The organism is Pseudomonas sp. MWU16-30316 (assembly GCF_020515645.1).
Lineage (GTDB): Bacteria > Pseudomonadota > Gammaproteobacteria > Pseudomonadales > Pseudomonadaceae > Aquipseudomonas > Aquipseudomonas cerasi.
On sequence record NZ_JAIZAZ010000004.1, the window covers coordinates 228,345 to 343,687 of the forward strand.

97 protein-coding genes, 1 tRNA gene and 3 pseudogenes (2 of these 101 cut by a window edge) are annotated in these 115,343 nt (G+C 59.6%); 55 read left to right on the forward strand and 46 right to left on the reverse strand.

The features are described from left to right. Nucleotides 1-150, forward strand: the 3' end of a protein-coding gene (gene rnk / locus LCH65_RS15755; protein WP_044310514.1) for a nucleoside diphosphate kinase regulator. 258 nt of this gene lie to the left of the window's left edge; the window shows 150 of its 408 coding nt (coding positions 259-408); its start codon lies off the left edge, out of view; its stop codon occupies nucleotides 148-150. 93 nt (nucleotides 151-243) lie between these two features. Here rnk and LCH65_RS15760 read toward each other — a convergent pair whose 3' ends face one another. From LCH65_RS15760 to LCH65_RS15790, 7 genes are all read right to left on the reverse strand, one after another. Next, on the reverse strand, nucleotides 244-3,090 hold the full coding sequence (locus LCH65_RS15760; RefSeq protein ID WP_226439608.1) for a class I adenylate cyclase: 2,847 nt from the start codon (nucleotides 3,088-3,090) through the stop codon (nucleotides 244-246). Between the two features lie 182 nt (nucleotides 3,091-3,272). Continuing rightward, nucleotides 3,273-3,521: a TIGR02647 family protein gene (locus tag LCH65_RS15765; RefSeq protein WP_003367562.1), complete on the reverse strand. Its 249-nt coding sequence runs from the start codon at nucleotides 3,519-3,521 to the stop codon at nucleotides 3,273-3,275. Nucleotides 3,522-3,737: 216 nt separating this feature from the next. Beyond that, nucleotides 3,738-4,013 (reverse strand): hypothetical protein, encoded by a 276-nt coding sequence (locus tag LCH65_RS15770; RefSeq protein WP_003344493.1) that lies wholly within the window; start codon nucleotides 4,011-4,013, stop codon nucleotides 3,738-3,740. A gap of 91 nt (nucleotides 4,014-4,104) precedes the next feature. Further along, complete coding sequence (gene gltP / locus LCH65_RS15775) at nucleotides 4,105-5,436, reverse strand: glutamate/aspartate:proton symporter GltP (RefSeq protein WP_074809214.1); 1,332 nt, start codon at nucleotides 5,434-5,436, stop codon at nucleotides 4,105-4,107. A gap of 457 nt (nucleotides 5,437-5,893) precedes the next feature. Continuing rightward, a complete protein-coding gene (rimK, locus tag LCH65_RS15780; RefSeq protein ID WP_003318100.1) occupies nucleotides 5,894-6,799 on the reverse strand; it encodes a 30S ribosomal protein S6--L-glutamate ligase in 906 nt (301 codons plus the stop codon). Beyond that, a complete protein-coding gene (locus LCH65_RS15785) occupies nucleotides 6,796-7,239 on the reverse strand; it encodes an ATP-dependent zinc protease (RefSeq protein ID WP_170846052.1) in 444 nt (147 codons plus the stop codon). Before LCH65_RS15785 ends, rimK begins: the two co-directional genes overlap by 4 nt. A gap of 49 nt (nucleotides 7,240-7,288) precedes the next feature. Next, nucleotides 7,289-8,071: an EAL domain-containing protein gene (locus LCH65_RS15790; RefSeq protein WP_003367569.1), complete on the reverse strand. Its 783-nt coding sequence runs from the start codon at nucleotides 8,069-8,071 to the stop codon at nucleotides 7,289-7,291. A gap of 171 nt (nucleotides 8,072-8,242) precedes the next feature. Here LCH65_RS15790 and LCH65_RS15795 point away from each other — a divergent pair, with 171 nt between their 5' ends. The 4 genes from LCH65_RS15795 (at nucleotide 8,243) to LCH65_RS15810 (ending at nucleotide 12,085) form a co-directional block, all read left to right on the forward strand. Next, entirely contained in the window at nucleotides 8,243-8,650 is a 408-nt protein-coding gene (locus LCH65_RS15795; RefSeq protein WP_096107929.1) for a S4 domain-containing protein, read from the forward strand. Between the two features lie 176 nt (nucleotides 8,651-8,826). Next, on the forward strand, nucleotides 8,827-9,729 hold the full coding sequence (gene hslO, locus LCH65_RS15800) for an Hsp33 family molecular chaperone HslO (protein ID WP_003367572.1): 903 nt from the start codon (nucleotides 8,827-8,829) through the stop codon (nucleotides 9,727-9,729). 179 nt (nucleotides 9,730-9,908) lie between these two features. Continuing rightward, nucleotides 9,909-11,453: a phosphoenolpyruvate carboxykinase gene (locus LCH65_RS15805; protein ID WP_226439609.1), complete on the forward strand. Its 1,545-nt coding sequence runs from the start codon at nucleotides 9,909-9,911 to the stop codon at nucleotides 11,451-11,453. A gap of 128 nt (nucleotides 11,454-11,581) precedes the next feature. Further along, entirely contained in the window at nucleotides 11,582-12,085 is a 504-nt protein-coding gene (locus LCH65_RS15810; protein ID WP_226439610.1) for a GNAT family N-acetyltransferase, read from the forward strand. Nucleotides 12,086-12,180: 95 nt separating this feature from the next. Here LCH65_RS15810 and LCH65_RS15815 read toward each other — a convergent pair whose 3' ends face one another. From LCH65_RS15815 to LCH65_RS15825, 3 genes are all read right to left on the reverse strand, one after another. After that, complete coding sequence (locus LCH65_RS15815; protein ID WP_226439657.1) at nucleotides 12,181-12,888, reverse strand: hypothetical protein; 708 nt, start codon at nucleotides 12,886-12,888, stop codon at nucleotides 12,181-12,183. A gap of 539 nt (nucleotides 12,889-13,427) precedes the next feature. Beyond that, complete coding sequence (locus tag LCH65_RS15820) at nucleotides 13,428-14,141, reverse strand: cupin domain-containing protein (RefSeq protein ID WP_074809219.1); 714 nt, start codon at nucleotides 14,139-14,141, stop codon at nucleotides 13,428-13,430. A 160-nt stretch (nucleotides 14,142-14,301) separates the two neighbouring features. Beyond that, nucleotides 14,302-15,159, reverse strand: coding sequence for a GNAT family N-acetyltransferase (locus tag LCH65_RS15825; protein WP_074809222.1), 858 nt, complete (start codon nucleotides 15,157-15,159; stop codon nucleotides 14,302-14,304). 534 nt (nucleotides 15,160-15,693) lie between these two features. Here LCH65_RS15825 and LCH65_RS15830 point away from each other — a divergent pair. From LCH65_RS15830 to LCH65_RS15880, 11 genes are all read left to right on the forward strand, one after another. Continuing rightward, on the forward strand, nucleotides 15,694-16,362 hold the full coding sequence (locus LCH65_RS15830; protein WP_151342317.1) for a haloacid dehalogenase type II: 669 nt from the start codon (nucleotides 15,694-15,696) through the stop codon (nucleotides 16,360-16,362). A gap of 66 nt (nucleotides 16,363-16,428) precedes the next feature. Beyond that, complete coding sequence (locus LCH65_RS15835; RefSeq protein ID WP_226439658.1) at nucleotides 16,429-17,703, forward strand: FAD-binding oxidoreductase; 1,275 nt, start codon at nucleotides 16,429-16,431, stop codon at nucleotides 17,701-17,703. Nucleotides 17,704-17,796: 93 nt separating this feature from the next. Continuing rightward, nucleotides 17,797-19,434, forward strand: coding sequence for an ABC transporter substrate-binding protein (locus tag LCH65_RS15840; RefSeq protein WP_226439611.1), 1,638 nt, complete (start codon nucleotides 17,797-17,799; stop codon nucleotides 19,432-19,434). A 31-nt stretch (nucleotides 19,435-19,465) separates the two neighbouring features. Further along, nucleotides 19,466-20,422 carry an ABC transporter permease gene (locus LCH65_RS15845; protein WP_003367584.1) on the forward strand — a complete coding sequence of 319 codons (957 nt, stop codon included), beginning with the start codon at nucleotides 19,466-19,468 and terminating at the stop codon, nucleotides 20,420-20,422. Continuing rightward, the gene (locus tag LCH65_RS15850; protein WP_096120171.1) at nucleotides 20,419-21,297 is read left to right on the forward strand and encodes an ABC transporter permease; all 879 of its coding nucleotides are present in this window, start codon (nucleotides 20,419-20,421) and stop codon (nucleotides 21,295-21,297) included. The genes LCH65_RS15845 and LCH65_RS15850 overlap by 4 nt, the downstream gene beginning before the upstream one ends. A 1-nt stretch (nucleotide 21,298) precedes the next feature. After that, nucleotides 21,299-23,140: an ABC transporter ATP-binding protein gene (locus LCH65_RS15855; protein ID WP_226439612.1), complete on the forward strand. Its 1,842-nt coding sequence runs from the start codon at nucleotides 21,299-21,301 to the stop codon at nucleotides 23,138-23,140. Next, nucleotides 23,137-23,448, forward strand: a complete 312-nt coding sequence (locus tag LCH65_RS15860) for a (2Fe-2S)-binding protein (RefSeq protein WP_003367589.1) — start codon at nucleotides 23,137-23,139, stop codon at nucleotides 23,446-23,448. Before LCH65_RS15855 ends, LCH65_RS15860 begins: the two co-directional genes overlap by 4 nt. Beyond that, nucleotides 23,427-24,836 carry an FAD-dependent oxidoreductase gene (locus tag LCH65_RS15865; RefSeq protein ID WP_072365218.1) on the forward strand — a complete coding sequence of 470 codons (1,410 nt, stop codon included), beginning with the start codon at nucleotides 23,427-23,429 and terminating at the stop codon, nucleotides 24,834-24,836. Before LCH65_RS15860 ends, LCH65_RS15865 begins: the two co-directional genes overlap by 22 nt. Then, nucleotides 24,833-26,002, forward strand: a complete 1,170-nt coding sequence (locus LCH65_RS15870) for an FAD-binding oxidoreductase (RefSeq protein ID WP_060708494.1) — start codon at nucleotides 24,833-24,835, stop codon at nucleotides 26,000-26,002. Before LCH65_RS15865 ends, LCH65_RS15870 begins: the two co-directional genes overlap by 4 nt. After that, nucleotides 25,999-27,156: an acetylornithine deacetylase gene (gene argE, locus LCH65_RS15875; RefSeq protein ID WP_226439613.1), complete on the forward strand. Its 1,158-nt coding sequence runs from the start codon at nucleotides 25,999-26,001 to the stop codon at nucleotides 27,154-27,156. Before LCH65_RS15870 ends, argE begins: the two co-directional genes overlap by 4 nt. Before the next feature lie 114 nt (nucleotides 27,157-27,270). Next, on the forward strand, nucleotides 27,271-28,728 hold the full coding sequence (locus tag LCH65_RS15880) for an NAD-dependent succinate-semialdehyde dehydrogenase (protein WP_226439614.1): 1,458 nt from the start codon (nucleotides 27,271-27,273) through the stop codon (nucleotides 28,726-28,728). A gap of 92 nt (nucleotides 28,729-28,820) precedes the next feature. Here LCH65_RS15880 and LCH65_RS15885 read toward each other — a convergent pair whose 3' ends face one another. Further along, a complete protein-coding gene (locus LCH65_RS15885) occupies nucleotides 28,821-29,750 on the reverse strand; it encodes a glyoxylate/hydroxypyruvate reductase A (protein ID WP_003435065.1) in 930 nt (309 codons plus the stop codon). Between the two features lie 284 nt (nucleotides 29,751-30,034). On the opposite strand from LCH65_RS15885, the gene gabT (LCH65_RS15890) reads away from it, so the two are divergent. From gabT (LCH65_RS15890) to LCH65_RS15905, 4 genes are all read left to right on the forward strand, one after another. Next, complete coding sequence (gabT, locus tag LCH65_RS15890) at nucleotides 30,035-31,339, forward strand: 4-aminobutyrate--2-oxoglutarate transaminase (RefSeq protein WP_054082330.1); 1,305 nt, start codon at nucleotides 30,035-30,037, stop codon at nucleotides 31,337-31,339. A gap of 81 nt (nucleotides 31,340-31,420) precedes the next feature. Beyond that, complete coding sequence (locus LCH65_RS15895; protein WP_003435070.1) at nucleotides 31,421-32,077, forward strand: hypothetical protein; 657 nt, start codon at nucleotides 31,421-31,423, stop codon at nucleotides 32,075-32,077. A 47-nt stretch (nucleotides 32,078-32,124) separates the two neighbouring features. Continuing rightward, entirely contained in the window at nucleotides 32,125-32,613 is a 489-nt protein-coding gene (locus LCH65_RS15900) for an Lrp/AsnC family transcriptional regulator (RefSeq protein WP_002555947.1), read from the forward strand. A 487-nt stretch (nucleotides 32,614-33,100) separates the two neighbouring features. Beyond that, nucleotides 33,101-34,597 carry a methyl-accepting chemotaxis protein gene (locus LCH65_RS15905; protein ID WP_003435073.1) on the forward strand — a complete coding sequence of 499 codons (1,497 nt, stop codon included), beginning with the start codon at nucleotides 33,101-33,103 and terminating at the stop codon, nucleotides 34,595-34,597. A 9-nt stretch (nucleotides 34,598-34,606) separates the two neighbouring features. On the opposite strand, the gene LCH65_RS15910 is transcribed toward LCH65_RS15905, so the two are convergent. From LCH65_RS15910 to LCH65_RS15950, 9 genes are all read right to left on the reverse strand, one after another. Then, complete coding sequence (locus LCH65_RS15910; protein WP_122265943.1) at nucleotides 34,607-36,190, reverse strand: ABC transporter ATP-binding protein; 1,584 nt, start codon at nucleotides 36,188-36,190, stop codon at nucleotides 34,607-34,609. A 1-nt stretch (nucleotide 36,191) separates the two neighbouring features. Next, on the reverse strand, nucleotides 36,192-37,214 hold the full coding sequence (locus LCH65_RS15915; protein WP_003435077.1) for an ABC transporter permease: 1,023 nt from the start codon (nucleotides 37,212-37,214) through the stop codon (nucleotides 36,192-36,194). Next, nucleotides 37,214-38,281 (reverse strand): microcin C ABC transporter permease YejB, encoded by a 1,068-nt coding sequence (gene yejB, locus LCH65_RS15920; RefSeq protein ID WP_122265942.1) that lies wholly within the window; start codon nucleotides 38,279-38,281, stop codon nucleotides 37,214-37,216. Before yejB ends, LCH65_RS15915 begins: the two co-directional genes overlap by 1 nt. Before the next feature lies 1 nt (nucleotide 38,282). Next, entirely contained in the window at nucleotides 38,283-40,166 is a 1,884-nt protein-coding gene (locus LCH65_RS15925; RefSeq protein WP_122265941.1) for an extracellular solute-binding protein, read from the reverse strand. 143 nt (nucleotides 40,167-40,309) lie between these two features. Beyond that, nucleotides 40,310-43,135, reverse strand: coding sequence for a TonB-dependent receptor (locus LCH65_RS15930; RefSeq protein WP_024661789.1), 2,826 nt, complete (start codon nucleotides 43,133-43,135; stop codon nucleotides 40,310-40,312). 99 nt (nucleotides 43,136-43,234) lie between these two features. After that, a complete protein-coding gene (locus LCH65_RS15935; protein WP_002555939.1) occupies nucleotides 43,235-43,636 on the reverse strand; it encodes a biopolymer transporter ExbD in 402 nt (133 codons plus the stop codon). Next, nucleotides 43,636-44,343, reverse strand: a complete 708-nt coding sequence (locus tag LCH65_RS15940) for a MotA/TolQ/ExbB proton channel family protein (RefSeq protein ID WP_002555938.1) — start codon at nucleotides 44,341-44,343, stop codon at nucleotides 43,636-43,638. The genes LCH65_RS15935 and LCH65_RS15940 overlap by 1 nt, the downstream gene beginning before the upstream one ends. A gap of 53 nt (nucleotides 44,344-44,396) precedes the next feature. After that, nucleotides 44,397-45,203 (reverse strand): energy transducer TonB, encoded by an 807-nt coding sequence (locus LCH65_RS15945; RefSeq protein WP_003435085.1) that lies wholly within the window; start codon nucleotides 45,201-45,203, stop codon nucleotides 44,397-44,399. 1,216 nt (nucleotides 45,204-46,419) lie between these two features. Then, entirely contained in the window at nucleotides 46,420-47,574 is a 1,155-nt protein-coding gene (locus LCH65_RS15950) for an aminotransferase class V-fold PLP-dependent enzyme (RefSeq protein WP_180336217.1), read from the reverse strand. 881 nt (nucleotides 47,575-48,455) lie between these two features. On the opposite strand from LCH65_RS15950, the gene LCH65_RS15955 reads away from it, so the two are divergent. Then, a complete protein-coding gene (locus LCH65_RS15955; protein WP_002555835.1) occupies nucleotides 48,456-48,926 on the forward strand; it encodes an Lrp/AsnC family transcriptional regulator in 471 nt (156 codons plus the stop codon). Nucleotides 48,927-49,009: 83 nt separating this feature from the next. Beyond that, the gene (locus LCH65_RS15960; protein WP_003367627.1) at nucleotides 49,010-49,264 is read left to right on the forward strand and encodes a hypothetical protein; all 255 of its coding nucleotides are present in this window, start codon (nucleotides 49,010-49,012) and stop codon (nucleotides 49,262-49,264) included. Here the strand turns inward: LCH65_RS15960 and LCH65_RS15965 are convergent. The 3 genes and pseudogenes from LCH65_RS15965 to LCH65_RS15975 all read right to left on the reverse strand — a co-directional run. Continuing rightward, nucleotides 49,183-49,356: pseudogene (locus LCH65_RS15965) on the reverse strand (DUF4411 domain-containing protein); the annotation flags it as partial. The gene LCH65_RS15960 and the pseudogene LCH65_RS15965 sit on opposite strands and share 82 nt — an antisense overlap. A 9-nt stretch (nucleotides 49,357-49,365) precedes the next feature. After that, the gene (locus LCH65_RS15970; RefSeq protein ID WP_003435091.1) at nucleotides 49,366-50,040 is read right to left on the reverse strand and encodes an HAD family hydrolase; all 675 of its coding nucleotides are present in this window, start codon (nucleotides 50,038-50,040) and stop codon (nucleotides 49,366-49,368) included. Between the two features lie 283 nt (nucleotides 50,041-50,323). Beyond that, nucleotides 50,324-51,145 carry a helix-turn-helix transcriptional regulator gene (locus LCH65_RS15975; protein ID WP_074809236.1) on the reverse strand — a complete coding sequence of 274 codons (822 nt, stop codon included), beginning with the start codon at nucleotides 51,143-51,145 and terminating at the stop codon, nucleotides 50,324-50,326. 97 nt (nucleotides 51,146-51,242) lie between these two features. Here LCH65_RS15975 and LCH65_RS15980 point away from each other — a divergent pair, with 97 nt between their 5' ends. After that, the gene (locus tag LCH65_RS15980) at nucleotides 51,243-52,130 is read left to right on the forward strand and encodes an SDR family oxidoreductase (RefSeq protein WP_151342115.1); all 888 of its coding nucleotides are present in this window, start codon (nucleotides 51,243-51,245) and stop codon (nucleotides 52,128-52,130) included. A 148-nt stretch (nucleotides 52,131-52,278) separates the two neighbouring features. Here LCH65_RS15980 and LCH65_RS15985 read toward each other — a convergent pair whose 3' ends face one another. The 8 genes from LCH65_RS15985 to LCH65_RS16025 all read right to left on the reverse strand — a co-directional run bounded on the left by LCH65_RS15985 (nucleotide 52,279) and on the right by LCH65_RS16025 (nucleotide 59,624). Then, nucleotides 52,279-52,578: a hypothetical protein gene (locus LCH65_RS15985; RefSeq protein WP_002555839.1), complete on the reverse strand. Its 300-nt coding sequence runs from the start codon at nucleotides 52,576-52,578 to the stop codon at nucleotides 52,279-52,281. A gap of 159 nt (nucleotides 52,579-52,737) precedes the next feature. Then, a complete protein-coding gene (locus LCH65_RS15990) occupies nucleotides 52,738-53,103 on the reverse strand; it encodes a histone-like nucleoid-structuring protein, MvaT/MvaU family (protein ID WP_003435103.1) in 366 nt (121 codons plus the stop codon). 442 nt (nucleotides 53,104-53,545) lie between these two features. Further along, the gene (locus LCH65_RS26290; protein ID WP_054082325.1) at nucleotides 53,546-55,093 is read right to left on the reverse strand and encodes a M10 family metallopeptidase C-terminal domain-containing protein; all 1,548 of its coding nucleotides are present in this window, start codon (nucleotides 55,091-55,093) and stop codon (nucleotides 53,546-53,548) included. Between the two features lie 176 nt (nucleotides 55,094-55,269). Further along, nucleotides 55,270-56,040, reverse strand: a complete 771-nt coding sequence (locus LCH65_RS16005) for an SDR family NAD(P)-dependent oxidoreductase (RefSeq protein ID WP_072365241.1) — start codon at nucleotides 56,038-56,040, stop codon at nucleotides 55,270-55,272. Between the two features lie 58 nt (nucleotides 56,041-56,098). Next, nucleotides 56,099-56,863 carry a hypothetical protein gene (locus LCH65_RS16010; protein ID WP_151341937.1) on the reverse strand — a complete coding sequence of 255 codons (765 nt, stop codon included), beginning with the start codon at nucleotides 56,861-56,863 and terminating at the stop codon, nucleotides 56,099-56,101. Between the two features lie 157 nt (nucleotides 56,864-57,020). Then, nucleotides 57,021-57,356, reverse strand: coding sequence for a hypothetical protein (locus LCH65_RS16015; RefSeq protein ID WP_016566852.1), 336 nt, complete (start codon nucleotides 57,354-57,356; stop codon nucleotides 57,021-57,023). A 196-nt stretch (nucleotides 57,357-57,552) separates the two neighbouring features. Continuing rightward, nucleotides 57,553-58,707 carry an epoxide hydrolase gene (locus LCH65_RS16020; RefSeq protein ID WP_122266074.1) on the reverse strand — a complete coding sequence of 385 codons (1,155 nt, stop codon included), beginning with the start codon at nucleotides 58,705-58,707 and terminating at the stop codon, nucleotides 57,553-57,555. Further along, entirely contained in the window at nucleotides 58,704-59,624 is a 921-nt protein-coding gene (locus tag LCH65_RS16025) for an NmrA family NAD(P)-binding protein (RefSeq protein ID WP_151341938.1), read from the reverse strand. Before LCH65_RS16025 ends, LCH65_RS16020 begins: the two co-directional genes overlap by 4 nt. 112 nt (nucleotides 59,625-59,736) lie before the next feature. Between LCH65_RS16025 and LCH65_RS16030 the strand changes: the two genes are divergently transcribed. From LCH65_RS16030 to LCH65_RS16045, 4 genes are all read left to right on the forward strand, one after another. Next, nucleotides 59,737-60,363 (forward strand): TetR/AcrR family transcriptional regulator, encoded by a 627-nt coding sequence (locus LCH65_RS16030; protein ID WP_226439615.1) that lies wholly within the window; start codon nucleotides 59,737-59,739, stop codon nucleotides 60,361-60,363. Between the two features lie 430 nt (nucleotides 60,364-60,793). Further along, nucleotides 60,794-61,237: a hypothetical protein gene (locus LCH65_RS16035; RefSeq protein WP_128774507.1), complete on the forward strand. Its 444-nt coding sequence runs from the start codon at nucleotides 60,794-60,796 to the stop codon at nucleotides 61,235-61,237. A gap of 356 nt (nucleotides 61,238-61,593) precedes the next feature. Beyond that, on the forward strand, nucleotides 61,594-62,103 hold the full coding sequence (locus tag LCH65_RS16040; protein WP_122302377.1) for a hypothetical protein: 510 nt from the start codon (nucleotides 61,594-61,596) through the stop codon (nucleotides 62,101-62,103). A gap of 3 nt (nucleotides 62,104-62,106) precedes the next feature. Further along, on the forward strand, nucleotides 62,107-62,988 hold the full coding sequence (locus tag LCH65_RS16045) for a Kiwa anti-phage protein KwaB-like domain-containing protein (RefSeq protein WP_128774506.1): 882 nt from the start codon (nucleotides 62,107-62,109) through the stop codon (nucleotides 62,986-62,988). Nucleotides 62,989-63,435: 447 nt separating this feature from the next. Here the strand turns inward: LCH65_RS16045 and LCH65_RS16050 are convergent, their stop codons facing one another. The 4 genes from LCH65_RS16050 to LCH65_RS16065 all read right to left on the reverse strand — a co-directional run bounded on the left by LCH65_RS16050 (nucleotide 63,436) and on the right by LCH65_RS16065 (nucleotide 68,078). Further along, entirely contained in the window at nucleotides 63,436-64,455 is a 1,020-nt protein-coding gene (locus tag LCH65_RS16050) for an RES family NAD+ phosphorylase (protein WP_128774505.1), read from the reverse strand. Between the two features lie 5 nt (nucleotides 64,456-64,460). After that, a complete protein-coding gene (locus tag LCH65_RS16055) occupies nucleotides 64,461-65,396 on the reverse strand; it encodes a sce7725 family protein (RefSeq protein WP_128774504.1) in 936 nt (311 codons plus the stop codon). A gap of 1 nt (nucleotide 65,397) precedes the next feature. Further along, nucleotides 65,398-66,291 (reverse strand): sce7726 family protein, encoded by an 894-nt coding sequence (locus LCH65_RS16060; RefSeq protein WP_223272503.1) that lies wholly within the window; start codon nucleotides 66,289-66,291, stop codon nucleotides 65,398-65,400. 1,710 nt (nucleotides 66,292-68,001) lie between these two features. Further along, nucleotides 68,002-68,078: transfer RNA gene (locus tag LCH65_RS16065), tRNA-Arg, on the reverse strand. Between the two features lie 156 nt (nucleotides 68,079-68,234). Between LCH65_RS16065 and LCH65_RS16070 the strand changes: the two genes are divergently transcribed. The 6 genes and pseudogenes from LCH65_RS16070 to LCH65_RS16095 form a co-directional block, all read left to right on the forward strand. Further along, nucleotides 68,235-69,503 carry an FAD-dependent monooxygenase gene (locus LCH65_RS16070; RefSeq protein WP_226439659.1) on the forward strand — a complete coding sequence of 423 codons (1,269 nt, stop codon included), beginning with the start codon at nucleotides 68,235-68,237 and terminating at the stop codon, nucleotides 69,501-69,503. Nucleotides 69,504-69,548: 45 nt separating this feature from the next. After that, nucleotides 69,549-69,629: pseudogene (locus LCH65_RS16075) on the forward strand (LysE family translocator); the annotation flags it as partial. A gap of 328 nt (nucleotides 69,630-69,957) precedes the next feature. Beyond that, the gene (gene gabD, locus LCH65_RS16080; RefSeq protein WP_003367662.1) at nucleotides 69,958-71,400 is read left to right on the forward strand and encodes an NADP-dependent succinate-semialdehyde dehydrogenase; all 1,443 of its coding nucleotides are present in this window, start codon (nucleotides 69,958-69,960) and stop codon (nucleotides 71,398-71,400) included. Nucleotides 71,401-71,579: 179 nt separating this feature from the next. After that, entirely contained in the window at nucleotides 71,580-72,860 is a 1,281-nt protein-coding gene (gene gabT / locus LCH65_RS16085) for a 4-aminobutyrate--2-oxoglutarate transaminase (RefSeq protein WP_058416978.1), read from the forward strand. 156 nt (nucleotides 72,861-73,016) lie between these two features. Next, nucleotides 73,017-74,399: an HDOD domain-containing protein gene (locus LCH65_RS16090; protein WP_058416979.1), complete on the forward strand. Its 1,383-nt coding sequence runs from the start codon at nucleotides 73,017-73,019 to the stop codon at nucleotides 74,397-74,399. Between the two features lie 103 nt (nucleotides 74,400-74,502). Then, nucleotides 74,503-75,165: pseudogene (locus LCH65_RS16095) on the forward strand (urea ABC transporter substrate-binding protein); the annotation flags it as partial. Nucleotides 75,166-75,369: 204 nt separating this feature from the next. Here the strand turns inward: LCH65_RS16095 and LCH65_RS16100 are convergent. Both LCH65_RS16100 and desA read right to left on the reverse strand, forming a co-directional pair. Beyond that, the gene (locus LCH65_RS16100; RefSeq protein ID WP_032609721.1) at nucleotides 75,370-76,368 is read right to left on the reverse strand and encodes a sensor domain-containing diguanylate cyclase; all 999 of its coding nucleotides are present in this window, start codon (nucleotides 76,366-76,368) and stop codon (nucleotides 75,370-75,372) included. 129 nt (nucleotides 76,369-76,497) lie between these two features. Beyond that, nucleotides 76,498-77,682 carry a delta-9 fatty acid desaturase DesA gene (gene desA / locus LCH65_RS16105; protein ID WP_003367671.1) on the reverse strand — a complete coding sequence of 395 codons (1,185 nt, stop codon included), beginning with the start codon at nucleotides 77,680-77,682 and terminating at the stop codon, nucleotides 76,498-76,500. 153 nt (nucleotides 77,683-77,835) lie between these two features. On the opposite strand from desA, the gene dibA reads away from it, so the two are divergent. The 6 genes from dibA (at nucleotide 77,836) to LCH65_RS16135 (ending at nucleotide 84,082) form a co-directional block, all read left to right on the forward strand. Further along, nucleotides 77,836-79,755: a phosphodiesterase DibA gene (gene dibA, locus LCH65_RS16110; RefSeq protein WP_003435135.1), complete on the forward strand. Its 1,920-nt coding sequence runs from the start codon at nucleotides 77,836-77,838 to the stop codon at nucleotides 79,753-79,755. Between the two features lie 201 nt (nucleotides 79,756-79,956). After that, a complete protein-coding gene (gene oscA, locus LCH65_RS16115; protein WP_003367675.1) occupies nucleotides 79,957-80,136 on the forward strand; it encodes a sulfur starvation response protein OscA in 180 nt (59 codons plus the stop codon). 149 nt (nucleotides 80,137-80,285) lie between these two features. Further along, nucleotides 80,286-81,296, forward strand: coding sequence for a sulfate ABC transporter substrate-binding protein (locus LCH65_RS16120; protein ID WP_003435137.1), 1,011 nt, complete (start codon nucleotides 80,286-80,288; stop codon nucleotides 81,294-81,296). Between the two features lie 95 nt (nucleotides 81,297-81,391). Then, entirely contained in the window at nucleotides 81,392-82,213 is an 822-nt protein-coding gene (gene cysT / locus LCH65_RS16125) for a sulfate ABC transporter permease subunit CysT (protein WP_003367677.1), read from the forward strand. Between the two features lie 13 nt (nucleotides 82,214-82,226). After that, nucleotides 82,227-83,099 carry a sulfate ABC transporter permease subunit CysW gene (gene cysW, locus LCH65_RS16130; protein ID WP_002551394.1) on the forward strand — a complete coding sequence of 291 codons (873 nt, stop codon included), beginning with the start codon at nucleotides 82,227-82,229 and terminating at the stop codon, nucleotides 83,097-83,099. Nucleotides 83,100-83,101: 2 nt separating this feature from the next. Beyond that, entirely contained in the window at nucleotides 83,102-84,082 is a 981-nt protein-coding gene (locus tag LCH65_RS16135; RefSeq protein ID WP_002551393.1) for a sulfate ABC transporter ATP-binding protein, read from the forward strand. A 267-nt stretch (nucleotides 84,083-84,349) separates the two neighbouring features. Here the strand turns inward: LCH65_RS16135 and LCH65_RS16140 are convergent, their stop codons facing one another. From LCH65_RS16140 to LCH65_RS16150, 3 genes are read right to left on the reverse strand one after another with little or no spacing between them, the layout of a single operon-like run. Beyond that, nucleotides 84,350-85,162, reverse strand: coding sequence for a sulfite exporter TauE/SafE family protein (locus LCH65_RS16140; RefSeq protein WP_096120435.1), 813 nt, complete (start codon nucleotides 85,160-85,162; stop codon nucleotides 84,350-84,352). After that, nucleotides 85,155-86,408 (reverse strand): FAD/NAD(P)-binding oxidoreductase, encoded by a 1,254-nt coding sequence (locus LCH65_RS16145; protein WP_226439616.1) that lies wholly within the window; start codon nucleotides 86,406-86,408, stop codon nucleotides 85,155-85,157. Before LCH65_RS16145 ends, LCH65_RS16140 begins: the two co-directional genes overlap by 8 nt. A gap of 27 nt (nucleotides 86,409-86,435) precedes the next feature. Beyond that, nucleotides 86,436-87,320, reverse strand: a complete 885-nt coding sequence (locus LCH65_RS16150) for an MBL fold metallo-hydrolase (RefSeq protein WP_003435144.1) — start codon at nucleotides 87,318-87,320, stop codon at nucleotides 86,436-86,438. A gap of 264 nt (nucleotides 87,321-87,584) precedes the next feature. Between LCH65_RS16150 and LCH65_RS16155 the strand changes: the two genes are divergently transcribed. Continuing rightward, a complete protein-coding gene (locus tag LCH65_RS16155) occupies nucleotides 87,585-88,904 on the forward strand; it encodes a sigma-54-dependent Fis family transcriptional regulator (RefSeq protein ID WP_003435145.1) in 1,320 nt (439 codons plus the stop codon). 769 nt (nucleotides 88,905-89,673) lie between these two features. Here the strand turns inward: LCH65_RS16155 and LCH65_RS16160 are convergent. Then, complete coding sequence (locus LCH65_RS16160; RefSeq protein WP_044309668.1) at nucleotides 89,674-90,243, reverse strand: xanthine phosphoribosyltransferase; 570 nt, start codon at nucleotides 90,241-90,243, stop codon at nucleotides 89,674-89,676. A 51-nt stretch (nucleotides 90,244-90,294) separates the two neighbouring features. Then, entirely contained in the window at nucleotides 90,295-92,304 is a 2,010-nt protein-coding gene (rep, locus tag LCH65_RS16165; protein WP_003401585.1) for a DNA helicase Rep, read from the reverse strand. Between the two features lie 204 nt (nucleotides 92,305-92,508). Between rep and LCH65_RS16170 the strand changes: the two genes are divergently transcribed. After that, nucleotides 92,509-94,173, forward strand: coding sequence for a bifunctional diguanylate cyclase/phosphodiesterase (locus tag LCH65_RS16170; protein ID WP_054082312.1), 1,665 nt, complete (start codon nucleotides 92,509-92,511; stop codon nucleotides 94,171-94,173). 12 nt (nucleotides 94,174-94,185) lie between these two features. Here LCH65_RS16170 and LCH65_RS16175 read toward each other — a convergent pair whose 3' ends face one another. Further along, nucleotides 94,186-95,568, reverse strand: a complete 1,383-nt coding sequence (locus LCH65_RS16175; RefSeq protein WP_096106092.1) for a NorM family multidrug efflux MATE transporter — start codon at nucleotides 95,566-95,568, stop codon at nucleotides 94,186-94,188. Between the two features lie 166 nt (nucleotides 95,569-95,734). Between LCH65_RS16175 and LCH65_RS16180 the strand changes: the two genes are divergently transcribed. The 6 genes from LCH65_RS16180 to LCH65_RS16205 all read left to right on the forward strand — a co-directional run bounded on the left by LCH65_RS16180 (nucleotide 95,735) and on the right by LCH65_RS16205 (nucleotide 104,431). Next, on the forward strand, nucleotides 95,735-96,655 hold the full coding sequence (locus tag LCH65_RS16180) for a LysR substrate-binding domain-containing protein (RefSeq protein ID WP_003367689.1): 921 nt from the start codon (nucleotides 95,735-95,737) through the stop codon (nucleotides 96,653-96,655). A 185-nt stretch (nucleotides 96,656-96,840) separates the two neighbouring features. Beyond that, on the forward strand, nucleotides 96,841-98,817 hold the full coding sequence (locus LCH65_RS16185) for a methyl-accepting chemotaxis protein (RefSeq protein ID WP_003432666.1): 1,977 nt from the start codon (nucleotides 96,841-96,843) through the stop codon (nucleotides 98,815-98,817). 253 nt (nucleotides 98,818-99,070) lie between these two features. Next, on the forward strand, nucleotides 99,071-99,790 hold the full coding sequence (locus LCH65_RS16190; RefSeq protein ID WP_003367692.1) for a methyltransferase domain-containing protein: 720 nt from the start codon (nucleotides 99,071-99,073) through the stop codon (nucleotides 99,788-99,790). 265 nt (nucleotides 99,791-100,055) lie between these two features. Beyond that, nucleotides 100,056-101,708 carry a Na/Pi cotransporter family protein gene (locus LCH65_RS16195; RefSeq protein ID WP_226439617.1) on the forward strand — a complete coding sequence of 551 codons (1,653 nt, stop codon included), beginning with the start codon at nucleotides 100,056-100,058 and terminating at the stop codon, nucleotides 101,706-101,708. Between the two features lie 57 nt (nucleotides 101,709-101,765). After that, nucleotides 101,766-103,142, forward strand: coding sequence for a pitrilysin family protein (locus LCH65_RS16200; RefSeq protein ID WP_058398205.1), 1,377 nt, complete (start codon nucleotides 101,766-101,768; stop codon nucleotides 103,140-103,142). A 95-nt stretch (nucleotides 103,143-103,237) separates the two neighbouring features. Continuing rightward, nucleotides 103,238-104,431 carry a DUF5924 family protein gene (locus LCH65_RS16205; protein WP_003367700.1) on the forward strand — a complete coding sequence of 398 codons (1,194 nt, stop codon included), beginning with the start codon at nucleotides 103,238-103,240 and terminating at the stop codon, nucleotides 104,429-104,431. 4 nt (nucleotides 104,432-104,435) lie between these two features. Here LCH65_RS16205 and LCH65_RS16210 read toward each other — a convergent pair whose 3' ends face one another. Together LCH65_RS16210 and argH are read right to left on the reverse strand one after the other, a co-directional pair. Next, nucleotides 104,436-105,677, reverse strand: a complete 1,242-nt coding sequence (locus LCH65_RS16210) for a spore maturation protein (protein ID WP_003367703.1) — start codon at nucleotides 105,675-105,677, stop codon at nucleotides 104,436-104,438. 399 nt (nucleotides 105,678-106,076) lie between these two features. Then, nucleotides 106,077-107,471: an argininosuccinate lyase gene (gene argH, locus LCH65_RS16215; protein WP_024641407.1), complete on the reverse strand. Its 1,395-nt coding sequence runs from the start codon at nucleotides 107,469-107,471 to the stop codon at nucleotides 106,077-106,079. A 133-nt stretch (nucleotides 107,472-107,604) separates the two neighbouring features. Between argH and LCH65_RS16220 the strand changes: the two genes are divergently transcribed. The 8 genes from LCH65_RS16220 to LCH65_RS16255 all read left to right on the forward strand — a co-directional run bounded on the left by LCH65_RS16220 (nucleotide 107,605) and on the right by LCH65_RS16255 (nucleotide 115,182). After that, nucleotides 107,605-108,687, forward strand: a complete 1,083-nt coding sequence (locus LCH65_RS16220) for a sensor histidine kinase (RefSeq protein ID WP_003318424.1) — start codon at nucleotides 107,605-107,607, stop codon at nucleotides 108,685-108,687. After that, the gene (locus LCH65_RS16225; protein WP_003367710.1) at nucleotides 108,684-109,430 is read left to right on the forward strand and encodes a LytTR family DNA-binding domain-containing protein; all 747 of its coding nucleotides are present in this window, start codon (nucleotides 108,684-108,686) and stop codon (nucleotides 109,428-109,430) included. Before LCH65_RS16220 ends, LCH65_RS16225 begins: the two co-directional genes overlap by 4 nt. 232 nt (nucleotides 109,431-109,662) lie before the next feature. After that, nucleotides 109,663-110,604, forward strand: coding sequence for a hydroxymethylbilane synthase (gene hemC / locus LCH65_RS16230; protein ID WP_226439618.1), 942 nt, complete (start codon nucleotides 109,663-109,665; stop codon nucleotides 110,602-110,604). Next, on the forward strand, nucleotides 110,601-111,374 hold the full coding sequence (locus LCH65_RS16235) for a uroporphyrinogen-III synthase (RefSeq protein ID WP_044309662.1): 774 nt from the start codon (nucleotides 110,601-110,603) through the stop codon (nucleotides 111,372-111,374). The genes hemC and LCH65_RS16235 overlap by 4 nt, the downstream gene beginning before the upstream one ends. Nucleotides 111,375-111,427: 53 nt before the next feature. Then, nucleotides 111,428-112,549 (forward strand): uroporphyrinogen-III C-methyltransferase, encoded by a 1,122-nt coding sequence (locus tag LCH65_RS16240; protein ID WP_003432677.1) that lies wholly within the window; start codon nucleotides 111,428-111,430, stop codon nucleotides 112,547-112,549. Then, entirely contained in the window at nucleotides 112,546-113,790 is a 1,245-nt protein-coding gene (locus LCH65_RS16245; RefSeq protein ID WP_003367721.1) for a heme biosynthesis protein HemY, read from the forward strand. Before LCH65_RS16240 ends, LCH65_RS16245 begins: the two co-directional genes overlap by 4 nt. A gap of 216 nt (nucleotides 113,791-114,006) precedes the next feature. After that, the gene (locus LCH65_RS16250) at nucleotides 114,007-114,534 is read left to right on the forward strand and encodes a disulfide bond formation protein B (RefSeq protein WP_054082309.1); all 528 of its coding nucleotides are present in this window, start codon (nucleotides 114,007-114,009) and stop codon (nucleotides 114,532-114,534) included. A 174-nt stretch (nucleotides 114,535-114,708) separates the two neighbouring features. Then, complete coding sequence (locus LCH65_RS16255) at nucleotides 114,709-115,182, forward strand: Rsd/AlgQ family anti-sigma factor (protein ID WP_003432684.1); 474 nt, start codon at nucleotides 114,709-114,711, stop codon at nucleotides 115,180-115,182. Between the two features lie 78 nt (nucleotides 115,183-115,260). Here the strand turns inward: LCH65_RS16255 and LCH65_RS16260 are convergent, their stop codons facing one another. Next, nucleotides 115,261-115,343, reverse strand: partial view of an FKBP-type peptidyl-prolyl cis-trans isomerase gene (locus tag LCH65_RS16260; protein ID WP_011266156.1) — the end only. Its footprint extends 595 nt past the window's final position; only the last 83 of its 678 coding nucleotides appear in the window; its start codon lies beyond the right edge, outside the window; it ends in the stop codon at nucleotides 115,261-115,263.

A 115,343-nucleotide genomic window follows, 5' to 3' on the forward strand; every position in this document is an offset into this window, starting at 1 on the left:
ACCGTCTCGGTCCTGGCGCCAATGGGCTCGGCGCTGCTGGGCCTGCAAATCGGCCAACACATCGACTGGCCTGCACCGGGCGGCAAGACCCTGAAGCTGACCTTGCTGGCAGTGGAGTATCAGCCGGAAGCGGCGGGCGAGTACGAGTAATCGAAGGCGCCGCATCCGTAGAGCGCGTCCGCATCCAGGATGCGGACGCAGAGCGTGCGGAACGATAGGCGCGCGAGGAAGGACAAGCGTACTTCAGGCCTGATCCATCGCCTCGTTCAGCAGCTTTTCCAGTTCGGCCTTGTGGCGCAGGAAGAGAATGCTTTGCCCGTGCTTGCCGTCCAGCAGACCGGACAGGTCCAGGTCGGTGATGTAACAGCGATAGCGCTGGGGCTCCAGGCGTTTGCCGAGGATTTGCTGCGCGACGGCGGCGTACAGTCGATCGCCGTATTCCAGCTCTGAAAACTCGCTGTTGTCGCAGTACAGGGTGGCGTTCAGTTGCCCTGGCGAGGTTTCCTCGATGATTGCCTGCACGTCGTAAAACGCCTTGTCCACTGCAATCGGCACCAGTCGATGTTCGACACGTCGTGCAGGCCCTGCACCGGAGGGCAGCATCTGATAGTAAAGGGTTTCCAGCGTAACCGGCGCGGACGGATCATCCAGCGGCAATGAAGCGCCGCGGCGATAAACCAGCGCATGAAGAAAGCGCTGCAGCGGCACCAGCAGGCTTTGTTCATCGTGATACGGCAGACGCTGGTGCCAGAGCGAATTGTGTTCGTCGAGTACATACAGGTCAGCATCCGGCTCGTTGACCCGGTAGAACACCTGAATGCACTCCGGCTGACCCAGCGGCAGGATCAGGGACAGATCGTGATCATCGAGTGCCTGCGGGTCCAAGTGCAACGGGCTGTAGGACGATAGTTCCTCACCCAGGTACTTGAACAGACCCGGCAGGCTGTTGACCACCACATGTCCGATCTGACCCGGCTTCATCTCCAGCACGTGATACTGCTGCTGCACCTGAATCAGGTAACGGTGATTGAGCCGCCTCTCCAGTAACAAACGCGCCGTGCCGATCAGCTCTTCAACACGCTGGGCAATCGCGGGCGCGCGGTTGTGGCAGAAGCAGCGCACGTGAATCTGCGGCTGCTTACCACTCTGCGGCAGGCTGCCGAGCAGTTCGCTCATGCAGTCGAGCAGGGCGTGCGGGCCGTCGTAGCGGCTGACCAGGGTTTCGTTCCAGGTATTGAGGGTGATCTGGTCCAGCGTCAGCACTAGATTTTCCCGGACACCCGCATAACTGAGCGAGTCGGTGCGCTCGGTGGTCATCAGAATATTCAGGTCGCGGTGATGCCTGAGCGGATCGACGCCGACATTGATCAACAGCAGGATCTCACTGGGCGTGCTGGGCATCAGCAACGCCTCATCGCTGACCTCGGGCAGTGGCAGTTGAATGCTCTGCTGCAAGGCGCCCATCAGGTTGAACAGCTCGAACTCGCTCAGGTCACTGGTGCCCGGGTGCAATGCCACGCGGGTGGTGCTGTCGATCACGGTATTGCGATGGCACCAGGTCAGCAGGTCAAGCAATTCACGGCTGCGTTTGATAGGTGAGAAATTCGGCCACTCATGAATGCCCAGATTGCCGTTGAACAAGGCCCACTGATGCTTGCCGGGCTCGCGCTTATCGGGGGAATGCACCAGCGTCAGCGTATCTTCGGCAAGGTCAGGGGCGATGCCCGGGTTGATGAACTCGACCTTGCCCGCCTTGCGCTCAAAAGCCGCATAAAGGCGCCGCCCCAGAATGGTCAGGTCGCGGGCGTTGAGCGCATCGGCAGTGCTTTGCGTTTTGGCGAATCGGCTCTGAAAGCGGTAGCTGTAATTCAACTCGTTGACCAGTGCGCGGCGCTCGCCGGCCACCTGGCGGACTTTCCACTGGCTGCGGCTGTCGAGGAGCGCCAGTTGTCGCTCGTCCCAACCCCACTCCGTCGTCAGGCGTTCCAGCAGTTGACGCTGCCAACCGACGTTGCGCAGGCGGGTCGACCCGGTGAGCTTCTTGTTGACCTTCAGGTACAGACTACGCCGCACCAGCTCCAGGCGCTCCGGCTCGTTACGTGCCTGAAGGTGCTCCTCGATACGCCGGTACACGACCACGTAAGGGTCCAGCTCATCCGGGTCCAGTTGATTGGCGAACACCGCTTGCTTGAAACGCAGACTCAGGCACTGCACGCGAGGATGCTCGCTGGAATAGACCTCGATCAACAGCAGCTTGAGCACAGACTTGTAGGGCGACTCGATGCCTTTGAACAACTGCCACAATCCGGCACCGATGAACTCGGCCGGAGGAATGTGCGACATCGGACCGAGATCGAGCACCTCGCTGGCGCGGATGAAGCGCTTGCTCAGCAGGGTATGGGTGTAATCCTCGTAATTCTGCTCCTCATAGACCGGCACCAGCCACCACATCGGGGTGCGCCCGGCGAGCCAGATCGCCGTGCGATAAAACTCGTCGAGCAACAGGTAATGCTGAGTAGTCCCGCAATCGTCCGAGCTGAGCTGCGAATCGCGCTCGCCACTCTTGAAACGCTGTGGGTCGATCAGAAAGAAATGCGCCTCTGCGCCCATCGTCGCAGCCCAGGCTTCAAGTGCCTGGCATTTCTTGCGCAGTTCGGCGATAGCCTCCGGGTCCAGCTCGCTGTCGTGGCAGACCCAGACATCCATATCGCTTTGTTCAGCCTGAGCCAGTGTGCCGAGGCTGCCCATCAGAAACAGGCCATGAATCGGCTGGGGCGGGTTGCCGTGCCGGGCCTTGTAGGAGAAGGAGCGTGTCAGCCGCTGCGCCTCGGCCAGGGCCAGCGTGTCCGGCTCGTAATGCGAAACGCCAGCAGGCGTGCTGCCGGAAACATAACCGGGCAACAGCGGATGGTTGACGTGAAAGAACAGCGGCAGCAGGGTCAGAACGCTCTGCTGGCGAGTCGACATACCTTCCAGCGCACGCGCGTATCGCCCGTCGTTGAGCGACAGGAAACGGTTACGCAGCTGGCTGAGAACCTTGCGGTCGATGCCCTCATCCAGGTCGGGGCGAATTTCAGGATTACGCGTCATCACAACTCAAGGCATCTGGCCTGTGCAGGCGTGGAATTACCGAGAAAGATGGCGGAGAAGGTTTGCAGCCGAGGGAAGCGGATCCGGTCGGATGGTTATTCTGGCGCCAACGTCCTGTATCGACTGGCGCTCGAATAAGTGAAGGGCCTGCCACGCTTTTTTGTGCGCAGGCCCTACGCCTGTCAGGCAGCTTGTTTAGAGACGTTGAGGATGGTCAGCAATGATTGGGCATGCTGGGCGGCCTCGAGCCCGAGGCTGGTCAGATAACCGCCATCGACCTGGGTCGTCAGCCCTTTATCGAAGAGTCTTTGTGCTGCTGCGACGGCCGTGGGTGCCGCTACATGGTGGACTTTGAGGCCTTCCTGGGTGTTTCCCAGATTGAACAGTGCAAGGATTTCCAGTTCGGCAACCAACTCAGGGGTATACGACATAGGTACTCCAGACTTTTTGTAGTAGTACGACCTCACCGGCTGGTGGGTGTGCTCTGGAATCGACGTGTCCGATCTGCGCTCGTCGGTTCTGGATGACCGTTAAAGCCGGTTTGGCGTTTGGCCCCGGAGGATCAAGCGGCAGCGGGGCATTTGCAGTGTAGTCAGCGTCTGAAGTGTTTGCAGCATATATCTTGCTGGCATGCTCGGACCGCAGGATTACTTTTCCGGCGGCAGGTCGGGCAGGGCGCGCAGCGCTGCTTCATACCATTGAGTGTCGAACGGACGGTCCTGCTCCAGCAAGGCATCGATCTCGATAGCCAGCACGTGGGCCATCATCTCCAGAATATCCTCACGCTCATAGTTCACCAGGGTCAGCATGTTGAAGACCGCTCTGGCTGCAGGCGGATTACCGGCTTCGATCTGGTTTTCGATGGCTTCGATCAGGGTCGAGGCAGCAAAGTCTTCTTCGTCATTATCGATGTCGTCGGTCATGGTCACTCCTCAAGTAAGACAGGCAGTCTAACCGGCGACCTGAAAACAACAAACCCCGGAGGTCCGGGGTTTGTCAGTACATTGGCGAAGATCAGTCCGCTGTCGGCTGGCCCATTGGCACAGGCTCTTTGCTGCGCCAGTGCGGCAGGGATTCCCAGTAGCGTTCGCCCTTGGCATCGTCGTACATGCCTTCCCAGCGCGAAATGACCAGCACTGCCAGGGCATTGCCGATCACGTTCAAGGCGGTACGCGCCATGTCCATGATCCGGTCGACACCGGCGATGAATGCCAGGCCTTCCAGTGGAATACCGGCACTGCCCAGGGTCGCCAGCAGCACGACGAAGGAAACGCCCGGTACACCCGCGATGCCTTTGGAGGTGACCATCAGGGTCAGTACCAGCATCAACTGCGCGCCAATTGACAGGTCGATGCCGTACAACTGAGCGATGAAGATCGCTGCGATGCTCTGATAGAGCGTCGAGCCGTCGAGGTTGAACGAGTAGCCCGTAGGCACCACGAAGCTGCAGATCGCCTTCGGCGCGCCATACGCTTCCATCTTCTGGATCACGCGTGGCAGCACGGTTTCGGAGCTGGCGGTGGAGTAGGACAGAATCAGCTCGTCCTTGAAGATGCGCATCAGCTTGACGACCGAAAAACCGAATGCACGAGCGATCAACCCCAGCACCACAAAGGCGAAGAAGGCGATGGCCACATAAACCAGAATCACCAGCTTGGCGAGCGGCAACAGGGAGGCGAAGCCGAAGTTGGCGACAGTCACCGCAATCAGGGCAAACACGCCGATCGGCGCGTAGTTCATGATCATGTGAGTGACCTTGAACATGGTTTCCGAGACACCCTGAAATAGTTTCACCAGCGGCTCACGGACCTCGGCCTGCAGGCTGGAAAGCCCCAAACCGAACAGCACTGAGAAGAAGATGATCGGCAGCATCTCGCCACGCGCCATGGCAGCGAAGATGTTGGACGGGATCAGGTTGAGAATAGTCGCGATAAATGCGTGATCGTGCTGAACCTCGGCCGTAGTCTGCTGATACTTGGAGATATCAACGGTGCCCAGGGTGCTCATGTCGATGCCGGTGCCCGGATGGAACACGTTAGCCAGCACCAGGCCCACCAGAATCGCGATAGTGGTGACGACTTCGAAATAGAGGATGGTCTTGAGACCGATACGCCCCAACTTCTTGGCATCGCCCACACCCGCGATGCCGACGATCAGCGAGGCAACAACGATAGGGATAACGATCATCTTGATCAGACGAATGAAGATATCGCCTGCGGGCTGCAGGATGTTGGTGATCCACCAGGCCTTTTCTGCGCTGAAATGATTGAGTAACGCCCCCACAGCGATACCCAGTACCAGTCCGATCAGAATCTGCCAGGCCAGACTCAGCTTTGCCTTCTTCATATTATTACCCTTGTTCAAAGTGGCTTGGGCACGTCCAAAACCAATGCGCCGAGCTGCTTTTTCACAGCAGTTTCGGGGCAGAAGCTCCCTTTGGAAATGTCCCGAGAAGGTCACCGCAGACGAGCATCCCAGCTCTGTAGCAGGCGAAAAAAGTCGCAACTATTCCCATGGCACGCGTATACGTCTAATGCCGTAAACGACTACCTCATGCATGATCGGCATACAAATACGGGAGAAATGTGTTGATTTATGTCACGCGGGAGGATGGCTATTCGGCGCGAAGCTGGCTATTACGTCGCCTTAAGCTGAACAGGGGGATACGGATACAAAGACGCGATACAAAGACCCGGACTCGACTACCAGGCCTATTTACCTGATGTACGGTAGCTGAGAGCCCAGGCCAGTCTGTCCGCAGACAGAACGCCGGCCCGAGCAATCTGAACGGGTGCGGGACCCGTCAGCCCTTACCTTTGGTACGGGTCATGTGCGGGCCGCTGTTTTTCTCGAGGTACTCGATGATCATCCCGGCCACGTCCTTGCTGGTGGTCACTTCAATGCCTTCCAGGCCAGGCGAGGAGTTGACCTCCATCACCAGAGGGCCGTGATTGGAACGCAGGATATCCACACCCGCCACGCTCAGTCCCATGACCTTGGCTGCACGCAACGCGGTCATGCGCTCTTCAGGCGTGATCTTGATCAGGCTGGCGCTGCCACCGCGGTGCAGGTTGGAGCGAAACTCGCCCGGTTTGGCCTGACGCTTCATCGAGGCAATGACCTTGTCACCGACCACGAAGCAGCGAATGTCGGCGCCGCCCGCTTCCTTGATGTACTCCTGAACCATGATGTCCTGCTTGAGGCCCATGAAGGCTTCGATCACCGATTCGGCCGCCGTGGCCGTTTCGCACAGCACCACGCCGATCCCCTGAGTGCCTTCAAGCACCTTGATGACCAGCGGCGCGCCATTGACCATCTGGATCAGGTCGGGAATGTCGTCGGGCGAGTGAGCGAAACCGGTGACCGGCAAGCCGATCCCCCGGCGTGACAGGAGTTGCAACGAGCGCAGCTTGTCCCGCGAACGGGCAATGGCGACCGATTCATTGAGCGGAAACACGCCCATCATTTCAAACTGACGCAACACCGCACAGCCATAGAAAGTCACCGAAGCACCGATGCGCGGGATCACCGCATCGAAGCCCTCCAGAGGTTTGCCGCGGTAGTGGATCTGCGGCTTGTGGCTGGCGATGTTCATATAGGCGCGCAGGGTGTCGATCACCACCATCTCATGGCCACGCTCGATGCCAGCTTCGACCAGACGACGGGTGGAATACAGACGCGGATTACGCGAAAGCACAGCGATCTTCATGCAACACCTGAGGAAGTAGAGGCCGGGAACACCGGCTTGTCTTGTACGTAAGTTATGCCCGGATTGACCACCAGCTGGCCGTCGATCAGAGCCTTGGAACCCAGCAGCAGTCGATAACGCATCGACTTGCGGCAGGCCAGTGTGAATTCCACCGGCCAGATACGATCACCCAGCGCCAGCGTGGTGCGAATGACATAACGCACCTGCGCCTGACCGTTGGAGCTTTTAATGGTTTTCATGGCAACCAGTTGCGCCTCGCAGCGACGATGGCGCAACTGCACCACCGTGCCAAGATGCGCGTTGAAGCGCACCCATTTCTGGCCATCGCGTTCAAAAGGTTCGATTTCCGTGGCATGCAGACTCGACGTGCTCGCACCGGTATCGATTTTTGCCCGCAGGCCTGCCACCCCCAGATCGGGGAGCGCCACCCACTCGCGCAGGCCGATGACTGTCAGATGATCGAATGTCTTCAATGTGATTCCGTACTTCTCAAGACTTCTGCCAGGCCTCGGGACTTATCCGGGCCAGGGCTTTGAATGCAGGTTTTGCGAACAGATAACCCTGCATCAGGGAAATGCCGCAGTCGGCGAGAAAGTCCCGTTCCTCCACCTGCTCTATACCTTCGGCAATCAGCTTAATCCCCAAGTCCGAACACATTGTGACAACCCCACGAACAATGGACTGACGCGCGCGATTGCGGTGAATGTCGCGGATCAGGTTCATGTCGAGCTTTATCAGGTCGGGTTGGAAATCCGCGAGCAGCGTCAGCCCGGAATACCCGGCCCCGAAATCATCGATGGCGGTCATGAAGCCGAACTCGCGATACTCGCGCAGAATGTTGCTCAAATGACCGTTGTTGTTCACATGCTCGCTTTCGATGGTTTCGAAAATCAAACGCTCGATAGGGAAGTTGTGTTGCCTGGCGGCCTCCAGCGTACTGCGGATGCACAGCTCGGGACGATACACGGCGTTGGGCAAGAAGTTGATCGAGAGACGCTCGGTCATGCCCAGTTTCGCGGCACCAGCAATGGCGGTGGTGCGGCAGCTTTGATCGAATCGATAGCGGTTCTGGTCGGTGACCTGACTCAGGACTGACATTGCGCCCTCGCCATTAGGCCCGCGAACCAGCGCCTCATGGGCGAAAATCGACTGGTCGTGAAGGTTCACGATCGGCTGATAGGCGTAGTCAAACGAGAAATCCAGCTCTGGACTGCCAGTGCATCCAGCACACCCTTTTCTAGGGGCGGTCAACGAAGTTGGAAAATCTGTCACGTCGCGCTCCATTTAGGTGTGGGGCAATAAAAAGATGAATAGCTGTTTTTGACAAGCACATATCGGTTACTTCATGTTCATGGCGGCGCAGAAAAAGGGGGCGAGCGTATGCCGTCGCTTTGTTTATCTGGCCTGGTAAAGTTCAGACTGTCACATTGATGAGGAATTCAAATGGCGCAAAAGCCAGAAGAAGACGATAAGGTCCGCCTGGATAAATGGCTCTGGGCCGCGCGCTTTTTCAAAACACGTGCGCTGGCCAAAGCGGCTATCGAAAGCGGCAAGGTGCACTGTCGCGGCGAACGTTGCAAGCCCGGCAAGGAGCCGCGTATCGGTGACGAGTTTCAGATTCGCATGGGCTTCGACGACCGCACGGTGGTGGTCGAGGCATTATCCATCGTTCGGCGTGGCGCGCCGGAGGCTCAAACGCTGTATCACGAGACGCCCGAGAGCATCGCCAGACGCGAGAGCGCGGCGGCTCAGCGCAAGGCCGGCAACCTGGGTGTAACCACCGACGGAAAGCCGACCAAGAAGCAACGCCGGGAGCTTTTCGGTTTCCGCGCCAGCCAGAGCAACGACTGAAACACTCACCGGGCAGCTCCGGCTATCAGTCCGAAGTGCCATCCAGCTTGGAAGCGCACCGGATAGCTCCTAAAATGCCGGTCAATCCGCATGGCCCACGGCGCTTTCGAGTGCCGGACGGCGTTTGCTCAGCCGCGTGCCATCCATTGTCATTACTTCAGATACCTTTCCTACCTATGCATGATTTCCCGGACATCGATTTCACCCAGCGCTTCATCTTCGACGAAAGCGACGTTCGCGGAGAACTGGTCGCTCTGGAGCGCAGTTACGCCGAAGTGCTCGCCAAGCATCCCTATCCGGAGCCGGTCGCGCAGTTGCTCGGCGAACTGATGGCGGCGGCTGCGCTGCTCGTCGGCACCCTCAAATTCGACGGCCTGTTGATCCTGCAGGCTCGCTCCAGCGGCGCAGTGCCATTGCTGATGGTCGAGTGCTCCAGCGAGCGTGAGTTGCGTGGCATCGCTCGCTACGACGAATCGCTGATCAACCCCGGCGCGGGCCTTCAGGACATGATGCCTGACGGATCGCTTGCGCTGACCGTAGACCCGCGCCAGGGCCAGCGTTATCAGGGCATCGTGGCGCTGGACGGGGTCGACTTGTCGGAAAGCCTCTCCAACTATTTCGTGATGTCCGAGCAGTTGGGTTCGCGTTTCTGGCTCAAGGCTGACAGTCACCGTGCGCGTGGCTTGCTGCTGCAACAATTGCCCGCCGCGCAGATCACCGACGCTGAAGAGCGTGATGCCAACTGGGAGCATGTCATCACCCTGGCCAACACCCTCACGGCCGAAGAAATGCTGAGTCTGGATAACCAGACCATCCTGCATCGCCTGTTTCACGAAGACCCGGTTCGCCTGTTCGATATTCAACCGATCTGCTTCCGTTGCAGTTGCTCTCGCGAACGATCTGCCAATGCGCTGGTCAGTCTCGGGCTGGAGGACGCGCAGCAATTGGTTATCGAGCACAACGGCACGATCGAGATCGACTGCCAGTTCTGCAACGAACGCTATCTGTTCGATGCCACTGACGTCGCGCAGCTGTTTGCTGGCGGCGGTGTCGATTCGCCATCTGACACGCGCCATTAATCATCGCGTAAAGGGCCTCAGAATACGGTGTGGGCCCCTGTAATGCTGTTCTGACAGGAGGGTCCTACCATTTCCGGGCATTTCTGGCATAATCCGGCCCACTTTTACGCTGTAGTAGTGGTTGTTTTTTTACTACAAAACCGTTTGGAGCACTCGGCCACAGGCCGACGGGGAACCTCATGACGCAAACCAACAACGCTGTGTACACCGATCTGAGCACCGACGAACTGGTCAAGGAAGCCCTTGCCCGCAAAGAAGGCGTACTTTCCGATACTGGCGCACTGGTTGTGGAGACAGGCCATCGTACTGGCCGTTCGCCGGTCGATCGTTTCATCGTTGAAGAGCCGAGCACTCAGGACGCCATCGCCTGGGGCCCGATCAACCGCAAGTTCCCGGCCGAGAAATTCGACGCCCTGTGGAACCGTGTCGGTGCGTACCTCGCCGAGCGCGAGCGCTTCGTTTCCCATGTTCATGTAGGCTCCGATCCTGCGCACTACCTGCCCGTCAAGATGACCACCGAGACTGCGTGGCACAATCTGTTCGGCCGTTGCCTGTTCATCAACCCTGAACAGTACAACCCGGCTGGCAAGGACGAGTGGGAAATCCAGAACGCGCCATGGTTCGTTTGCGACCCTGAGCGTGACGGCACCAACTCCGACGGCACCGTGGTCATCAACTTCGCAGCCCGCAAGGTGCTGATCGCAGGCATGCGTTATGCCGGCGAAATGAAGAAAGCCATGTTCTCGGTGCAGAACTTCCTGCTCCCGGCTTCCGACGTTCTGCCGATGCACTGCGCAGCCAACATGGGCGAAGAGGGCGATGTAACCCTGTTCTTCGGCCTGTCCGGCACCGGCAAAACCACCCTGTCCGCCGACGAAAGCCGTTACCTGATCGGTGACGACGAACACGGCTGGGGCGAAGGCGTGGTGTTCAACATCGAAGGCGGTTGCTATGCCAAGTGCATCGACCTGTCCGAGAAGAACGAGCCGGTCATCTGGAAAGCCATCCAGCACGGCGCGGTACTGGAAAACGTCGTACTCGACCCGGTTACCAAAAAAGCCGATTACGCCGACAGCAGCCTGACCCAGAACAGCCGTGCGGCCTACCCGCGCGAACTGATCGAAAAACGCGCACCGAAAAACCTCGGTGGCGAGCCGAACGCCGTTATCTTCCTGACCTGCGACCTGACCGGCGTACTGCCGCCTGTGTCGATCCTCAGCGAAGAACAGGCCGCCTACCACTTCCTGTCGGGTTACACCGCACTGGTCGGCTCGACTGAAATGGGTTCGGGTTCGGGCATCAAGTCCACCTTCTCCACCTGCTTCGGCGCACCGTTCTTCCCGCGTCCCGCTGGCGAATACGCAGAACTGCTGATCAAGCGCATCCGTGGCTTCAAATCCAAGGTCTACCTGGTCAACACCGGCTGGACCGGCGGCGGCTACGGCGTCGGCAAGCGCTTCAACATCCCGACCACCCGTGGCGTGATCGCAGCGATCCAGAGCGGCGCACTGATCGGTGCCGAAACCGAGCACCTCGACACCATCAACCTCGACGTACCGAAGTCGGTACCCGGCGTCGATACCGGCCTGCTCAACCCACGTAACACCTGGGCTGACAAAGCCGCCTACGACGAAGCAGCAAAAGCACTGGCTGGCCTGTTCGTGGAGAACTTCAAGAAGTTCGACGTGAGCGACGCCATCAAGGCTGCGGGTCCGAAGTTGTAATTAAACATCTTCAGGGTCACACGCCCGTGTGACCCTCGAAAATGCTCAAGCAAACGCCTCGACTTGTCGGGGCGTTTGCTTGTCTGGAATACTGATTTCCACTGAGAACGATGGCCAGGAGGTGTGTTGTGGGGGTAACCGGGATTCAGATACGGCGTTTCGTGCCGAGCGACGAGCAAGGTGTATCGGCGATGATTCTGCCCATCCAACGCGAAGAGTTCGGTATTCCCATCAAAGCCGAAGACCAGCCTGACCTGAAAGCGATTCCGGACTTTTACCAGACCGGCACGGGGGATTTCTGGGTCGCGGTACAAGACGATCAGGTCATCGGCAGCATCGGCCTCAGGGACATCGGCGCAGGCCAGGCAGCACTGCGCAAGATGTTTGTCGCCGCGCCGTTTCGCGGCCGGGAATTCTCCGTTGCAGCCAGACTGCTCGAGCGCCTGATCGAGGAATCAACTCGCAAGGGCGTCACCGAAGTATTCCTGGGCACGACCGACAAGTTTCACGCTGCGCATCGCTTCTATGAAAAGCACGGCTTTAGAGAGATCACGAAGGAGGACCTGCCTGCGAGCTTTCCGTTGATCGCGGTGGACAGCAAGTTCTATGTGCTGGGCCTGAAAGAACAATGACGTGGCTACACCGCAGCGGTGTCGGCGAACCGCAATGCAGCAGAACGCGGACAGCCATAGAGGGCACGCGAACCCGCGTGCTCCGTCACAGGCGCTCAAGTCCCCTGAGTGCCTGACTGGCTTTTCAGCGTGTTAAAAATGTCCATCGCCGAGCTGTCCCCCGATGTAATGTTGGCGGCGTAATGGGCGGGGTATTGGGCTTTTTCTATGGGTGGCAGCTGATCATAATGGGCGAGAAGCATGACCAGCGTTTGAGTACTTTTGCCGGTTTCGTTGTATTCGTCGGTATACCTTTGGCAGATGGCCCTTTTCCATACTTGCTCTTGAGAGTAGTTTTCGGAGTAAGCAGCATTTCTTTCGTTTATTGTGAAGTCGCCACCCTCGTCATAAATAATCAACCTCAGTTGATCCTGAGATAAACCCGCGAATGGGTTTTTTCCTGCCCCGTTGTTGAACGAAGTCGCTTGCACGGCTCTTTCGAGCAATGCAGGGTCGTCCGTATCCGGAATCTCTGCGTCGTGCAGTTTCCTATTGGCGTGATAGCTGTTGCCTGCAATTTTGTCACTAATACTGTTTGCCAGAGACCTCAGGCTTTTGAAGTCAAGACTGCTGTCGCGAGCCTGAGCTCGTGCGGCACTACTACTTAATTGACGGGACAATGTCGAGAAGGTGGCACCGTCAATAGCAGATGCAGAATCAAGTTCTTTCAGGCTGGAGTTTAAAGTCGTGGCGGAGGTGCTTTTCTCGACAGTCGTTAGTGTAGTTTTATGGGTGAGGTGTGTGAGGGATGTTGTATCAATCATGCTGCGTCCTCGCGGCAGAGGCCAATCCATGGCTTTATATTCACTCTTTATATCGGCCCAGCCAGACACCGCTTTAGTTTTCCGCTGAAAAGCGTGCGTATCAAAATGCGACACGCACGCTCCGGGGGCTTATTTCATGGTGAATTCAGCAGCCCACGCGTAGGTGGACAGATTGGTGGCGCGAGACGTCGCCGCGCAGACAGCGCCGCCTTCAGAGTTTGAAGGCGTGCGCACAGTGAATGCGTCGGTCAGATAAAATGCCTCCAGTTAATTTAATAGATAAACGTTAAAGCGACGCATGAGGCGTATCGCTATCTTACTGTGCCCGTCAGGAGCAATTTTTAACTTGCTGAAATTAGTTATTGTTTTTTAACACAAGCGACACGGAAGGCAAGTAGGAAACTTCTGATTCTTCGTGCGTTGGCGAAAGAAATTTTTAATTCTTGTCTTTTAGCGCTGCATTGGATTAACTGCGCTGGCGAGAGCTAAACATGTAAGTATATTGCGCCCTACAAGGCTGAAGGGCGCAATAACTTTCTTCACGTCACCGCATAAAACTTGCGCACATACCCCGTGCTGGTCCATTTGCAGGGCGCGCCCTGGGCGACGAATACGGTATCGCCGGTATTCACACTCAGGCTCGAGCCGTTTTCCAGGCTCAACACTACGCTGCCTTCGATCAGGTTCATCAGTTCATGGATCTTGTGCGGCCGCGAGATGCGCTCGTAGGGTGTGGAGTCCCAGACGCCGATGCGCAAAGTGCTTGCGGTGTCTTCAAACAGGTTGTTGCTGCGGCACTGCGGCAGCGCGCTGATCATGATCGCCGGGTCTGGCGGTGAGGACGGTGTGAGCATGGCGAGGCGGTCCAGGGCGGTGACACCGGGTTTGTCGGGGCCGCTGGCCTGAGTGGATGCGCAGAACGCCCAGAGGCTGTCCGGTTGCGCTTCGATACGTACTTGCGTGCCGCGCCCGATCACGGCACTTTCGCCGGTGCTGATGGTGATGCTGCCGGTGCCAGAGGTCAGCGTGACGCTGCCGCGATGCATCACCAGCATTTCGGTGTAGGGGTAGGCCTCTACCGAGAGCGCCGTACCCAATTCAACGATGCCAGCCGCAATACCCTGTTCATCGACAAATGCCGTGCGGCGGCCACTGTCGAACGGGTCATGCGCATCAATGGGGCCGGTGGTGAATTCGGTATCTACCGGGCTGAGGTCAGCGCGGGCCAATAGCAGGACTGTGGGGTGGGGCATTGAGTCGGGCTCCTGAAGTTGAAGAGTGGCTGATCGTTCCCACGCTCTGCGTGGTAATGCCTTTCGTGACGCTTTGCGTCACATGCTCAAGACCGGACGCAGAGCGTCCAGAACTGCATGCCAACGCAGAGCATTGGCACGATGATGTTCTTCCGGGCGATCAGCCGATCGCCTGGGTAATCAGCGCAAACTGGCGCACACCCTGACTGGCTTGCGGGACTGCGCCCATGCTCATGCAGGTCACGCTATCGACGCGCTTGAGGCCGGCGTCCTCCAGCCAGTCGGCCATGCCGCTGTCGGTCGGGATGTCGATACGTACGAAGGCATAAGGCACGCGGGCCAGCAGTTCTCCGATCATGTGTTTGGCCTGGTCGACGCTCTGGGCGACGACAGGGCCGAGGCACAGACCGCGGCCGAACGGGCGCAGCAGAGCAAAGGCCTGTAACTGGCCGTCGTGCTCGATGCCGACGGCGTGCTCAAGGTTGTTCAGCACATCGCCCAGCGTCACCGAGCGGTCCATGCCCGAACCGGCGTTGGCCAGTTCCAGCACGCGAGGGTGGTCAGCCTCGCTCAGCCCCCGGCAACGTTCCTGTGCCTTCAATTCGGTGGTGCCGGTCGGTTGGGCCTGCCCCTGACGCTGCTGGATCTCGCCAAAACTGACAAACCCCATCTTCGCGTAGAGCGGCGCACCCGCCAGTGTGGCGTTGAGGACCGCCGTGCGGGGCGCGACGCAGCCGACGGCCAGCTCCATCAACTTGCGACCAATGCCCTTGCCCTGATAGTCGTCGCTGACGATCACCAGACCAATGGTGGAAAACTCGCCCTGATGGCAGGCAAAGGCACTGCCGATCAACCGCCCGTTGTGTACCGCGACAAAGCCTTGGGCGACACGTTGCAGCATGGCCCAGTCCTCAAGCCGATGCGGCCACTTCAAGGCGATGGATAACTCGTGCGCGTTGCCGACGTCGGCTGCGGTCATGGGGCGAAATTCAAAATCGAGGCGTTGCTGAGCGAGCATGACGTGTCTCCGTCCAGAAGGATGCACAGGCAATAAAAGGATGCGTCAGGCATGTTGTATCCCACCTGCTGCGGACGGTGACAAGAGGGCTGCACGCATTCGGCAGATTCCACGAAGTGCCGTTCGCCAGACCACAGTTACTGCTTAAATCGGCGCGGCCTCCGGCAGCAAATGCTTAGGGTTTTCACCCCGTGTTCAAGCCTTTTATATAGGGCTCGGAGTTTGTCGCCCGCCAAGCGCTGGCGCGGCGCAGTTTCTGCGGCGCAAACGCGCGGGTTTGAGCCCGAGCGCCCTGAAAAGGGTCATAAAAGCGCCGAAAACCGGGCTCTGCCCAAGGCTGGAGCGCCCCGCAAAGTCTGCTGAGCGCGCACCTCAAAACGGTGGTTTCTATCAAGCAGCCATCACTTTTAACGCCATCTGCTGATTTCACGGTGTTGTAATGAGGTTGTGCTGCAGCGTGCATCACCGCCCCTGGACATCAGGCCGGATTGCTCGTCATGCCATGACCTCAACGAACTTTCAGGACCGCACACAATGAGCTTTCTTCGACCAAAATTCATTACGTTCGACTGCTACGGCACCTTGACCAATTTCCACATGGGCACCATGACGCGCGAGCTGTTTGCCGACCGCGTTGCGGCTGAACAGATGGATCAGTTCGTCAAGGATTTTTCGGCGTATCGTCTGGATCAGGTCATGGGTGACTGGATGCCGTACGACGAAATCCTCAAGGTCGCACTGGCTCGCACCTGCAGGCGCTGGAACGTTGAATACCGCGAAGAAGGCCAACTGTATTACGACGCCGTGCCGACCTGGGGCCCGCATGCCGATGTGCCCGCCGGCCTGTCGAAAATCGCCGACAAGATCCCGCTGGTGATTTTCTCCAACGCCAGCGACAGCCAGATCATGTCCAACGTCGAAAAGCTCGGCGCGCCGTTCCACAAGGTGTTCACCGCTGAACAGGCCAAGGCCTACAAACCGCGTCTGGCTGCTTTCGAGTTCATGCTCGACAACCTGGGTTGCGGCCCGGAAGACATCTTGCATGTGTCCTCAAGCTTCCGTTACGACCTGTTCTCGGCGCATGACATGAAGATCAGGAACAAGGCATTCGTGGCGCGTGGTCATGAGCAGCCAGCCAACAGCAGCTTCGAATACCACCAGATTCCCGATATCGGCGGACTGGCCGGGCTGGTCGGTTTGTAAGCCAGGCCCGGCGCCTGACACCGGCATTTTTCAAGGTGCTCTTCGATGAGTGACAAGGGGAACGAGATGCGCAGTGAGTCTTACTGGCTCGATACGGCTCCAGGCTTTACCGGCGCGCAGGACGGCGCAGTGGAGGGGCAGGCTGACGTGGTAGTGGTCGGTGGCGGTTTCACCGGCCTTGCGGCGGCGCGTGCATTGGCCTTGAAAGGTGCCAGCGTGGTGGTTCTGGAAGCAGGCCGGGTGATCGGCGAAGCGTCGGGCCGCAACGGCGGACAGTGCAATACCGGCGTGGCCCAGGACTATGCGTCGCTGAGCGCAACCCTGGGTGCCGATCAGGCACGCGACTATTACAAGGCTTACGAAAGTGCGGTGCAGAGCGTCGTGACCGTGATCGAGCAGGAAAACATCGCCTGCGACATCAAGCGTAACGGCAAGCTCAAGCTGGCGGCCAAGCCAGGGCATTACGAAGGACTGGCGCGCACCTGCGAGCTGATCCGCCGTGAAGTCGATGCTGACGTCGAGCTGCTGTCCGCCCAGGACGTGCGCGCCGAAATCGATTCGAACGAGTTTCACGGCGGCCTGCTGCAGCGCAACGGCATACAGATGCATGTCGGACGTTTCGGTCTGGGTCTCGCCGACGCGGCGGTGCGTCATGGCGCAAGGGTCTATCAGAACGCAACGGTAAAGGACTGGAAGGCCAACCGTGGCGGCTTTGTGGTCAACACCTCTAAGGGCTCGATCCAGGCCGGCCAGCTACTGCTGGCGACCGGTGCCTGCCAGCATGGCGGACTGGGCTGGTATCGCCGGCGCATCGTGCCGGTCGGCAGTTTCGTCATCGTCACTGAAGTGTTGCCGCAAGCGCTGATCGACCAACTGTTCCCCCACCAGCGCGCTTACGTGACCAGCCGTTTGATCGGCAACTATTTCCGCCTCACGCCGGACAACCGCCTGCTGTTCGGCGGGCGGGCGCGTTTCGCCATGTCCAACAGCAGCTCCGATGCCAAGAGCGGCAAGGTGCTGCAGGCGGCCATGGTGCAGATGTTTCCGCAACTGGCACACGTCAAGGTCGACTACTGCTGGGGCGGACTGGTGGACATGACCTCGGACCGTCTGCCGCGTGCAGGCGAACACAACGGGGTCTTCTACTCGATGGGTTACAGCGGCCACGGTGTACAGATGTCAGTGCACATGGGGCGGATGATGGCCGAAGTCATGGAAGGCAAGGCACAGGCCAATCCGTGGAAGGACCTGAGCTGGCCAGCCATTCCCGGTCACTTCGGCAAGCCATGGTTTCTGCCGCTGGTAGGCGCGTATTACCGCTACCAGGACAGCCGCCACTGAGTGTTTGTTTGACCGTCGTCGTGTGTGTTTGAAGGACGCTCCGGCCAACCGTGAGCAATTCGGAATTTCCCCTTTTCGACAGGTAGAACTGATATGGATGATAACAAAACCGACTCCGCGTTGATCACAGGCCAAGACAGCCTGCGGGTTTTCGAAGGTCTCAATCGTGGCCTGTCGCGGCGCGATGCGTTGCGCATGCTGGGTGTTGCAGGTGTGGTTGCGGCGGGCTCCACCAGCCTGTTCGGCGCGGCCGGCAAGGTCTTTGCCGATGACGCGGATGCCCCTGTCAAAGGCAAGCCGGGCGGCCGCATTCGCGTTGCCGGCATGTCCAGTTCTACCGCCGACACGCTGGATCCGGCCAAAGGCGCGCTGTCTACCGACTACGTGCGTCATTTCATGTTCTACAACGGCCTGACCCGTTTCGACAGCCATCTGGTCCCGCACATGGAGCTGGCCGAGAAGATCGAAAGCGACAACGCGACCGTCTGGACCGTGACCCTACGCCAGGGCGTGACCTTCCACAACGGCAAGGCGCTGACCGCTGGCGACGTGGTGTTCTCCCTGTCGCGCCACAAGGACCCGGCCACTGGCTCGAAAGTCCTGCCACTGATGGCACAGTTTTCCGAAATCAAGGCCACCGGCCCGCTGGAAGTGCAGATCACCCTCAGTTCGCCCAACGCCGAGCTGCCGTCGATCCTCGCCGTTTCACACCTGCTGATCGTGCCCGAAGGCACCACCGACTTCAGCAAAGGCATCGGCACCGGGCCGTTCACCGTCAAGGAATTCAACCCTGGCGTGCGCTCGGTCAGTGCACGCAACCCCAACTACTGGAAGCCGGGCCTGCCGTACCTGGACGAGATCGAATTCATCGCCATCAGCGACGAGCCATCGCGGGTCAACGCGCTGCTTTCCGGCGACGTACACATGATCAACGAGGTCAATCCGCGCTCCACCACACGCATTGCCGCCAGCGCCAAACACCGCGTGGTCGATGCACCGTCCGGCAACTACACCAACCTGATCATTCGTCAGGACCAGATGCCCGGCAAGAGCCCGGAATTCACCGAGGCCATGAAGTACCTGCTGGACCGTGAACAGGTCAAATCGGCGGTGTTCCGTGGCTACGCGCGCGTGGGTAATGACCATCCGATCTCGCCAGGCTCGCGCTACTTCAACGCCGACCTGCCACAGCGCGCCTACGACCCGGAAAAAGCCAAATTCCTGCTCAAGAAAGCCGGCATGGAAAAGATCACCATGGCCGTCGCGGCATCGCCTGCCGCCACGGGTTCGGTGGACATCGCCGTGCTGCTGCAACAGTCCGCCAAACAGGCCGGGCTGACCCTCAACGTCAACCGTTTGCCAAGCGACGGCTACTGGTCCAACCACTGGATGAAACACCCGCTGAGCTTCGGCAACATCAACCCGCGCCCCAACGCAGACGTGATTTTCTCGCAGTTCTTCCAGTCCACCGCGCCGTGGAATGAATCCGGCTGGAAAAACGACCAGTTCGACCAGTTGCTGTTGCTGGCCCGTGGCGAAACCGACGACGCCAAGCGCGCCAAAATGTATGGCGACATGCAGGCGCTGGTGAGCCAGAACTGCGGCATCGGCATCCCCGTGTTCATCAGCAATATCGACGGTGTGGACAAGCGTATCCAGGGCTACTCCAGCAACCCGCTGGGCGGCTTCATGGGCTACATGTTCAGCGAGCAGGTATGGCTGGACGCATAAATGCAACGCTGAACCGAGCAGGAGGATGCAGATGAATAGCAACACACTCTGGTTGATCGTGCAGCGCTTCGGCGCGGCGATCGTGACGTTGTTGATCGTTTCCATCGTGGTCTTCGCCATCACGGCGGTGTTGCCCGGAGACGCAGCGCAACAGGCCCTTGGGCAATTCGCGACGCCTGAACAGGTCGCGGCATTGCGTACCCAACTGGGCCTCGATCAGCCAGGTGTGGTGCGTTATCTGCATTGGTTGACCAACCTGCTCGGCGGCAACCTCGGCGAATCGGTCTCCAACGCGATGCCGGTTTCCGAGCTGATTGCCGGACGCTTCCCGAAAACCCTGATGCTGTCGGCCACCACCGCGCTGGTATCGGTGCCGGTCGCGCTGGCACTGGGCATCGGCGCCGCAATGGGCCGTGGCGGTCGCCTCGATGGCGCGCTGAATTTCATCACCCTGTCACTGGTCGCGGTGCCCGAGTTTCTGGTGGCGACGCTGGCGGTGCTGATTTTCGCCGTCAACCTGGGCTGGCTGTCCGCGCTGTCCTACGGCGCCGATGTCAGCTCGCCGTGGCAGTTCATGCGCACGTATGCATTGCCGGTGATGACCCTGTGCTGCGTGATCGTGGCGCAGATGGCGCGCATGACCCGCGCTGCGGTCATCGATCAGCTGGACAGCCCGTATGTGGAAATGGCGCGCCTCAAGGGCGTCAGCCCGGTGCGCATCGTCTTGCGCCATGCCTTGCCGAACGCCATCGGGCCGATCGTCAACGCCGTGGCACTGAGCCTGTCGTACCTGCTCGGCGGGGTGGTTATCGTCGAGACCATCTTCAACTATCCCGGCATCGCCAGCCTGATGGTCGATGCCGTGACCAACCGTGACATGGCCCTGGTGCAGGGCTGCACGATGCTGTTCTGCTCCGCTTACCTTGGGTTGGTGCTGATGGCCGACCTGTGTGCAATTCTTTCCAATCCGAGGCTGAGAACCCAATGACTCAATTCATTGCGAAATCGACGCCTGCGGCGCCGCAGCCGGTGCTTCGCAAAAAGGCGTCCCGTCCGACCTCATGGCTTGGCCTGCTGGGCGCTACGGTGTGCTTCATCTGGCTGATGGTCGCCCTGTTCGGCCCTTGGCTCGCGCCGCATCCGGTGGGCGAAGTGGTCTCCGACAACATGTTCGAAAACATGAGCGCAGCCTACCCGTTCGGCACTGATTACCTGGGCCGCGACATGCTCAGCCGCGTGCTGGTCGGTGCGCGTTTCACCGTCGGTCTGGCATTGATTTCTGCCGTGCTGGCCAGCGGCCTCGGCACCCTGTGTGCGCTGCTGTCAGTGGTCGCGCCAAAATGGCTGGACGAAATCATCAGCCGCCTGATGGACGCGTTCATCTCGATCCCTAGCAAAATGCTGGCACTGATCATGGTCTCGGCGTTCGGCTCGTCCGAAGTGTTGCTCATCTGCACGGCGGTACTGAGCTACACGCCAGGCGCGTTTCGGATCGCCCGCAGCCTGGCGGTGAACATCGAGGCGCTGGAGTACGTGCAAGTGGCGCGCACACGCGGCGAGGGCCGTATCTACATTGCCTGCCGGGAAATCCTGCCGAACATGCTCAACCCGGTCATGACCGACCTGGGCCTGCGCTTCGGCTTCATCGTCTTGCTGCTCAGCGGCATGAGCTTTCTGGGGCTCGGTGTACAGCCGCCTGACGCCGACCTTGGCTCGCTGGTACGCGAGAACATCGGCGGCCTCAGCCAGGGCGCTCCGGCCATCGTGATCCCGGCACTGGCCATCGGCACCCTGACCATCGGCGTCAACCTGTTCATCGACCGGCTGGCCTCGCGGCGCGGCCGTCGTTCGGGAGGGCATTGAGATGAGCCAGTTGATTCGTGTGCAAGACCTGCGTGTGGTTGCCGAGGGCGACCATGGCGAGCTGGAGATCGTCAAAGGCGTCAGCTTCGCGCTGGAAAAAGGCGAAGTGCTGGCGTTGATCGGCGAGTCGGGCTCCGGCAAGACCACCATCGCGCTGGCCCTGCTCGGTTACGCCCGACGCGGTTGCAAGCTGGCTGGCGGGGTGGTTCAAGTGGGCGAGCACGACATGCTCAGCCTGCCCGAAAGCCAATTGCAGGGCCTGCGTGGCAACCGCGTTTCCTACATTGCACAAAGCGCCGCAGCCGCCTTCAACCCGGCGAAAAAGCTGATCGATCAGGTGATCGAAGGTGCGCTGATTCATGGCCTGGGCAGCCGCGCGGATCTGGAAGCCAAGGCTGTCGAGCTATTCCGCGACCTGGCCCTGCCCAATCCGGAAAGCATCGGCCGGCGTTACCCGCATCAGGTATCGGGTGGCCAGTTGCAGCGCGTCATGGCGGCCATGGCGCTGATCAGTGATCCGTTGCTGGTGATCCTCGACGAGCCGACCACCGCACTGGACGTCACCACGCAGATCGACGTGCTGCGCGCATTCAAGCGGGTCGTCCGCGACCGGGGTGCCACGGCAGTCTATGTCTCCCACGACCTTGCGGTGGTGGCGCAGATGGCCGATCAGATCGTGGTGCTCAATGGCGGGCGGATCATCGAACAGAGCAGCACCGCCGAGCTGCTCAAAGGCCCGGCGGATGCCTACAGCCGCAGCCTGCTGGCGGCGGCGCGTCCGGATAAAGTACTGAGTCCGGCCAGCGAAGTGGTCAAGGACAGCACGCTGCTGACCATCAAAGGCCTGACGGCGGGGTATGGCAAAAAAGACCTGCAAGGCATGCCGATGATTCGCGTGCTGGAAGACATCGACCTGACCATCCGCCGTGGTCAGGCCATCGGCGTGATCGGCGAGTCGGGCTCGGGCAAATCGACGCTGGCCCGTGTGGTCGCCGGTCTTCTGGACCCGGCGCATGGCAGCCTGACGTTCGACGGTGCCGACTTGTCCGGCACCCTGGCGGGTCGTACCGAAGAACAGTTCCGGCGCATCCAGATGGTGTTTCAGAACGCCGATACCGCGCTCAACCCGATGCACAGCATCAGCGCGATTCTGGCCCGCCCGCTGAAGATGTATTTCGGCCTGAAGGGCAAGGCCCTGCGCGAGCGCATCGATGAGCTGATGGACCTGGTGCGCCTGCCCCGCGAGCTGGCCGAGCGGCGCCCCAACGAACTCTCGGGCGGGCAGAAACAGCGCGTCAACCTGGCCCGCGCCCTGGCGGCCAAGCCGGACCTGATCCTCTGTGATGAAGTGACCTCGGCGCTGGATACCGTGGTCGGTGCATGCATCCTCGAACTGCTCGGCGAACTGCGCCGCAAGCTGGGGGTTTCCTACCTGTTCATCAGCCACGACATCTCCACCGTTCGCGCGCTGTGCGACGACATCGTGGTGATGTACAGCGGCCACAAGGTCGAAGAGGGCAGCCGCGAAGCCTTCAGCCGAGTGCCATTCCACCCTTACACCGATCTGCTGGTGCATTCGGTGCCGGAATTGCGTCAGGGCTGGCTGGAAACCTGCGGTGTGACCAGCGGCAAGCTGCCGCCCATCAGCGCACCGGCCAACAATCCGGAGCTGTGCACCTTCCTCAATCGCTGCCCGGCCCGCATCGAAGGCCTGTGCAACAAGACCGCGCCGGGTCGTCGCCTGATCGCAGGTGGCAGCGAGATCCTTTGCCACCGCGACAGCGACGAGCTGCAGGCCGTGCAAGAAAACCTGAACCCTGAAACCGTCGGAGCTTACGCATGAATGGCCGTTTTGTGAGACTGGGCGAACGTGAACGCCCGGTCGTGAGCCTGATGGTCGATGGCGCGCCCATCGAGGCATTGCAGGGCGATACCCTGATGGTGGCGTTGCTGACACGCAAGGCCACATTACGCCAATCCGAGTTCGACACCGGGCGCCGTGCAGGTTTCTGCCTGATGGGCGCCTGCCAGGATTGCTGGGTCTGGACCCGCAGCGGCGAGCGGCTGCGCGCCTGCTCCAACGAGGTCCGAGACGGACTCGACATCGTCACCACCCAACCGGAGGCGAAATGGCCACTTCTTCACGGTTAGACGTTCGCAACCCCGGCAGCCCGAGAGTGGTCATCATCGGTGCCGGCCCGGCAGGCACCCGTTGCGCCGAAACCTTGCTGGCTGCAGGCATCAAACCGATTTTGATCGACGAAAACCGGCGTGACGGCGGGCAGATCTATCGCCGTCAGCCAGAGGGCTTCAAGCGCGATTATTCAGCGCTGTATGGCACCGAAGCGGCCAAGGCGCGTGACCTGCATGAAAGCTTCGATCGCCTGCGCACGCAGATCGACTACCGCCCCGACACGCTGGCCTGGAACCTGACCCACGGCGAACTGTGCTGCGCCAGTCAGGGCGTGCACACCGTGGTCGAATACGACGCACTGATCCTGTGTGCCGGGGCCACCGACCGCCTGATGCCGATCAAGGGCTGGCAGCTGGCAGGCACCTACAGCCTCGGCGGCTCGCAGATTGCGCTCAAGTCGCAATCAGTCTCGATTGGCAGTCGCGTGGTGTTCATGGGCAGCGGCCCGCTGCTGTACCTGGTCGCCAGCCAGTACGTCAAAGCCGGTGCCGATGTCGCTGCGGTGCTCGACACCTCACCGTTCGGCAAACGCGTCAGCGCGATGCCCAAATTGCTGGCGCGTCCCGGTCTGCTGTTCAACGGCATGAAACTGCTGGGCCAACTGTACAGCGCCGGGGTGCCGGTGCATCTGGGCGTGCAGCCCGAGGAAATCATCGGCAGCGAACAGGACGGCGTGGTCGGCGTGCGCGTGAAGCTGGCCAATGGCACCTCGCTGAACGTCGATTGCGATGCTCTGGCGCTGGGTTACCACCTGCGTCCGGAAACCCAGCTGGCTGATCTGGCCGGCTGCCAGTTACGCTTCGACGAAGCGTCCGGGCAATGGGTGCTGGCAGTTGATGAAGAGGGGCGTACTTCGGTCAAAGGTTTTTACGCCGCAGGTGACGGCGCGAAGATTCGTGGCGCCGATGCCGCCGAACAGGCCGGTCGACTGGTGGCGATGGCACTGCTGGAGGACCTCGGGCGACCTGTGGATAACTCGCGTCAGGAAGAAGTACGCAAGAGCCTGGTGGCAATGGATCGCTTTCGGGTCGGGCTGGCCGAGGCGTTTCCGTGGCCTGCGGCCCAGGCCGCTGCCTTGCCCGATGACGCCATTGTCTGCCGCTGCGAGATGATCAGCGCCGGTGAGTTGCGCGGCGTCGTACGTGAAAAGGGAGCCTGCGAAGTCAATCGCGCCAAGGCTTTCAGTCGCGTCGGCATGGGCCGCTGCCAAGGCCGCTACTGCTCGCAGGCCGGGGCCGAGGTGATCGCGGCCGAAGCCGGTGTGCCGGTCGAACAGGTCGGTCGCCAGCGGGGTCAGGCGCCGGTCAAACCGTTGTCGATGCTGATCGACGAGGTGGTGTCATGAGGCAGCCGAGAGTCGATGTGCTGATTGTCGGCGGTGGCTTCATGGGCTCGGCGTCAGCCTTCTTTCTGCGCCAGCGCGGCAAGTCGGTGACGCTGCTGGAGCGCGACGTGATCGGCCAGTACGCCAGCGGCGTGAACTTCGGCAACGTGCGCCGTCAGGGGCGGCATCTTGGCCAGCTGGAACTCGCCAACCGTTCCAGAGCGTTATGGCAGCGGCTGCCGGAGCTGATCGGTGAAGACCTGGAATTCCTGCCCAGCGGCCACATGCGCGTCTGCTATCGCGAGGACGAAATAGCCGAACTGGAAGCTTACGCAGCGGCCCCGGAAGCCCGTGAGCTGGACCTGAAAATCTATAGCGGGAAAGCACTGCACGAGCGCTTTCCGTTTCTTGGGCCGGACGTGAAGGGCGGCTCCTACGCGCCACACGATGGCCACGCCAACCCGCGTCTGGCAGCACCGGCTTTCGCCCGCGCGGCGATTCGGGCCGGGGCGCGGATCGAAGAGCGTACCGAAGTGGCCCATGTGGAAAAGGTCGGTCACGAATTCGAAGTCACCACCACTGACGGGCGCATATTCACCGCCGATCAGTTGCTGATCACCGCTGGCGCCTGGGGACAGAAACTCTCCACGCAGTTTGGTGAATCCGTGCCGCTGGACACCCACGGTCCGCAGATGGCCGTGACCGAGCCGGTGCCGTATGCACTGCCGACAGTGATCGGTGTGTTCACCAAAATCCCTCACGAAGTGATCTACTTCCGGCAGATCGCACGCGGCAACATCGTCATCGGTGGTGGTTTTCGCAGCAAGCCGGACATGATCAACCGCCGCGCCTACGTCGAGCCGCGCAGCATCATCAATCAGGTGCAGCAAATGCGTCGCCTGTTGCCCGGCGTCGGCAACCTGAACATCATCCGCGTGTGGAGCGGCATCGAAGGCTACACGCCGGATTCGCTGCCGGTGATGGGTCGCAGCGGCAAGGTCGACGGCCTGTTCTATGCGTTCGGCTTCTGCGGCCACGGCTTCCAGCTCGGTCCGGGCGTAGGCGACGTGATGGCTGAGCTGATCAGCACCGGCGCGACCAGCACCTCGATCAGCCCGTTCGACATTCGCCGGTTTGATGTCAGCCTTGTGGACAACCTCACTGAACAGACGAGTAAAGCCTCATGAGCCCACGCGCACTGGAAATCCTCAAGCGCCTGATCGCCTTCGACACCGTGTCGTCGGAGCCGAACATGGCGCTGATCGAATACGTCCGTGAACTGTTGGCCAGCAAAGGCATCGAGTCGCTGATCGTCAAGGACGAGACCGGCAAGAAAGCCAACCTGTTCGCCAGCACCGGCCCGCGTGATGTACCCGGCGTGCTGCTGTCCGGCCACACCGACGTTGTTCCTGCGGCCGGTCAGGCGTGGACGATGCCGTCATTTCAGGCCACCCTGCGTGACGGGCGCATCTACGGCCGTGGCACCTGCGACATGAAGGGCTTTATCGCCCTGGCTATCGACGCGATGCTCAATGCCGCGGACATGCCCCTGATGCGACCGCTGCAATTGGCGTTGTCCCACGACGAAGAGATCGGCTGTGTCGGTGTGCGGCGTCTGCTCGACGTCCTGCATCTGGCACCGGTACGCCCGTTCCTGTGCGTGGTTGGCGAGCCGACCCTGATGCAGTTCGCTGTCGGTCACAAGGGAAAGGCGTCCTATCGCACCTTCTGTCGAGGCCAGGAAGCGCATTCCTCGCTGGCCCCAAGAGCGGTCAACGCGATTCATCTGGCCAGCGATTTCATCGCCGAGCTGCGCAAGAGCCAGAAGCAGATCGAACAGCAGGGCGCGCGTGACGAGGGCTACGACATTCCCTACAGCACCGTGCACATCGGCCGTATCGATGGCGGCAAGGCGCTGAACATCGTGCCCAACCTGTGCACCATGGAATTCGAGTTCCGCAACCTGCCGGGCGACAACCCCGATCTATTGCTGGAGCAGCTGCGCGAGCGTGCCGAAGTGCTGGTACGTGAAGCGCGACAGCTGTCGGGAGTGGCGGACATCGAGATCGAGGTCATGAACGAATACCCGGCGCTGGAGACTCATCCGAGCGTTGAGGCGGTGCGCATGCTGCATGCGTTTGCCGAGCCGGGCACACAGCACATCAAGGTCTCTTATGGCACCGAGGGCGGCCTGTTCGCCGGGCGCCTGAATGTGCCGGTGGTGGTCTGCGGGCCAGGCTCCATCGAGCAGGCACACAAGCCGGACGAGTTTATCGACGAGAGCCAGATGGACGCGGGCGAGCGGTTTCTGCAGAGCCTGCTGGGGTCTTTGAAGCAGTAGAGGCTGCCGTCCGCAGGCAAATTTCAGCATCGGACGCTGCCGTTATCCTGCTTTCAGCATCCTGGACTGTGGCGTCTGCCTAGACTGGCAGTCATCCCGGAACAGGACTCGATCATGCTCAAGAATCAGTTGAAAGACCCCAGCCTGCTGGCAGACCGCGCCTACGTCGATGGGCAATGGATCAGCGCTGACGATGGTGCAAGCCTGACCATCAACAACCCGGCCACCGGCGAGGCGCTGGCGCAGGTGCCGGCCCTGCAGGGCGTCGAAACCCGGCGTGCCATCGAAGCGGCCGATCGCGCCTGGCCTGCCTGGCGCGCGCGTCCCGCGGCCGAACGCGCGGCGCTGCTGGAGCGCTGGCATCAGGCAATGCTCGACAACGTCGAAGACCTGGCGCTGATCATGACCCTTGAGCAGGGCAAGCCGCTAAACGAGTCGCGCGGCGAGATCCGCTACGGTGCCAGCTTCGTCAAATGGTTCGCCGAGGAGGCGCGTCGCTCGTACGGTGAAACCATTCCCGCCCCCAGCGCAGACCGTCGCTTGATGACCCTCAAGCAGCCGGTGGGTGTCTGCGCCGCGATCACGCCGTGGAATTTCCCCAACGCCATGATCACCCGCAAGTGTGCGCCAGCCTTGGCCGCAGGGTGCCCGATCATCGTCAAGCCATCAGACCTCACGCCCTTGTCAGCCCTGGCGCTGGCGGTGCTGGCCGAACGCGTGGGCATTCCTGCCGGGGTGTTCAATGTCATCACTGGCATGCCCACCGGGATTGGCGAAGAACTGACCGGCAACCCGGTGGTGCGCAAGATTTCCTTCACCGGTTCGACGCCGGTCGGCCGTCTGCTGATGCGCCAGAGCGCCGAACACATCAAGCGTCTGAGCCTTGAACTGGGCGGCAACGCGCCCTTCATCGTGTTTGACGACGCGGACCTGGAACAGGCGGTGACGGGCATCATGCTCAGCAAATTCCGCAACGCCGGGCAGACCTGCGTGTGCGCCAACCGGATTCTGGTGCAAAACGGCATCTACGACCGTTTCGCTGCGCGGCTGGTGGAAGAGGTCGCCAAGCTCAAGGTCGGCAACGGCCTGGAAGAGGGCGTGACCATAGGCCCGCTGATCAACCCGGCAGCGGTCAGCAAAGTCGCCCGGCATATCGACGATGCGCTGAGCCAGGGGGCGAAACTGCTGCACGGCGGCTCTCCCGACGGCACCAGCCAGTTCGTCCAGCCCACGGTACTGGGCGATACCCACGCGGGCATGCTGCTGGCCAACGAAGAAACCTTCGGCCCGGTCGCGCCGCTGATGCGCTTCACAGATGAAGCCGAAGCGCTGGCACTGGCCAACGCCACGCCTTATGGCCTGGGTGCGTATTACTTCACCCAGGACCTGCGTCGCTCATGGCGTTTCGGCGAGGCGCTGGAGTTCGGCATGGTCGGCCTCAACACCGGCATCATCTCCATGGAAGTCGCCCCGTTCGGCGGCATCAAACAATCCGGCCTGGGCCGCGAAGGCTCCAGCTACGGACTGGATGAATACCTGGAAGTGAAGGCGTTTCATGTGGGCGGGTTGTAGCGTTCAGAACGGCGTACCAACGCGGAGCGTCGGCACGATAGTTGAGATTATCGTTCCTCACGCTCCAGCGTGGGGAACGATAATCCAACGCATCAGTAACCCTGGCCGCGATCCACCTGCCCCTGCATCGCTTCACCACGCTCAAAACGGCGAATGTTATCGAGCAGGCCAGGAAAGGCGCTTTCCGGCTGGGTCATGGCCGCCACATGCGGGGTCAGCAGGATCTTCGGGTGGGTCCAGAACGGATGGTCGGCTGCCGCCGGTTCCTGCTGCAGCACATCCAGTACCGCAGCGCTGAGGTGGCCGCTGTCCAGCGCTTCCAGCAAGTCCGCTTCCACCAGATGCCCGCCACGACCCATATTGATCAGCGCGGCACCCTTGGGCAATTGTTCGAAAAGCTGACGATTAAGGATGCCTTCGGTCTGCCCGGTCAGCGGCAGTACACACAGCAAAATGTCGCACTGCCCCAGAAAGGCTTGCAGTTGCCCTTCCCCGGCATAGCACTCGACAGCGTCGATTCGATGCTCGCTGCGCGCCCAGCCCGACAGTTGGAAACCGAACGGTTTGAGGCTCGACAGAATATGCTGCGCCTGCAACCCAAGCCCCATCACGCCCACTCGACGTTGCCTTGCCGGTATCAGCGGGTGGGCTTTCCAGACGCCTTCAACCTGCTGCTGCCGATAACGCAGCATTTCCCGGTGCAGGCTCAGCACGGCAAAGGTTGCGTACTCACACATCCCGTGACTGATGCCGGGGTCCAGCAGACGCACCACCGGCAGCGATTTCGGAATACGGCTCAGGTCCAGCTGGTCCACGCCTGCCGAGAGGGCGAACAGCACTTTCAGGTTGGGCAGCAGCTCCTGCAGATCATCGGGCGCCAGCCAGGCACCCAGATAGTGGATGTCGGCCGGGTCGCCGATGTCCGGCCATACCCTCCATTCAATGTCCGGCGCGTGCTCGGCAAACAGGACGCGCCATCGTTCGGCACGTGCGGGATCGGCTTTGTAGAGCAGGGCGGGCATGGGCATTTCCTGAGCATGAAAGGGGAGCCCCATCATGCCGCAAATGCAAAGCAGGATCTGTCGAAACGCCTGCTTCCTGGCCTCTCCAATGTCCGAAAAGCGCCGCTGCCCGGCAGATTGCATGGCGATTTGCGGGCATGAAGGAATCTGCCGTTTGCAAGGCGAAAAACAGTCGATATGGACATCTGAGGGGGCAAGTTCGGCGTAGATCATTTCGCTGAACGCTTAACCTGAACAGCATCGCAGCCACCCCGCCGGCTGCCTGGCCCACGACAGGTATAACCATGAACAGCAAAGTCGACGAAACCCCTCATCTGCTCCGCCAGCGCGATCAGTTCGTGCCGCGCGGGATTGTCACGGCCCACCCGCTGGTCATCGACCGGGCACAGGGTTCTGAATTGTGGGACGTCGATGGCAAGCGCTATCTGGATTTCGTCGGCGGTATCGGCGTGTTGAACATCGGCCACAACCACCCGAACGTGGTCGCGGCGATTCAGGCGCAACTGACCAAAGTCACCCACGCCTGCTTTCAGGTGGCGTCCTATCAGCCCTATCTGGACCTGGCCAAACGCCTGAGCCATCTCATCGCGGGTCAGAGCGGCATCGATCACAAGGCCGTGCTTTTCACCTCCGGTGCCGAAGCGGTCGAAAACGCGGTGAAAATCGCCCGCGCCCACACCAATCGCCCGGCAATCATCTCGTTCCGCGGCGGTTTTCATGGCCGTACGCTGCTTGGCACCACGCTGACCGGCATGAGCCAGCCGTACAAACAGAATTTCGGCCCTATGGCCCCCGAAGTGTTCCACACGCCGTACCCGAACGAGTATCGCGGCGTGACCAGCGAAGTCGCGCTGGCGGCGTTGCACGAGCTGTTGGCCACCCAGGTCGCACCGGAGCGTGTGGCGGCGATTCTGATCGAGCCGATGCAGGGCGATGGCGGCTTCCTGACTGCGCCGGTGGAGTTCATGAAGGCCTTGCGTGCGCTGACCGAGCAACACGGCATCGTGCTGATTGTCGATGAAATCCAGTCCGGTTTCGGGCGTACCGGCAAATGGTTCGGTTTCGAGCATTCGGGTATCCAGCCTGATCTGGTGACCGTGGCCAAGAGCCTCGCGGGCGGCATGCCGCTGTCGGGCGTGGTCGGGCGTGCCGAGATCATGGACGCACCGCTTCCGGGCGGCCTGGGCGGCACCTACGGCGGTAATGCGCTGTCGTGCGCCGCTGCGCTGGCGGTGATCGACACGTACGAGCAGGAAAACCTGCTGGCACGCGGCGAGCAGTTGGGCGAACGTCTGCGTGCGGGTCTGCTTGCGCTCAAAGAACGTTACGCATGTATTGGTGACGTGCGCGGCACGGGTTTCATGCTCGCCATGGAGCTGGTCAAGAATGACGCGGCACGCAGTCCGGACGCCGATCTTAACCAGAAGGTCATCGATCAGGCGCGTATCGGCGGCCTGCTGGTGATCAAGTGCGGCGTGTACCGCAACGTCCTGCGTTTCCTGGCCCCACTAGTGACCACCGAGCAGCAGATCGATGAAGCACTGGGCATTCTCGACGCTGCCTTGGCACGAGTATTGAAGTCCAGCTGAGCGCAAGCGTGGTCGCGGCCGTCGCGAGACGCTGCGACCACCCGCGCTGGGGATCATTGTTGAATGGAGACGTTGCCTGCCATGGGGCTTATTGATTACCGCGCACTGCTGATCGATTGTGATGAAGTGCTGGTGGACCGTGATTCAGGTGTCTGGGCGGCGTTGCAGCCGTTGCTGGAAAACGGCCTGAATACACCGGAGAAAGATCAGGTGCTGACCGAGTTCAATGACGTGGTCCGCACCTTGTATCCGCGCTTCGACGAACTGGGTTTCAGCGGGCTGCTGTGCTTTGCGCATCGACAGCTGGCCGAACGCCTGGGGATCAAGGCGAGTTGGGAAGAGGGCATGACCTTCGCCCGCTCGGTGCCGAACTGGACGCTGTTCGAGGATGCGCCCGGCGCGATGCTCTACCTGCGCAAGTTCTATCGATTGCTGGTGTACGCCGACCGCGACCTGCAGGATCGCGGTGTGCTGTGCGAACGACTGGGGCTCGAGCCCGACAGCCTGCTGTCACTGACCACCCACCCGTTGGGCGACACGGCGTGGCTTGCCGACATGGATCTGGAGCCGCGTGACACCCTGATAGTGTCACGCCCTCCGGCCTCGGCGCTGAGCACTGGCGGGCTGTGCCTGATCCGCCGCAGCCGTGAGCAACACCGTCAGCCATGCACCGCCGACCTGTGCATCAACAGCATGGCCGATCTGGTCGCTCAGCATCAGCTGTCTTTACGGCGCTGATTTTGCTAGAAGGTAGGCACCGTGAATGGCAATACAAGAGGTAGGTAATGGAAGGCTTGGTCAAACTGGATCGGATTGATATCAATATTTTGGTAGAACTCCAGAAAGACGGGCGCATGACCAACGTCAGCCTGGCCGATGCCGTCGGACTTTCCGCGAGCCCTTGCCTGCAACGCGTCAAACGTCTGGAGTCGGCAGGTTACATTTCCAGCTACAAGGCGCACCTCAATCTGGCCAAGATCACCGAATCGGTCACCGTGTTCACGGAGATCTCCCTCAGCGACCACAAGCGCGAAGACTTCGCCAAATTCGAAGCCAACATCCGTCACGTCGACGAAGTGCTGGAATGCCACCTGATCAGCGGCGGCTACGATTACCTGGTGCGCTTCATGACCCGCAGCATTCAGCATTATCAGGAAGTGATCGAAGAGCTGCTGGACAAGAACATCGGCATCTCCAAGTACTTCAGCTACATCGTCATCAAATCCCCGGTCATGAAAGACGGCGTACCGCTGCGCAAACTGTTGCGCCACTGAAGCTTCAGCCAAGAGGACACGGAGCGTCCGGAACGGCATACCCACTTCAGAGCATGGGCACGAGGGCCATGTGGATTGTGGGAGTGACCGGGACGGCGATCTGCATTGCTTCGAAGGCGGTGGTTAAAGCGACCTGATACCAAGGCTGACTGGCCTCTTCGCGAGCAAGCTCGCTCCCACAGGATGTGTGTATCGCGCTGAGCCACGATGGTGTTTGCCCGGACACCTCGCGCGCCACCCTCTCCGCGATCTCCCTGACACCTATCGTTCCTCACGCTCCAGCGTGGGAATGCCTTGCGTGACGCTCCGCGTCACAGATCTGCGCAGCACCGCATACGCAGCCGTGAATACCGGGCAAAGAATATGTATTTCTGAAATTCTGGCATAGGGCTACTATCCGGACGGCACTTTGGCCGGGCTTTTGCTCATGCAGATTTGAAAACCGGCAGGAGCCCCTGTCGCCATGGATTTCAAAAGGATGTGTTCGATGCCCGTAGCCCCTCGTTTCCTTGACCATTACCGCAAGGCCGACCGGATCATGCTGGGTCTGATCTGGCTGTTGTTCATCTACGCACTCGGGTTGGCGTTCTGGTTCGACACCTTCACCCAGGCAGTCGTCGTCGGTGGCGGCACCGCGGTGGTGCTGACCGGGCTGTATCGGGCCATCGGCGGCACCCGATTGATGCGTTGCTGCTTCGGTGTGGGCCTGATGGTCATGACCGCGCTGCACATCAATCAGACCCACGGGCAGGTCGAGATACATTTCGGCATCTTCGTCCTGCTGGCAGTGCTGACCTTCTACCGCGACTGGCTGCCGATTCTGGTCGCTGCCGTCACCATCGCTCTCCACCACATCGTTTTCCATGCCTTGCAGCACTCCGGCTTCCCGGTGTACGTCATGCACCACGGCTTCGGCTGGAGCATGGTGCTTGTGCATGCGGTGTATGTAGTCGTTGAAAGCGCGATTCTGGTTTACCTGGCCGTGCAGAATCAGGCCGAGGCGGTCGAGAATCAGGACATGCTGGACCGGATGCTGGCCACCACCAACCAGTTCTCTACCGATAGCCAGTCCAGCGAGCGCTCGGGCAAACATGTCTCGCTGGCTCAACGTTTCGAGCAGTTTCTGGCGCAGATCACCAGCCTGGTCGACGGTGTGGTACGTGACACTCGCGGGCTGGGCGAACTGGGTCATGACCTCGCCAAGGCCAGTGGTACGCTGGAAACCGGTGCGCAGCATCAGCTCAGTGAAATCGCCCGCATGACCAGCGCCATGCAGCGCATGGGCGAAGCCATGAACGATATCTCCAGCCACGTCGCGCAAGCTGTGCAGCGGGCCGGTGACGCCAGCGATCAGGTCGCCCACGGGCGCGACAGTGTCGACCGTGCACAGAGCGAAATCACTCAGCTTGCCGCACGCATCACGACCACCGATGAAACCGTACAGGCCCTGGCCAACCAGTCAGAACAGATCGGCAAAGTGCTGGACGTGATCGGCAGCATTGCCGAGCAGACCAACCTGCTGGCCCTCAATGCTGCAATCGAAGCCGCCCGCGCCGGTGAGCAGGGCCGAGGCTTTGCGGTGGTGGCGGACGAGGTGCGCAACCTCGCGCAGCGCACAGCGTCGTCGACCAAGGAAATCCAGACCATCATCGAAGACCTGCAAAAAGGCAGTCGTCAGGCCGCTACGGCCATGAACGACAGCCTGCAGGGCGTCGGGCGTTGTGTCGAGGACAGCCAGCGCGCTTCGGAATCCTTGCGCGCGGTCGGCGAAGGCATCGGCCATATCACCCAGCTCAACGGCCTGATTGCCACGACGACCGAACAACAGTCCGCCGTCAGCCGGGAAATTGCCGATCAGCTGCGCTCGGTACAGACCATCGCCGAGCACACCGCTGCCAATATCGGTGTGTTGGCGACCAGCAGCCAGAGCCTGTCGCCGCTGGCCATTCGCCTGGAAGCGCTGGGCCAGAGCTTTCACGCGTAGCTTTCGGGCTCAGGCAAACACCAGCCCCGACGAGCGCAGCAGTTCCTGAGTGTAGGCCTGCTGCGGTGCGGCGAAGATCTCGCGGGACGGGCCCTGCTCGACCACCTTGCCGTCCTTGATCACGATCAGATCATGGGCCAGGGCGTGAACCACCGCCAGGTCATGGCTGATGAACAGGTACGTCAGACCGCGACGGATTTGCAGGTCACGCAGCAGGGCGACGATTTGCTTTTGCACGGTCCGGTCGAGCGCCGAGGTCGGCTCGTCGAGCAGGATCAGATCCGGTTCAAGCACCAACGCCCGTGCGATGGAAATACGCTGACGCTGACCGCCGGAAAACTCGTGCGGGTAACGATGCCGGGTGGCCGGGTCCAGGCCGACTTCCTGCAACACGCCGATCACCGTCTGTTCCCGCTCTTTCGGCGTACCTATGTTGTGCGTCACCAGGCCCTCGGCAATGATCTGTTCCACGGTCATGCGCGGGCTGAGGCTGCCGAACGGGTCCTGAAACACCACCTGCAACTGGCGACGCAACGGGCGCATCAGGTGCTGACTATGCAGGCTCAGTTCCTTGGTGCCGAAGCGTATGCTGCCCTCTGAATCGACCAGGCGCAAAATCGCCTGACCCAAAGTCGATTTACCCGAACCCGACTCGCCGACAATGCCCAGCGTCTTGCCCTTGAGCAGCTCGAAACTCACCCCGTCCACCGCCTTCACATACTGCGGCTCACGTTTGAACCAGGCCTTGCCCAGCGGGAACCAGACCTTCAGGTCCTGCACCGACAGCAGCGTGTTGCTGTGCGTGGACGGCACCGGTTCGCCATCCGGCTCGGCATTGATCAGCAGGCGGCTGTAAGGGTGCTGCGGACTGTCGAACAGGGTCTGGCAATCGGCCTGCTCGACAATCTCGCCCTCACGCATCACGCAGACCCGCTGAGCGATGCGCCGCACCAGATTGAGGTCGTGGCTGATCAGCAGCAGCGACATGTTCAGCCGCTGTTGCAGGGACTTGAGCAATTCCAGGATCTTCACCTGCACGGTCACGTCCAGCGCGGTGGTCGGCTCGTCGGCGATCAGCAGATCCGGCTCGTTGGCCAGCGCCATGGCAATCATGATGCGCTGCCGCTGCCCACCCGACAGTTGATGCGGATACGCCTTGAGACGTGACAGCGGGTCACGAATGCCGACCAGTTCCAGCAGTTCCAGGGTTCGGCTCAGCGCGGCCTTGCCCTTGAGGCCCTTGTGGGTCACGAGGATTTCGCCGATCTGTTTTTCGACCGTGTGCAGCGGGTTCAGCGAACTCATGGGCTCCTGAAAAATCATCGCCACGCGGTTGCCGCGCAGACTGCGCAACTGCTTGTCGCTGGCGCTGACCAGATCCAGCCCGTCGTAACGAATCGAGCCTTGGGTGCTGACGGTTTTCGCCGGCAACAGACGCAGAATCGAATGCGCCGTGACCGACTTGCCCGAGCCGGATTCGCCCACCAGCGCCAGGCATTCGCCACGGCGGATGTCGAGGCTGACGCCATGCACCACTTCGCGGCCGTTGAAGGCGACCCGCAGGTCGCGAATTTCAATCAGGATGTCTTGCATGTCAGCTCCGAGGATCGAACGCATCGCGGCAGGCTTCGCCGATGAACACCAGCAGAGAAAGGATCAAGGCCAGCACCACGAACGCGGTCAGCCCCAACCAGGGCGCCTGCAGATTACGCTTGGCCTCGCCGATCAGCTCGCCCAGCGACGCACTGCCCGCCGGCATGCCGAAGCCGAGAAAATCCAGCGCAGTGAGGGTGGCGATGGCGCCGGTGATGATGAACGGCAGGTAGGTCAGGGTGCTGGTCATCGCGTTGGGCAGGATGTGCCGCCACATCAGCGCAGCGTCGGTCAGGCCCAGTGCGCGGGCGGCTTTGACGTATTCCAGATTGCGCCCGCGCAGGAACTCGGCACGCACCACGTCAACCAGCGACAGCCAGGAGAACAGCGCCATGATCCCCAGCAGCCACCAGAAACTGGGGGACACGAAGCCGGACAGAATGATCAGCAGGTACAGCACCGGCAGCCCCGACCAGATCTCCTGAATGCGCTGGCCGATCAGGTCGGTCATGCCGCCGTAGTACCCCTGAATCGCCCCGGCACACACGCCGATCACCGTGCTGATCGCGGTCAGCAGTAACGCGAACAGAATGGAAATCCGCGCGCCGAACAACACCCGCGCCAGCACATCACGGGCCTGTTCATCCGTGCCCAGCCAGTTGATGTGGTCCGGCGGGCTGGGCGATGGCGCGTCCAGGTCGTAGTTGATGGTGTCGTAGCTGAACGGGATCGGCGCGAACAGCATCCAGCCGTTTTTTGCCGCGATCAGCTTGCGCACATAATCGCTGGCATAGTCCGGCTCGAAAGGCAGCTCGCCGCCGAAATCGGTTTCCATGTAGGTGTGCAACACCGGGTAATACATCTGCCCGTCGTAGCTGACCAGCAGCGGCTTGTCGTTGGCGATCAGTTCGCCGCACAGGCACACCAGCATCAGGCCGATGAAGATCCACAGCGACCACCAACCGCGACGGTTGGCCTTGAACAGGTCGAAGCGACGCCGGGTCTGGGGAGAGAACTCGAACATCAGGCGCTCCTCGCGGAAAAGTCGATGCGTGGGTCTACCAGCGTGTAACACAGGTCACCGATCAGTTTGATCAGCAGGCCGAACAGCGTGAACAGAAACAGCGTGCCGAATACGATGGGGTAGTCGCGCGAGACGGCAGCTTCGTAACTCATGCGCCCCAAACCATCGAGGCCGAAGATGGTTTCGATCAGCAGCGAGCCGGCGAAGAACACCTCGATCAAGGCCTGCGGAATACCGGCGATCACCAGCAACATGGCGTTGCGAAACACGTGGCCGTACAGCACGCGATGCTCGGTCAGGCCCTTGGCGCGCGCCGTGACTACGTACTGGCGGCTGATCTCGTTGAGAAAGCTGTTCTTGGTGAGGATGGTCAGCGTGGCGAAGCCGCCGACTACCAGCGAGCTGACTGGCAACACCAGGTGCCACAGATAGTCCTTCACCTTGCCCCAGGTGCTCAGGTTGTCGAAGTTGTCCGAGAACAGCCCTTGCGCCGGAAACCAGCTCAGGTAACTGCCTCCGGCAAACACCACGATCAGCAGAATGGCGAACAGAAACGCGGGCGTGGCGTAACCGATGATCACCAGCGTGCTGCTCCAGACATCGAACGCGCTGCCGTGCCGCACCGCCTTGCGAATGCCCAGCGGGATGGAAATCAGGTAGGTGATCAGCGTCGCCCAAAGCCCGAGGGACAGCGACACCGGGAGCTTTTGTGCAATCAGTTCGGTGACCGGCGCACCACGAAAGAAGCTGGTGCCGAAGTCCAGCTGTGCGTAATTCTTGAGCATCAGCCAGAGTCGTTCGTGCATCGGTTTGTCGAAACCGTAATGTTCCTTGATCTGCTCGATCAGCACCGGGTCCAGCCCGCGCGTACTGCGGCTGGCGGTGCCGCTTGCGGCTACTTCGCCCCCGCCGCCGCCCACACCGTTGGGGCTGAAGCCCTGAATGCGCGCGATGGCCTGCTCGACCGGTCCGCCGGGAGCGGCCTGCACGATCAGGAAATTCACAATCAGAATGGCCAGCAGCGTGGGAATGATCAGCAGCAGGCGTCGAATCACATAAGCCAGCATCTCAGTACTCCTTGGCGGCGGCAGGCTTGCCGGTCAGCGCAGCGGCCTGAGCATTGGTCAGCGGCGTCGGGCTGATCTGCCACCAGGTTTCCAGACCAACGTCATAGGTCGGTGCCACATCCGGCATGCCGAAACGGTTGGCGAACACCAGTGGCGTGCCCTTGGAGTAGTAGTTGGGAATCATGTAGTAACCCCATTGCAGGACCCGGTCCAGGGACCGTGCGTAGAGCACCATGTCATTGCGCGTATTGGCGCTGACCAGCCCGTCGATCAGCGTGTCCACCGCAGGATTGCGCAGCACCATGGCGTTGGAGCTGCCCACTTCGGTGGCGCTTTGCGAGCCGTACAGGTTGTACAGCTCACGGCCAGGGGAAATGATCGGATTACCGTTTTTCGGCAGGCTGACCACGATCATGTCGTAGTCCCGCGCATTGAGCCGGTTGATGTACTGCGCCGAATCGATGCGCAGGAAATCCAGGGTGATGCCGATCTGCGCCAAGGTGCGTTTGAAGGGCAGAATCAGGCGATCGAAACCGCCCTGACCATCGAGAAAGCTGAACACCATCGGCTCGCCAGCGGCGTTCACCAGCTTGTTGTCCTTCGGGTGCCAGCCCGCTTCAGCGAGTAGCTTGAGGGCCTGCAACTGCTTGTCACGGATGTAACCGCTGCCGTCGGTTTTCGGCGGCTGATACACCGTGGTGAACACCTCGTCCGGCACCTGGCCGCGCAAGGGTTCGAGAATCTTCAGCTCGGCCGGGGTCGGCAGCTCGGTGGCGGCCATGTCGCTTTTCGGGAAATAGCTTTGTTCGCGCACGTAGAAATTGCGCATGACTCGACGATTGATCCAGTCGAAATCCCACAGCAACGACAGCGCCTCGCGCACGCGGCGGTCCTTGAACATGGGTTTGTCCAGATTGAACACAAAGCCCTGCGCGGCGACCGGACGTTGCGGTGCGAGGATGCGCTTTTGCAGGCGCCCGTCGTCAATCGCCGGGCCGCTGTAGCCGACCACGAAGCCTGAAGAGGAGAACTCGCGGTTGTAGTCGAACGTCCCGGCCTGCAGCAACTGGCGGGCGATTTCGGTGTCGCCGTAGTAGTTCACGGTGAGCGTGTCGAAGTTGTACAGGCCACGGCTGACCGACAGGTCCTTGCCCCACCAGTTCTTGACCCGTTCGAAGGTGACGCTGCGCCCGGCGTCAACCTTGGCGACCCGGTACGGCCCGTTGCCCAAAGGCGGCTCGAAACCGCCGCCGTTGGCGAAGTCGCGGGTCTTCCACCAGTGTTCGGGGAGGATGTGCAGGCTGGCGATGTCCAGCGCCAGCATGCGGTTGAGGTTGTTCTTGAAGTCGAAGCGAATCTGCAGCGGCCCTTCGATGGTCACCTCTTTGACGTCGGCGAACATGGGTCGATAACTGAAGCTGGCCTTGGTGGTTATCAGCTCGAAGGTGTAGCGCACGTCTTCGGCGGTGACGGGCTTGCCGTCCTCGAAGCGCGCCTTGGGGTTGAGGAAAAAACGAATCCACAGACCGTCCGGGTCCATCTCCATCTTTTCCGCGATCAGGCCATACACCGTGTACGGCTCATCCAGCGAGCGATAGGCCAGTGGCGAGTACACCCAGCTGTCGACCTCGCGCACATTGATGCCCTGATCGACGTAGGGATTGAGGTAATTGAACTGGCCGATTTCTTCCGCCGACCGGGTCAGCGAACCACCCTTGGGAGCGTTCGGGTTGACGTAATCGAAGTGCTGGAAACCGGCCGGGTATTTCGGTGCCTCGCCATAGACGGTCAAGGCGTGGGTCGGCGTCGCCAGCACAGTCTGCCAGCCACTGCACAGTGCAACACCCAGAAGCAGGCGCCGCAGAAAACGGTTAAGACGCGACATGGTGGGGCTTTCCTCGTACGCACTGAATGACGGAACACTGCGAAAAAGCCCCCGGCCGGGGAAGGCGGATGAAACCTGGGCCGGAGGGGGCGAGCTCGCAATCTGACGTGGCCCACGGAGCGTTATGGGCCACGTCGTCACACTCAGAAGTGGTAAGTCGCGCGGGCGAACAGGGTGCGGCCCAGCGGGTCGGCGTAACGAGGGTCGTAGCCGGACTGGAAGTTGTAGGCCTGGTTGGAGAACGGCGGGTTGCGGTCGAACATGTTGCGCACACCGGCGTCGATATCCAGCACTTTGTCGAAGGTATGACCCACCGACATGTCCCACAGCGCATACGACGCGACCCGCGCATTGGTGGTGCGGTCGTAGTCGTTGTAGCCGCTGGTGAAGCGGTTGGTGATGGAGGCGCGGGTATCGCCCAGTGCCCAGGTACCGGTCAGCACGTGTTTCCAACGCGAAATCACGCCGTCGCCCTGGAAGTCGCCGACCTTGTCGGTGTACGGGCCGTCGATGATGTTCTGGAAGTCATAACGCGTCACATAGGTGCCGGTCATGCCCAGACCGAACTGACCATAAGGCGTGTTCGGGAAGCGATAGTCGAGGGTTACGTCGACACCGCTGGTCTTGACGATGCCCAGGTTGGCGTTGCCGGTGACGATATTGGCGATCGAACCGTCGGCAGCGCGCACGTAGCGGTCGGCGTAGGTGTTGGGGTCATCGAACACGGTCGACTCGGGGAACGCCTGAATCTGGTTGGAGATGTGAATCCACCAGAAATCCAGGCCCATCGACAGGTTGTTGACCGGCTGATAGACGAAGCCCAGCGTCATGTTGCGGGCTTTTTCCGGGGCCAGCTCGGTGTTGCCTCCACCATTGTTGAGGAACTGCTGCTGGCAATCACGACCGGCGTTACCACCCGGCTGGACGACGCCACCGGCACACAGAACCGGGTCGTTGTAATAGCCCTGGGTGAAAGTCGTACTGCGCGGGGCATACAGCTCGTAAAGCGACGGCGCGCGGAAACCTTCGCTGTAGGCACCACGGACAACCAGTTGCTTGAACGGCTGGTAGCGGAACGAGTATTTCGGGTTGGTGGTGCTGCCGAAGTCGCTGTATTTGTCGTGACGGACGGCGGCGGTCAGTTCAAGGCTGTCCAGCACGGGCACGTTCAGTTCGGCGTATTCCGCCTTGACGCTCCTGTCGCCTTCGACGCTACCGGCGGCATCTGCGCCCAGGCTGCTGATGTCGTTGACGTAGGCTTCGTACTGCTGATGCATTTTCTCTTTGCGGTATTCGCCGCCCAACGCCAGACCCGCAGGGCCTGCACCGAACCAGTCACCGATTTCCCGGCTGATGCGCGCATCGAGCCCGGCCACCCGGCCCACAGCACTGGAGTACTGGCCGTGATATTCGTTGGCATCGATCAGTGCCTGACCGGCAGCGGTTTGCGGGCCGAACGGGTTAAGGGTGCCATTGGCCAGGCCGTTGAGCATTGCAGCGTCACTGACATAACCGTTGGTGAGCGATGACAGGACTTTGTTCTGGTTGTAAGAAGCACCTACGTTGTAGTCCCAGCCGCCCACCAGGCCGTCGAAGTTCAGCAGGAAACGCTGGCTGGTGTTCTGGTCGCTGGACCCGCGTGGCCCGGCTGCGGTTTCTCGCCAGGCTGTGCTGATCGGTTGGGTCGGGTCGAGAGTAAAGTCGGTCGGTGCCGGAGTGATGCCGTTGCCGGGATAAAAAGGCGACGATGAGTCCAGAGACAGGCCGGTAAGGGGCGCAGGCCCGATATCGGTATGGTTGTTGTTACGAGCCCAGAAGTATTCGAGGCTGACGTTATGATCGTCTGCCAACTTGCCGGTGGCCTTGCCAAAAAACGAGGTCTTTTCGGTTTGCGGGATCAGGTCGATGTATTCACGGGTGCTGAACCGGCAGATGCCGTTGCTGGCGATCAGGTTAGGGCCGCCGCAGTTTCTGCCCAGCGGGTTCGCAGAGTTGTCACCCTGGAAGTAATTGCCGGGATAGGCCGTACCGGAGGTCTGATTGAGCCCGCGTCCTGGCACGTAATCTCTGGCAAACGAGCGGTCGTTGGCGTCCAGGTTTTGCTGCTTGTTGTAGTTGAATACACCCATGACGTTGAAGCGGTCTTGCTCCAGATCGCCAAAGCCCCAACTGGCGCTCATGTCCTTGGTGGCACCGCCGCCGCTGGCGGTCGGGGTTTCTCCACCCAGGGTCAGGCTGCCGTCGGTCAGGGATTTTTTGGTGATGAAGTTGATCACACCGCCAATGGCGTCAGTCCCGTATAGCGCCGAGGCGCCGTCACGCAATACTTCCACACGGTCGATGGCGGCAAAAGGGATCATGTTCAGGTCGATGGCGCTGCCATTGGGCGTGCCCACACCCGACAGTGCGTTATTGGCCAGACGGCGGCCGTTGAGCAGCACCAGCGTCTTGTTGGCGCCGATGCCGCGCATATCGGCAAACGAGGCACCACCTGTTCCGGCGCCGACCGAGCCTGCGCTGTTGTTGATCGACTGGCTGCCGGTGATGCGCTGGACCATTTCCTGGGTGGTGGTCACGCCCTGTTTCTTCAGGTCGTCGGCGCGCAGGATGGTTATCGGCACGGCGGTTTCGGCATCGACCCGGCGGATTGCCGAACCGGTGACTTCTACACGTTGCAGTTGGGTTGTGGCAGGCACAACCGCTGCACTGGTGGACACGGCCGAGCCGCTGGTGTCCGCATCGACGGCGTCTGCCGCCTGGGCACCGCTCATGCCCATGGCCAATGCACAGAGCAGGGCACGTGGATGACGCCGGACCGCGAGGGCCAGTGGTTTGAGGGTGCAACCGGGAAGATTCATCAGCATGGTTAGTTCCGACTTGATCCAGACATTATTGAAATGGCCTTGTGAGCCCTCTGTTCCCGACGCGGTTGTGCCGAGCGGGAGTTCCACTTCTTCTTTTTCCAGCAAGCCGCTCCCCTCCAGGGGCTTTTCAGCCCACGGACAACCGCATTCACGGGGGTCGGGTCAGACGGCTTCGCGAGGCGAAGCCACCCGGTCAGTCGAGCGTCATTTCGCTGTCATGACGGATATCTTCGTAATGCCGGAGCGTTCGATGGAGGCCATGGCCTTGGCCACCTGGCCATAATTCACGGCGGTATCGGCCTGCAACTGAACGCGGATTTCCGGGTCCTTGGCCTTTTCGTCCTGCAGGCTTTTTTCCAGCAGCTCCGGGGCGATTTCCGATTTGGCGAGGTAGAACTTGCCGTCCTGATCGACGCTGACCACCACCGGGTTTTTCTTCTCGGCGGGGGCGACTGCGTCGGTCTTGGGCAAGTTGACCTTGATCGCGTTGGTCATCAGCGGCGTGGTGACGATGAACACCACCAGCAGCACAAGCATCACGTCGACCAGCGGCGTGACGTTCATTTCGCTGAGTACTTCATCGCTGTCCTGAGTGGAGAAAGACATTAGCTGGCCTCCCGAACGGCATGGCCATTCTTGCTGGCGATGGGCTGGCGCGTGACGGCAAAGGCGCTGCGCTGGGCGAGGGCGTCGAAGTCGTGGGCGAAGTCATCCATGTCGGCCACGGCGAGCTTGAGGCGGCGCAGGAAGAAGTTGTAGATCAACACTGCTGGCACGGCTACGGCGATACCCACACCGGTGGCGACCAGCGCGTGACCGATAGGCCCGGCGACCGCTTCAAGGCTCGCCGAGCCAGTCACACCGATGCTTTGCAGTGCTTCCATGATCCCCCAGACGGTACCGAACAGGCCGATGAAGGGCGCGGTGCTGCCGATACTGGCGAGAATTGCCTGACCACTTTCCAGTGCGCGACGCTCTTTTTGTATCTGCTGGCGCAGGTTGCGCTCCAGACGGTCCGAGCGGTTGATGGTGTGCGCCAGTTGTTGCGTGGTGCGCGGCGACTCATCGACCGCCATGGCTTCGAAGCCACTGTTGGCGATACGCGCCAGCGCGCCGGGGTATTGCGCAGAATGCTCGGCAGCGGTGAGCAGGTCCGGTGCGCTCCAGAAGGCTTTGGTGAATTGTTTGTTCTGGGACTTCTGGCGGACATACTGCGCCGACTTGATCAGCAACAGTGCCCAACTCAATACGGAAAACAGAATCAGTGCCCAGAGTACGGCCGGGACGATCATGGAAGAGAGCGATGCGTTCATGGTTTAAACCTCACCAGCTTTAATAATTGAAGTGTCGGTTGTCAGGTGCCGGATCATTCCGGCAACTTGAAGTCGATGGTCTGCGTCGCGAAGCCTTCTATCGGCGTGTCACCGCGTTTGGCCGGTATGAACTTCCAGTTGCGCACAGCCTCCACGGCCGCTTCGTCCAGTACCGGTTTGCCGCTGGATTTGGTCACCTCGACAGCGCCAGCGCGGCCGTTGGGCAGCACCTTGATGCGCAGAATCACGCGACCTTCCCAACTGCGTCGCAAGGCCAGCCCCGGGTATTCCGGCGGCGGATTGCCCAGACTGGCGAGCCCGGATACCGCAGCGCTTTCCTTGACCGGAGCCGGTGGCGCAGCAGGTGCCGGCGGCGCGGGCGCAGGTGTTGGCGGCGCGGGCGGGCTGGGTGCGGCGGCAGGCGTTGGCGCAGGCGGCGTCGGCTTTTTCACCGGCTCGACTTTCTTGACCGGCTTGGGCTTCTCGACCTTGGGCTTTTCCACCGGCTTGGGCGGCGGCTCGACCGCGTCCGGATCCTCGACCGGTTGTTCCGGTTCGGGGGGAGGCGGTGGAGGCGGCGGCGGAGGTGGTGGCTCGGGCGGCGGCGGTTCCGGGGCAGGTGGCGTAGGGCTGGTCAGTTCAATGGTCATTTCCGGAACTTGTGGTGCAACTTCCGGGACGTCTGGCTGGGCAGTTTGCATGTACCACCAGATCACACCATGAATAAGGACCGACGCAGCAATCAACACCATTACTTGCGGCTTGTTAAGGCCGCCCGGACGCGACGTATTGGCGCTGAAAGGAATACCCTGCCACGCCGTCGAAGTGTCATCGGGCGAGGGAGAGGGGACCGCTTTCATTATTACCGCATCATTCATTAACGCTCCCTCGGGTAGTTAAAGGGCAATAAAAATCCGTTCGAATATTTTTGTGAATATTCGACTGAGGGCGGCTTGCACACTGTTTATATGCAGCGCACCGCGGTGCCTGCGCGCGGCAGGCTTAAACAGGGAAAAGCGGTGTACATCAGGGCGCTGGCATTGCTGATCCTTGCTTCTTATCGTCATGTACGGGGACGTACAGCGATGTTCCTGAATGCTTACATTGCAACCGCTGTGCCAGAAAGCCCTCGCTGGAACCGCTGATGCAGAGCGGGCGTCGCATTCGTATAACTATTTATCGATTCCCGATTTCGTTGACTTCAAAGCGGCAGATATAAATAAGACTTTGAACAAAAAAACAGGCAAACAATGGCCCTCTGCTTGAGCAGACGCGTTCGAAAATCATGACCTGCAAGTCACTTTTTTAAATGCACCAATACTGTGTCACGAGGACCACGTTGGTGCGTTAGTTGATCAGCGCCTCATAAAAACAATACTCCGTGTGGGTACGGCGGTTGTGTGGACAGTTGTGGTTATTGAAATAAAAGCCACCCTTTTAGATGATGGCAAAATGAAAGCACTCAAAATAAAGTGTCGGACACTCTTTATAGGTCGACCGTCTTTTAATTAAAAACAACCACATGTGTACTTAATGACGCGCACAGGCGTGCAAGGCGCTGATTCATCAGAACATTCAAGGCACACGCGAAATGTCTTAAGTCCAGACGTGCAGGGCGGTCGAATAACAGCGCGCAGATCGGGACAAGGTTGAAGCGGCCGTGCCGGCATCGCTTGAGGCGGGTGATGCCCAAGGTGTGAATTGCCAGCGCAACGGTGGTCTGACGCAAGACTGATAGGGCACAGCTAGATTCCTTTCCTGGCGGGCAGCGAGACTTGTGGTCTGCTCCCCTGCACTGTTTGTGGACGCTCTGACGTCCGTGAACTGCACTTTGGTGCGTGTAAGCACCCCATGAATGCAGCGTGCACCATTGGTTTATGGCACGACCGTTCCACTTGAAAGATCTGTGCCAATTTGTGTCTTTTTGTATCTGGAGGGGTACATTTTCATCTGAAGACGAGCTTTTGCGGCTGCAAGGCGCAGTCATAGACCCTGGCGGGTATCAACTCGGCAGAGTGGCGCGGGTGCGCCGGGAGAGAGCCGCCCGGGATTAGGGCGGCCAATAGGCATGGTGAATTACCAGAACGCAGCAGGTGCGCTGAGCGCCTTGCTGAACACCTCGATGGCCCGCTCGACATCTGCCTGCGTGGTATAGCGGCCAAGGCTGACGCGCACGCTGGCCAGGGCCTTGGCGGAGTCCATGCCCAGAGCGAGCAGCACATGCGAGGGCGCATTGCTGGCCGAGTTGCACGCGGACGTCGAGGACAACGCCAGGCTGTGGGATAGCTGCGAGCTGGTGAAGCCACTGCGGGTGATGCACAGGTTCAGGGTGTGCGGGATGCGTTGTTGCGGACAGCCATTGAGCTGCACATCCGGCAGGCTCAACAAGCCTTCGCGCAGGTGGCGACTCAGCTCTTCGATACGGCGGTTTTCAGTTTCGGCCTGGCTGATCGCCAACGCAAAGGCCGTCCCCATGCCGACGATCTGATGGGTGGCCAAGGTACCCGAACGAAAGCCGCCTTCATGTCCGCCGCCGTGGATCTGCGCTTTCAGCAACGAATGCGCGCGTGGGCCCACGTACAGCGCGCCAATGCCCTTGGGGCCGTAGGCCTTGTGTGCAGAGAACGACATCAGGTCGACGGCCAGACTCGCCAGATCGACCTTCACCTTGCCGACGCCCTGCGCAGCGTCCACATGAAACAGCGCACCGTGCTCGCGTACCAGCGCGCCAATGCTGGCGATATCGGTCAGCGTACCCAACTCATTGTTCACCAGCATCAGCGATACCAGCAGCGTGTCTTCGCGCAATGCAGCCTGTACGGCGTGAGGCTGGATCAGGCCCTGAGCGTCCGGTCTCAGCCAAGTGACGGGAAAGCCCTGGCGCTCCAGTGTGCTGACGGTGTCGAGCACGGCCTTGTGTTCCAGCACGCTGGTGATGATGTGACGGCGCTGCGCGCTGGCATCATGGGCGATGCCCTTGATCGCCAGGTTGTTGGACTCGGTTGCGCCGGAGGTCCAGACAATGGAGTCGACAGGCGCACCCACCGCATCGGCCACCTGCGCGCGTGCCTGTTCAACGGCCTGCCGCGCCACCTGCCCATAACCGTGCCCGCTGGATGCCGGATTACCGAAATGACCTTCGCGCCCCATGCAGGCAACCATAGCTTCGATGACCTGTTCATCAACAGGCGTGGTGGCGGCGTAATCCAGATAGAGCGCAGAAGTGGTCATGGGCAATTCGCTTTGTAATCGAGTCAAAATCAAGGGCTGGCATTACCAGACCGACTGCTTGAAAGATTACTGATCTGCAGGCGAAAATTTTTTGATATTTACACGGATACGAGCAGCCAAAGCGAAAAAATATTCGCTTACGCTTGGATTTTTACGATTAAAAATTCTAGGATACTGCTTCAGGCGCAGAATCGCAGCCAGACACCCATCGTTCCTCACGCTCCACGTGGGAATGCAGTTCTGGACGCTCCGCGTCCAATCCGAGGATGCAAGGGGCTGCACCGTTGGGTGACGCAGAGCGTCACGAAATGCATGCCAACGCGGAGCATTGGCACGATAGTCATGCTGCTTCAGGCGCAGAATCGCAGCCAGACACCATCGTTCCTCACGCTCCGCGTGGGAATGCAGTTCTGGACGCTCCGCGTCCAATCCGAGGATGCAAGGGGCTGCACCGTTGGGTGACGCAGAGCGTCACGAAATGCATGCCAACGCGGAGCATTGGCACGATAGTCATGCTGCGTGAGGCGCAGATCGTAGCCAGATACCATCGTTCCTCACGCTCCGCGTGGGAATGCAGTTCTGGACGCTCCGCGTCCAATCCGAGGATGCAAGGGGCTGTACCGTTGGGTGACGCAGAGCGTCACGAAATGCATGCCAACGCGGAGCATTGGCACGATAGTCATGCTGCTTCAGGCGCAGAATCGCAGCCAGACCCCCATCGTTTCTCACGCTCCGCGTGGGAATGCAGTTCTGGACGCTCCGCGTCCAATCCGAGGATGCAAGGGGCTGCACCGTTGGGTGGCGCAGAGCGTCACGACAGGCATTCCCACGCGGAGCGTGAGGAACGATCAGTGTAAAGCGACTAACGCAGGAAACCGCTAGTGGACAAATTCGACCGGGCAATCCTCGACATCCTGCAAACCGACTGCACCCGTTCGGTGGCGGACATCGCCGAGCGTATCGGCCTGGGCAGTACCGCGTGCTGGCGACGTATCCAGAAGCTGGAAGAGGCCGGCATCATCGACCGCCGGGTCGCGCTGCTCAATCCGCAACGGCTGAACGTCTCAGTCAGCGTCTTCGCCGCCATCCGCACCAACCAGCACAACGCCGCCTGGCTCGAACAGTTTCACGCCGCCGTCGGCGAGCTGCCTGAAGTAGTCGAGTGCTACCGCATGGCAGGCGACACCGACTACATGCTGCGCATCGTCGTAGCCGACATCGCAGGGTACGACGCGGTGTACAAACAACTGATCAGCATCCCCGGGATCAGCGACGTAAGCTCCAGCTTCGCCATGGAGCAGATCAAATTCACCACCGGCCTGCCCTTGCAATACGCATCGTTTGGCGGCTGAGCACCGCCACGCTCATCGATTGAATCGAACCCTCAGCCCGATGCCACGTCCACTTTCTTTGGCAAACGAAAAAGGTGGCTGACATGACAACCGATCACATACTCACAAACAGCGTGCCCAAAGAAGACCCCGCCAGCCCGCAACTCGGCCAGTACGACCGTGAAGCAGACCCGGTCCTCGCCATGAATGCGAACAGACCCGGTGTCGGCTCGGAACGCGGCGACGAGGTCAAGAAACGCACGGAAGGCGACGAGGCTTACGAAGATGACGAGCCGGAAGTGTATTCGGATGACCCGGATATCGTCGCGGATGAGGGTGGTGGTGTTTCGCCGGGCTGAGGGAGCACAAATATGGCGCTAAGGTGATGTAACAGCTCAAACGTGTTCATATAAGGGACGTTGAGCTGTTCACAGAGGTTGGGGATGATGAATACGCCGACTCAAGGCCGAGAAGCAATCTCGTCCAGATGATTCAGCAGATCCAGCGGGTCCTCATAAACCCTTAACGCGCCAGCACGCTCAAGCTCGCCTATGTCATAGCCACCCGACAGCAGACCGACGCCGGTTGCCTTGCAGCGACGTGCCGCCAGCATGTCCCAGATCGCGTCCCCTATCACCAGACACTCGTCAATCGGAGCGTTTATCTTCTTTGCAGCCGCCAGAAACAGGTCGGGGTCAGGCTTGCCATAGCTCACGTCATCGCGCGTAACGATGTTGATCTTTTTGATGTCCAGTTTCAGCGCTTTCAGGTTGATCGTCGCCGTATCGATCCCGCCGCTGGTGGCGATGCACCACTTGAGGTTTTCCTTGTCGAGCGTCTCCAGCAACTCGACGGCGCCGGGCAATGCGATGATCTGTCCTTGCAGCCGCTCGTAAGCCTGAGCATGTTTCTCGCTGAGCCGTTCGGCTTGTTCTTCGCTGATGTTCAAGCCGGTTTCACGCGACAGTGATTTCAACATCAGTCCGCCGCTCATGCCGATCTTGCGGTGAATACGCCACATCGCAAGCGGGATTTCTTCTGCGTCCAGTGCTTCTTTCCAGGCGGCAACGTTTTGATAAACGCTGTCGGTCAGCGTGCCGTCCAGGTCGAAGATGAAGGAGGTTTGGGGTCTCATAGGGTTACTCTTTTTGAATGCGGATTGACCATCTGGCGAGGTTCGGGGCGTTGTGGTCGACACCTGTTCGGCGGTGTCGGAATGCGGCGATCATGAATGAAGCGAGGGCTGTACCGGGGCTTCGAATACGGCATTGCCAGATGGAGGGAAAGGGCTGGTTTTTTTTGGTCACACACTTTCGAGTACGTGATGGAATGGCGGTTCGATCTTTCGGGCGGGAGGGCGACCTGGTAGCAGAAAAGCCTGATGGCTTTCCAGTCGGTTTGAAGACTCTCCAGCCGCGTTAACGCTGTACGTAACCCTCCACCAGCGCCTGAACCCGCGCTGCGTCCTCATGGGTAACCGGGTTATAAACAATCATCGACAGATCCGGCCGGCCATCCACTGCGAAACCCGAATACTCCAGCTCAATCAGCCCATGAACCGGATGCCTCAGGCGCTTGGTACCTTCGCCCTGTAAACGCACATCGTTGTCGCGCCACAACGCAGCGAAATCAGCGCTGAGGGTGCAGAGTTCGTCAGCGAGTTCATGGAGTTCCGAGGCGGCTCCGGCACGGGTCGCGTCGGCCCTGAATGCGGCGACTATGAAGCGCGCGACGGCCTGCCAATCGTCCTGCTTTGCACGCGTGCCAGCATTGCAAAACATCAGGCGCAGGATGTTGCGCTGCTCTACGGGCAGCAGGCTGTAGTCAGTAAATACGGCGGCAGCAGCGTTGTTCCAGGCCAGAACATCCCAAGTGGCGGTCTTGATAAAAGCCGGGCTGAACGCGAGCGTATCCAGAATACGCTGCAAGCGTGGCGATACGCCCTCGGGTGCGCTGTAGACCACTTCGGGCAGATGACCAAAAGCGAGCATGAACAAGTGTTGCCGCTCCGGCTCGGTCATCAGGAGACTTTGCGCGATCCGGTCCAGAACCTGAGCCGACGGCGCGCCACCGCGACCTTGTTCCAGCCACGTGTACCACGTTGCGCTGATATTGGCGCGCTGGGCAACTTCTTCTCGACGCAAGCCTGGCGTGCGTCGACGCGTAGTAGAAAGCCCCAGACTCGCGGGGTCCAGACGCGCCCGACAGTCCTTCAAATACGTTCCCAGCGGGTTGGCCATGATGATCCTGTTGGTTTTTATACCCTGATAACGTCACGTCTTTTACGGGATAAACGTTACGCGCACTCTGCCGACTTCAGCAAAGAGAGATTTGACTATGCGCGTATTTATAACCGGCGCCACAGGCTTTATTGGCACTCACGTCACTTGGGAACTGATCAACGCAGGCCATCAGGTAGTGGGGCTGACACGTTCGGAAGCCGGGGATCGAGCTCTACTTGCCATGGGAGCCGATCCGCATCGCGGTGATATCGAAGACCTGTCCAGCCTTCAGTGTGGCGTGGAGAAGTGCGACGCGGTGATTCACACGGCGTTTGATCACAACTTCGCGCACTTCGTCGCCAACTGCCAGCACGACGCTCGCGTTATCGACGCATTGGGTTCTGCCCTGGCAGGCTCTGCGCGCCCGCTGGTGATCACCTCCAGCACGGCGATGGGCTCTTCAGCACCCGGGCAGGCCGCAGACGAGGACCACTTCGACCCAGCCCATCCCAACCCTCGCGTCGCATCGGAACTCGCCGGGCAGGCGCTGTTGCAACGTGGCGTCAACATAGTCGTCATGCGCCTCTCGCAAATTCATAACCCGGTCAAACAGGGCTTGGTCAGCGAAGTCATCAAACAGGCCAAGGAGAAAGGCTGCTCGGCCTATATCGACCAAGGTCTTAATCAGTGGTCCGCAGCGCACCTTGAAGACACGGCGCGCCTGTATCGCCTCGCTCTGGAGAAACATCAGCCGGGGGCTCGTTATCACGCGACTGCCGAATCAGGCATCACCTTCCGCCTGATTGCCGAAACCATCGGAGAACACCTCGGCCTGCCCACGCTGGCCTTGCCCGCCCATGAAGCTGCCGCACACTTTGGCTGGCTGTCGACATTCGCGACCAAGGACATGAGCAGCCTGAGCCACAAGACACGCGAACGCTTGGACTGGCAGCCCAAGGGGCCAGGTTTGATTGAGGATTTGGGAAGTTGTTTGAAGGGGTAGTGTTTGCAGGCGGAACAACTCTGCAATTGCAGATGATCATCGTGCCAATGCTCTGCGTTGGCATGCAGTTCGTGACGCTCTGCGTCACACATCTACAGTCTGGCAACGCAGTCCAAGGACCCTACAGAATCGCGTGTAATCAGCGAGATTACTGGTGAGTATCCGCATTCTCAGCGGGATAAAACTCACCCTTGCTGCCCATCCTTTCCAGCCGCTCACGAACGAGCGCCTCGACGCTGGCCACTGCAGCCCGGTCGTCAGGGTTGACCAGTTGCAAGTGCAGGCGACTATTGTTCTGATCGTGGGTACCCTCGCTGAGCATGTCGTGTGTGACGACTTGTTCGCCACGCCACAGACATAGCTGAGTATGGGTATCACCAAGCCATATCTCTTTAACTGATCTGAGGTCAGTTTTAGCCAGTTGGTCCACGGTGATCGTCTTTTCCATTGCCTTGTCCATTGTGCTGTACCTTTTCAGTGAGCCGATACAGGTCTGACGAATAGCCGCCGCGGATCGTTCCCGGCGTCGGCTATTCCACCGCGCCAACGGTAATGAGTCGACGCAAGGATCAAGATCGATCAATCGGTAGTTGCACGCGGCAAAGCTTTATTTCTTCAGCCAGCCCTCAACAACATCGGCACCATGCTCCGCTTTCCACTCCTTCAAGACCTTGTGATTTCCACCCTTGGTCTCGATCACTTCACCGGTTTTCGGATGTTTATAAACCTTGAGTTCGCGCGGCTTACGCTTGCCCGCAGGCTTTTCAGCGGTCTGTCCGCGAGCCGAGGTCTGTGGGTCCAGCAGATTGATGATGTGCTTCAGGCTGAAGCCATAGTGCTCAAGCAGCTTGCGCAGCTTGGTTTCGAACTCGATTTCCTTCTTGAGCCCCTGGTCGCCCTTCATCGTCTCCAGTGCCTGGAGTTGCTCGGCGAGGTGCTTTTCCAGCTGGCGGTATTCTGCGAGTTTGGACATGGTGTTTTCCTTATAAACAGGTGTGCGTAGTTATTGAGAGAGATAGCGCCCGTTACAAGTTCAGCCTATTTTCTGCAGGTTGGTTGGCTTTCAATACGTGGGAGTAACACCATAAGCCGGATTGCCCGAGCTTCCGGTTATTTTCAAAAATGCGGTTTTTCGCGCACAGAATTAACAGCGGTTTTTGCCCATCTGTTCTGCAAGCCAGTGGAAAGTTTTGATTGGTCTATTTCCTGACGCAATAAAACGGCGACTCCATCTATTGAATGCGCGCCAGCGAAAAGCAAGAGCGGAAGGCGAGCGCTTTGACAGCGAACCAAGCCTGGTCGCGTTGAAAATGCAGGAGCAGTGAGCATCAATACCGCTCACTGTTCCTGCCTTGTAGGCGTCCAGGCAACTAAATGTGGGAAGGGGAGCCCACACGCTAGCTGTTCAGGTGATATCAGCTCGCGAGGTCGACGGCGGTTTGACCCACGAGCGTCACGTCTGCCGTATCGGCAACCACCAGGTCGGCGTTGGTGAGCTCTCGCGTGTAGTCGAACCCTGCTAGCGTGACCTGGAACGCATGCCCATCGGCGCCTGGCTCGCTACTGCGCAGGTAGGTACGGTCGGTGTTTTCATCGTAGGTCATGCTCAAGGTGCCGTCGCGGCCGTTGCCAAAACCGGTCACGCCGAGCGCAGCGACGTCGAGCTTGTCCTGGCCCCAGATGAAATCAGTGATCAGGTCGCTGCTGCCCGCATGGCTGTCGGCGCTGCTAGTGAACACGAAACGGTCGTTGCCTGTGCCGCCGGTGAGCTTGTCCGCGCCCACCCCACCGGTAAGCACATCGTCACCGGCGTTACCCTCGAGGGTGTCGTTTCCGGCACCGCCGACGAGGGTATCGTTGCCCCAGTAACCATAAAGGGTGTCGGACTTGTCACCGCCTACCAGACTCACCGAGGTGATCGGCTGCGGAGTGGTCACAACCGTCGCATCACTGGGCGGGGCGAACAGCACAGTGCTGGCGTTGAGCTCATTGACATGGTTGCCACTGAGCAGAATTTCAAAGCGGTTACCGTTGGCATCGGCCTCTAATGATTTAAGCGCGGTGGCATCGCCGGCCAGGTTGAGGACCACCTTCAGCGTACCGTTGTAGCCGTTACCCAGCCCGGTGAAGCCCAAGGCGGACACGTCGATCATGTCATGGCCGTTGCCACTGAAGTCGGTGATCAGGTCGCGGCTGCTGTAGCTGCCACTGGCATCGTTGCGGTAACTGTCGCTGAGCCGGGTATACACGAAGCTGTCGGCACCCGCGCCGCCGCTCAGAGTGTCGCCGCCGGTGCCGCCGAACAGCCGATCATTGCCCGCACCCGCTTCGACGTTGTCGCGGCCAGCGCCGGCCCTCAGGGATTCGCTGGCGTCTGTGCCTTCGAGCAGATCGTTGTGCGAAGTGCCGTTGATCAGCGGCTGGAAGTTGGCATCGGTAACAAGGCCGCTACTGGCCAGGAACTGCACGGCAAAATGTTTACCATTACCGTCTCGCTCGTAGCTTTCCAAAAAGTAAATGCCGCGCAGAGGCTCGCTACGGATGTGCAAGGTATCGCCATAGCCATCGCCTAAATGGCTATAGCCCAAGGCCGACACGTCGAGGGTATCGTGGGCGGGGTCAAAATGGCTGATGGAATCGGTGTGCTCGCCTCCGCCATTGATATAGCTGTCGCCGATGCGGTCGAAGCGGAATACATCATTACCGGCGCCGCCGTCCATACCGTCGTATCCGGCACTGGAGACCATCACATCGTTGCCACCCCCGCTGACTAGCTGGTCGTTGCCGCCCCCACCCATCAGCAGTTCATTGGCCAGCCCACCACGTATGTAGTCGTTGCCAGGAGTGCCCTGCACGATGAGTTCAATCGGGTTATTGCTGACCTGGCTACTGGCGCTTTTGACCTGCAAATTCCCAAGCGCCGTAGGATTGGTGGCGTCCTTGATGTTGAATACCTGGGTCATGCCGTGCTCCTTACTTGCAGTTGGTCCACTGGGGTGGGGTATGACGCCAGTAATGCCGTCTCGTTGATAGCAATGGGCCTTATCCGACGAAGGGGTTATAAGCGGCGGGGGCTTTCCGACCAAAACAGCCCGTTAGTGAGGACGGATAGCGACCTCATTCTCACAAGTGAAACAAGTCACCAAACAATAGGCTTGTCGTCCCAGGCCCAGAAGGTCCCGCTGTCGGCCGGTCCATGTGCGCCTACCACCTCAATGATGCGATCCGCCGAGAAAGCTGGTTCGAACAGTTGGCCTTCGGGCACGTTCGCCTGGAATGGCTGAGACAGCTCCGTGTCAGTCGTGCCTGGGTGTATTGCCAGGACGGTAGAGGCCGGGTTAAGGCGTTTCAATTCGATACTGGCCGTGTGCAGCAACTGGTTGAGCGCCGCTTTGCTGGCTCTGTAGCTGTACCAGCCACCCAGCCGGTTATCGCCAATAGAGCCAACCCTCGCGGAGAGCGCCGCGAAGGTAGAAGGTTGTTTGCGCAGTAGTGGGAGTAGGTGTTTGAGCAGCAGGATCGGAGCAAAGGTGTTTGTCGCGAAACTCGCTTGCAGGCTCGCAAGTGTCAGTTGTGCCAGGCCCTTTTCTGCTTTTGCGCCGTCCTGATGAAGAATGCCTAGCGTACTGATGACGAGGTGCAGATGCTCGCATCCATCAAGCGTCTCGCTCACGAGCGCTTCGAGGGATTGTTCATTGCGCGCGTCGCAGTCGACGCGTTTGATGCGTTGGCCATATTGCTCTGCAAGCGTTGCCAGCTCTGTGGAAGTGCTGGCTTGTCGCGCGACCGCCCATACCTGAGCCACATCATCGCGAGCAAGCAACGCCGCGCACATTGCCAAGCCAATACCTCGGCTGGCTCCGCATATCAGCACGTTGGCCTCGCTGTTCAGTTCGGGTATCAAACTCATAAGGCACCTTGAGGAGCATGGTTGAAGTGTTTTTGACTTCTCTGGGGCAACTATAGCCCTACCGCTTCGCCAACAACCGCGCCAACCCAGCCGTCACCACGACAGCCAGCAAAACGGCAGCTGCGATAGACAGAAGCGCGCCCCATTGCACTATGGAGTACCTGAGGGTCAGGTAGAAACTCACCACCCCCACAGCGCCAATGGCATTGCCGCGGACTATTGCCGCCAGTTCATAACGCCCGCCTTGCACATGGACAAACACGGCAAGCGGCCAGGCGATCACCGGGATCGGCGCCAGCAGCCCACTGACCACCGGCCCGAGCCAGGTAGCGCTTGCGGTGATCGCCAGTAGCAGAAGGGTGGCGGTCAGCATTCGCATCGGGATGACCCAGCGCGGCAGCGCCACGTATGACGCTACGTCCGGCGGTGTCTGTTTCGAGGTAGCAACGATGATCAGCGCAACCATCAGCAGCGTGACAATGATCGACAGCGCCAGTAAGCCCGACAGGTTCACCACAAAGGCCGTCGCGCCATACACCGCGAGAGCCAGGATGCATCCCGTCAACGCTGAAACGCGTCGAGTGACCAGGAAATAAAACAGGTAAGTCGCCTGAATCGCCGCCAGTCCGGCCAGTGCGCCGGGCACCGCCATCGAGGCGAACTGGGTGCCTTGCTCAAGGCTGAGAAACAGCATGACCAGCGCCGAGGTCATCGGCAGGCCGGAAAGCAGCCCTGCCACGCCGGTACCCCAGCGCTTTGCCGCTAATGAAATAGCCAGCATCAGCGCGGGGGTGATGAGTAACTTGAGGTAGAAGGCCGTCATGCAGAAAACTTCACATCCGAAAGTGGGCTGAATGCAAAACCTTTTGGCGGTGGGTAACGATGCATGTCAGCGCTTACTCCATCGCTCGACAGCGCATCCGCCAATCGCCAGAAACAGAAAAGCCCGGCGAACCGGGCTTTCTGAAAACGGGCAGTGCTTATTTAGCGGTTTTCAGCTTGATCACGTCACCAGAAACGGTAGTGGTGTAGCCGTTCAGGACCCAGGCCCAGAACCACTTCTCCTGCACTTGGGTATTGATCAGCGCATCGCCACCCTTGGCCTGAATGGCGCTGTTCTGCGCACGAACGAAACGGTCGTTCTGACGAATCGGGATCAGACCGAACAGCATCAGGCCGGTGGCGCTTGCTTCACTGTGACCGACGACGGTGTATTGGCTGCTGTCGTATTGCGGGGTTTTCATAGGGGTGCCGGTGCAACCCGCCAGAACCAGACCACATACTGCTGCGGCGACAACTTTACTAACTGACTTCAAGGTGAAACTCCATGGGAAAACCCGGATCCACGTCTCGGGCGGCGGTACTTTACTCGCAGGGTTCATGCTTGAGGTAATTTTTTGAAATTGCCTCACAGCGCGCTCACGACCGAGCATCCGCCAACTCCGAGAGTGACTGTTTCCGGTTGTAGCGGGGCGCTCCACCTCCAAGATATTCAGCACACCTGCAAAAGTATTAACGCAGCAGGCGGAAGGTCTCACGCACATGCTCGGTGAGCGTTTTCGGGTTTTCCATGGCCGCGAAGTGGCCGCCGTGCTCGGCTTCCGCGAAGAACCGCAGGTCGTCAAAACGCGCCTGCGCCCAGCGCCGTGACAAGCGCAGCAGCTCGCCCGGGAACATGCTTACGCCGGCAGGGATCGGCATCGCGGGGGCAGGGCCTTGCTGTTGCATTTCGCGCATACCTTCCCAATAGAAACGCACCGAGCTGGGGCCGGCATTGGGCAGCCAGTACAGCATGATGTCGTCGATCAGCGCATCGAGCTCGATTACCCGCTCAGGCTCGCCGCCGCTGTCGGAGGCATCCTGAAACAGTGCATACACCCACGCCGCCAGGCCAACGGGCGAATCCGCCAGGGCGAATACTACTGACTGCGGCCGGGTGCTGTGCACTTTCATGTAACCGGAAAGCTCTCGGTCGTAGCGCTGCGCGTCGGCCAACATGCGCTGTTCTTCAGGCGTGGCCTGGGCGATTTCCGCCTCGGTGGGTTGGTACATGACCATGTTCAGGTGAATGCCGATCAGGCCAGGCGGGCGCATGTGCCCAAGGGCGGTGGTCACGGCCGCGCCCCAATCCCCACCCTGAGCGGCCCAGCGCTGGCCATAGCCCAAACGGTCCATCAACTGTGCCCAGGCCGCCGCCGTTTTGCCCACGCCCCAGCCTGTAGAACGCGGCTTATCACTGAAACCAAAGCCCGGTAGCGCCGGGATCACCAAATGGAACGCATCGCTGGCCTGCCCACCGTGTGCAACAGGGTCGGTGAGTGGCCCGATCATCTTCCTGAACTCAAGAATCGAGCCCGGCCAACCGTGGGTCATCAGCAAGGGCAAGGCGTCACGATGAGGCGAGCGGATGTGCAGAAAGTGAATACCAAGGCCGTCGATCTCGACTCGGCTGCTGTTCCACTGATTGAGTTGGGCTTCGGTGGCCCGCCAGTCATAGCCATTACGCCAGCGCTCGACCAACGCACGCAGACGCTCGAGCCGTGGTCCCTGACTGTTGTCGGACACGGTTTCGGGGTCAGGCCAGCGGGTTTGCGCAAGGCGCTGAGCCAGATCGTCGAGTTGCGACTGGGGGACTTGAAGAGGAAAAGGCTCGATAAGGTAGGTCATTGGTTGCTCCCTTGCACATGGGTACGGGCCAGCGTGTCACGCACGGATGCCCATTCACGTTGGCCATAGCGGTCGTTATCCAGATTGAGCAGCTTGCCGCGCCCGCTCATCATGTCGCGCAGGTATTGCATGCCCTGCCAGGCCGGGAACGGCTTGTCACTGGCCGGCGTGAGCGCACGCACCACGCCGATAAGGGTGGACAGCGTGCCGATATTGCCGGGGCGCAGGGTGCAGTAACGCTGCCCGGTCAGCTCGGTGAGGAGGCTGGCGATCTGCGCAGGCGACAGACTGTTACCGGCAATGCGCAGAAAGCGCGGCGTGTGTGAATCCAGCGCGGCATCGGCGGTGAAGGCGGCTACGTCGTCCTTGGCCGTGAAGTCCAGCGACTGTTGTGCATCACCGAAATGCAGCACCCGCCGTCCGGGCAGCACGATAGGTGCGTCGCCTTCGAGCAGTTCCAGAAAGCCACCGTTAAGGATCGAGGTCACGCTGATGTCGGCCGCATCAAGCTGAGTGACGAAGCGCCGGCGAAGGTCCAGGTTGCGGTTATCACCAGGCCGGGTACGGGTGTAGTCGAGCGAATAATCCGAGGGAATGAACCTGGGCACGCCAGCCGCCACCGCAGCCTCCAACAGCCTGCCCTGCTGCTCGATGATCACCTCTTCCAGGCCGTTGAGCGTAGACACCACACAACACGAGCCGGCAATAGCACGGCGCAGGCCCTGGGCGTCATCCAGTGAAACAGGCGTGATCGTCGTGCTGCTGTTGCGCAGGCCATTCAGCCGGGCTGGTTCAGTGCCCGGCCGAACCAGCGCTATGACATGGGCACCGCGCTCTGCCAAGGCCCGCACGACGCGGTGGCCCAGATCTCCCGTAGCGCCAGCAACCACAATGGGTAAAGCAGTCACGTCATTCACAAGCGCTTCCTTGGTCGTTATGAATAGGTAGAAACGGCGTTCACCTGCTTCCATTTAACTGAACGTTACCGTTTAGTTGACGAACAAACAAGCGGGCTGTAAGTTGCCGGCCATGACAGCGATCAAGACCAAATCCAAAGGCGGCAGGCCCAGGCAAGACCAGGCGGGCGAGGCCGAGCGTCGATTGCTGGATGCCGCCCTGCAACGCTTTCTGGCCTGCGGTTTCGAAGGTACCTCATGCGAAGACATCGCCCGCGCCGCAGGTGCAAGCAAAGCCACCCTCTATGCCCGTTACGCCAACAAGGAAGCGCTGTTCGAAGCCGTGGTGCGACGCCACGTAGCGACCTTGCTGGGGCCCGCCGAAACAACTCCCGCGCTCCCACTCGAAGGCCGCCTGCGGCACGTGGGCCACGGCATCCTCGAACACGCATTGCAAGCCGATACCCTGGCCATGATGCGCCTGGTGATCGCCACCTCTAACCGCACTCCGCTGCTGGCGGCTGAAGTGAATCGAATCGGGTGGGAAGGCGGTTTCATGAGAGTACGTTCGGCGATTTTGGCAGGCCCGGACCAGCCCACGGCCCCTGATGCACTGGCCCGTCAATTCATTGATCTGGTGTTTGCTCCCCATCAGCTTAGAGCGCTGTTGGGGGAGGATCGGGGGGTGTTGATTCAGGGTATTCCGGAGCGGGTGGAATGGGGGGTGAGGATGGTTGGGGCTGCTGGGTTGTTGGGGTGAGGGCTTGTGAGGCAATAGGCCTGAACTGTGAAACCCTAGTGGGGGGCTTTGATCCATGAGGCTTGCTACTGACCTTTACTAATAGCTGAGCCGCGATTGCTGATGGGGCCACATTGACCAATATCATCACGCTAAAAGTGGCAATGCATGGTCGGGACCAAGATGGATTTTTGGCAGTGGCGGCAACAGTTGCGAAATAAGGCAGAAAGAAGAGCACCAGACGGGGGTAGGACCCGATGATTGAATGCTCTGTTTATGAGGCCCGCAGCGATTTTCCCGAGCTTGCAATACAGGTCGGCGGACACGACCAAAGGTGCTTACCCCACATTTTGAGTTTTCTCTGCGGTGACTCGCTAGCGGAGCTGGCGATTTGCTGCTATACAGCGTGCTCGGACATATTTAGTGCTCCGCATCACAAAGGGAATTGGTTTTGAAAATTCTAGCAGGGATAGTCGGCGGTTTGATTCTCGCCATTTTGGTTTCAATGGTTGTTGGAATCGCTGGCGCAGCGTCGCCGGAGACCAGTGGTGCCAGAGGGGCTATCGTTTTCTTTGTGGTTTGGGTCGTAGCGCTCGTCATTGCGATCTACGCTCCAACAGCTGGCAAGGCGTGGCGCCGGCTGCTAGTGATGTCTGGCATAGCTGCATTCATGCTCCCTCTGTCCGGCATAATTTTTACAGGCAGCCACATTGCTACAAATCTTAGTGGTGCTCATTCTGGCGCCGAAAAAGCGGGTGCGGCCATTGGTGGCACACTGGTCAGTGGCTTTTTAGGATTTGTTGGCTTTTTTCTAGGAGTGATTTTTCTTATCATCGGATTATTGGTGGGAAGAGATAAGCAGATCGTTTATGTCCAAGCTCCGCCTATCAAGTAACGCAAAATTGATACTTATGTAACTCCTGCAATCTGATGAAACTATTCGCTGATATAATAGCCGTGACTATATTCTGATATATAGTTTTGTCGAGCCCTTAGCAGATCGAGGAGGGCTTGATTCTAACTCATCTACACCGAATCGCGGACTTATTAAAGCGAAGCATGTCTAGATGGCGGAGGGCTTGAGACCTGTGGTTTCCCCGTCCTGATTTGCCTACCTATTTGTCCAAAGGACAACGCAGCTTAGCAATGTAGCGTCATCATAATGTGGTCAAAAGCAATTACGAAGCCTAAAAACTAAAAGCTGAGCATTCCTCTACTATCCAAATCCTTATGCCCTTGTTCGGTGGCGTTATGAAAAACTGGCTGAAAACGATTCTGTTTGTTTCTGCATTCTCCCCGACGTTAATAGTTGTCGCTGGCGTGAGGTTTTTTTCAACTGACAAGCTAGACACACTGTCTATACAGCTAATAACCATCGCTTTGCTCGGTACAGTTTTACCGATCTTGATAGTGATGTGCATAAAAAGTCAGACAGAGGCCATGATCTTCAAGGCGAAAAAAGTCGAGTCGGCTGACTACTTTTTATTGGTTTTTGTCGCCAGCTATCTTTCTCCAATTGCGATGAAAGCAGTTGAGGTAGAATTTGAAGTGATTTTACTTCTTGTCACAGTGATTTTCTTTGTGGCTTGGGTGATCTCAAATATACCGTCTCATCCCGTGCTCTATTTATGCAAGTATCGGTTCTACAAGATCGAATCTGAAGATGGCATGGTGTACATGCTTCTAACACCAAGACAGATTAATTCACCAAAACAAATAACGTCGGTTAAGAAAGTAACTAGTGGAATGCTAATGGAGTAGTAAATGTTAAACCTTTTTGCGCTTACCAGTAATCCAGCTAAAAGAATCGTTCGTTTCAACCTATCGAGTCAGGTTCAGTCAGATCTGACTGCATATATGAAAGCACAGGAGCGCGCCTTTGATGAGGCCGATCAGGAAGTTGATTTTGATGGAAAATATAAACCGGATCCAGGTGAGGTTCTGTGTATAAGCAACTATGATGATATAGATGATTTAGCCTCCGCAATTAACAATCCACTGGCACTCGATGAGGTGGAGCCGTCCGAGGAGTTCTTCGGTCAAATTAAGGCCTTATTCACAGGATACAATGACCAAGGGAACTTAAAGATATTGCTACAGAGTTTTGATCGCCGAAAGATTATTTCTACAAATGGACTGTCGATCTTTCATTCTGCAAATGTTTATAAGAAGATCGAGGGTATAGGTTTGACCGTTGATCATAAGCTAACTGCAATATTAGAGGAGGGTCGCCTTAGGTTCTTTAGCTTTCATTCCGCACGACAAATATTCGATTTGAGCGAGTATTACAAAGAAGCTACTGATGATGACGTTAAAGAATTTATTGCTGCTGATATGATATTTTCAGCTAACCCTGCAGGGATTCTTGAGGTTTCCGACTCGTGGGTTCGAAGGAAAATTTCATTAATTCAACAAAGCGGTATTTTGCAGAGTATCCCTATCAACGAAATGAAAGCAATTGCATTAGAGTTTAATATACCATTTGAAACTATGACCAATGAAGATGGTGAGAAACTATTATTACCTGAAGCCAAATCCGACCTTAAAAAGCTGCTTAGATTTTTAGATGAAGATTACTATAAGTCACCTTTATCTAAGACTAATTTTCTTAGCAACTCGAAACGGGTTGTTTCGCGTATAACATGATATAGCCTAAAAACGCCAACGAAAGCTGCCTTGACATGTTTTCCATGTGTTCGCATCATCACTGAATTACCATTCAGTAATTTTATAAAGTTAGACAAAATAAAAAAGACTGCACAATGCGGAATTCTCGGGGTGCTTCGAGAAAACCTAAGACAGCTGAAAAAGTTACGTGGTGCATCATGGGGATTCGAACCTACGTCCCCTACCTTCGAAGTCCTAAAAGTAGATATTTAGAATCAATATGCTAGCGGGAATAGCTGGAAGATCAACGAGTTGTGTTACCTGGTATAGTTGGCTTTCACTACATTTGACATTTATTGAATATGGACATAAGTGCTGGGATACACAAAACGAGCCGTTTCGATGACTGGGTGAGTCGGACGGAGAATGATGGTAACGATCGATCTTCACCGCTTTGAGCTGACTCCCTTGCCCCAGCTCGACTGCCTACTCCTCCACTGGCTTCGCGTCTACGGAGACGTGTTGGACTTTATACGGCATAAATCTGACGCCTTCGGCCTTGGTCGGATAGAAGAGCGCTAGATTAATTTCATCGCCTACCGAACTCCGATAAATCACACCGTCAAACCCACCTTTTTTAATAAGTTCGCACAGGTATTGGCTAGGTATATAGTCAACCGCAGCAGATCTTGGTAACACCGGCCGGGTCAATTCCTCACCTAGCCGAACTAGAAACTCGATATCTCCTCTGAGTGCCGCAATCTCTTCAGCATCAGTGCAGATGAACGGCGTAATTAAACTTCGAGGGCTTCTTAAGTCTGCCAGCTTAACGTCATCGACGATTTTGAATTCTGCTACTGTCACAAACTCGCCAGTATGAGGGCGAATTTCTGTAACCGAAGTTAGAATATTTGACGCAACATACAAGTATGGAATTCCGACAGGGTTCGCACGGCCATGGGTTGCTTTGTCTTTGGGAGGTGGGCCCATTTTATCGAGCGGGTAGGGCACTTCTGATTCTTGAATTCTCGCCCTATACCACTCTTTAGGAAGAGGGCCTTTATAAATCAGCTGTGACACTAGGTAAGTAATTCTGTCGAAACTAATGGTCTCTTTCGGAAAGAATCTATTTTCTTCCATTAATTCTTTACGAAGATTTTCCCAGTTGTCGAGGTTTTGGGAGAAGCACTTGCTCGACGGCGTGAAAGTCATGCGCGGCATATTGCCGTCCTGAAATACGTCTGCAAGTAGGTCTTTTGTATTTGCTAAGTCAAGACTACCGAACATCCCCCAATCACTTTTGAACCATTCGCCCAGCGTAGCCCCCTCATTTGCCACTGTGTAGATACCAGTTAGAAGCTCAAAGTATTCTCTGAGTTGAACAGGCTCCACCAGAGGTAGATTGTTAGATTTGCAAAATGAGCATTCACCGTGAGTTTGAGCAATCTGAAAAATTACGGCGTCCAGGTGGCTATCGCCGAAGCAGTTCGGGCAGCATTTTCTCATGATATTTATCCGAGAAAATCAGCTATAACTTCAATATGATGTTTCATTGATAGTTTCTTGATATATCCTAAGCCCGGAAAATGCTTTCTCTTGTAAAGATCAATAAACTCTTTAACAGCCGAAGTTCTCAGAATCTTAGACTCGGGTTCTTCTATCTTTGCGATCAGTTTAGTCAGTGCTTCGTAGAATTTGCCAGCTGGATCGGTAGGCGTATCTTGTCTATCAGATTTAAAGTGATAGATGTACATTGCATCATCCATCTCGGGGTCTATGAACGTCAAGTGAATTGCAACTGCATAAGCAGGGCCCCCGGACTCAGAGTATTCGTCGCCTACGATTAAGAAATCTCCAAAGCCATCTACACCCTCATCCTGGTAGGTGGCGTGTAGGTCCGAGAACGGCTCTACATCTGGATATTTCCTGTTAGCCTGGCGCTTGAATCCGTTACGTAGGAGTACCCGGGTTTTGTCGCTGAAATGTTTTTGATAAAGCTTGCCGCAGTACTCTTCTGCAAACACGTGCAATATTCTACGGTTCCAGTTTTGGGTAACCTCAGCTAAGGTCTTCGGCTCGGTAAATCCAAAGTGAATAAAATATAGGATATGGTTGGGGTAAGTTTTACAAATCTTCAGTACTTCCGCAGTATCGGCCTGATCTGTAAGAAGAACACCTACTGAGACATTTTTGTGGGCTTTAATTTCTTCGGTCACAAACGCTTGGATTGCGTTAGAGCTTTCAGTATGGTCTCCATAAGAAGGGTTAACAATCAAAACTGCTTCAGCACCAGACGCCGATAGAGCTTCGATTGTCCGCTTTAGACCACTCAGCGACTCTCGCACCGGCTCAATTATTGAGACGGTGCCACTTTTTGCCAAAATATCTGCCGACTCTTTGATTGTAAGCAGGTCAAACTGTTTGCCGCGAAAATATGGATAATACATACTATCTCGCCCACTGAAGGGCCTCCCTGATTGATGTGTTTAACGCGTCCAGCAGCGTCGTTTGTTCTCGTAACTTCAATGGCGTTGAGAGGATTGCGGCCTGTAATGAGACAGGTAGCTGTGGCAGTATTCCTGACAGCGGTAAGGAGTTTCGTGATTTCCTAAGAACTTTGACCATGGTATCGTGCGTGGTCGCAGGATCTAAGCCCTTAAAAATCTCACGGATCGTAGATCTAATTTCTGTATTAGCTACGTCTGGTGGAGTAATACCAAAAAGTCTGAGAATCTCCAACGACTCACGTATCTGGATAGAATCAAATATTATCTCCGGAGACACTTGCTCCGGAGATTCGTGAGCTTCTCGGATTGTTGAAATTCCAAATCTCTTGTTTAAGAGAAGTACACCCACGTCTGCTCTGGTTGTTGAAACTATTTCATCTAGATGATTTTCCCCAGTTATCACATAGACTTTTGAAAAAAACTGCTTGTAGGTTTCAACTTGGCCTTGCAGTCGGCCTAATTTGTCACGCTCCGACTTTATTTCGTAAGCCGTGGATGTCCCATTAAATATGGCGATGTCCGCTTTGCACTTCCCAACACGAAACTCAGTGATCAATGAGGCAGTCTTTAAGGAGTGACGCCCTAAAAGAAGTTTATTTGTAATTGCTGCCTTGTATGCATATTCGTGCCTGTAATCTCGTTTTCGTAGGAGATTAAATGCGCTTTCGAAAATCGAACTTACGGGAGATGCTAGGTTTTCTTCACTGACAACCAATGAATCTTTGATGAGTCTCGAAAACAATGGAGACTTGCCTTTTTGAGCAAGCTCTCGGATAACTGTGGCCGAAAACAGTCTGGCAACCGCTGACTGCTGACTACCGTCGAGAACTTTCATTTCCAAACTCATGAGGTCAAATCTCTATTCCCGCAGTTTTTGTAATGCTTCTTTTGGTTCGGATTGGTGGGCGTGACGATTGCGCGGATTCTGACAGATCGCCTGATCCTAGTCGCGTGATTTGTCACCTTCAAGCCCAGTGGAGAGTTGCCAAGCCCCGTCTGGAAACCCAGATATCAGGGCGGTCGTTGTCATCCCCCAGGTGTGCTGGGGGGACAACGGCGTGCGCCGGGTGAAGACTGTTCCGGATACAGTGGATCGGGGACTGTCTAGCGGGATGCAGTTGAGATGATGGCACTGCCTGGCAAGGTACAGTCCTAAGCAGAATTTGCGACCCAGTGACGAAATGGAGCCTGACTTTCTCCGCCTACGCCTATCGGCCAACAGCTACCCATCAGATGCGTCTATCAAAAAGGATCACTCACGGAGCCAGTCCCCTTCCAGTATTTGCCGAATCGGTTCGTCGTGTGAGACTCGGTGGGCGGTACTAATATATATAGCGTTTGTCTTTCCTCAATCCGCCTAAATAGGAGCGTAGAAAATTCAAAGCATTCGTAGTTGCGACTAGCCATACTTTGTGGCGAGGTGAGAATCCACAGGATCGAGCCTGTCCATTCGAAACCCTGAGCAGTCCTAGGTTTTACGTTAACTAGAGTGTCATTTATTTTTGTAAACACGGAAACTATTAATAGGGAGTAGCTTATTGAGATACAAAGAGAACCTGTATTATATCGAACCATTAGTTGCGTAGATAAATTGACTTTAGGTCTGTCAATGGAAAAAGCTTATGCCCTCTTTGTTCACACGACTGAATTCAGAATCGTCGGAAATGCGGGATCAACACCCAAAAATCGGGCTTCTCAGAGGCGTTAGTTGTTCCCCGCGTTTTTTACCGGGAACAAGTAAGGCAGGAAGTTTTTTTATTAATCAGAGCTGCGTCCCCTTGTCCCCACCCTCTAGTCTTGTCAGGGAACGCCATATGTCATGGTATTGCTGGGTCGCCTCCGCTGCTCCCGTGTTACCGCTGAGAAATGCGCTTGGCAGATAGTGTTTTGCGACCAAGTTCATTGACTTTCCCCTTCACTTTCCAGCAGGTCGGGGTCAATTACTTAGAAACGGGAACTCCCACCGCCCGGCGTGCGCTACTTTTTCATCCATCGCTTGCCGCTGGCTTACTGATCAAACTTGACTAGTGCCTCTATGCCGACCATAGCGCGCACGATCCTCTCCCTGCCGAAGCTGGAGGCTGCCTCTAGCAGGGCAGACGCGTTGAAGAGGTACAGTCGCTTATCGAGCTACACCTCATAGTAACCAGCTCGGTCTCGTAAGGACGGCAGAGCTTAGCGATAGCGAAGCGCGGAACGCCACCGTCAACGGTGGGGGCACTCATCTGGTTGGCGACTCATCCAGCGGAAAATCATTGGCGCAGCTTCTGGCAGCGTCCCGGTCGATTTCGCTTTCGATCATGCTTGCCCAGGCTTGGCATCGGGTTTGGTTTCAAAGATTTTGCGCTGGGCTGGATAGCCCTTACGGCGAATTTGCGCTTCCCACTGTCCTTTACTAACGGCTGGGTCGCAATTCCGGATTGTCGCCATTTCAACCACTCCCGCCACGCTTGAGAGTGAGGGATTTATGGCAAAAACGACTTTCAGGACTAGGACTAGTATCTGACAGTAGCGACAACCCTCGTGAACACAAGGGAAAAGAACATGGCGCACCAGGCGGGATTCGAACCCACGACCCCTGCCTTCGGAGGGCAGTACTCTATCCAGCTGAGCTACTGGTGCGACGCGGGCGCCATGATACTCACATGGGTACGGGGCGTCCAGTTGCGGGCGGTGTGCGACACAAATCACCCAGCGCGCCCCGCGACAGCCTTTCATCAGCCCACACCCATTACCGCCCACAAAGGGACAGACCTGCGCTTTCGGCACGGCTGCGTGGTGGTGCATGATGCTCCCCATACCACTCCGTCAGTTCGTTCTCACCGAGGGCCTCTTATCAATCAGTTCAAAAGCATCGAGCGCAGCCCGTGCCGCGTTCTTATTACCGGGGCCAGTATCGCGGGGTGTGCCGCGGCCTGGTGGCTGACGCAGCGCGATTGCGATGTCACGGTTGTCGAGCAGGCGCCTGCCTTTCGCGATGGCGGGCAGAATGTGGATGTGCGGGGCGCGGCTCGGCAGGTTCTGCGTTTGATGGGGCTTGAGCAGGCGGTGAAGGAGCTCAATACCGGCGAGACGGGGCTTGCGTGGGTCGATGAGGACAACCGCACGGCGGCGCGCATCGATCTGGCCGGTCTGGAGGGCGATGGTCCGACGGCTGAGCTTGAGGTGTTGCGCGGTGACCTTGCGCGTCTGCTGTATGAGGCGTCGTCTGCTGATGCGTTCTATCGCTTTGGTGATCGTATTGTCTCGGTCGAGCACGATGCGGAGGGCGTGTCGGTCACGTTCGAGGGCGGTGGCCAGGAGCGTTTTGATCTGTTGATCATTGCTGAAGGTGTCGGCTCGCGCACGCGGGAGCTGGTGTTCCCCGGCGAGAACCAGCCGCGCCGGATGGACTTGGCCAGCGCGTTCTTTACCGTGCCTCGGGCACCGACCGATAGCCAGACCGCGCGCTGGTATAACGCGGTGGGCGGTCGCAGTGCGGGCGTTCGTCCGGATAATCGAGGTACGACGCGTGCTTTCTTTAATGTGCATGGCCGAAGCCACCTTGCGGTAGGCAACAGTGTTGCCGAGCAGAAGGCGTTTCTCCGGGCGTCGTTTGCAGGCGCGGGATGGGAGGTGCCTCGTCTGCTGGAGGGGATGGAGGCGGCGGAGGATTTCTGGTTCGATGACTTGCGTCAGGTGAAGATCGATCGCTGGTCGAATGGCCCGGTGGTACTGCTGGGCGATGCAGCATGGTGTGTCACGCCGCTGGGTGGGGTCGGCGCTTCGCTGGCGCTGATTGGCGCGTATGTGCTGGCGGGCGAACTCACCAAGACCGACACCATTGCCGAGGCGCTTGCCGCGTACGAATATGTCCTGCGCCCTGTGGTGAAAAAGTCGCAGAGCGTGCCGAAACTTGTTCCGCGTCTGGTCCATCCTCGCAGTCAGACCGGGGTGAAGATCCTGCGCGCCGTGCAGCGGCTGGTGGCAACGCCCTTTATCAGCAAACGTGCTGCCAGGGCGCTGACCCCGGCGGTGCAGTCTTTCACGCTTCCGGATTATCGATAGCGCTACAGGCGTGGGTTAAAACCTGCGCCGGGCCCTGCGGTGGTCATGCCGCTGTCGAAGTCGATCAGCCACGACCCGGCCAGGACGATGATCGGGTCGTTCGGCAATGCCTTGAGGTTGATCGTGACCTTCGCCGGTTGCTCAGTGGTCGCTCACGGCTTTTATGCGCTGCCTGATCACACTGCGGCTGCCTTGCGTTCAGGTTCGTCGCTGATCAAAAAACCACACACCTCTTTGCGCGCGTTCTTTTTTTCGAACGGGCTATTGTCCTTTCCCCCCGCAATGCCTAGGATTCGTTTGAGATTTCAAACGCTCTTGTTCGGTCTTCCTGCCTTCATGCGTTGCGCAGCGCTGGAACCCGATGGAATGTTTTCCTGACGATGGCTTCCAAATGGGGTGCATCGATATCAATTGTTCGCGTCGCCTCTCGGGCGATGCTGTTTAGGAGGCCGACATGCAGCTCAAAGATTCCACACTGTTCCGCCAGCAAGCCTACATCAACGGCCAGTGGCTGGACGCGGACGGTGGTCAGTCGATCAAGGTCAACAACCCTGCCAACAACGAGATCCTCGGGACTGTGCCAAAAATGGGCGCAGCCGAGACGCGCCGGGCGATTGAGGCGGCTGACAAGGCGCTGCCGGCCTGGCGTGCGCTGACCGCCAAGGAGCGTGGCAACAAGCTGCGCCGCTGGTTCGAGCTGATGATCGAGAACCAGGACGATCTGGGTCTGCTGATGACGCTGGAGCAGGGCAAGCCACTGGCTGAAGCCAAGGGCGAGATCACCTACGCCGCGTCGTTCATCGAGTGGTTCGCTGAAGAAGCCAAGCGCGTCTATGGCGATGTGATCCCCGGTCACCAGCCGGACAAGCGTCTGATCGTGCTCAAGCAGCCGATTGGTGTGACGGCGGCGATCACCCCGTGGAACTTCCCGGCAGCGATGATCACCCGCAAGGCCGGTCCGGCACTGGCGGCGGGCTGCACCATGGTGCTCAAGCCTGCGTCGCAAACGCCGTTCTCGGCACTGGCCCTGGCTGAACTGGCCGAGCGTGCGGGTATCCCGGCTGGTGTGTTCAGCGTGGTGACCGGCAGCGCAGGCGATATCGGTGCCGAGCTGACCGGCAACCCGATCGTGCGCAAACTGTCCTTCACCGGCTCGACCGACATTGGTCGCCAGCTGATGGCTGAATGCGCCAAGGACATCAAGAAGGTGTCGCTGGAGCTAGGCGGTAACGCGCCTTTCATCGTGTTCGACGATGCCGACCTCGATAAGGCAGTCGAAGGCGCGATGATCTCCAAGTACCGCAACAACGGCCAGACCTGCGTGTGCGCCAACCGCATCTACGTGCAGGACGCGGTGTATGACGCGTTCGCCGAGAAGCTCAAGGCGGCGGTCGGCAAGCTGAAGATCGGTAACGGCCTGGAAGAAGGCGTCACCACCGGCCCGTTGATCGACGACAAGGCAGTGGCCAAGGTCAAGGAACATATCGCCGACGCCGTCAGCAAGGGCGCAACCGTGCTGACCGGTGGCAACAGCCTGGAAGGCTCGTTCTTCGAACCGACCATTCTGGTCAACGTGTCGAAAGATGCCGCCGTGGCCCGGGAAGAAACCTTTGGTCCGCTGGCCCCGCTGTTCCGCTTCAAGGACGAGGCTGAAGTGATCGCGATGGCCAACGACACTGAGTTCGGTCTGGCGTCGTACTTCTACGCGCAGAACATGAGCCGCGTGTTCCGTGTTGCCGAGGCGCTGGAATATGGCATGGTGGGTATCAATACCGGCCTGATCTCCAACGAATTGGCACCGTTCGGCGGTATCAAGTCGTCCGGCCTGGGCCGTGAAGGCTCCAAGTACGGCATCGAAGATTATCTGGAAATCAAATACCTCTGCCTGTCGGTCTGACCGACGCTCGGGTATTGCAGCCGATGGCGCGCGAGAGCGACGTGTCATCGGCTTTTGTTGCACCGCAGTTTCCTGGTGGCCTGAAGGCTGCAGCAGTCGATCATCGTATGCTGCCGCAGTTGATCCGGTCCGCTTGATCCTTGACCCACGCCGACCGATGAGCGGCGAATGAGGAATACATGAGCAAGACTAACGAATCCCTGATGCAACGCCGCCATGCAGCCGTCCCACGTGGCGTTGGTCAGATCCACCCGATCTTCGCAGCTTCGGCGAAGAACGCGACCGTTACCGACGTGGAAGGTCGTGAATTCATCGACTTCGCGGGCGGCATTGCCGTTCTGAATACCGGTCACCTGCACCCGAAGATCATCGCCGCTGTGCAAGAGCAGCTGACCAAGCTGAGCCATACCTGCTTCCAGGTGCTGGCCTACGAGCCTTACGTCGAGCTGTGCGAGAAGATCAACGCCAAAGTGCCGGGTGATTTCGACAAGAAAACCCTGCTGGTGACCACCGGTTCCGAAGCGGTGGAAAACGCCGTGAAGATCGCCCGTGCTGCGACCGGTCGTGCGGGCGTTATCGCCTTCACCGGCGCTTACCACGGCCGCACCATGATGACCCTGGGCCTGACCGGCAAAGTCGTGCCTTACTCGGCCGGCATGGGCCTGATGCCGGGCGGTATCTTCCGTGCGCTGTACCCGTGCGAACTGCATGGCGTGAGCGTTGACGATTCCATCGCCAGCATCGAGCGCATCTTCAAGAACGACGCCGAGCCCAAGGACATCGCTGCAATCATCATTGAGCCGGTTCAGGGCGAAGGTGGTTTCTACGTGGCGCCGAAGGCCTTCATGCTGCGTCTGCGCGAGCTGTGCGACAAGCACGGCATTCTGCTGATCGCTGACGAAGTGCAGACCGGCGCGGGTCGTACCGGCACGTTCTTCGCGATGGAGCAGATGGGCGTTGCGGCTGACCTGACTACTTTCGCCAAGTCCATCGCAGGCGGCTTCCCGCTGGCGGGCGTGTGCGGCAAGGCTGAGTACATGGACGCCATCGCACCCGGCGGTCTGGGCGGCACCTATGCCGGTAGCCCGGTGGCCTGTGCCGCGGCGCTGGCGGTGCTGGACATCTTCGAAGAAGAGCACCTGCTGGAGCGCTGCAAGGCAGTTGGTGAACGTCTGGTGACCTCGCTCAAGGCGATGCAGGCCAAGTACCCGATTATCGGTGAAGTGCGTGCGCTGGGTGCGATGATCGCTGTCGAGCTGTTCGAAGACGGCGATTCGCACAAGCCTAACGCCGCTGCCGTGGCTCAGGTGGTTGCCAAGGCGCGTGACAAGGGTCTGATTCTGCTGTCCTGCGGTACTTACGGCAACGTGTTGCGCGTGCTGGTGCCGTTGACTGCCGAAGACGAATTGCTGAACCGCGGCCTGGCCATTCTCGACGAATGCTTTGCTGAAATCGCGTAAAAAGTGTGAAGTCATGAATTGATTAATTTATGACCAAACAGACAAAAAAAGCCCGTTTCGACGGGTTTTTTTTGCGTTTGAGCAGGGTATTTCGCTGTTTTGGGTATATCCGGACGTTTGCATTGGCTAAGGTGATCGCATTGACATCGGAGAGTCATGATGACCGCTGTAGTTTTGCCCGCCGTTCCTCGCGTACTGATAGCCGAGTCTGATCCATGGGTTCGCGAGACGCTTAGCGACCTGGTGTTGGACGTGCGTGCGGATATCGAGCTGGAGATGTGCACCGATGGCAAACAGGCCGTCGAGTGGATGAAAAAACACCTGCCGGACCTGATCATCGCCGCCCGCGAGCTGCCGGGGATCGATGGCCTGAGCCTGCTGCGGGGCGTGCGCAATCTGCGTCGTCAGCCCGCCATCCCGTTCATTCTGATCAGCAATCGCAATGACAGCGCCAGCGTGCGTGAAGTCGTGCCGCTGGCGCCGACTGCCTACCTGACCAAACCACTGAATACTGAAGGGTTGCGCCAGCGCCTTGAAGGCCTGTTGCTGGAACGCAGCGCCCCGGCTGCGGGTGCGGTGCCCGCGCTGACGCCGGGCCTGACCCTGACCAAGTTTCTCGACAAACGCCGTGATATAGCCGATGGCGCGCCGCTGTTCGTCGATGTCGCCACGGCGGTGACGCTCAGCCAGACCGCCAGCGGCATCGACGCCGCCTTGCTGGAGCAGGAGCTGCGCAACGATCCGCACATCACGGCAGTACTGATCGCAGCGGCCAATACGGCGGCGCAGCATCTGGGCAAGCCGATCCAGACCATGGGCGGGGCGCTGGCCATTCTCGGGCCGGTGCAGGGTGCCAATATCGCGTCAGGCCTGGCCAAAAAGCGTATGGCGGTGCTGACCAATGATGCGTTGCTGGCCAAGGCCCATGAGCTTTGGAGCCTGTCGCAGCGCACGGCAGATTACGCACGCATTCTGGGCGGCATGCTGGAGCTGGATGCAGAGCGCTGCTTCAGCGCCGGGTTGTTGCAGTCGCTGGGTGACCTGGCGGTATTGGGTTGTCTGCAGGAGTGGCTGCTGGCTGGCGGCCAACTGGATGAGCAGGTGATCGGGCAGTCTCTGGAACAGTATTCCGCTGCCTTCGGTTCTGCTCTGCGCACCCGCTGGCGTTTGCCGCTGGAACTGCGTGAGCTGATCGCTGCGGTGTATCAGTACAACACCGGCATCTACACGCGCGAAGTGCTGGCAATGAACCTGGCGGGGCAGATGGCGCGCCTGGGCGAGGAAGAAAGTGTCACCACGCTGATCAAGACCAAGTCGGCCAAACTGTTGAAGCTCAGCGTCGGTGACTTGCAGCGCCTGCGCAAGAAGCTGACGGGGGTGACGGATCCGAGTTTGCTGAGGCCGCTGACGACCGAAACTGAGGTGGCTGCCGAGGCGGTCGAAGATGGGTTGCTCGACGTGGCACCTGAGGCACCTGCTGAAGAGCCTGCTGCAATCGAGGATCCGGCAGCCGCTGCTCAGGGTTCGCCCGAGAAGTAAAACCCGACCGACGCCTTCGCGAGCAAGGCGAATCGCCGCCCAGCCGCTCCCTCAGGGCGTCATGCCGTGCGCGCTCCCACAAGATACCGCGTACTCCCGTAGGAGCGAACTTGTTCGCGAAGGCGGTATTCCTGACGCAGAAAAGCCATCGACTGCACCGGACTCTTCGCGAGCAAGCTCGCTCCCACAAGGTACCGCGTACTCCTGTAGGAGCGAGCTTGCTCGCGAAAGCTATATTCCAAACGCAGCCAACGCAGTGAATGTACCGCCCTCTTCGCGGACAAGTCCGCTCCTACAGGGCACCGCGTACTCCTGTAGGAGCGAGCTTGTTCGCGAAGGCGGTATTCCTGACGCAGAAAAGCCATCGACTGCACCGGACTCTTCGCGAGCAAGCTCGCTCCCACAAGGTACCGCGTACTCCCGTAGGAGCGAACTTGTTCGCGAAGGCGGTATTCCTGACGCAAAAAATCCATCGACTGTACCGGCCTCTTCGCGAGCAAGCTCGCTCCCACAAGGTACCGCGTACTCCCGTAGGAGCGAACTTGTTCGCGAAAGCTATATTCCAAACGCAGCCAACGCAGTGAATGTACCGCCCTCTTCGCGGACAAGTCCGCTCCTACAGGGCACCGCAGACTCCCACAGGGCTTGATGCTGTGTGCGCTCCCGTGGGAGCGAGCTTGCTCGCGAAAGCTATCTTCCAAACGCAGCCAATGCATTGAATGTACCGCCCTCTTCGCGGACAAGTCCGCTCCTACAGGGCACCGCAGACTCCCACAGGGCTTGATGCTGTGTGCGCACTTGCTCGCGAAGGGGCCGGTACAACCACTGAAGATTTTCTGATCAGGCAGACCGTCTTCGCGAGCAAGCTCGCTCCCACAATATACCTCGTGCTCCTGTGGGAGCGACCGGGGCGGCGATCCGCCTTGCTCGCGAAGGGGCCAGTCGTGCTTTCTACATTCGAGAAGGCATTTCAGACCAGTACGATCTGGTTCTTGCCCTGGCGCTTGGCCTGATACATCGCGGCGTCGGCGCGGCCGTAGAGGGTTTCGAGGCTTGGGTCGTCCGCGCCCAGGTTGGTCAGGCCCTGGCTGGCGGTGATGCTGAAGGTGGTGCCGCCGGACTGGAAATTCTGACGCTGGATCTCACGCTGCAGGCGCTCGGCGATCTGCATGGCCATGTCCGGCGCGCAGCCGGGGAATACTGCGGCGAACTCTTCACCACCGATACGCCCGAACAGGTCACCACGCCTCAATGCCGAACGACCGCTTTCGGCGATGCGTTGCAGCACGGTATCGCCTTCCTGATGGCCGTAGGTGTCGTTCACCAGCTTGAAGTCATCGATGTCCAGCAGCAAAAACGCCAGCGGCGTACCGTTGAGGCGAGCCAGTTCGAACTCGCGCTGGGCGCATTCGAAAAAGTGCCGGCGGTTGCTGCTCTGGGTCAGCACATCGGTGGTCGCCAGGCGTTGCAGCTCATCCTCGAGGTGCTTCTTCTCGGTGATGTCTTCGGCGATGCCCACCACGATCAGACGCTGGCTGGCGTCGGCGCGATGACTGACGAAGCATTTATCGCTGAGCCAGCGTACTTCGCCATCCGCACGAATGATCCGGTACTCGCGGTCCTCGATCGAGCCTTTCTCGATGACCTCGTTCAGGCTGCGCTCGGCGTAGTTCAGGTCATCGGGGTAGATGCTGTCGCGCCACTCACTGTAGTCAGCCAGCAGCAGGCCCGCCGAACGACCGAAGATGCGCTCGTAGGCCGGGCTGACATAGATCATGTGCTGGGTTTCCCAGTCGAACGCCCACAAGACAGCGTTCACGCTCACCAGCAACGAGCTGAACAATTGTTCGCGCTCGCTCAGACGTGCGACTTCTGCCTGAGCGTGCATCAGGGCTAACAGGGTTTCTGCGGCTGCGGGCATATCAGTGATCGGTGAGCCGGGTAGGGAAGTGAAAGGCTGCTTTTCCATAAGAACCATCTCAAACGTTTACGGCCAGTAAGGCGCCCTATCCCGATTGGCGGGAAAGTTGATGAGATAGACGGGGAGGGGATAAGTTCCGGGACCGGCGCGCCAGGGGATGGCGCGCCGATCAACGGTTCAGGCGTGTGCGGGGCGTAGCGAGTAGGTTTTCAGCTGGTCGGCGAACTCGCGCAGGGACTGAATGCCGCTGGCTTCGGCCTCGTGAATCCACTCTTTCATGGCCGACAGCATGTCGTGACCGTTGCTGCTGGTCTTGACCCAGATCTGTTGCAACGCGAGGCGTTTTTCGTAGATCACTTTCAGCGCATGGCTGTGTTCCAGCATGGTCTGGATGCGCAGGTGATGCCTGTCATCGAGCAGGCTGGTCTCACGCGACAGCAGGCGCTTGGCACGACGGAACTGATGACGCACCGACTCGTCGGCCTTGCCGAGTTCCTGAGTAACCAGCGGCGCGATGACCAGCTTGCGGTACTGCGCCATGATCTGGAAACGGTTGTTGAGGATCGCCATCGCGGTGTCCATGTCCATATGGCCCTTGCCTTCGACCCGATGGGCGATAGGCGCGACCCGCTGGACCTTGGCCAGACCCAAGAAGCTGAACACTTTGATCCATGCCCAGCCCATGTCGAACTCCCAGGGCTTGACCGACAGCTTGGCCGAGTTGGGGTAGGTGTGGTGATTGTTGTGCAGTTCTTCGCCGCCGATCACGATGCCCCACGGCACCAGATTGGTGGCTGCATCGCGGCACTCGAAGTTGCGATAGCCGACCGCATGACCCAGCCCATTGACCACACCGGCAGCCCAGAAGGGAATCCACATCATCTGCACGGCCCAGACCGTGATACCGAGCGCGCCAAACAGCGCCACGTCGATGACCGCCATCAAAGCGATGCCCAGCAGCTTGTAGCGCGAGTACAGATTGCGCTCGATCCAGTCTTCCGGGCAGTTCTTGCCGTAGATCCGCAGGGTGTCCTGGTTCTGCGCTTCCTCGCGGTACAGCTCTGCGCCCTTGCGCAGTACCGTAGACAGACCCTTGACGACCGGGCTGTGCGGGTCGTCGACGGTTTCGCATTTTGCGTGGTGTTTGCGGTGGATGGCTGTCCACTCGCGGGTGTTCTGGGCAGTGGTCAGCCACAGCCAGAAGCGGAAGAAGTGTTTCAGACCCGCATTGAGCTCCAGGGAGCGGTGGGCTGAATAGCGGTGCAGATAGACCGTAACGCCAATGATCGTTATATGGGTCATGACCAGCGTGACCGCTATTAACTGCCAGACGGAAAGGTCGAGCAAACCGTTGTACCACATAGGCTGTTTGGCCCTCGTAGAAATACCTGTGAAGAAAAAAGTCGCAACGGCATTATCACTGACATGGCTCAGAAAACCAGTCACCCTTGCAGATAAGCGTCGCAGGATGTTTCTTGCTTTATAATCAAGACCTTTCGTAAGGCTCGGTTTTTTATGTCCGATTATTCCCGTAACGCGCTGCGAACCGCCGTTCTGTATGGGCTGCTGTCGATTCTGTGGTTCGCGACAGGCAGCGCCCTGCTGTCTTTTTTCGTCAAGGATCCGGCTCGACTGTCCGTCGGACAACAGATGATCGGTTACGGCTGGGCGTTGCTCAGCACCGTCATGATCTTCATTGCACGTGACAAATTGAAGGCCATCGTCGGCGGCGAAGCGCTGTTCGAGCGCCAACAACAGGACTATGACCGGCTGCTGCTGGCGGCGGTGGTGTTCGACAGTACGCGTGAGGGCGTGCTGGTCAGTGATGCCGAAGGGCGTATTGTCCATGTAAATCGTGCGTTTGTGGACATCACTGGCTATCAGGCCGACGAGGTGCTGGGTTTCAACCCCAGCAAGTTCAAGTCCGGTCGTCATGGCCCCGAGTTTTATCGGCAGATGTATCACTCACTGCAGAGTGCCGGGCAGTGGAGCGGAGAGATCTGGAACCGGCGCAAAAGCGGCGAGATCTATCCGCAATGGCAAACCATCCGCTGCATCAAGGGTGAAGACGGGCAGGCCAGGCATTTTGTGGCGGTGTTTTCCGACATCACGGCCATCAAGCGCTCCGAGCAGGAGCTGGCGCAACTGGCCCATTACGATGCGCTGACCGAGTTGCCCAATCGTCTGCTGCTGACCGACCGTATCAGCCAGGCGCTGACCTCGGCGCGCTCCAGCAAGCGCGGCTGTGCGCTGCTGGTGGTCGACCTGGACAACTTCAGAAACATCAACGACAGCCTTGGCCATAACATCGGCGACGAAGTGCTCAAGGCGGCAGCCGAACGTCTCAATGCGCTGGCCGATAGCGGTATGACGGTCTCGCGGCTGGGCGGTGACGAATTCGCGCTGCTGGTCAAAAACTGTACGCACATGGTGCATGCCGCAGCGCTCGCGCAGCAGGTGATCAATGCCTTCAAAGCGCCGTACCCGATTGGCGGGCATCAGTTGTTCGTCACTGCCAGTATCGGTATCAGCCTGTTTCCCGGTGACGCGCTGACGGCCGAGCAATTGTTGCGCAATGCCGACTCGGCGCTGTTCAAGGCCAAGACCGATGGCCGCGAAGGATTTGCGCTGTACACCGAAGAGCTGACCGCCCACGCCCAGCAACGGGTGCAACTGGCCAGCGAGCTGCGCCAGGCCATCGAGCAGGACCAATTGCGGGTGTTCTACCAACCGGTTTACGACCTGGTAACCGGACGTATTTGCGCGGTCGAAGCGCTGGTGCGCTGGCAGCACCCGACTCGTGGCATGGTTTCGCCCGGCGATTTCATCCCGATTGCCGAGCAGAACGGGCTCATCGCCGATATCGATGCCTGGGTATTGAATACTGCCTGTCGGCAAATGCAGGCATGGCTGGCAGAAGGCGTCTCGATTGCGTCCGTCGCGGTCAACGTGTCCAGCCGCCTGTTCAGTCGTGGTGATGTCGATCGGCGAGTGGCTGAGGTCTTGAACGAGACCGGCCTCGATCCGGCATTTCTTGAGCTGGAAGTCACTGAAAGTGCCGTCATGGAGGACCCTGAACAGGCCATCAAGCAATTGCATCGCCTGCGTGAACTGGGCCTGAGTCTGGCCATCGATGACTTCGGCACAGGCTACTCATCGCTGCTGCGGCTCAAGAGCATGCCGGTGCAGAAGCTCAAGATCGACCAGGGTTTCGTGGCCGGGCTGCCGGGCGACGTGGATGACATCGCGATTGTACGGACGGTCATCGCGCTGGCTTCGAGCCTGGGCATGCGTGTACTGGCGGAGGGGATCGAACACGCCAGTCAGGCTTCATTCCTGTTAAGCAACGGTTGCGAGTTGGGCCAAGGCTACTGGTTTGCCCGGCCCATGGCGGCACAGTCGATTGACTGGACGCACGCGCCCGCGTTCAACTAGTTCAGGCCCTCACTGATAACGCGGGTCAGGGTGTGCAATGCACCCTGAGTGGCTCCCACCCTTATAAAGTCTTTTTGGTTATATCTGCATTCTTAAATAGTCTTTTTAAGAATATCCGCACCTCACTATTATTGCCTCACCGCCATACGCCATCGCCCCCAGTCGCGACGGCAGGCCCCTCACTTCTCAAGGATTAAGACAATGAGCGCATCTCTACGTAGTGTTGACGGTCAGGACGAAGCAGCCATTCTGCGTGAAATTCAGAGTGCGTTGCGTGACCTGCGTTTTGGTGCCGTCGAAATCACCGTGCACAACGCACAGGTGGTGCAGATCGAGCGCAAGGAAAAGTTTCGTTTGCAGAACCCTGCCAAGCAGAACTGAAGCGGCAATCACCCGACTGGTCAACCGGAGGGTTTCATCCTGACTCCTGATACCCCCCTGAAAAACAGCAACGCGCCCGTGCGAATGCCGTTCTGACGCGCCAAGAAATCAAAAAAGCCAACACACAGCATTTCCAGGAGCTTCAATCTATGTCCATTCGCCGTTTTGCGCTGGCGGCTCTCGCCAGTGCTGTTTTCGCAGGCTCGGCTGTCGCCAAGGATTACGAACTGCTCAACGTGTCCTACGATCCGACCCGCGAGCTGTACCAGGATTACAACGCAGAATTCGTCAATTTCTGGAAAAAATCCCATCCGGACGACAAGGTCGAGATCAAGCAATCCCACGGCGGCTCGGGCAAGCAGGCGCGTGGCGTGATTGATGGCCTGCGCGCTGACGTAGTGACCCTGGCACTGGCCGGTGATATCGACGAAATCGCCAGGCTCGGCAAGACGCTGCCCGAAAACTGGCAGACCCGTCTGCCGGACGCGAGCACGCCGTACACCTCGACCATCGTGTTTCTGGTGCGCAAGGGCAACCCGAAAGGCATCAAGGACTGGGGCGACCTGACCAAGGAAGGCGTCTCGGTGATCACACCCAACCCGAAAACCTCCGGCGGTGCGCGCTGGAACTTCCTGGCCGCCTGGGCCTACGGCCTGAAAGCGGGCGGCGGTGACGAAGCCAAGGCCAAGGAATACGTGCAGACGCTGTTCAAGCACGTGCCGATCCTGGATACCGGCGCACGCGGTTCGACCATCACCTTCGTCAACAACGGTCAGGGTGACGTGCTGCTGGCGTGGGAAAACGAAGCGTTCCTGGCGTTGAAAGAAGACGGCGGCAAGGACAAGTTCGACATCGTCGTACCTTCGCTGTCGATCCTTGCCGAACCTCCTGTCGCCGTGGTCGACAAGAACGCCGAGAAGAAGGGCAACACCGAAATCGCGACTGAATACCTCAAGCACCTGTACAGCAAGGAAGGTCAGGAAATTGCTGCGAAAAACTTCTATCGTCCACGTGATGCCGAAGTGGCCGCCAGGTACGAGAAGCAATTCCCGAAACTCGATCTGGTGACTATCGACAAAGACTTTGGTGGCTGGAAAACTGCGCAGCCGAAGTTTTTCAATGACGGCGGCGTTTTCGACCAGATTTATCAGGCGCAATAAGCCGAAATGAGGATGCCGCCCGAGCGCCATCGCAGGCTTGGCCAAACAGCCCGGATTAACCTCCGGGCTTCGTGCAAGTGAAACCAGGGACTTTTATGTCGCGTCGTATCTCCCCCGTCATACCCGGCTTCGGGCTGACGCTGGGCTACACCTTGGTGTACCTCAGTCTGATTGTGCTAATACCGCTCGCCGCCATGTTCGTACATGCCGCGCAGCTCACCTGGGATCAGTTCTGGACCATCATCACGGCACCACGCGTGATCGCGGCACTCAAGCTGAGCTTCGGCACCGCCTTTTACGCAGCCCTCATCAACGGTGTGATCGGCACACTGCTGGCCTGGGTGCTGGTGCGCTACACCTTCCCCGGGCGCAAGGTCATCGATGCGATGATCGATCTGCCATTCGCCCTGCCCACCGCAGTGGCCGGTATCGCCCTGACAGCGCTGTACGCGCCCAACGGCTGGGTCGGCCAGTTCGCGGCTGATCTGGGTTTCAAGATCGCCTACACCCCGCTGGGTATCACCCTGGCGCTGACCTTCGTCACCCTGCCGTTCGTGGTGCGCACCGTGCAGCCTGTGCTGGCCGATATCCCCAAGGAAGTCGAAGAGGCCGCTGCCTGCCTGGGCGCGCGTCCGTTACAGGTGTTTCGCCACATCCTCGTACCGGCGTTGCTGCCTGCCTGGCTGACCGGCTTCGCCCTGGCGTTTGCCCGTGGCGTGGGCGAGTACGGTTCGGTGATTTTCATCGCCGGCAACATGCCGATGAAAACCGAGATCCTGCCGCTGCTGATCATGGTCAAGCTCGACCAGTACGACTACACCGGCGCAACCGCTATCGGCGTGATGATGCTGGTGGTGTCCTTCATTCTGCTGCTGCTGATCAACCTGCTGCAGCGGCGCATTGAAACCCCATCCTGAGGAGGCGCAGAACATGTCTTATTCATCTGTTTCAGCCGCCGCCTCTGCCAACGCCGCCCGTCGTGGCAGCGCGGTGTCGCGACGCATTCTGATCGGCCTGTGCTGGCTGGTGTTCGTCCTGTTTCTGGGGCTGCCACTGTTCATCGTGGTGTCCCAGGGCCTGAAAAACGGTCTGGGCGCGTTCTTTACCGCGATCCTCGAGCCGGACGCGCTCTCGGCGTTGAAGCTGACGGTTATTGCGGTACTGATCTCGGTGCCGCTCAATCTGGTGTTCGGCGTCAGCGCCGCATGGTGCGTGAGCAAATACTCGTTCCGTGGCAAGAGCATTCTGGTCACGCTGATTGACCTGCCGTTCTCGGTGTCGCCGGTCATCGCCGGTCTGGTTTACGTGCTGATGTTCGGTGCGCAGGGGCTGTTCGGGCCGTGGTTGCAGGATCACGACATCCAGATCGTCTTCGCTCTGCCGGGTATCGTGCTGGCGACCATCTTTGTCACCGTGCCGTTCGTTGCGCGTGAGCTGATCCCGCTGATGCAGGAGCAGGGCACTCAGGAAGAAGAGGCCGCACGGCTGCTGGGCGCCAATGGCTGGCAGATGTTCTGGCACGTCACGGTGCCGAACATCAAATGGGGCCTGATCTACGGCGTGGTGCTGTGTACGGCACGGGCGATGGGTGAGTTTGGCGCGGTGTCGGTGGTTTCCGGGCACATTCGCGGCGTCACCAACACCCTGCCGCTGCACGTCGAAATCCTCTACAACGAGTACAACCACGTTGCCGCCTTTGCCGTGGCGAGCCTGTTGCTGATCCTGGCGCTGTTCATCCTGCTGCTCAAGCAGTGGAGCGAATCCCGCATTAACCGTCTGCGCCATAACGCGGCGGAGGAATAATCATGTCGATCGAAGTCCGTAACGTCAGCAAGAACTTCAACGCCTTCAAGGCCCTGAACAACATCAGTCTGGACATCCAGAGTGGCGAGCTGGTGGCGTTGCTCGGCCCGTCAGGCTGCGGCAAGACCACCCTGCTGCGCATCATTGCCGGTCTGGAAACCCCGGATGACGGCAGCATCGTGTTCCATGGCGAGGATGTGTCCGGTCACGACGTGCGTGATCGCAACGTCGGGTTCGTGTTCCAGCATTACGCGCTGTTCCGCCACATGACGGTGTTCGATAACGTCGCGTTCGGCCTGCGCATGAAGCCCAAACGCGAGCGCCCGAACGAGACACGGATCGCCGAGAAGGTCCATGAGCTGCTGAACATGGTGCAGCTGGACTGGCTGGCCGACCGTTATCCGGAGCAACTGTCGGGTGGACAGCGCCAGCGCATCGCCCTGGCCCGCGCCCTGGCGGTCGAGCCAAAAGTGCTGCTGCTGGACGAGCCGTTCGGGGCGCTGGACGCCAAGGTCCGCAAGGAGCTGCGTCGCTGGCTGGCGCGCCTGCACGAGGACATTAACCTGACCTCGGTGTTCGTGACTCACGATCAGGAAGAGGCCATGGAAGTGGCCGATCGCATCGTGGTGATGAACAAGGGTGTGATCGAGCAGATCGGCTCGCCGGGCGAGGTCTACGAGAACCCGTCCAACGACTTCGTCTACCACTTCCTCGGCGACTCCAATCGCCTGAGCCTGGGCGAGGAGGGTCACCTGCTGTTCCGTCCGCATGAGGTGTCGCTGTCCCGCCAGGAAATCGAAGACCACCACGCCGCCGAAGTCCGCGACATCCGCCCACTGGGCGCGACGACGCGGGTCACCCTGAAAGTGGAAGGGCAGAGCGAACTGATCGAGGCCGAAGTGGTGAAAGACCACGACAGCCTGGTGGGCTTGGCCAAGGGCGAGACGCTGTTCTTCAAACCGAAGGTCTGGCAGAAGCTTTAAGCCCGCCCTCCAGCTATCGTTCCCATGCTCCGCGTGGGAATGCCTTTCTGGACGCTCTGCGTCCGATCTTGAGTGCGCGGTGTCAGCACGGGCATGTGACGCAGAGCGTCACGAACTGCATGCCAACGCGGAGCATTGGCACGATAGTCACCTCACGACTTCCATCATTCCCGCGCTCCGCGTTGGCACGGTAGTCGCTTCACGATTTTTATCGTTCCCATGCTCCGCGTGGGAATGCCTTTCTGGACGCTCTGCGTCCTCGGGCTGTTATCGCACGGACAACGCCAGCATGAACGCCGCGACGATGCCGCATACGGCGAACAGTTGTTGCAGGCGTGGGCCGGCGAGGTAGCGGGCGACTTGTCTGCCGATGATCAGGCCGACGACTGCACCCAGCGCAAACGGCGCACCAACCGCCCAGTGCATTACCCCGCTCAGTGACGCGGTGATAACGCTGCCCATCGAAACCAGGGCGATCACCGCCAGTGACGTCGCCACGACACTCTTCATGTCCAGGTCGCTGTAGCGGGTCAACGCCGGAATGATCACGAACCCGCCGCCCACCCCCAACAAACCAGACAGCAACCCGGAGCCCACGCCGGTCAGCGTCAGTGCGCGCAGGCAGGGCATGGTCCAGCGCAGGCGGCCCTGCAACGGGTTGAGCACGCAGGGCAGGATCTCTGCGCGCGGCGCCGGCTTTCCGTGGCGCAATTCGCGGCTGGCCCTGATGAACATGCGTCCACAGGCGTACAGCAGCACAACCGAAAAGACCAAGGCCAGCGGCGTATTGGGCAGTCGATGAGCGAGCCACAGGCCCAGAGGCGCCATCAGTACACCAATGGACGCGATGTACCCGGCCGCGCGATAGCGCACGATGCCCTGGCGCAGCCCCAACACCGCACCGATCCCCGCCGCCAGCCCTACGGCCAGCAGACCGACAGGTGCCGCTTCGACAATCGACAGACCGAGACCGAAGACCAGCAGCGGCACGGCGAGAATGCCGCCCCCCGCTCCGGTCAGCGCCAGTACCATGCCGATGATGGTTCCCAGACCAACGCCCAGTAACTGATGCTCATCCATGCCGGGTGTCAGCCTTTTTCGGTTTGGCCAGCAATTCACGGCCCTTGAGCATGCCATGCCAGTACAGCGCGGGCAGCACTCGCGCTTTCAACCACCAGGCCAGTCGGGTCGGCTGGCGACCCTCCAGCAGCCAGCGCGGAAAGCTCGGCGCGACCTTGCCGCCATAGGTGAATTCGGCCAGCACAATGCGGCCTTTCTCGACCGTCAACGGGCACGAGCCATAACCGTCATACACAGCGGATTCACCCCGACGACCCAGCGCGACCAGCACGTTGTTGGCCACCACCGGCGCCTGCTTGCGTGCCGCTGCAGCGGTCTTGGCATTGCTGGTATTGGTGACATCGCCCAAGCCATGCACATTGGCGAACTGGCGGTGCTTCAGCGTGGCAGGGTCCACGTCCACCCAGCCTGCGGCATCGGCCAGCGGGCTGCTGCGGATGAAGTCGGGGGCAATCTGCGGCGGCACTACGTGCAACATTTCGAAGCTTTGCTCGACGGTCTCGCTGCTGCCATCGGCCTGCATGCGGATGAACGTAGCACGCTTGCCAGGCCCGTCGACGGCGACCAGCCGATGGCTAAACCTGAGGTCGATGGCGTAGCGCTCGACGTACTTCATCAGCGCTGGCACATAGTCGGCGACACCGAACAGCACGCCACCGGCGTTGTAGAACTGCGTATCGATCTGCGCGAGACGGCCGCTTTTCAACCAGTGATCGCAGGACAGGTACATCGCCTTCTGTGGCGCACCGGCGCACTTGATCGGCATGGGCGGCTGAGTGAACAGCGCGCGGCCCTGTTTCAGGTTCTGCACCAGCTTCCAGGTGTAGGGCGCCAGGTCATAGCGATAGTTGGAGGTCACGCCATTGGCCCCGAGCGTTTCCACCAGCCCGTCGATGGCCGACCAGTCCAGCTTCAGGCCGGGGCAGACCACCAGTTGCTGATAACCGAGCACGCGGCCGTCGCCCAGCGTCAGCGCATTGTGCTGCGGCTCGAAGGTCGCTACTGCAGCCTTGATCCAATGCACGCCTTTTGGAATCAGCGAAGCCATGCTGCGCGCCGTCGACTGCGGGGTGAAAATCCCCGCACCGACCATGGTCCAGCCGGGCTGGTAATAATGGGTATCGGCGGGGTCGACCAAAGTGATTTGCAGGGTAGCGTCGCGGGCGAGCAGGCTTGCGGCAGTGGCGATACCGGCAGCACCGCCACCGACGATCAGGATCTGACAGGTTGTTGTCGAAGCATTCATCACAGGGTTTCCCAAGGCGGGCAGCGGTCAAAGGGCATTGAGCGGGATCTTCAGGTAGACGACGCCGTTGTCTTCCGGCTCGGGAAAGTGTCCGCAGCGCATGTTGACCTGCACCGCAGGCAGCATCAGCACCGGCATGTCCAGCGTCGCGTCGCGGGCTTCGCGCATGCCGACGAACGCGTCTTCATCCACACCGTCGTGCACATGGATATTGCTGGCGCGCTGTTCGGCAACCGTGGTCATGTATTTCAGCTCACGGCCATTGGGCAGGTAGTCGTGGCACATGAACAGCAGGGTCTCCGGCGGCAGCGCCAGCAGTTTCTTGATCGAGCGATACAGCGTGCGCGCATCGGCCCCCGGGAAGTCACACCGGGCGGTGCCGTAATCAGGCATGAACAGCGTATCGCCGACAAACGCGACCGTGGCGTCACCGACTTGCACCAGGTAACTCATGCACGCCGGCGTGTGCCCGGGCGTGTGCATGGCCTTGACCTCAAGCGTGCCGAGGGCGAAAGACGCGTTGTCTTCCAGCAGCACATCGAACTGGCTGCCATTGCGCGCAAAGTCAGGCGGCGCGTTGAACAGCGTGCCGAAGGTTTCCTGCACGGCGGTGATGTGGCTGCCAATGACAATTTGCCCACCCAGCCTCTGTTTCAGATACGGCGCTGCCGAGAGGTGATCAGCGTGCACGTGGGTTTCGAAAATCCACTGCACCGAGGCGCCCAGCGCCTGCGCGCGTTCGATCATCCGGTCGGCAGACTCGGTCCTGGTGCGGCCGGACTTGGGGTCGTAATCGAGCACGCTGTCGATCAGCGCACATTGCTTGCTGTGCAGGTCCATCACCAGATAGCTGATGGTCCAGGTATGCGTGTCGAAGAGCGCTTCGACATGGAGTTTTTCACCGATGATCATGTGCAATTCCCATGGCTGTAAATCGCCTCAAGGCCCGTTTGGCCAGGCCGGACGTTTGGCAGTCGTTGCCATGATGTCTCAATAACCATGCCAATCACTGCAAAGCCTGTTCAGCCCAGTAAATAAAGGCATTAGGAATTCTTTAAGAGCACCTGGATCAACTGACAAACCTGCGGACTGCCACATTCTGGCAGTCATTTGGCAGTCCATGGCACACGCTGGCAGACGGATGGGTTAAGCTGCGCCCAGCCCACAGGAGCCCCCATGAACCTCATCGCCACCGATTTTCCCGGCAGTCGCATGCAGTCGCTGGTGTCATACCTCGAACATGATCTGCGACCGACCATCGTGCTCGACACCGACTACAACATCATTGCCGCCAACACCGCCTACCAGCGCCAGTTCGGCGTCGAAGGCACGCCGCATGTGGGCGAGAAGTGTTATCGGGTGTCGCATCAGTTTGCGGTGCCGTGCGATCAGGCCGGCGAGCATTGCCCGATGCGCAAGGCCCATGAAACACGGCTTCCGGAGCGTCTGCTGCACATTCATCACACTCCGCGCGGCCCGGAGCATGTGGATGTCGAGCTGCGGCCGATTCTCGATGATCAGGGTGAGGTGATCGCTTATGTCGAGCGACTGAGCTCGGTGGCGGTGGCATCCGTCCAGCCGCAGCAACACGGGCTGGTGGGGCGCTCGGCGGCGTTCAAGGAGGTGCTGAGCGCTCTGCAACGTGCGGCGCCCGCGCAGATTCCGGTGTTACTGCAGGGCGAGTCGGGCACCGGCAAGGAATTGTTCGCGCGCGCACTGCACGCCAGCAGCGCCAGGTCCGCCGGGCCGCTGGTGGTGGTCGATTGCACCGGACTTACCGAAACACTGCTGGAGAGCGAGCTGTTCGGCTATGAGAAGGGCGCATTCACGGGCGCATTGCAGCGCAAGACCGGTCTGGCTGAAGCCGCTCATGGCGGGACGCTGTTTCTTGATGAGATTGGTGAGGTGCCGCTGGCCATGCAGGTCAAGCTGTTGAGGCTGATCGAATCGGGCAGTTTTCGTCCGGTGGGCAGCCTGCGCACGGTGCACTCGGATTTTCGGCTGGTGGTGGCCACGCACAAACCGCTCCGGGAGATGGTCGCCGACGGCAGCTTTCGTCAGGATTTGTTTTACCGCATCAGCGCCTTTCCGATTCGCCTGCCGGCCCTGCGTGAACGCAGTGATGACCTGCCGCTGCTGATCGACAGCCTGCTGCAACGCATCGCGCCCGGCGCTGCTCCGCGTGTCGACGCCGAGGCCATGAAGCTGCTGAGTTTGTACAGTTACCCCGGCAACATTCGCGAGCTGCGCAACATACTCGAACGCGCCCGTTTATTTACCGACGACGGCATCATTCGCGCGCAGGACCTGCCCGTCGAGGTGCGCGGCCAGGGCGAAGCGGGTGGTGTGAAGTACCGCCAGCAGGACGACGGCCTGGAGAAACTCGCCCATGCACTGCGAGTGTTCAATGGCTCGCGCAGTGAGCTGGCCAGAGAGCTGGGACTGAGCGAACGCACCCTGTACCGACGTTTGCGTGCCCTAGGGATTCCGCGCTGAAGCGTGAGGAACGATCATCACAACTATCGTGCGGCGCTCCGCGTCGCATACCGTTCTGGACGCTCCGCGTCCTCTTGACGACGCAGAGCGTCGAGAACTGCATTCCCACGCTGGAGCGTGAGGAACGATCATCGCAACTATCGTGCGGCGCTCTGCGTCGCATGCCTTTCCGGACGCTCCGCGTCCTCTTGACGACGCAGAGCGTCGAGACCTGCATTCCCACGCTGGAGCGTGAGGAACGATCATCGCAACTATCGTGCGTCGCTCCGCGTCGCATGCCTTTCCGGACGCTCCGCGTCCTCTTGCGACGCAGAGCGTCGAGAACTGCATTCCCACGCTGGAGCGTGCGGAACGATCATCGCAACTATCGTGCGGCGCTCCGCGTCGCATGCCTTTCCGGACGCTCCGCGTCCTCTTGGCGACGCAGAGCGTCGAGACCTGCATTCCCACGCTGGAGCGTGAGGAACGATCATCGCAACTATCGTGCGGCGCTCCGCGTCGCATGCCTTTCCGGACGCTCCGCGTCCTCTTGACGACGCAGAGCGTCGAGACCTGCATTCCCACGCTGGAGCGTGAGGAACGATCATCACAACTATCGTGCGGCGCTCCGCGTCGCATGCCTTTCCGGACGCTCTGCGTCCTCTTGACGACGCAGAGCGTCGAGACCTGCATTCCCACGCTGGAGCGTGAGGAACGATCATCACAACTATCGTGCGGCGCTCCGCGTCGCATGCCTTTTCCGGACGCTCTGCGTCCGCCCTCGAGGGGCTTACTTGAACGTCACAACCCCACCGGCCAAAGACTCGACCCGCGCCAAGGATTCAACGCGATAGCCCTGGGCGTCCAGCTCGGCGCGGCCGCCTTGGAAGGACTTCTCGATCACGATACCCAACCCAGCTACCGTGGCGCCGGCCTGTTTGATGATCGAGATCAGCGCCTGCGAAGCTTTGCCGTTGGCCAGGAAGTCATCGATGATCAGCACCTTGTCGTCGCTGCTCAGATGGCGCGGCGAGATGGCCACGGTGCTTTCCACCTGCTTGGTGAACGAGTACACGGTCGCCGACAGCAGGTTTTCGGTCAGGGTCAGAGACTGGTGCTTGCGGGCGAAGATCACCGGCACGCCCATTTTCAAGCCTGCCATGACTGCCGGCGCGATACCGGAAGCTTCGATGGTCACGATCTTGGTCACGCCAGCGTCGGCGAACAGTCGGGCGAATTCGTCGCCGATTTCCTTCATCAGGGCCGGGTCGATCTGATGGTTGAGAAACGCATCGACCTTGAGCACCTGATCGGACAATACGATGCCTTCTTCGCGAATTTTCTTGTGCAGTGCTTCCACTTCAATTCCTTGGCTGCGCCATTGCGCAATAAATGATCAATATTGTGTCGGCTAGCGTTTCAGCATGGCGCGAATGTCGGCAAGCGCAGTGTTGCCGCGAACCGCTTTGACTTCCGTCGGTGTGTCGTCATTGCCTTCCCAGGCCAGATCGTCCGGGGGCAGCTCATCCAGAAAGCGGCTTGGCGCGCAGTCGATGATTTCACCATACTGCTTGCGCTTGGCGGCGAAGGTGAAGGCCAGGGTCTGCCGTGCGCGGGTGATGCCCACGTAGGCCAGGCGGCGCTCTTCTTCGATGGTGTCGGCCTCGATGCTGGAGCGGTGTGGCAGGATTTCTTCTTCCATGCCCATGATGAACACGTAAGGGAATTCCAGACCCTTGGAGGCGTGCAAGGTCATCATCTGCACACCTTCGGCACCGTCTTCCTCTTCCTGCTGACGTTCGAGCATGTCGCGCAGGACCAGCTTGCCGATGGCTTCCTCGATGGTCATGCCACCTTCTTCGTCCTTTTCCAGCGTGTTTTTCAACGCCTCGATCAGGAACCAGACGTTGCTCATCCGGTAATCGGCAGCCTTTTCGCTGGAGCTGTTCTGCCGCAGCCAGTTCTCGTAATCGATGTCCATGACCATGCTGCGCAGCGCGGCGATGGGATCGTTCTGCGCGCACTGCTGACGCACGCCGTCCATCCAGCGCTTGAAGCGCTGTAAACGGTCGGTGAATCGGCTGTCCAGATGCTCGCCCAGGCCGATCTCGTCGGTGGCGGCGTACATCGACACTTTGCGCTCGGTGGCGTAATTACCGAGCTTTTCCAGCGTGGTCGAGCCGATCTCGCGACGCGGAACGTTGATCACCCGCAGGAAGGCGTTATCGTCGTCCGGGTTCACCAGCAGCCGGAAATAGGCCATCAGGTCCTTCACTTCCTGGCGGCCGAAGAAGCTGTTGCCGCCCGACAGTCGATACGGCACCTGGTGGTGCTGCAATTTCAGCTCGATCAGCTTGGCCTGGTAGTTGCCGCGATAGAGGATGGCGAAATCGCTGTACGGGCGGTCGGTGCGCAGGTGCAGGGTGAGGATTTCCATGGCCACCCGCTCGGCCTCGGCGTCTTCGTTACGGCAGCGGATCACGCGGATCTCGTCGCCGTGGCCCATCTCGGACCACAGTTGTTTTTCGAAGGCGTGCGGGTTGTTGGAGATCAGCACGTTGGCGCAGCGCAGGATTCGGCTGGTCGAGCGGTAGTTCTGCTCCAGCATCACCACTTTCAACGACGGGTAGTCGTCCTTGAGCAGCATGAGGTTTTCCGGCCGCGCACCACGCCAGGCGTAGATCGACTGGTCGTCGTCGCCTACTACGGTGAACTGATGGCGCGTGCCGATCAGCAGCTTCACCAGCAGGTACTGGCTGGCGTTGGTGTCCTGATATTCGTCCACCAGCAGGTAACGCACCTTGTTCTGCCACTTTTCCAGGATGTCAGCGTGTTCCTGGAACAGCTTGACCGGCAACAGAATCAGATCGTCGAAGTCCACCGCGTTGTACGCCTTGAGCGTGCGCTGATAGTGGGTGTAGACGATGGCGGCAGTCTGTTCCTTGGGGTTGCGGGCGTTTTCCAGCGCCTCGGCGGGCAGGATCAGGTCGTTTTTCCATGAGCCGATCATGTTCTTGATTTCGTCGACGCCGTCGTCGCCGGAATACTCTTTCTGCATGATGTCGGTCATCAGCGCCTTGACGTCGGTCTCGTCAAAGATCGAGAAGCCCGGTTTGTAGCCCAGCCGCGTGTGCTCCTTGCGGATGATGTTCAGACCCAGGTTGTGGAAGGTCGAAACCGTCAGGCCACGTCCTTCGCCGCCTCTGAGCAGCGTGCCGACCCGCTCTTTCATCTCGCGCGCGGCCTTGTTGGTGAAGGTCATGGCGACAATGTACTGGGCACGAATACCGCAGTTCTGGATCAGATGCGCGATCTTGCGGGTGATCACGCTGGTCTTGCCGGAACCGGCACCGGCGAGCACCAAAAGAGGGCCGCCGACGTAGTTCACGGCTTCCTGCTGCCGGGGATTGAGTCGGGACATGGCGGTATGAAGAGTCGTCTGCAAAAAAGGTCGGGCATTTTAACAGGCCCACGGTTTTGTGCAGTGCTCATCGTCGTCGGACAGTGACAGCTATCTAATTCTTCTGTTTTTGTTACATTTGCGCCGCGACGCGCGATACGTGTATTTGTCGCGCTCCTGCGAGAGTGCGGCCACCGGTTTTTCCTTTGCACTTAGGAAGTTAGATTGCCTACACCTGTCGAACCCTTGCGATTGCTGTTATTGGCGCACGAGCCCTTCTGGCAGGCGCTGCTTAGCGGCTGCCTCACTGCGCCGGGAAGCAACGTGATACTTCTGCATGGCGCGAACTGGGACGTTTTCAGCGCCCGATATGCTAACGAGCGCAATACCGTGCTGCTGACCACCCCTGATCTGCAGCCCAGGACCGGGGCCTGCCTGTTGCCTACCGTGGTGCTGCTCGAGACCGAACCATTGGTCGGACCGACCGGCGTCAGTGACTGGCTGGTGCGCGATGCCTTGACCGGTGACACGCTTCGGCGCTGCCTGCGCTATGTCCACGAGCGCAGTCGCCTGGAAGACAGCCTGCGACGCCTGGTCGGCCAGGACCCGTTGACCGGCATCGCCAACCGCCAGGGATTTCAGGCGCTGCTCTCGGCGCGCTTGAGCGAAGGCGGCAGTGTGGCGCTGGGGCATCTGGACCTGGACAATTTTCGCCGCGCCAACGATGCACTGGGGCATCAGGCCGGTGACCGGCTGATCCTGCAAGTCGTGGCGCGCTTGAAAAACCAGCTCGATGCCGGTGATCAGATCGCCCGCCTGGGGGGCGACGAATTCGCCCTGTTGATTGACACCCGAGCAACCCCCGAACGTGCCCTGCAAATGGCCGAACGTATCACTGACGTGCTGGCCGAACCCTATTGGGTCGATGGCGAAAGCCTGCTGCTGGGTTGCAGCCTGGGCATTGCGCATTCGCAAGCCCAGCCCGAAGCCGACCCGCTGATGTGGCATGCGCATATCGCCATGCGTCAGGCCAAGAGCATGCAGGGCTGTACCTATCACCTGTTCGACGAGCGCATCAACCGCAACGCCCGCAGCCTCGCCGATCTGGAAGGTGAACTGCGACGCGCCTTGCGCCGCGATGAGCTGGAACTGCATTACCAGCCGCGCCTGTGCCTGGACAGCGGGCGTATTGTCGGCCTGGAAGCGCTGGTGCGCTGGCGCCATCAGGAACGCGGGCTGCTGCCGCCCAGCGAATTCGTGCCACTGGCCGAGCAAAGCGGCCTGATCGTGCCGCTCGGCTACTGGGTCATCTTCCGCGCACTGCGTGACATGCAGGCCCTGCGCGAACAAGGCTTTGCCCCACTGCACATGGCGATCAATCTGTCGTTCCGGCAGTTTCAGGACAGTCAGCTGCTGCCGACCTTGAATCGCCTCATCGCGGAACACGATGTCGACGCGCGCTGGCTGGAATTCGAACTGACCGAAACCGCCGTCATGCGGCGCAGCGACCAGGTCCGGCAGACCATGGACGCATTGCGGCAACTGGGCGTGCGCTTTTCGCTGGATGATTTCGGCACCGGCTATTCGTCGTTCATGCACCTCAACAGTCTGCCCATCGCGCTGCTCAAGATCGACATGGGCTTTGTCGCGCAGATGGAGTTACGCGAAGAGAACCGCAAGCTGGTCAACGCCATGATCAATCTGGCGCACAACCTGAACCTGGAAGTAGTCGCCGAAGGTGTGGAAACCGCCGGGCAACTGGAGTTGCTGCGCAGTTTCGGCTGCAATCAGGTGCAAGGCTATCTGATCAGCAGGCCACTGCCGGTGGAAGAACTGGTGACCTATCTGCGCTCGCAAGCCGTGCACGCAGATACATCCAGATCCGGGTGACGGTGCGCCGGATCAGCCCGGCACCGCGACCCCGGCCGCGTCCCGACGTAACAACCGAGCCGTCTTCCATTCGAACGCGTAGGTCAGCGCCACGGCCGAGCAGAACAGGCCCAGCGCCAGCCCCCACCACACGCCCGAAGCGCCGGCATCGGTAGAGAAACCGAGCAACCACGCGGCAGGCGCGGCGATCAGCCAGTAGCAACCCAGGCCGATCAGGAAGGTGGTGCGTGCATCCTTGAGCCCACGAATGGCGCCCATGGCAATGGTCTGGGTGCCGTCGAAGAACTCGAACAGGGCGGCAATGGCCAGCAGTTTTGCCGCCAGTACGACGATCTCGGCAAACGCCGGGTCGTTGATATCCAGAAACAGACCGATGACCAGATGCGGTGCCAGCCAGAACAGCAGCCCGAACATCAGCATCACACAGCCGCCAAAACCGATGCCCAGACGACCGGCCATGCGCACCATCACCAGGTTGCCCGCGCCATAATGCTGGCCGATACGCATGGTGACCGCATAGGACATCCCCACCGGAACCATGAACGCCATGGACACGGTCTGCAGGGCGATCTGGTGCGCCGCCATCTGCGTGCTGCCCATCGCACCCATGCAGAACGCGGCAAAGGTGAACAGGCCGACTTCCACTGCATAGGTGCCGCCAATCGGCAGACCGAGCCGCCACAGCTCGCCCAGGTGACTGCGCGACAGTTTCGAAAGCCCCTTTCTGATCGGGTACGCCGCGTACGCCGGATGCCACCTGATATGCAGCGCCAGGGCCAGGGCCATGCAGTTGGTGACGATCGCGGTGACCAGCCCGATCCCCATCAGCCCGAGGCTGGGCAGCCCCAGCCATTGATGGATCAATGCGTAATTGAGCACGAAGTTCGCTGCCGCACCGGCCAGGCTGATGGTCATCACCGGCCCCGCGCGACCCAGTGCGCTGGTGAAGCCACGCAATGCCATGAAGCTGAGCAGGCCGGGCAGGGCGAAGGGCAGGGTGATCAGAAATTGAGCAGCCATATGCACGTTGGCTTCGGCCTGACCGAACTGCAACAGGATGGGTTCGAGGTTCCACAGCAACAGCGCGGCAACCAGCGCCATGCCCCAGGCCAGCCACAGACCGGCCTGGGTCAGACGGGTCGCGCCTTCAGCGTCACCAGCACCGTGACGGATCGAGACCAGCGTACCGACCGCTGCCATCACACCGACGCAAAAAAACGACACAAAGCTGTACGTGGCAGCGCCCAGACCACCGCCCGCCAAAGCCTCCGGTCCGATCTTGCCCATCATCACGGTGTCGGTGAAGACCATCAGCATGTGCGCCATCTGTGACGCAATCAGCGGCCCCGCCAGGCGCAGGATGATCCAGAGTTCTTTGAGGGCGGACGGCTGCATGGTGACGGTGCTCTACGGCAAAGGGACGATTGAGCGACGTATTCTGGGCAGTTGCTCGACTAAACACAAAACGATAAATCCGATGCTCAGCATGACTAAAACTCATCTGAAGCAATTTTCAGCATTTGCAGTAAAGTAGCCGTTCATCGTCCGCAGGAAGCGCCCCATGCCTCGCAGTCTCCCCCCTCTTTATGCACTAAGGGCTTTTGAAGCGGCTGCGCGGCATACCTCGTTTACCCGCGCGGCCGAGGAACTTTCGATCACCCAAAGTGCAGTAAGCCGTCATATTCGTACGCTGGAAGAGCACTTTGCCTGCCGCTTGTTTCAGCGTAACGGGCGTAACTTGCAGCTCACCGAATCGGCACGCGCGCTGTTGCCCGGTGTGCGCGATGGGTTCCTGGCACTGGAACGCGCCTGCAGCACCTTGCAGACCGAGGAGGGCATTCTGCGCATGAAAGCCCCGTCGACCCTGACCATGCGCTGGCTGCTCGCGCGGCTCAGCCGTTTCCGTCACCTGCAGGTGGGCAACGAAGTGCAACTGACAAGCGCGTGGATGGAAATCGATGCGGTGGACTTTACCCAAGAGCCTTTTGACTGCGCGATTCTGCTCAGCCAGGGTCATTTCCCGTCGGACTGGGACGCCACATTATTGTTTCCCGAGTTGCTGATTCCGGTCGGCGCACCCACGTTGTTGCAGGACCCGCCATGGGACGTGGAGCGGCTGGCAAAGGCTGAATTGCTGCACCCCACTCCTGATCGTCGTGACTGGCGCACCTGGCTGAACCGCATGGGTCTGGCCGATCAGGTGTCGCTCAAAGGCGGGCAAGTATTCGACACCCTCGAGCTGGGAATGATTGCCGCCGCACGCGGCTACGGTGTGTCGATGGGTGATCTGCTGATGGTCGCCGAAGACGTGGCGCAGGCCCGTCTGAGTCTGCCGTGGCGCACGGCGGTGTTCAGTGGCGAAAACTATTATCTGGTCTGGCCGCGTACAAGGCCCGGCGCAGAGCGGTTGCGACGCCTCAGCGATTTTCTCAAGGCGGAGGTGGGCGCCATGAAGTTGCCGTTAGTTGAAGTACTCTATTAAAATTTAGTTTAGTATTGAACTGCCATCATTTGTTAATGTCTCGCTCCGCTCTCAAGTAACGACCTTGATGGCCGAAGCATAGCTTAACGATTGCTCGTTCAAACGGCGTAAAACACCAACTAAATCTATCAGCTGAATGATAAGCCACGGATCCGGCAACTCCAATCATTCGGCACGGAGTCTCTATGTCCAAGCCTCGTACCCGAATTGCTTCGCAACTTGGTATTGCTCTGGCCGTGATCCTGGCGGTGGTTATCAGTGGTAGTACCCTGTTCGCGTTGAGGTCTCTGGACGCGTCCAACCTGGTCATTCGTGAAGAGCACATGTCGAGTGAAGCCAGGCTCCTCGCTGACCAGCTCAACACCTTCCACAGCACGCTGCGCGACAGTACTCAGCGCCTGAGTGGACTGTTCGAAAAACGCTTCGCCGATGGCCTGAGCCTGCAACCCGACAAGCCGGTCACGGTGGCGGGCACGTCCACGCCAGGCCTGTTCCTGCGTGATGCCGTGCTGAACAACGACTTTACCGAAGTCGACGAATTCCGCTCGATGACCGCAGGTGTGGCAACCATTTTCGTGCGCAGCGGCGACGACTTCATCCGTATCAGCACCTCCCTGAGCAAGCAGGATGGCACGCGCGCCATCGGCACGGTACTGGATCGCAAGGGCGCAGCCTACGAGCGTCTGATGGCCGGGCAGAGCTATGTCGGCAAGGCGGTGTTGTTTGATCGCTACTACATGACCCAGTACAGCCCGGTTCGCGACAGCAGCGGCAAGATCATTGCGGCGCTGTTTGTAGGGTTCGATTACACCGATGCACAGAAGACCCAGTTCGATAACCTCAAGAGCTTCCGTATCGGCTCTACCGGCTCGCTGGCGCTGCTCGACGACAAGGGCACCTGGCTGGTGCCACCGGCAGGCGTCAAATCCCTCGACGGTGCCGCGAAGTCAGTGGCCGACCTTGCCAGCAAACCGGGCAAGGCGCAGTTCTGGGATGACGGTGATGACAACTATTACAGCGTCGGCCAGCCGTTCGCTGGCGGCCCCTGGACCGTCATCGCCAGCATGCCGCGCAAGGAAATCAGTGAAGTGACCTGGCACGTCGGCACGCAACTGGCGATCGGCAGTCTGCTGGCCATGCTGATCGCGGTGATCAGTGCCATCTGGCTGTTGCGCAGCAAGCTGCGTCCACTGTCCGAACTGGTACGCCAGGCCGACGCACTGGGTGCAGGCGACCTCAGCGTACGCCTGAATGTGACCAGCAATGACGAGATCGGGCAGTTGTCGGGCAGCTTCAACAAGATGAGCGAAGCGTTGTCATCGATGGTCGCGCATATCCGTACTGCGGCGCAGGAAGTCAGCACCCGCGCCAACGCATTGTCCGGCCTGTCGGGCGGTGCGTTCGAGGGCATGGAGCAGCAATCCGGCGAGATCACCAGCATGGCCGGTGCGGTCGAAGAGTTCAGCGCCACGTCGATGAACATTGCCGACAACATGGGCAATACCGAACGACTGGCACAGGAAAATGCCCAGCAGACACGCATTGGTCGTACTTCGATGGAAGAGGCTTCGTCGTCGCTGCAACAGATCGCCACTTCGCTGAGCAGCACCGCGAAAGTCATCGACACGCTGGGTCAGCGCTCGCAGGAAATCGGCAGCATCGTCGGGGTGATTACCTCGATTGCCGACCAGACCAACCTGCTCGCGCTCAACGCTGCCATCGAGGCCGCACGCGCCGGTGAGCAGGGTCGCGGCTTTGCCGTGGTGGCTGACGAAGTCCGCAGCCTGGCCTCGCGCACCCGTGAAGCCACCGATGAGATTTCCGGCATGATCGCCAGCATCCAGCAAGAAACCGGCAACGCCATCAGCACCATGCAGCAGGGCAACACACTGATGCAGGAAGGCCTGTCGCTCAACGCCAAAGTGGCCTCCGCACTGGCCCAGATCGACGAGCAAAGCCGCTCGGCCGGTCACCAGTTCGCCGCCATCACCACCGCCACCCAGGAACAAAGCAGCACCGCGACCATGCTCAGCAGCAACCTGCAAAGCATCGCCATGGCCAACAGCGAACAGCGCCAGGTCATGTCCAACCTCGCCATCACTGCTCAGGAGCTGAATGGCCTGGCTACAGAACTGCGTCACGAGGTTGACCGGTTCCGATAAGACTGACCGAACAGTGTGCCAATGCTCGGCGTTGGCACGCTGTACCAGACGCTTGCGTCAGGTTCTGAATATCCGCCAAAGCCTGCTATGCCGCTACAGGCGCCACTCGTGTCACCAAGCGTTTCTGGTCAGTTTGCAGGATTAAAGGCCAGGCACTCGACCCCCCCTATACTCCTCCTACACCCCAATGCGGATGCTTCAACAGGATCTACGGTAAACCCCGCCTCCCTAACCATCGTCAAGGATCCAGACAATGAAGCAATATGTTGAAAACTATCAGCCTACAGAAGGCTTCGCGCCTGCAACCGGCCATGTGGAAGGCGACTCGGTCTCTCCCAAGGCGATGATTTTCCATATCCTGAAAGACCTCAGCAGCGATGTTGAAGTGCTGGATATCGGGTTCGGCTCTGGAACACTGGGCGCGTTGATCAAGGCAAACCCGGACACGGCGCACTGGTCGGTGGACGGCATCGATGGCTGGGAAGCCAACTGCCAGAATTCGCAGCTGCATGAGAACGCTACCTACCGCAACATCTGGCACGGCCTTGCTCAAGAGCTGTCATCCGAGCGGCTGGCCCAGTACCGGATAATCTGTCTGCTGGATGTCGTCGAGCATCTGACAGCCGATACGGCGAGATGGCTGGTGCGCACATTGCTTTCCAGCCTGGGGCCGGATGCCTATCTGTTCATCAGCACGCCACTGTGGTTTTACCCGCAAGAAACTCAACAGACCGGCGATCTTGAGGAACACCTGATCGGCGTGCCTGCTTCGTCGATGATGGCGCTGTGTCCGCATCTGTATGCAGTCAATCAGCCGCTCATCGGCGGGTTCGTGTTCAGTCGCCGCAGCCTGGATTTCGTGGAGTTCTTCCAGCCCACAGCAGATAAATCGTTTTCGTATGAAAAAGGCATGCACGTCGCAAAGGCCGTCGGTATGAAACTCGACCCTAACGTTGCGTACACTATGGATTGACCCTGTAACGTTTCCGCCGCCTGCGGGCGGCAGGGCGGGTGAACAGCCATGAGGCACATGCGACGGGTTCATGGCGAATGCCCGAGCAAAATCAAAATACTGATTTATGACACTTTTATTTCAATGAAATCCGCGCTGTGCGATGCTGGCGCCAAGGCCCATGGCCGACTAAAAGCTTAGTAGAGCGTTTCATCCATCCCCGCTCGCTACACGCTGCATCTTTCAATTCATCGCCTGTATAGGCAAACCTCAGGGGGCTTTTCGCATGCTGACCCTGCTCGATTTGCTATCCGCCGTCGCCCTGCTGATCTGGGGCACGCATATCGTGCGCACTGGCATCCTTCGTGTTTACGGTACACAACTTCGTCGTGTGCTCAGCCAGAACATGTCCAAACGACCGCTCGCGTTCATAGCCGGCACTCTGGTGACGGCACTGGTGCAGAGCAGCAACGCCACCGCCATGCTGGTGACGTCGTTTGTCGGCCAGGGGCTGATGACGTTGACGCCTGCCCTGGTGATCATGCTTGGCGCCGATGTCGGCACCGCCTTGATGTCTCGCGTGCTGACCTTCGATCTGTCATGGCTGTCGCCGCTGCTGATCTTCCTTGGCGTAGTGTTTTTCCTGTCGCGCAAGCAGACCCGTGCCGGTCAACTGGGACGGGTCGGTATCGGCTTGGGCCTGATCGTGCTGGCCTTGCAGCTGATCGTCGCGGCTGCCGCACCGATCACCCAGGCGGCGGGGGTCAAGGTGCTGTTCGCCTCGCTGACCGGCGACCTGCTGCTGGATGCGCTGGTGGGCGCCATGTTCGCGCTGATCTCCTATTCCAGCCTGGCGGCAGTGCTGCTGACGGCCACATTGGCAGGCACCGAAGTCATTGGCTTGCCGGTGGCGATCGGCCTGGTGATCGGGGCCAACATCGGCAGCGGCCTGCTGGCCTTTCTCAGTACCAGCATGCAGAACGTTGCCGGCCGGCAGGTGGCGCTGGGCAGTCTGCTGTACAAACTGTTCGGCCTGCTGCTGATCTTTCCGGTGCTCGATCCGCTGGTTGCCTGGATCGACACGCTGGGCTTTAGTCCGCAGGAACTGGTGATCGGCTTTCACCTGCTTTACAACACGGTGCGCTGCCTGATCATGCTGCCAACCGTGGCCCCGATGGCGCGGTTGTGCTCGTATCTGCTGCCCCAGCAGAACGAAGTCGGCGGCCTGGCCAAACCGCGTCATCTGGACCTGACCGCGCTGTCGACGCCCAGCCTTGCGCTGGCCAACGCGGTGCGCGAAACCCTGCGTATGGGCGACCTGATCGAAAGCATGCTCGCCTCGATGCTGGCGGTACTGCGCGGCACGCAAACGGCGGTGACCCAGGAAGTGCGCCGCTTCAACGATGACGTCGAAGCGCTGTACAGCGCGATCAAGCTGTACCTGGCGCAGATGCCGCGTGAAGACCTCGGCGAGCACGACAACCGGCGCTGGGCCGAGATCATCGAACTGACCATCAACCTGGAGCTGGCCAGCGGCCTGATCGAACGCATGTTGCGCAAGATCCAGCAGCAGAAGACGGCACATCGCCGGTCGTTCTCTGAAGTCGGTCTTGAAGAACTTGCCGATCTGCAGATTCAATTACAGTCGAACCTGCGCCTGGGCCTTTCGGTGTTCCTCAGCGGCGATCACGAAAGCGCGCGTCAGTTGTTGCGCGAGAAGCGCCAGTTCAGGGCCGAGGAGCGACGCCTGGCGCACGCCCACGTCAGCCGGCTGCGCAACAAGGTGGTCCAGAGTATCGAAACCAGTTCGCTGCACCTGGAACTGATTGCCGACATGAAGCGTCTGAACTCGCTGTTTTGCAGCAGCGCCTACGTAGTGCTGGAAACCGCTGACACAGGAGCCTTGTCGAGCGAGGTCGAGGCCGACAGATCGCTATGAACGTAAGGGCCGAGGTGAAGTCTGTTAAACATACCGGCCCGCCAGGAAAGCTGTTTTATGCGTTGCCTGCTGTTCGCTTGTCTGCTCCTCGGTTCACTCCCCTCATTCGCCCTTGACCGTCTCCAGGTCGAGGGCTACCTGCTGCCCAATGGTTTGCAAGTCATTCTCAAACCCGGTTACGACAAGGGTCACGTCGCCATCCGCCTGGTGGTAGGTATCGGCTTCGATGACTTCCCGTGCCAGGACAAGGAACTGCCGCATCTGCTGGAACACCTGCTGTTCAGCGGCGTGGATGACAGCGGCGAAGGCGGGCTGGAGGAGCGTATGCAGGCACTGGGCGGCGAGTGGAACGCCTTCACCAGCAATGCCGACACCACCTTCGTGATCGAAGCGCCTGCGCGCAACCAGCGCAAGGTGCTCGACCTGCTGCTGGAGATCATGACCAAAACCGAGCTGAGCCAGGCGCGGCTGGACGGCGTCAAACGCGTGGTCGAACGCGAAGATGGCGGGCATTTTTCGCACTTGCAGCGCCTGCTTGACCGGCGTGATTCCGGGCGCAGCGCCAGCAGCCAGCTGGCCGTGGAGCTGGGCCTCAAATGCGCTGAACGTCCCGAGGTGGACGGCATCCAGCTGGAGCATATCGAAGACATCTTCGCCAACTGGTACGCCCCCAACAACATGACGCTGATTGTGGTGGGTGATCTGGACAAGCTGCTGCCAGCCTATCTGGAGCGCACCTACGGCAAGCTCGCCCCCACCGATCCGATCGACCATCCGCCACTGGCGCAGGGCAGCGGCTCGGCCGAACCGCGCCGCGAGCTTGAGCGCGGCGGGCTGGGCGAGAGCGCCAAGCTGCACCTGATCTACCCAGAGCCGCAGCTCGACGACCAGCACGACGAAACCTGGGAGCTGGTCAAAGCCTATCTGGACTGGACGCTCTACACTGAGCTGCGCCTGAAACACAGTTTGTCCTACGGCCCCTCGGCAGAGCGCGAAGTGTTCGGCGATGTCGGGTTTTTGAGCCTGAACGCCGATGTCGAACGTGACGATGCCGATGAAGCCGAGCGCGACATTCGCGGTCTGGTCGAGCGCCTGCAAAAAGACGGCATGCAGCCCGCTACGTTTGCGCGGCTGCAACAGCTCGCCATTGACCGGCAGTCATGGGCCACACAAGGCAATAGCGCGCTGGCCGACTACTATTGGAGCGCGCTCAACGATTATGAAAACGGGCGCTTCGAGGATCCGGCCAAACGGATCAAGGCGGTGAAGCTGGAAACGGCCAATCAGGCGATGCGCCAATTGCTTGCCCAGCCGGGTTACATGCGCATTGAAAAGCCACTGTTCAGTTATGACGGTCTGTATTGGCTGATTGGCGGAGTACTGGGTTTCATGGCACTGCTGGCCCTGTGGCGCTGGCGTGTACGCAGCAAATAGAATCCTGACACCGAACTGCACCCCGGGTGCAGGCTCCGCGCTGCGTTTGTTACACAGCGCGTTTTTTGTATGAACAGAACCGAGTGACCCCTCCGATGCTTGACGTGAATCGCTATGTGACACCCGTGCTCAACTTGATGCAGCGCTACCCGGGGCTCATTGCAGCGTTTGGTTTCGTTTCCGGTATCGCCAGTTTCATTCTGGTCGATCGCCAGGCAGGGCTGGCCACCTGGATTGCCGTGGTGATGCTGATCAGCTGGCTGTGGCTGATGGTCGAAAACACTATGGTCGGGTTGCTCAACAAGGCGCTGGGCCGCGAGATTCCGCAGGGCTTGCTGCGCTACGGCACGCAGATGATCCATCAGGAAAGCCTGTTCTTCGTGCTGCCGTTCTTTTTCATCACCACCACCTGGAACAGTGGTCAGGCGGTATTCACTGCGGTGCTCGGCGCCGCCGGGTTGATTTCGATCATCGACCCCCTCTATTACAAATGGCTGGCGCCCAGACGCTGGCTGTTCATGACGTTGCACACTCTGACACTGTTCGCGGCACTGCTGACCGCGCTGCCGATCATCCTGCACCTGACCACCGCCGAGAGTTACAAACTGGCGCTGGGTGTGGCGATGCTGCTGTCGGCGCCCAGCCTGATGTCCAACTTCCCGCTCAACACCTGGCGCAGCGCACTGGCCGTGATCAGCATCATCCTGGCCATCGGCGCGGCGGGCTGGTTGCTACGCTCCTGGGTGCCGCCTGCGACGCTGTGGTTGACTGAAGTGGCGGTGAGCCCGGACTTCGATAACAAGAACCGTACGCCGGGCGACAGTATTTCGCTGATCAGCGCCAAGCAGCTGCGCAACGGCGGCCTGTATGCGTACACCGCCATCAATGCGCCGCGCGGGCTGGACGAGCGTATCTACCATGTGTGGTGGCATGAAGGCGAAGAGATGGACCGCATCGCGCTGGATATCCACGGCGGCCGCAAGGAAGGCTATCGCGCCTGGACGCGCAAGCAAAACTTCCCGGAGGACGTGACAGGACGCTGGCAGGTGAGGGTGCTGACCGAGGACGGCCAGATGATCGGCGTGCTGCGTTTTGTCGTCACTGACAATGACCAGCCAGCAGTCAAGCGACCTACCGGGCGGATAATCAAGCTCAAGCCGGGCGGCGACTCGGCCGAAGAGACTACGCCTGAGTCCGCACCGGCTGATGAGCCGAAGCAGGAGAAGCAGGAGGCTGCGCCTGCCGAAGCAGCCCCCGCGGAGTCTGCGCCTCAGGCTCCGGCGCAGTAATGTTTCAGGTCGCGGTCGCGCCGAAGAACCAGTAGCAGACGAAGATCGCGGCCACGACACCGGAAAACTCGGCCAGCAGCGCGCAGCCCACCGCATGGCGAGCGCGCTGAATGCCCACGGCGCCGAAGTACACGGCAAGGACGTAGAACGTGGTCTCGGTGCTGCCCTGAATCGTGGCAGCGGCCAATGCAGCGAAGCTGTCCACGCCCTGGGTCTGCATGGTTTCGATCAACAGGGCACGGGCGGCGCTGCCCGAGAAGGGTTTGACCATCGCGGTCGGCAACGCATCGACGAAGCGCGTGTCCAGCCCCAGCCACTGCACCAGATGCCGAATGCCTTCCAGGCCGAAGTCCAGCGCGCCGGATGCGCGCAGCACGCCCACCGCACAGAGCATGGCGACCAGATAAGGCAGCAGGCTCTTGGCGACGTCGAAACCTTCCTTCGCACCTTCGACGAAGGCCTCGTAGACCAGCACCTTGCGTAGCGTGCCGATGATCAGAAACATCATGATCAGGCCGAACAGCGTGAGGTTGCCCAGAATCGACGACAGACCCGCCAGCGCAGCCGCCGACAGCGTGCCGAGAAAAGCCATGAAGGTGCCCAGCAACAGGGCGCCGGGGATGAGGTAGGCGAGCACCACCGGGTCCCACAAGCGCAGACGCTGCATGAACGCGACCGACAGCAGGCCGACGATGGTCGAGACACTGGTGGCCAGCAGGATCGGCAGGAATACCAGGGTCGGGTCAGGCGCACCTTGCTGGGCGCGGTACATGAAGATCGTCACCGGCAGCAGGGTCAGGGATGAGGCGTTGAGCACCAGAAACAGGATCTGCGCGTTACTGGCGGCGGTCTTGCTCGGGTTGAGTTCCTGTAGCGAGCGCATGGCCTTCAGGCCAATCGGCGTGGCGGCGTTGTCGAGACCCAGCGCGTTGGCGGCGAAGTTGAGGGTGATCAGCCCCAGCGCAGGGTGGCCGGGCGGCACCTCCGGCATCAGGCGCAGAAACAGCGGCCCGAGGACCTTGGCCAGCCAGTCGACGATGCCGGCCTTCTCCGCGATGCGCAAAAAGCCCAACCACAGGGTCAGTGTGCCGAACAGCAGCACCATGACCTCCACCGACAGCTTGGCCATGGCAAAGATACTTTCGACCATCGCCGCAAAAATGCCGGCGTTGCCGCCCACCAGCCACTGCACCAGCGCGGAAATCGTCGCCACGACAAAAAAACCAAGCCACAGGCCATTGAGCATCGGATAAGTCCCCCACAAGAATCGGGGATGATAGCGGCGGGGTGCGCCGGAGGGAAATCGGTAGGTGCTGAAAGAGTCGTAGGAGCGATAGGTGCACGAGAACACGGTCGTTTTGTGACGCTCTGCGGCGCACATTCAGGATAGGACGCAGAGCGTCCAGAACAGCATTCCCACGCGGAGCATGGGAACGATGAAACCTTGAGATCACTATCGTGCCAATGCTCTGCGTTGGCATGCAGGTCGTGACGCTCTGCGTCACATATCCGTTGCGCTACGCACGCTCAGGATAGGACGCGGAGCGTCCAGAACGGCATTCCCACGCGGAGCATGGGAACGATGAAAGCCTTGAGATTTCTATCGTGCCAATGCTCCGCGTCATCAGGGCTATGCGGGGTATCTTCAGCGCCCGGCCAGCAGCTCCTGGCCGCGAACGACGGCAGCGCGGACCTGTTCGGGGGCGGTGCCGCCGATGTGATTACGGGCATTCACCGAACCTTCCAGGGTCAGCACGGCGAAGACGTCCTGTTCGATCTGGTTGCTGAACTGACGCAGCTCTTCCAGGCTCATCTCTGCCAGGTCCTTGCCGGTTTCCACACCGTATTTCACCGCGTGACCGACGATCTCATGGCAGTCACGGAACGGCAGACCACGGCGGACCAGATAGTCGGCCAGATCGGTGGCGGTCGAGAAGCCGCGCAGCGCTGCTTCACGCATCATCGCGTGCTTGGGCTTGATCGCAGGGATCATGTCGGCGAACGCACGCAACGAATCACGCAGCGTATCGGCCGCGTCGAACAGCGGTTCCTTGTCTTCCTGGTTGTCCTTGTTGTAAGCCAGGGGCTGGCCTTTCATCAGGGTCAGCAGGCCCATCAGGGCACCGAACACGCGGCCGCTCTTGCCGCGAACCAGTTCAGGAACATCGGGGTTCTTCTTTTGCGGCATGATCGAGCTGCCGGTGCAGAAGCGGTCCGGCAGGTCGATGAACTGGAACTGCGCACTGGTCCAGAGCACCAGCTCTTCCGAAAAGCGCGACAGGTGCATCATTGCGATGGATGCAGCCGAGCAGAATTCGATGGCGAAGTCGCGATCCGATACGCCGTCCAGCGAGTTGCCGCCCACCACCTCGAAGCCCAGCAGTGTGCAGGTCAGCTCGCGGTCGATCGGGTAGGTCGTGCCCGCCAGCGCCGCGCTGCCCAGCGGCATGCGGTTGAGACGCTTGCGGCAATCCACCAGACGCTCGTAGTCGCGGCTGAGCATTTCGAACCAGGCCAGCATATGGTGACCGAATGTTACCGGCTGGGCCGTTTGCAAGTGGGTGAAACCGGGCATGATGGTTTCAGCTTCACGCTCGGCCTGGCCCAGCAGACCTTGCTGCAGACGTGTGATTTCGCTGAGGATAAGGTCGATTTCGTCGCGCAGCCACAGACGGATATCGGTGGCGACCTGATCGTTGCGGCTGCGACCGGTGTGCAGCTTCTTGCCGGTGATACCGATGCGGTCGGTCAGGCGTGCTTCAATGTTCATGTGCACGTCTTCCAGATCGACGCGCCAGTCGAACTGGCCAGCCTCGATCTCGGCCTGGATGGTGTTCAGGCCGTCAACGATGGTATCGCGCTCGGCGTCGGTCAGTACGCCCACCTTGGCCAGCATCGTAGCGTGGGCGATGGAGCCCATGATGTCGTGGCGATACAGGCGTTGATCGAAGGTGACGGAGGCAGTGAAACGCGCGACAAACGCGTCGACGGGTTCACTGAAGCGGCCGCCCCAGGACTGGTTGGTCTTGTCGGTGCTCATGGATTCGCTCGTTGCTGACTGAAAGTGACGTGCCCGATACCTGGCACAAGAACGAACGCGATGATAACAGGGTTGATGCATTTTTATCCCCGGACAGCTTGCCGCTGACGAGGCCAGGGCAGAGACTGGAGCCATGCGAATCGAACCTGTGAAACATGATGCCCGGCCCGCGCCCGGCAAAGACTTTTTCCTCCCTGAACTGTGCCTGCCGCAGGCATTGCTGGTGCTCGTCGTGCTGGCCGAGCTGCTGGTGCTGGTTCTGGTGCTGGTGGAACCGATGCGCAGCGGCTTCGACTGGGTACGCCTGGCGTTGATGTCGCTGTTCGTGCAATGGATCGTGCTGCTGTCGGCAGCGCTGCTGTGCGGGTTGCGCCCCTGGCTGGCGCGATTGACGCCGGGGCTCGCGGGCATGCTCAGTTGCCTGCTGGTGGTCGGCCTGACGCTGCTGTGCACAGCCGTCACCGACGTCTGTCAGCTTACCGGGCGAATTTCGGTCAGCGGCATGGTCGAGCGTTATCTGCGCTACTCGACGATTGCCCTGATCATGTCCGCCCTGATGCTGCGTTACTTCTATCTGCAGAGTCAGTGGCGCAAGCAGCAACAGGGCGAGCTGCGCGCCAGGATCGAATCGCTGCAGGCGCGCATCCGCCCGCACTTCCTCTTCAATACACTCAACAGTATCGCCAGTCTGGTGGCCAGCAACCCGGTCAAGGCCGAGCAGGCGGTGCTCGATCTTTCGGACCTTTTTCGTGCCAGTCTGGCCAAGCCGGGCAGCCTCGTGACATGGGGTGAGGAGCTGGCATTGGCAAAACGATATTTATCGATTGAGCAATATCGTCTTGGCGAGCGTCTACAGTTGGACTGGAGGGTGAGTGCAATTCCCGATGACTTGCCAATCCCCCAGCTAACCTTGCAGCCATTACTTGAAAACGCTTTGATTTATGGCATTGCTCCGCGGGTCGAAGGGGGCGTTGTAACGGTCGAAGCGAACTATGAAGGGGGAGAGTTCATATTGAGCGTCAGCAATCCCTATGAAGAAGTTGCCAATCGGCAGACTTCCAACGGTACTCAGCAGGCTCTGACGAATATAGGCGCACGAATTGCGGCACTTTTTGGCCCGCATGCCAGTCTGAGCGTGGAGCGCCGTGACGGTCGTCACTACACCTGTCTACGCTATCCTTGTGCGAGACTCACGCAGGAAGCCAGAGCTATATGAATGTCCTGATCGTTGATGACGAACCCCTGGCCCGCGAGCGATTGAGCCGCATGGTCAATGAAATCGAGGGTTATCGAGTACTGGAACCCAGCGCGTCCAATGGCGAAGAAGCCTTGGCGCTGATCGAAACCCACAAACCGGACGTAGTGCTGCTCGATATCCGCATGCCGGGTCTCGATGGCCTCCAGGTCGCAGCCCGACTGTGCGAGCGGGAAGCACCGCCTGCCGTGGTGTTTTGCACCGCCCACGATGAGTTCGCCCTGGAAGCTTTTCAGGTCAGTGCGGTGGGCTATCTGGTCAAGCCTGTGCGTCCCGAGCACCTTGTCGAAGCGTTGCGAAAAGCCGAGCGGCCAAACCGCGTGCAACTGGCGGCGTTGACCCGCCCGGCAGCCGAAAGCGGATCAGGGCCACGCAGCCACATCAGCGCGCGTACCCGCAAAGGCATCGAGCTGATTCCCCTGGATCAGGTGATCTACTTTATCGCCGATCACAAATACGTGACCTTGCGTCACGAGGGCGGCGAAGTGCTGCTGGACGAACCGCTCAAGGCACTGGAAGACGAATTCGGTGACCGTTTCGTGCGCATCCATCGCAATGCGCTGGTGGCCCGCGAGCGCATAGAACGGTTGCAGCGCACCCCGTTGGGGCATTTCCAGCTGTTCCTCAGAGGGCTCAATGGCGATGCGTTGATCGTCAGCCGCCGCCACGTAGCCGGTGTCCGCAAAATGATGCAGCAGCTCTAGCGCCTCGCCGCTCTGGAGCCTCTGCGCCCAGACCGAGTCATGGAACGGGAGAAAATTCCGGCTCCATGTGCTTTTCGGCTGGCCTACGCGCAGCCTTTCCCATGCGCCCCTCAGGCACTGCCGATTGATTGATCGGCTCAGTGTCTGACGCAAGTTGCAATCAGCGCCGAAGCCGCCCTGACCGGGATTGAGCTGTTATTATCCGTCGCATTTACTCAGTACGGATTGTTCAATGTCCTCTCGCGAAATCCGCATCGCCACTCGCAAAAGCGCGCTGGCACTCTGGCAGGCAGAATACGTCAAGGCCCGCCTGGAACAGGCCCACCCCGGCCTGCTCGTGACGCTGGTACCCATGGTCAGCCGTGGCGACAAATTCCTCGACTCCCCGCTGTCGAAAATCGGTGGCAAAGGCCTGTTCGTCAAGGAGCTGGAAACCGCGCTCCTGGAAAACAACGCCGACATCGCCGTGCACTCGATGAAAGACGTGCCAATGGACTTTCCACAAGGCCTGGGCCTGTTCTGCATCTGCGAGCGCGAAGACCCGCGCGATGCATTCGTTTCCAACACCTTTGCCAGCCTGGACCAGTTGCCGGCCGGCAGCATTGTCGGCACCTCCAGCCTGCGCCGTCAGGCCCAATTGCTGGCGCGTCGACCCGATCTGCAGATCCGCTTCCTGCGCGGCAACGTCAATACCCGTCTGGCCAAGCTGGATGCCGGTGAATACGACGCCATCATCCTCGCCGCCGCTGGCCTGATCCGCCTGGGTTTCGAAGACCGCATCACTTCCGCAATCAGTGTCGACGACAGCCTGCCAGCCGGTGGCCAGGGCGCGGTGGGTATCGAATGCCGCAGCGTCGACGCCGAAATTCATGCACTGCTTGCCCCTTTGCATCATGAGGACACTGCTGTGCGCGTGATTGCCGAGCGTTCGCTGAACAAGCACCTCAACGGTGGCTGTCAGGTGCCGATCGCCTGCTACGCCGTGCTGGAAGGCGATGACGTGTGGTTGCGCGGCCTGGTGGGCGATCCGTCAGGCAGCGTGTTGCTGCACGCGGATGCCCGGGCACCTCAGACATCCGCTCAGGCACTGGGTGTGCAAGTGGCCGAAGCGCTGCTGGAGCAGGGCGCCGCCGACATCCTGAAAGCGGTCTACGGCGAGGCCAATAACGAATGAGTGGCTGGCGTCTGCTGCTGACCCGCCCGGCCGAAGAGTCGGCAGCGCTGGCCAGGGTGCTGGCCGAGGACGGTATCTTCAGCAGCAGTCTGCCCCTGCTTGAAACCGAGCCTTTGCCCTTGACGCCTGCACAGCGTTCGATCATTTTCGAGCTGCTCAATTATTGTGCAGTGATCGTGGTCAGCAAACCTGCCGCGCGACTGGCCATCGAGCTGATCGATGAAGTATGGCCGCAACCGCCCCTGCAACCCTGGTTCAGTGTGGGTTCAGCAACCGGGCAGATACTGCTCGACTACGGGCTGGATGCGAGCTGGCCGGAGCAGGGCGACGACAGCGAAGCCTTGCTTGAACTGCCGCGCCTCAAACAGGCGATTGCCGTACCGGGAAGCCGTGTGTTGATCATGCGCGGTGACGAGGGACGCGAACTGTTGGCCGAGCAACTGCGCGGGCTGGGGGTGGGGGTTGATTACCTACCGCTGTATCGTCGCTACCTGCCGCAACATGCGCCCGGCGCCCTGGCGCAACGCGTCGCTGTGGAACGCTTGAACGGGCTGGTGGTCAGCAGTGGGCAGGGTTTTGAACATTTGCTTCAGTTGGCGGGGGATTCATGGCCGGTCCTGGCCGATCTGCCGCTGTTTGTACCGAGCCCCAGGGTTGCCAGCATCGCGCGGGCAGCCGGAGCAAGGACCGTTATTGATTGTCGTGGCGCCAGCGCCGCGGCATTGCTGGCAGCGTTGCGGGAACAACCTCAGCCTGCCGTCAAGGCGTAATGATCGACACCTGTCGTTTACGCTATTACGCCAAAATGCAAAGGATGGGATACGTGAGCGAAACAGCCTTGCCTAAAGACGAAGAATCGGTGTTGAAAACGCCTGCATCCAAGCCTGAGCCAGTCCGCACCGAGCGCACCGGCAGTCGCAACAGTGGCCTGGTGTTCCTGGCCTTGCTGCTGGCAATTGCCGGTATCGCCGTCGCCGGCTGGGGAGTCTGGCAACTGCGCATGTTGCAGGCCGGGCACCAGCAGCAGCGCGGACAGGTCGAGGATATCGCCGAACAGACCCTGGTACTGGCGCAGAATGACCAGCAGCTGAGCGCACGCATCGCGCAATTCCCGCCGGCCAATCAGCTGGAAGACAGTCGACGTCTGGTCGCGCAACTGCAAGGCGATCAGCAGCGCCTCAGCCAGCGACTCGAAACCGTACTGGGGGCGAGCCGCAAGGACTGGCGTCTGGCCGAGGCCGAGCATCTGCTGCGTCTGGCCAGCCTGCGTCTTTCAGCGCTGCAGGACATCAACAGTGCACAGGCGCTGGTTCAGGGTGCCGACGAAATTCTGCGTGAGCAGGACGATCCGGGCTCCTTCGCTGCCCGCGAGCAATTGGCCAAGAGCCTTGCCGCCCTGCGCAGCATCGAGCAGCCGGACCGCACCGGGCTGTTTCTGCAACTCGCAGCTCTGCGTGAGCAAGCTGTACAGCTCAACAAGCTGGCCCCCGAATACGAAGACAAGGGCGAGTCACTGTTGGGCCTGACCGCCGACAAGACCGAATCCAGCCGGTGGACGCAGTGGTGGGACGAGATCTCCCATTACTTCCGCATCGATTTCAACGCCGACAAGGACATCCGCCCGGTACTCGCCGGCCAAAGCCTTTCGCAGGTCCGACTGGCGCTGAGCTTGGCGCTGGAGCAGGCGCAGTGGGCAGCGCTTAACGGCGAGCCCGAGGTTTATTCCAAGGCCATCACTGAAGCGCAAAACGTTCTGAAAGCCAACTTCGATCAGGACGATCCACAGGGTAAAGCGCTCGGCCAGGGGCTTGATGCTGTCGCCAGCCAGCCGGTATCGGTGAAGACACCGGATCTGGCGCCGACCCTGAGCGCCGTGCAGGCCTACCTTGAACGCCGTCATGCCGCCGGCCAGCCAGCCGAGGCGCAACAGGGGACCAGCCGATGAAGCGCTTCTATGTGCTGTTATTCATCGCGATCGCCGCTGCGGCGTTGATCGGTGTCGCCATCGCCGAGCATTCCGGTTACGTCCTGATCGCCTATCAGAACTTCCGCTACGAATCGAGCCTGTGGGCGACCCTGGCGCTGCTGGTCGCCGCGTTGCTGGTGATCGCACTGCTGAGACTGTTGATCAGCCTGCTGACGACTTCGGGCCGCGTGGTTAACCCATGGTCGCGTCGCAACCGCCGTCGTCGCGTGCAAATGGCTATCGAGCAAGGCCAGATGGACCTTGCGGAGGGCCGCTGGTCCAGCGCTCAGCGTCATCTGCAACGCGCGGCCGAAGCCGATACTCACCCGCTGCTCTACTACATCGGCGCTGCACGCGCGGCCAACGAGCAGGGTCGTTACGAAGACTGCGATGCCTTGCTGGAACGTGCGCTCGAGCGTCAGCCACAAGCCGAGCTGGCAATTGCCCTGAATCACGCCCAGTTGCAGCAGGATCGCGGCGACACCGAAGGTGCGCTGACCACGCTGCTGGCCATGAAAGAGCGTCATCCGCACAACCCTCAGGTGCTTCGTCAGCTGCAACGCCTGTATCAGCAGCGTGGTGACTGGTCCGACGTGGTCCGCCTGATGCCGGAACTGCGCAAGGACAAGGTTCTGCCAGCCAAGGAGCTGGCCGAGCTGGAACGCCGCGCCTGGGGCGAGAACCTGAGCCTGGCGGCGTACCGCGAGGGTATCGAAGGCGCACCGACCGGCCTGCCTTCTCTGGAGAGCGCTTGGCAGGGGCTGGCCTCTGCGCAACGCCAGGAGCCGCAACTGGTGCTGGCGTACGCCGATCAATTGCGCCGTCTGGGTGCCGAAGCTCAGGCTGAAGAGGTGCTTCGTAGCGCCCTCAAGCGCGAGTACAACAGCCATCTGGCGCGTCTGTACGGGCTGGTTCGCGGCAGTGACCCGCTCAAGCAGCTGCAAACGGCGGAAGGCTGGCTCAAGCACCATCCGGCTGATCCAAGCCTGTTGCTGAGCCTGGGACGTATCTGTCTGCAAGGCCGACTGTGGGGCAAGGCGCGGGATTATCTGGAGAGCAGTCTGCGCCTGGAACGCAATCCCGAAACCTGCGCCGAGCTGGCTCGTCTGCTGGGCCAACTGGGTGAGACGGATCGCAGCAATCAGCTGTTTCAGGAAGGCCTGGGCCTGCTGGACGAGCGCCTTCTGTCACGGCCCCTGCCGGTACTGACCAAGGCTTGAAACCACCGGAGAGTCCTAGGTCAGGGCTCTCCGTGCTGCCTCACCAGCCCGTCAAGATCAATGCGTAAGAATCGTCCTACATACATGAGTAAAAGAACCACGCAGCGGTGTGTTCTTTTTCCTCGGTAAACAGCGACGCATCCGTATGCCGCCACCTTGAATGCGCCGCACCCTTTCCTCTACCGTAATCGTCTCGTCCTTTGTTACGGATTTGCCATGTATCTGGCTCGCACACGCTTCCTGTTTTTCCTGGCATCGCTGGCCTGTGCATCAATCATTGGCGTCGCCTTCTACCTGCAGCAAGCTTTCGGTCTCGACCCTTGCGCGCTGTGCATGGTGCAACGGGCTGCATTCATCGTCTGTGGCGTGCTGGCGCTCTGTGCTGCCTGCCACGCATCTGGCCCGACAGGCACGCGACGCTACAGTCTGGGGCTTTTGCTGGTCGCCCTGGCCGGGCTTGCTGCAGCAGGCACACAGGTGTGGTTGCAGACCGCCTCGGCCGATCAATTGATACCTGTTATTACCAGACTGGAGCAGGTATTGAGCCTGCTCTCCCTGGACATGTGCATCGACCGACTGCGAAGCGACGCGCTGTTTTGCGCCGAGATCACCTGGACACTGTTCGGCATCAGCCTGCCGGAGTGGAGTCTGCTGGCATTCACGGGTCTGGCGCTGTTACCGCTGTATCCTCTTTTCAGCGAATTCAGCCACTGGCTGGCGACCAGAGATCGGGGCGGCTATTAAACGCTTGTATGAACTTTATCTCCTGCGTACCTTGATGGCCTTGTCGAGCGGGCATAATCTGGGCCGCACGCGTCACTGGAAATATGCTGTCCTGACGCATTTATCAGGCCAGGTCCCGGCCAATCACCCGGACCGGCCCAGGACTGCATGCCCCTGAAGGGAAGAGAGAAGACCATGCTGGAAAGTTGTCAGAATGCTCAGGAACGCTGGGGCGGAGTGAACAAGCTGATCGATCGCTGGCTTCAAAGCCGTCTCGAACTGGTCGAAGCCTATGACGCGCTGGGCGACACGCCCGAAGCGTTGGCAGCCGACCTTGAAGGTCTGCAGAACTTCTGCGGGATTCTTGTGGATTACGTCTCCGCCGGGCACTTCGAAGTCTACGAACAGCTGGGTGATGAAGCCCGGGCGTTCAATGACGAGCGTGGGCTGGAGCTGGCAGACACGATCTATCCACGTCTGGACGTCATCACCAAGTTTGCCCTCACGTTCAATGATCGCTGCGACAAGGGCGACTGCTCGGATGCGGCGGTAGTAGCACGGGAATTCAATCAGCTGGGGCAATTGCTGCACGAGCGTTTCGAGCTGGAAGACTGCCTGATCGAAGTGCTGCACAACTCGCACAAGGAAGAGATCGCCGCTCAGGCGTGATCTTGTCGGTGCCAGCGCTACACGCCAAGGGTGCTTATTGCACCCTTTCGCATTTCTGAACGCCGGCTTTACGCCCGCTTACTGCGAAACCGCAACCAGCTCGATTTCAAATACCAGCGGTGTAAACGGATCGATCAGATCGCCAGCGCCCTCGGCGCCAT

What these genes read in the sequence shown, in the direction of transcription:
- LCH65_RS15760 (WP_226439608.1), bottom strand. Translation starts at nt 3,090, where the DNA reads ATGACGCGTAATCCTGAAATTCGCCCCGACCTGGATGAGGGCATCGAC.
- LCH65_RS15765 (WP_003367562.1), bottom strand. Translation starts at nt 3,521, where the DNA reads ATGTCGTATACCCCTGAGTTGGTTGCCGAACTGGAAATCCTTGCACTG.
- LCH65_RS15770 (WP_003344493.1), bottom strand. Translation starts at nt 4,013, where the DNA reads ATGACCGACGACATCGATAATGACGAAGAAGACTTTGCTGCCTCGACC.
- gltP (WP_074809214.1), bottom strand. Translation starts at nt 5,436, where the DNA reads ATGAAGAAGGCAAAGCTGAGTCTGGCCTGGCAGATTCTGATCGGACTG.
- rimK (WP_003318100.1), bottom strand. Translation starts at nt 6,799, where the DNA reads ATGAAGATCGCTGTGCTTTCGCGTAATCCGCGTCTGTATTCCACCCGT.
- LCH65_RS15795 (WP_096107929.1), top strand. Translation starts at nt 8,243, where the DNA reads ATGGCGCAAAAGCCAGAAGAAGACGATAAGGTCCGCCTGGATAAATGG.
- hslO (WP_003367572.1), top strand. Translation starts at nt 8,827, where the DNA reads ATGCATGATTTCCCGGACATCGATTTCACCCAGCGCTTCATCTTCGAC.
- LCH65_RS15805 (WP_226439609.1), top strand. Translation starts at nt 9,909, where the DNA reads ATGACGCAAACCAACAACGCTGTGTACACCGATCTGAGCACCGACGAA.
- LCH65_RS15815 (WP_226439657.1), bottom strand. Translation starts at nt 12,888, where the DNA reads ATGATTGATACAACATCCCTCACACACCTCACCCATAAAACTACACTA.
- LCH65_RS15820 (WP_074809219.1), bottom strand. Translation starts at nt 14,141, where the DNA reads ATGCCCCACCCCACAGTCCTGCTATTGGCCCGCGCTGACCTCAGCCCG.
- LCH65_RS15825 (WP_074809222.1), bottom strand. Translation starts at nt 15,159, where the DNA reads ATGCTCGCTCAGCAACGCCTCGATTTTGAATTTCGCCCCATGACCGCA.
- LCH65_RS15830 (WP_151342317.1), top strand. Translation starts at nt 15,694, where the DNA reads ATGAGCTTTCTTCGACCAAAATTCATTACGTTCGACTGCTACGGCACC.
- LCH65_RS15835 (WP_226439658.1), top strand. Translation starts at nt 16,429, where the DNA reads ATGCGCAGTGAGTCTTACTGGCTCGATACGGCTCCAGGCTTTACCGGC.
- LCH65_RS15840 (WP_226439611.1), top strand. Translation starts at nt 17,797, where the DNA reads ATGGATGATAACAAAACCGACTCCGCGTTGATCACAGGCCAAGACAGC.
- LCH65_RS15845 (WP_003367584.1), top strand. Translation starts at nt 19,466, where the DNA reads ATGAATAGCAACACACTCTGGTTGATCGTGCAGCGCTTCGGCGCGGCG.
- LCH65_RS15850 (WP_096120171.1), top strand. Translation starts at nt 20,419, where the DNA reads ATGACTCAATTCATTGCGAAATCGACGCCTGCGGCGCCGCAGCCGGTG.
- LCH65_RS15855 (WP_226439612.1), top strand. Translation starts at nt 21,299, where the DNA reads ATGAGCCAGTTGATTCGTGTGCAAGACCTGCGTGTGGTTGCCGAGGGC.
- LCH65_RS15860 (WP_003367589.1), top strand. Translation starts at nt 23,137, where the DNA reads ATGAATGGCCGTTTTGTGAGACTGGGCGAACGTGAACGCCCGGTCGTG.
- LCH65_RS15865 (WP_072365218.1), top strand. Translation starts at nt 23,427, where the DNA reads ATGGCCACTTCTTCACGGTTAGACGTTCGCAACCCCGGCAGCCCGAGA.
- LCH65_RS15870 (WP_060708494.1), top strand. Translation starts at nt 24,833, where the DNA reads ATGAGGCAGCCGAGAGTCGATGTGCTGATTGTCGGCGGTGGCTTCATG.
- argE (WP_226439613.1), top strand. Translation starts at nt 25,999, where the DNA reads ATGAGCCCACGCGCACTGGAAATCCTCAAGCGCCTGATCGCCTTCGAC.
- LCH65_RS15880 (WP_226439614.1), top strand. Translation starts at nt 27,271, where the DNA reads ATGCTCAAGAATCAGTTGAAAGACCCCAGCCTGCTGGCAGACCGCGCC.
- LCH65_RS15885 (WP_003435065.1), bottom strand. Translation starts at nt 29,750, where the DNA reads ATGCCCGCCCTGCTCTACAAAGCCGATCCCGCACGTGCCGAACGATGG.
- gabT (WP_054082330.1), top strand. Translation starts at nt 30,035, where the DNA reads ATGAACAGCAAAGTCGACGAAACCCCTCATCTGCTCCGCCAGCGCGAT.
- LCH65_RS15895 (WP_003435070.1), top strand. Translation starts at nt 31,421, where the DNA reads ATGGGGCTTATTGATTACCGCGCACTGCTGATCGATTGTGATGAAGTG.
- LCH65_RS15900 (WP_002555947.1), top strand. Translation starts at nt 32,125, where the DNA reads ATGGAAGGCTTGGTCAAACTGGATCGGATTGATATCAATATTTTGGTA.
- LCH65_RS15905 (WP_003435073.1), top strand. Translation starts at nt 33,101, where the DNA reads ATGCCCGTAGCCCCTCGTTTCCTTGACCATTACCGCAAGGCCGACCGG.
- LCH65_RS15910 (WP_122265943.1), bottom strand. Translation starts at nt 36,190, where the DNA reads ATGCAAGACATCCTGATTGAAATTCGCGACCTGCGGGTCGCCTTCAAC.
- LCH65_RS15915 (WP_003435077.1), bottom strand. Translation starts at nt 37,214, where the DNA reads ATGTTCGAGTTCTCTCCCCAGACCCGGCGTCGCTTCGACCTGTTCAAG.
- yejB (WP_122265942.1), bottom strand. Translation starts at nt 38,281, where the DNA reads ATGCTGGCTTATGTGATTCGACGCCTGCTGCTGATCATTCCCACGCTG.
- LCH65_RS15925 (WP_122265941.1), bottom strand. Translation starts at nt 40,166, where the DNA reads ATGTCGCGTCTTAACCGTTTTCTGCGGCGCCTGCTTCTGGGTGTTGCA.
- LCH65_RS15935 (WP_002555939.1), bottom strand. Translation starts at nt 43,636, where the DNA reads ATGTCTTTCTCCACTCAGGACAGCGATGAAGTACTCAGCGAAATGAAC.
- LCH65_RS15940 (WP_002555938.1), bottom strand. Translation starts at nt 44,343, where the DNA reads ATGAACGCATCGCTCTCTTCCATGATCGTCCCGGCCGTACTCTGGGCA.
- LCH65_RS15945 (WP_003435085.1), bottom strand. Translation starts at nt 45,203, where the DNA reads ATGAAAGCGGTCCCCTCTCCCTCGCCCGATGACACTTCGACGGCGTGG.
- LCH65_RS15950 (WP_180336217.1), bottom strand. Translation starts at nt 47,574, where the DNA reads ATGACCACTTCTGCGCTCTATCTGGATTACGCCGCCACCACGCCTGTT.
- LCH65_RS15960 (WP_003367627.1), top strand. Translation starts at nt 49,010, where the DNA reads ATGACAACCGATCACATACTCACAAACAGCGTGCCCAAAGAAGACCCC.
- LCH65_RS15970 (WP_003435091.1), bottom strand. Translation starts at nt 50,040, where the DNA reads ATGAGACCCCAAACCTCCTTCATCTTCGACCTGGACGGCACGCTGACC.
- LCH65_RS15975 (WP_074809236.1), bottom strand. Translation starts at nt 51,145, where the DNA reads ATGGCCAACCCGCTGGGAACGTATTTGAAGGACTGTCGGGCGCGTCTG.
- LCH65_RS15980 (WP_151342115.1), top strand. Translation starts at nt 51,243, where the DNA reads ATGCGCGTATTTATAACCGGCGCCACAGGCTTTATTGGCACTCACGTC.
- LCH65_RS15985 (WP_002555839.1), bottom strand. Translation starts at nt 52,578, where the DNA reads ATGGAAAAGACGATCACCGTGGACCAACTGGCTAAAACTGACCTCAGA.
- LCH65_RS15990 (WP_003435103.1), bottom strand. Translation starts at nt 53,103, where the DNA reads ATGTCCAAACTCGCAGAATACCGCCAGCTGGAAAAGCACCTCGCCGAG.
- LCH65_RS26290 (WP_054082325.1), bottom strand. Translation starts at nt 55,093, where the DNA reads ATGACCCAGGTATTCAACATCAAGGACGCCACCAATCCTACGGCGCTT.
- LCH65_RS16005 (WP_072365241.1), bottom strand. Translation starts at nt 56,040, where the DNA reads ATGAGTTTGATACCCGAACTGAACAGCGAGGCCAACGTGCTGATATGC.
- LCH65_RS16010 (WP_151341937.1), bottom strand. Translation starts at nt 56,863, where the DNA reads ATGACGGCCTTCTACCTCAAGTTACTCATCACCCCCGCGCTGATGCTG.
- LCH65_RS16020 (WP_122266074.1), bottom strand. Translation starts at nt 58,707, where the DNA reads ATGACCTACCTTATCGAGCCTTTTCCTCTTCAAGTCCCCCAGTCGCAA.
- LCH65_RS16030 (WP_226439615.1), top strand. Translation starts at nt 59,737, where the DNA reads ATGACAGCGATCAAGACCAAATCCAAAGGCGGCAGGCCCAGGCAAGAC.
- LCH65_RS16040 (WP_122302377.1), top strand. Translation starts at nt 61,594, where the DNA reads ATGAAAAACTGGCTGAAAACGATTCTGTTTGTTTCTGCATTCTCCCCG.
- LCH65_RS16045 (WP_128774506.1), top strand. Translation starts at nt 62,107, where the DNA reads ATGTTAAACCTTTTTGCGCTTACCAGTAATCCAGCTAAAAGAATCGTT.
- LCH65_RS16050 (WP_128774505.1), bottom strand. Translation starts at nt 64,455, where the DNA reads ATGAGAAAATGCTGCCCGAACTGCTTCGGCGATAGCCACCTGGACGCC.
- LCH65_RS16055 (WP_128774504.1), bottom strand. Translation starts at nt 65,396, where the DNA reads ATGTATTATCCATATTTTCGCGGCAAACAGTTTGACCTGCTTACAATC.
- LCH65_RS16060 (WP_223272503.1), bottom strand. Translation starts at nt 66,291, where the DNA reads ATGAAAGTTCTCGACGGTAGTCAGCAGTCAGCGGTTGCCAGACTGTTT.
- gabD (WP_003367662.1), top strand. Translation starts at nt 69,958, where the DNA reads ATGCAGCTCAAAGATTCCACACTGTTCCGCCAGCAAGCCTACATCAAC.
- gabT (WP_058416978.1), top strand. Translation starts at nt 71,580, where the DNA reads ATGAGCAAGACTAACGAATCCCTGATGCAACGCCGCCATGCAGCCGTC.
- LCH65_RS16090 (WP_058416979.1), top strand. Translation starts at nt 73,017, where the DNA reads ATGATGACCGCTGTAGTTTTGCCCGCCGTTCCTCGCGTACTGATAGCC.
- LCH65_RS16100 (WP_032609721.1), bottom strand. Translation starts at nt 76,368, where the DNA reads ATGGAAAAGCAGCCTTTCACTTCCCTACCCGGCTCACCGATCACTGAT.
- desA (WP_003367671.1), bottom strand. Translation starts at nt 77,682, where the DNA reads ATGTGGTACAACGGTTTGCTCGACCTTTCCGTCTGGCAGTTAATAGCG.
- dibA (WP_003435135.1), top strand. Translation starts at nt 77,836, where the DNA reads ATGTCCGATTATTCCCGTAACGCGCTGCGAACCGCCGTTCTGTATGGG.
- oscA (WP_003367675.1), top strand. Translation starts at nt 79,957, where the DNA reads ATGAGCGCATCTCTACGTAGTGTTGACGGTCAGGACGAAGCAGCCATT.
- LCH65_RS16120 (WP_003435137.1), top strand. Translation starts at nt 80,286, where the DNA reads ATGTCCATTCGCCGTTTTGCGCTGGCGGCTCTCGCCAGTGCTGTTTTC.
- cysT (WP_003367677.1), top strand. Translation starts at nt 81,392, where the DNA reads ATGTCGCGTCGTATCTCCCCCGTCATACCCGGCTTCGGGCTGACGCTG.
- cysW (WP_002551394.1), top strand. Translation starts at nt 82,227, where the DNA reads ATGTCTTATTCATCTGTTTCAGCCGCCGCCTCTGCCAACGCCGCCCGT.
- LCH65_RS16135 (WP_002551393.1), top strand. Translation starts at nt 83,102, where the DNA reads ATGTCGATCGAAGTCCGTAACGTCAGCAAGAACTTCAACGCCTTCAAG.
- LCH65_RS16140 (WP_096120435.1), bottom strand. Translation starts at nt 85,162, where the DNA reads ATGGATGAGCATCAGTTACTGGGCGTTGGTCTGGGAACCATCATCGGC.
- LCH65_RS16145 (WP_226439616.1), bottom strand. Translation starts at nt 86,408, where the DNA reads ATGAATGCTTCGACAACAACCTGTCAGATCCTGATCGTCGGTGGCGGT.
- LCH65_RS16150 (WP_003435144.1), bottom strand. Translation starts at nt 87,320, where the DNA reads ATGATCATCGGTGAAAAACTCCATGTCGAAGCGCTCTTCGACACGCAT.
- LCH65_RS16155 (WP_003435145.1), top strand. Translation starts at nt 87,585, where the DNA reads ATGAACCTCATCGCCACCGATTTTCCCGGCAGTCGCATGCAGTCGCTG.
- rep (WP_003401585.1), bottom strand. Translation starts at nt 92,304, where the DNA reads ATGTCCCGACTCAATCCCCGGCAGCAGGAAGCCGTGAACTACGTCGGC.
- LCH65_RS16175 (WP_096106092.1), bottom strand. Translation starts at nt 95,568, where the DNA reads ATGCAGCCGTCCGCCCTCAAAGAACTCTGGATCATCCTGCGCCTGGCG.
- LCH65_RS16180 (WP_003367689.1), top strand. Translation starts at nt 95,735, where the DNA reads ATGCCTCGCAGTCTCCCCCCTCTTTATGCACTAAGGGCTTTTGAAGCG.
- LCH65_RS16185 (WP_003432666.1), top strand. Translation starts at nt 96,841, where the DNA reads ATGTCCAAGCCTCGTACCCGAATTGCTTCGCAACTTGGTATTGCTCTG.
- LCH65_RS16190 (WP_003367692.1), top strand. Translation starts at nt 99,071, where the DNA reads ATGAAGCAATATGTTGAAAACTATCAGCCTACAGAAGGCTTCGCGCCT.
- LCH65_RS16195 (WP_226439617.1), top strand. Translation starts at nt 100,056, where the DNA reads ATGCTGACCCTGCTCGATTTGCTATCCGCCGTCGCCCTGCTGATCTGG.
- LCH65_RS16200 (WP_058398205.1), top strand. Translation starts at nt 101,766, where the DNA reads ATGCGTTGCCTGCTGTTCGCTTGTCTGCTCCTCGGTTCACTCCCCTCA.
- LCH65_RS16205 (WP_003367700.1), top strand. Translation starts at nt 103,238, where the DNA reads ATGCTTGACGTGAATCGCTATGTGACACCCGTGCTCAACTTGATGCAG.
- LCH65_RS16210 (WP_003367703.1), bottom strand. Translation starts at nt 105,677, where the DNA reads ATGCTCAATGGCCTGTGGCTTGGTTTTTTTGTCGTGGCGACGATTTCC.
- argH (WP_024641407.1), bottom strand. Translation starts at nt 107,471, where the DNA reads ATGAGCACCGACAAGACCAACCAGTCCTGGGGCGGCCGCTTCAGTGAA.
- LCH65_RS16220 (WP_003318424.1), top strand. Translation starts at nt 107,605, where the DNA reads ATGCGAATCGAACCTGTGAAACATGATGCCCGGCCCGCGCCCGGCAAA.
- LCH65_RS16225 (WP_003367710.1), top strand. Translation starts at nt 108,684, where the DNA reads ATGAATGTCCTGATCGTTGATGACGAACCCCTGGCCCGCGAGCGATTG.
- hemC (WP_226439618.1), top strand. Translation starts at nt 109,663, where the DNA reads ATGTCCTCTCGCGAAATCCGCATCGCCACTCGCAAAAGCGCGCTGGCA.
- LCH65_RS16235 (WP_044309662.1), top strand. Translation starts at nt 110,601, where the DNA reads ATGAGTGGCTGGCGTCTGCTGCTGACCCGCCCGGCCGAAGAGTCGGCA.
- LCH65_RS16245 (WP_003367721.1), top strand. Translation starts at nt 112,546, where the DNA reads ATGAAGCGCTTCTATGTGCTGTTATTCATCGCGATCGCCGCTGCGGCG.
- LCH65_RS16250 (WP_054082309.1), top strand. Translation starts at nt 114,007, where the DNA reads ATGTATCTGGCTCGCACACGCTTCCTGTTTTTCCTGGCATCGCTGGCC.
- LCH65_RS16255 (WP_003432684.1), top strand. Translation starts at nt 114,709, where the DNA reads ATGCTGGAAAGTTGTCAGAATGCTCAGGAACGCTGGGGCGGAGTGAAC.